General features: G+C 61.1%; 119 protein-coding genes, 2 tRNA genes and 2 pseudogenes (1 of these 123 running past the window's edge). 62 read left to right on the top strand and 61 right to left on the bottom strand.

Going from position 1 to position 111,059, the window contains the following annotated elements; genetic code table 11:
- The 4 genes from C8D77_RS30910 to C8D77_RS30895 all read right to left on the bottom strand — a co-directional run.
- Window positions 1-887, bottom strand: partial view of a DNA polymerase III subunit delta' gene (locus C8D77_RS30910; RefSeq protein WP_109671295.1) — the 5' portion only. It extends 169 nt beyond the left edge of the window; 887 of the gene's 1,056 nt are visible here — the first part of the coding sequence; it begins with the start codon at window positions 885-887; the stop codon falls past the left edge of the window.
- The gene (gene tmk, locus C8D77_RS30905; RefSeq protein ID WP_109671294.1) at window positions 884-1,558 is read right to left on the bottom strand and encodes a dTMP kinase; all 675 of its coding nucleotides are present in this window, start codon (window positions 1,556-1,558) and stop codon (window positions 884-886) included. The genes C8D77_RS30910 and tmk overlap by 4 nt, the downstream gene beginning before the upstream one ends.
- A gap of 143 nt (window positions 1,559-1,701) precedes the next feature.
- A complete protein-coding gene (locus C8D77_RS30900) occupies window positions 1,702-2,868 on the bottom strand; it encodes a D-alanyl-D-alanine carboxypeptidase family protein (protein WP_170136867.1) in 1,167 nt (388 codons plus the stop codon).
- 103 nt (window positions 2,869-2,971) lie between these two features.
- Window positions 2,972-4,204, bottom strand: coding sequence for a septal ring lytic transglycosylase RlpA family protein (locus tag C8D77_RS30895; protein ID WP_109671292.1), 1,233 nt, complete (start codon window positions 4,202-4,204; stop codon window positions 2,972-2,974).
- 337 nt (window positions 4,205-4,541) lie between these two features.
- On the opposite strand from C8D77_RS30895, the gene C8D77_RS30890 reads away from it, so the two are divergent.
- The 3 genes from C8D77_RS30890 (at window position 4,542) to C8D77_RS30880 (ending at window position 5,988) form a co-directional block, all read left to right on the top strand.
- Window positions 4,542-4,631, top strand: a tRNA-Ser gene (locus C8D77_RS30890).
- Between the two features lie 826 nt (window positions 4,632-5,457).
- Window positions 5,458-5,622: a hypothetical protein gene (locus C8D77_RS37810; RefSeq protein WP_170136866.1), complete on the top strand. Its 165-nt coding sequence runs from the start codon at window positions 5,458-5,460 to the stop codon at window positions 5,620-5,622.
- Window positions 5,623-5,697: 75 nt separating this feature from the next.
- Complete coding sequence (locus C8D77_RS30880; protein ID WP_146211844.1) at window positions 5,698-5,988, top strand: hypothetical protein; 291 nt, start codon at window positions 5,698-5,700, stop codon at window positions 5,986-5,988.
- Between the two features lie 13 nt (window positions 5,989-6,001).
- Here C8D77_RS30880 and C8D77_RS37805 read toward each other — a convergent pair whose 3' ends face one another.
- The 13 genes from C8D77_RS37805 to C8D77_RS30815 all read right to left on the bottom strand — a co-directional run bounded on the left by C8D77_RS37805 (window position 6,002) and on the right by C8D77_RS30815 (window position 16,562).
- Entirely contained in the window at window positions 6,002-6,175 is a 174-nt protein-coding gene (locus C8D77_RS37805; protein ID WP_170136865.1) for a hypothetical protein, read from the bottom strand.
- A 134-nt stretch (window positions 6,176-6,309) separates the two neighbouring features.
- Complete coding sequence (locus C8D77_RS38510) at window positions 6,310-6,552, bottom strand: hypothetical protein (protein ID WP_109671289.1); 243 nt, start codon at window positions 6,550-6,552, stop codon at window positions 6,310-6,312.
- Between the two features lie 75 nt (window positions 6,553-6,627).
- On the bottom strand, window positions 6,628-6,849 hold the full coding sequence (locus C8D77_RS30870; RefSeq protein WP_109671288.1) for a DUF768 domain-containing protein: 222 nt from the start codon (window positions 6,847-6,849) through the stop codon (window positions 6,628-6,630).
- Between the two features lie 76 nt (window positions 6,850-6,925).
- Entirely contained in the window at window positions 6,926-7,531 is a 606-nt protein-coding gene (locus C8D77_RS30865; protein WP_109671287.1) for a hypothetical protein, read from the bottom strand.
- A gap of 294 nt (window positions 7,532-7,825) precedes the next feature.
- Window positions 7,826-8,638, bottom strand: a complete 813-nt coding sequence (locus C8D77_RS30855) for a TIGR04255 family protein (protein WP_109671285.1) — start codon at window positions 8,636-8,638, stop codon at window positions 7,826-7,828.
- Window positions 8,639-8,992: 354 nt separating this feature from the next.
- On the bottom strand, window positions 8,993-10,213 hold the full coding sequence (locus C8D77_RS38125; protein ID WP_215732093.1) for a hypothetical protein: 1,221 nt from the start codon (window positions 10,211-10,213) through the stop codon (window positions 8,993-8,995).
- On the bottom strand, window positions 10,134-11,921 hold the full coding sequence (locus C8D77_RS30845) for a hypothetical protein (RefSeq protein WP_109671284.1): 1,788 nt from the start codon (window positions 11,919-11,921) through the stop codon (window positions 10,134-10,136). The genes C8D77_RS38125 and C8D77_RS30845 overlap by 80 nt, the downstream gene beginning before the upstream one ends.
- A gap of 2 nt (window positions 11,922-11,923) precedes the next feature.
- Window positions 11,924-12,274 carry a hypothetical protein gene (locus C8D77_RS30840; protein WP_109671283.1) on the bottom strand — a complete coding sequence of 117 codons (351 nt, stop codon included), beginning with the start codon at window positions 12,272-12,274 and terminating at the stop codon, window positions 11,924-11,926.
- 249 nt (window positions 12,275-12,523) lie between these two features.
- Complete coding sequence (locus C8D77_RS30835; RefSeq protein WP_109671282.1) at window positions 12,524-12,946, bottom strand: hypothetical protein; 423 nt, start codon at window positions 12,944-12,946, stop codon at window positions 12,524-12,526.
- Window positions 12,946-13,575 (bottom strand): HK97 family phage prohead protease, encoded by a 630-nt coding sequence (locus C8D77_RS30830; RefSeq protein ID WP_109671281.1) that lies wholly within the window; start codon window positions 13,573-13,575, stop codon window positions 12,946-12,948. The genes C8D77_RS30835 and C8D77_RS30830 overlap by 1 nt, the downstream gene beginning before the upstream one ends.
- Window positions 13,576-13,579: 4 nt before the next feature.
- Window positions 13,580-14,662 carry a phage major capsid protein gene (locus tag C8D77_RS30825; RefSeq protein ID WP_109671280.1) on the bottom strand — a complete coding sequence of 361 codons (1,083 nt, stop codon included), beginning with the start codon at window positions 14,660-14,662 and terminating at the stop codon, window positions 13,580-13,582.
- Window positions 14,652-15,260, bottom strand: a complete 609-nt coding sequence (locus tag C8D77_RS30820) for a hypothetical protein (protein ID WP_109671279.1) — start codon at window positions 15,258-15,260, stop codon at window positions 14,652-14,654. The genes C8D77_RS30825 and C8D77_RS30820 overlap by 11 nt, the downstream gene beginning before the upstream one ends.
- Window positions 15,261-15,449: 189 nt before the next feature.
- Window positions 15,450-16,562, bottom strand: coding sequence for a hypothetical protein (locus C8D77_RS30815; RefSeq protein ID WP_109671278.1), 1,113 nt, complete (start codon window positions 16,560-16,562; stop codon window positions 15,450-15,452).
- A gap of 118 nt (window positions 16,563-16,680) precedes the next feature.
- On the opposite strand from C8D77_RS30815, the gene C8D77_RS30810 reads away from it, so the two are divergent.
- Entirely contained in the window at window positions 16,681-16,884 is a 204-nt protein-coding gene (locus tag C8D77_RS30810; protein ID WP_109671277.1) for a hypothetical protein, read from the top strand.
- 122 nt (window positions 16,885-17,006) lie between these two features.
- On the opposite strand, the gene C8D77_RS37360 is transcribed toward C8D77_RS30810, so the two are convergent.
- The 5 genes from C8D77_RS37360 to C8D77_RS30790 all read right to left on the bottom strand — a co-directional run bounded on the left by C8D77_RS37360 (window position 17,007) and on the right by C8D77_RS30790 (window position 21,746).
- Window positions 17,007-17,216, bottom strand: coding sequence for a hypothetical protein (locus tag C8D77_RS37360; protein ID WP_146211843.1), 210 nt, complete (start codon window positions 17,214-17,216; stop codon window positions 17,007-17,009).
- Between the two features lie 253 nt (window positions 17,217-17,469).
- Complete coding sequence (locus C8D77_RS30805; protein ID WP_170136864.1) at window positions 17,470-18,774, bottom strand: AAA family ATPase; 1,305 nt, start codon at window positions 18,772-18,774, stop codon at window positions 17,470-17,472.
- Window positions 18,775-19,170: 396 nt separating this feature from the next.
- On the bottom strand, window positions 19,171-19,341 hold the full coding sequence (locus C8D77_RS30800; protein WP_281277061.1) for a helix-turn-helix transcriptional regulator: 171 nt from the start codon (window positions 19,339-19,341) through the stop codon (window positions 19,171-19,173).
- 251 nt (window positions 19,342-19,592) lie between these two features.
- Entirely contained in the window at window positions 19,593-20,786 is a 1,194-nt protein-coding gene (locus tag C8D77_RS30795) for a tyrosine-type recombinase/integrase (protein WP_109671274.1), read from the bottom strand.
- 306 nt (window positions 20,787-21,092) lie between these two features.
- Window positions 21,093-21,746, bottom strand: a complete 654-nt coding sequence (locus C8D77_RS30790; RefSeq protein WP_109671339.1) for a hydrolase — start codon at window positions 21,744-21,746, stop codon at window positions 21,093-21,095.
- 152 nt (window positions 21,747-21,898) lie between these two features.
- Here C8D77_RS30790 and C8D77_RS30785 point away from each other — a divergent pair, with 152 nt between their 5' ends.
- Entirely contained in the window at window positions 21,899-22,792 is an 894-nt protein-coding gene (locus C8D77_RS30785) for a LysR family transcriptional regulator (protein ID WP_109671273.1), read from the top strand.
- A 278-nt stretch (window positions 22,793-23,070) separates the two neighbouring features.
- On the top strand, window positions 23,071-23,913 hold the full coding sequence (locus C8D77_RS30780; protein WP_245468636.1) for a sterol desaturase family protein: 843 nt from the start codon (window positions 23,071-23,073) through the stop codon (window positions 23,911-23,913).
- A 76-nt stretch (window positions 23,914-23,989) separates the two neighbouring features.
- Here C8D77_RS30780 and C8D77_RS30775 read toward each other — a convergent pair whose 3' ends face one another.
- Window positions 23,990-24,466, bottom strand: coding sequence for a plastocyanin/azurin family copper-binding protein (locus C8D77_RS30775; RefSeq protein ID WP_109671272.1), 477 nt, complete (start codon window positions 24,464-24,466; stop codon window positions 23,990-23,992).
- Window positions 24,467-24,763: 297 nt separating this feature from the next.
- Between C8D77_RS30775 and C8D77_RS38505 the strand changes: the two genes are divergently transcribed.
- The 6 genes from C8D77_RS38505 to C8D77_RS30745 all read left to right on the top strand — a co-directional run bounded on the left by C8D77_RS38505 (window position 24,764) and on the right by C8D77_RS30745 (window position 29,727).
- Window positions 24,764-24,931 (top strand): hypothetical protein, encoded by a 168-nt coding sequence (locus tag C8D77_RS38505; RefSeq protein ID WP_245951921.1) that lies wholly within the window; start codon window positions 24,764-24,766, stop codon window positions 24,929-24,931.
- A 120-nt stretch (window positions 24,932-25,051) separates the two neighbouring features.
- Window positions 25,052-25,750: a DUF2161 domain-containing phosphodiesterase gene (locus C8D77_RS30765; protein ID WP_109671271.1), complete on the top strand. Its 699-nt coding sequence runs from the start codon at window positions 25,052-25,054 to the stop codon at window positions 25,748-25,750.
- 56 nt (window positions 25,751-25,806) lie between these two features.
- Window positions 25,807-26,214 carry a DUF930 domain-containing protein gene (locus tag C8D77_RS30760; protein WP_164548695.1) on the top strand — a complete coding sequence of 136 codons (408 nt, stop codon included), beginning with the start codon at window positions 25,807-25,809 and terminating at the stop codon, window positions 26,212-26,214.
- Between the two features lie 186 nt (window positions 26,215-26,400).
- Window positions 26,401-27,060, top strand: a complete 660-nt coding sequence (locus C8D77_RS30755; RefSeq protein ID WP_109671270.1) for a TerC family protein — start codon at window positions 26,401-26,403, stop codon at window positions 27,058-27,060.
- A 147-nt stretch (window positions 27,061-27,207) separates the two neighbouring features.
- On the top strand, window positions 27,208-28,521 hold the full coding sequence (rimO, locus tag C8D77_RS30750; protein WP_109671269.1) for a 30S ribosomal protein S12 methylthiotransferase RimO: 1,314 nt from the start codon (window positions 27,208-27,210) through the stop codon (window positions 28,519-28,521).
- A gap of 99 nt (window positions 28,522-28,620) precedes the next feature.
- Window positions 28,621-29,727 (top strand): acyltransferase family protein, encoded by a 1,107-nt coding sequence (locus tag C8D77_RS30745; RefSeq protein ID WP_109671268.1) that lies wholly within the window; start codon window positions 28,621-28,623, stop codon window positions 29,725-29,727.
- Window positions 29,728-29,771: 44 nt separating this feature from the next.
- On the opposite strand, the gene C8D77_RS30740 is transcribed toward C8D77_RS30745, so the two are convergent.
- The 8 genes from C8D77_RS30740 to C8D77_RS30705 all read right to left on the bottom strand — a co-directional run bounded on the left by C8D77_RS30740 (window position 29,772) and on the right by C8D77_RS30705 (window position 38,037).
- Entirely contained in the window at window positions 29,772-30,839 is a 1,068-nt protein-coding gene (locus tag C8D77_RS30740; RefSeq protein ID WP_109671267.1) for a BMP family ABC transporter substrate-binding protein, read from the bottom strand.
- A 50-nt stretch (window positions 30,840-30,889) separates the two neighbouring features.
- A complete protein-coding gene (locus C8D77_RS30735) occupies window positions 30,890-31,810 on the bottom strand; it encodes an ABC transporter permease (RefSeq protein ID WP_109671266.1) in 921 nt (306 codons plus the stop codon).
- A complete protein-coding gene (locus tag C8D77_RS30730; RefSeq protein ID WP_109671265.1) occupies window positions 31,810-32,940 on the bottom strand; it encodes an ABC transporter permease in 1,131 nt (376 codons plus the stop codon). The genes C8D77_RS30735 and C8D77_RS30730 overlap by 1 nt, the downstream gene beginning before the upstream one ends.
- Window positions 32,937-34,514 (bottom strand): ABC transporter ATP-binding protein, encoded by a 1,578-nt coding sequence (locus C8D77_RS30725; RefSeq protein ID WP_170136863.1) that lies wholly within the window; start codon window positions 34,512-34,514, stop codon window positions 32,937-32,939. The genes C8D77_RS30730 and C8D77_RS30725 overlap by 4 nt, the downstream gene beginning before the upstream one ends.
- A 133-nt stretch (window positions 34,515-34,647) precedes the next feature.
- Entirely contained in the window at window positions 34,648-35,625 is a 978-nt protein-coding gene (locus C8D77_RS30720; RefSeq protein WP_109671264.1) for a quinone oxidoreductase family protein, read from the bottom strand.
- Between the two features lie 29 nt (window positions 35,626-35,654).
- Entirely contained in the window at window positions 35,655-36,473 is an 819-nt protein-coding gene (gene pcsA / locus C8D77_RS30715; RefSeq protein ID WP_109671263.1) for a phosphatidylcholine synthase, read from the bottom strand.
- A complete protein-coding gene (locus C8D77_RS30710) occupies window positions 36,470-37,084 on the bottom strand; it encodes a DUF1326 domain-containing protein (RefSeq protein WP_109671262.1) in 615 nt (204 codons plus the stop codon). The genes pcsA and C8D77_RS30710 overlap by 4 nt, the downstream gene beginning before the upstream one ends.
- A gap of 14 nt (window positions 37,085-37,098) precedes the next feature.
- Complete coding sequence (locus C8D77_RS30705) at window positions 37,099-38,037, bottom strand: DUF2182 domain-containing protein (protein WP_109671261.1); 939 nt, start codon at window positions 38,035-38,037, stop codon at window positions 37,099-37,101.
- 70 nt (window positions 38,038-38,107) lie between these two features.
- Here C8D77_RS30705 and C8D77_RS30700 point away from each other — a divergent pair, with 70 nt between their 5' ends.
- Together C8D77_RS30700 and hspQ are read left to right on the top strand one after the other, a co-directional pair.
- A complete protein-coding gene (locus C8D77_RS30700) occupies window positions 38,108-39,316 on the top strand; it encodes a UbiH/UbiF family hydroxylase (protein ID WP_109671260.1) in 1,209 nt (402 codons plus the stop codon).
- Window positions 39,317-39,482: 166 nt separating this feature from the next.
- A complete protein-coding gene (hspQ, locus tag C8D77_RS30695; protein ID WP_056587784.1) occupies window positions 39,483-39,806 on the top strand; it encodes a heat shock protein HspQ in 324 nt (107 codons plus the stop codon).
- Window positions 39,807-39,873: 67 nt separating this feature from the next.
- Here hspQ and C8D77_RS30690 read toward each other — a convergent pair whose 3' ends face one another.
- Window positions 39,874-40,503: an invasion associated locus B family protein gene (locus tag C8D77_RS30690; RefSeq protein ID WP_109671259.1), complete on the bottom strand. Its 630-nt coding sequence runs from the start codon at window positions 40,501-40,503 to the stop codon at window positions 39,874-39,876.
- A gap of 232 nt (window positions 40,504-40,735) precedes the next feature.
- Between C8D77_RS30690 and C8D77_RS30685 the strand changes: the two genes are divergently transcribed.
- Entirely contained in the window at window positions 40,736-42,556 is a 1,821-nt protein-coding gene (locus tag C8D77_RS30685) for an extracellular solute-binding protein (protein WP_109671258.1), read from the top strand.
- Window positions 42,557-42,573: 17 nt separating this feature from the next.
- Window positions 42,574-43,254, top strand: coding sequence for a DsbA family oxidoreductase (locus tag C8D77_RS30680; RefSeq protein WP_109671335.1), 681 nt, complete (start codon window positions 42,574-42,576; stop codon window positions 43,252-43,254).
- A 37-nt stretch (window positions 43,255-43,291) separates the two neighbouring features.
- Here C8D77_RS30680 and C8D77_RS30675 read toward each other — a convergent pair whose 3' ends face one another.
- Window positions 43,292-43,738, bottom strand: a complete 447-nt coding sequence (locus C8D77_RS30675; protein ID WP_109671257.1) for a hypothetical protein — start codon at window positions 43,736-43,738, stop codon at window positions 43,292-43,294.
- A gap of 605 nt (window positions 43,739-44,343) precedes the next feature.
- Between C8D77_RS30675 and C8D77_RS30670 the strand changes: the two genes are divergently transcribed.
- Window positions 44,344-46,248 (top strand): ABC transporter ATP-binding protein/permease, encoded by a 1,905-nt coding sequence (locus C8D77_RS30670; protein ID WP_164548693.1) that lies wholly within the window; start codon window positions 44,344-44,346, stop codon window positions 46,246-46,248.
- A 272-nt stretch (window positions 46,249-46,520) separates the two neighbouring features.
- Window positions 46,521-47,885 carry a magnesium transporter gene (gene mgtE, locus C8D77_RS30665; protein ID WP_109671256.1) on the top strand — a complete coding sequence of 455 codons (1,365 nt, stop codon included), beginning with the start codon at window positions 46,521-46,523 and terminating at the stop codon, window positions 47,883-47,885.
- Between the two features lie 58 nt (window positions 47,886-47,943).
- Here the strand turns inward: mgtE and C8D77_RS30660 are convergent, their stop codons facing one another.
- The 4 genes from C8D77_RS30660 to rpiA form a co-directional block, all read right to left on the bottom strand.
- On the bottom strand, window positions 47,944-49,092 hold the full coding sequence (locus C8D77_RS30660) for a serine hydrolase domain-containing protein (protein WP_109671255.1): 1,149 nt from the start codon (window positions 49,090-49,092) through the stop codon (window positions 47,944-47,946).
- Window positions 49,093-49,124: 32 nt separating this feature from the next.
- Entirely contained in the window at window positions 49,125-50,516 is a 1,392-nt protein-coding gene (gor, locus tag C8D77_RS30655; RefSeq protein ID WP_109671254.1) for a glutathione-disulfide reductase, read from the bottom strand.
- A gap of 218 nt (window positions 50,517-50,734) precedes the next feature.
- Window positions 50,735-51,334 (bottom strand): DUF2059 domain-containing protein, encoded by a 600-nt coding sequence (locus C8D77_RS30650; protein ID WP_109671253.1) that lies wholly within the window; start codon window positions 51,332-51,334, stop codon window positions 50,735-50,737.
- Window positions 51,321-52,052 carry a ribose-5-phosphate isomerase RpiA gene (gene rpiA / locus C8D77_RS30645; RefSeq protein WP_109671252.1) on the bottom strand — a complete coding sequence of 244 codons (732 nt, stop codon included), beginning with the start codon at window positions 52,050-52,052 and terminating at the stop codon, window positions 51,321-51,323. The genes C8D77_RS30650 and rpiA overlap by 14 nt, the downstream gene beginning before the upstream one ends.
- Before the next feature lie 376 nt (window positions 52,053-52,428).
- Here rpiA and C8D77_RS30640 point away from each other — a divergent pair, with 376 nt between their 5' ends.
- Both C8D77_RS30640 and C8D77_RS30635 read left to right on the top strand, forming a co-directional pair.
- Entirely contained in the window at window positions 52,429-53,112 is a 684-nt protein-coding gene (locus tag C8D77_RS30640; protein WP_109671251.1) for a phosphoglycolate phosphatase, read from the top strand.
- A gap of 138 nt (window positions 53,113-53,250) precedes the next feature.
- Window positions 53,251-53,325: transfer RNA gene (locus C8D77_RS30635), tRNA-Val, on the top strand.
- A gap of 111 nt (window positions 53,326-53,436) precedes the next feature.
- Here the strand turns inward: C8D77_RS30635 and C8D77_RS30630 are convergent.
- From C8D77_RS30630 to C8D77_RS30610, 5 genes are all read right to left on the bottom strand, one after another.
- A complete protein-coding gene (locus C8D77_RS30630) occupies window positions 53,437-54,150 on the bottom strand; it encodes a DUF6920 family protein (protein ID WP_109671250.1) in 714 nt (237 codons plus the stop codon).
- Window positions 54,151-54,162: 12 nt separating this feature from the next.
- Complete coding sequence (locus C8D77_RS30625) at window positions 54,163-54,531, bottom strand: hypothetical protein (RefSeq protein WP_109671249.1); 369 nt, start codon at window positions 54,529-54,531, stop codon at window positions 54,163-54,165.
- Entirely contained in the window at window positions 54,528-55,586 is a 1,059-nt protein-coding gene (locus C8D77_RS30620) for an Acg family FMN-binding oxidoreductase (protein WP_342770062.1), read from the bottom strand. The genes C8D77_RS30625 and C8D77_RS30620 overlap by 4 nt, the downstream gene beginning before the upstream one ends.
- A gap of 266 nt (window positions 55,587-55,852) precedes the next feature.
- Complete coding sequence (locus C8D77_RS30615) at window positions 55,853-56,062, bottom strand: hypothetical protein (RefSeq protein ID WP_109671247.1); 210 nt, start codon at window positions 56,060-56,062, stop codon at window positions 55,853-55,855.
- Window positions 56,063-56,252: 190 nt separating this feature from the next.
- On the bottom strand, window positions 56,253-56,606 hold the full coding sequence (locus tag C8D77_RS30610; protein ID WP_109671246.1) for a hypothetical protein: 354 nt from the start codon (window positions 56,604-56,606) through the stop codon (window positions 56,253-56,255).
- 754 nt (window positions 56,607-57,360) lie between these two features.
- Between C8D77_RS30610 and C8D77_RS30605 the strand changes: the two genes are divergently transcribed.
- The 3 genes from C8D77_RS30605 (at window position 57,361) to C8D77_RS30595 (ending at window position 59,381) form a co-directional block, all read left to right on the top strand.
- A complete protein-coding gene (locus C8D77_RS30605) occupies window positions 57,361-57,618 on the top strand; it encodes a PepSY domain-containing protein (RefSeq protein WP_109671245.1) in 258 nt (85 codons plus the stop codon).
- Between the two features lie 473 nt (window positions 57,619-58,091).
- Entirely contained in the window at window positions 58,092-58,799 is a 708-nt protein-coding gene (locus C8D77_RS30600) for a lysozyme inhibitor LprI family protein (RefSeq protein ID WP_245951922.1), read from the top strand.
- Between the two features lie 99 nt (window positions 58,800-58,898).
- A complete protein-coding gene (locus C8D77_RS30595; protein ID WP_170136862.1) occupies window positions 58,899-59,381 on the top strand; it encodes a hypothetical protein in 483 nt (160 codons plus the stop codon).
- A gap of 20 nt (window positions 59,382-59,401) precedes the next feature.
- On the opposite strand, the gene C8D77_RS30590 is transcribed toward C8D77_RS30595, so the two are convergent.
- Both C8D77_RS30590 and C8D77_RS30585 read right to left on the bottom strand, forming a co-directional pair.
- Window positions 59,402-61,285, bottom strand: a complete 1,884-nt coding sequence (locus tag C8D77_RS30590; protein WP_109671243.1) for a L,D-transpeptidase family protein — start codon at window positions 61,283-61,285, stop codon at window positions 59,402-59,404.
- 211 nt (window positions 61,286-61,496) lie between these two features.
- Window positions 61,497-62,243, bottom strand: a complete 747-nt coding sequence (locus C8D77_RS30585; RefSeq protein WP_109671242.1) for a 3-oxoacyl-ACP reductase family protein — start codon at window positions 62,241-62,243, stop codon at window positions 61,497-61,499.
- A gap of 99 nt (window positions 62,244-62,342) precedes the next feature.
- Here C8D77_RS30585 and C8D77_RS30580 point away from each other — a divergent pair, with 99 nt between their 5' ends.
- Window positions 62,343-62,957 (top strand): TetR/AcrR family transcriptional regulator, encoded by a 615-nt coding sequence (locus C8D77_RS30580; RefSeq protein WP_109671241.1) that lies wholly within the window; start codon window positions 62,343-62,345, stop codon window positions 62,955-62,957.
- Between the two features lie 55 nt (window positions 62,958-63,012).
- The gene (locus tag C8D77_RS30575; RefSeq protein ID WP_056587731.1) at window positions 63,013-63,408 is read left to right on the top strand and encodes a rhodanese-like domain-containing protein; all 396 of its coding nucleotides are present in this window, start codon (window positions 63,013-63,015) and stop codon (window positions 63,406-63,408) included.
- Between the two features lie 13 nt (window positions 63,409-63,421).
- Here C8D77_RS30575 and C8D77_RS30570 read toward each other — a convergent pair whose 3' ends face one another.
- Window positions 63,422-64,330, bottom strand: a complete 909-nt coding sequence (locus C8D77_RS30570) for an alpha/beta hydrolase (RefSeq protein WP_109671240.1) — start codon at window positions 64,328-64,330, stop codon at window positions 63,422-63,424.
- Between the two features lie 47 nt (window positions 64,331-64,377).
- Between C8D77_RS30570 and C8D77_RS30565 the strand changes: the two genes are divergently transcribed.
- The gene (locus C8D77_RS30565; RefSeq protein WP_109671239.1) at window positions 64,378-64,830 is read left to right on the top strand and encodes a MarR family winged helix-turn-helix transcriptional regulator; all 453 of its coding nucleotides are present in this window, start codon (window positions 64,378-64,380) and stop codon (window positions 64,828-64,830) included.
- 20 nt (window positions 64,831-64,850) lie between these two features.
- On the opposite strand, the gene C8D77_RS30560 is transcribed toward C8D77_RS30565, so the two are convergent.
- Window positions 64,851-65,462, bottom strand: a complete 612-nt coding sequence (locus C8D77_RS30560) for a pyridoxamine 5'-phosphate oxidase family protein (protein ID WP_109671238.1) — start codon at window positions 65,460-65,462, stop codon at window positions 64,851-64,853.
- 72 nt (window positions 65,463-65,534) lie between these two features.
- Window positions 65,535-65,888 (bottom strand): gamma-butyrobetaine hydroxylase family protein, encoded by a 354-nt coding sequence (locus tag C8D77_RS30555; protein WP_109671237.1) that lies wholly within the window; start codon window positions 65,886-65,888, stop codon window positions 65,535-65,537.
- 198 nt (window positions 65,889-66,086) lie between these two features.
- Between C8D77_RS30555 and moaA the strand changes: the two genes are divergently transcribed.
- The 13 genes from moaA (at window position 66,087) to C8D77_RS30490 (ending at window position 75,897) form a co-directional block, all read left to right on the top strand.
- On the top strand, window positions 66,087-67,082 hold the full coding sequence (gene moaA / locus C8D77_RS30550; protein WP_109671236.1) for a GTP 3',8-cyclase MoaA: 996 nt from the start codon (window positions 66,087-66,089) through the stop codon (window positions 67,080-67,082).
- 56 nt (window positions 67,083-67,138) lie between these two features.
- A complete protein-coding gene (locus tag C8D77_RS30545) occupies window positions 67,139-67,555 on the top strand; it encodes a hypothetical protein (protein WP_245951920.1) in 417 nt (138 codons plus the stop codon).
- Between the two features lie 208 nt (window positions 67,556-67,763).
- Window positions 67,764-68,123: a hypothetical protein gene (locus C8D77_RS30540; protein ID WP_109671235.1), complete on the top strand. Its 360-nt coding sequence runs from the start codon at window positions 67,764-67,766 to the stop codon at window positions 68,121-68,123.
- A gap of 121 nt (window positions 68,124-68,244) precedes the next feature.
- Complete coding sequence (locus C8D77_RS30535) at window positions 68,245-69,165, top strand: DMT family transporter (protein ID WP_109671332.1); 921 nt, start codon at window positions 68,245-68,247, stop codon at window positions 69,163-69,165.
- 56 nt (window positions 69,166-69,221) lie between these two features.
- On the top strand, window positions 69,222-69,848 hold the full coding sequence (gene mobA / locus C8D77_RS30530) for a molybdenum cofactor guanylyltransferase MobA (protein WP_109671234.1): 627 nt from the start codon (window positions 69,222-69,224) through the stop codon (window positions 69,846-69,848).
- A complete protein-coding gene (gene mobB / locus C8D77_RS30525; protein ID WP_109671233.1) occupies window positions 69,845-70,354 on the top strand; it encodes a molybdopterin-guanine dinucleotide biosynthesis protein B in 510 nt (169 codons plus the stop codon). The genes mobA and mobB overlap by 4 nt, the downstream gene beginning before the upstream one ends.
- A gap of 157 nt (window positions 70,355-70,511) precedes the next feature.
- Window positions 70,512-71,297 (top strand): ABC transporter substrate-binding protein, encoded by a 786-nt coding sequence (locus C8D77_RS30520; protein ID WP_109671232.1) that lies wholly within the window; start codon window positions 70,512-70,514, stop codon window positions 71,295-71,297.
- 82 nt (window positions 71,298-71,379) lie between these two features.
- Entirely contained in the window at window positions 71,380-72,099 is a 720-nt protein-coding gene (locus tag C8D77_RS30515; protein ID WP_109671231.1) for an ABC transporter permease, read from the top strand.
- Complete coding sequence (locus tag C8D77_RS30510; RefSeq protein ID WP_109671230.1) at window positions 72,096-72,917, top strand: ABC transporter permease; 822 nt, start codon at window positions 72,096-72,098, stop codon at window positions 72,915-72,917. The genes C8D77_RS30515 and C8D77_RS30510 overlap by 4 nt, the downstream gene beginning before the upstream one ends.
- A 238-nt stretch (window positions 72,918-73,155) precedes the next feature.
- The gene (locus tag C8D77_RS30505; RefSeq protein ID WP_109671229.1) at window positions 73,156-74,025 is read left to right on the top strand and encodes an NAD(P)-dependent oxidoreductase; all 870 of its coding nucleotides are present in this window, start codon (window positions 73,156-73,158) and stop codon (window positions 74,023-74,025) included.
- Window positions 74,026-74,034: 9 nt separating this feature from the next.
- Window positions 74,035-74,739, top strand: coding sequence for a DNA alkylation repair protein (locus tag C8D77_RS30500; RefSeq protein WP_109671228.1), 705 nt, complete (start codon window positions 74,035-74,037; stop codon window positions 74,737-74,739).
- A complete protein-coding gene (locus C8D77_RS30495; RefSeq protein WP_109671227.1) occupies window positions 74,699-75,280 on the top strand; it encodes a GNAT family N-acetyltransferase in 582 nt (193 codons plus the stop codon). The genes C8D77_RS30500 and C8D77_RS30495 overlap by 41 nt, the downstream gene beginning before the upstream one ends.
- A 47-nt stretch (window positions 75,281-75,327) precedes the next feature.
- Window positions 75,328-75,897, top strand: coding sequence for a DUF3299 domain-containing protein (locus C8D77_RS30490; protein ID WP_109671226.1), 570 nt, complete (start codon window positions 75,328-75,330; stop codon window positions 75,895-75,897).
- 27 nt (window positions 75,898-75,924) lie between these two features.
- On the opposite strand, the gene C8D77_RS30485 is transcribed toward C8D77_RS30490, so the two are convergent.
- The 4 genes from C8D77_RS30485 to C8D77_RS30470 all read right to left on the bottom strand — a co-directional run bounded on the left by C8D77_RS30485 (window position 75,925) and on the right by C8D77_RS30470 (window position 78,421).
- Window positions 75,925-76,416 (bottom strand): Lrp/AsnC family transcriptional regulator, encoded by a 492-nt coding sequence (locus C8D77_RS30485; RefSeq protein ID WP_006205209.1) that lies wholly within the window; start codon window positions 76,414-76,416, stop codon window positions 75,925-75,927.
- A gap of 109 nt (window positions 76,417-76,525) precedes the next feature.
- On the bottom strand, window positions 76,526-77,206 hold the full coding sequence (locus tag C8D77_RS30480; RefSeq protein ID WP_109671225.1) for a uracil-DNA glycosylase family protein: 681 nt from the start codon (window positions 77,204-77,206) through the stop codon (window positions 76,526-76,528).
- Window positions 77,146-77,757 carry a glutathione S-transferase gene (locus C8D77_RS30475; protein WP_109671331.1) on the bottom strand — a complete coding sequence of 204 codons (612 nt, stop codon included), beginning with the start codon at window positions 77,755-77,757 and terminating at the stop codon, window positions 77,146-77,148. The genes C8D77_RS30480 and C8D77_RS30475 overlap by 61 nt, the downstream gene beginning before the upstream one ends.
- 43 nt (window positions 77,758-77,800) lie before the next feature.
- The gene (locus tag C8D77_RS30470; RefSeq protein ID WP_109671224.1) at window positions 77,801-78,421 is read right to left on the bottom strand and encodes a thermonuclease family protein; all 621 of its coding nucleotides are present in this window, start codon (window positions 78,419-78,421) and stop codon (window positions 77,801-77,803) included.
- Between the two features lie 75 nt (window positions 78,422-78,496).
- Here C8D77_RS30470 and C8D77_RS30465 point away from each other — a divergent pair, with 75 nt between their 5' ends.
- Both C8D77_RS30465 and C8D77_RS30460 read left to right on the top strand, forming a co-directional pair.
- The gene (locus C8D77_RS30465; protein WP_109671223.1) at window positions 78,497-80,017 is read left to right on the top strand and encodes a sensor histidine kinase; all 1,521 of its coding nucleotides are present in this window, start codon (window positions 78,497-78,499) and stop codon (window positions 80,015-80,017) included.
- Window positions 80,018-80,067: 50 nt separating this feature from the next.
- Window positions 80,068-80,598, top strand: a complete 531-nt coding sequence (locus C8D77_RS30460) for a GNAT family N-acetyltransferase (RefSeq protein WP_109671222.1) — start codon at window positions 80,068-80,070, stop codon at window positions 80,596-80,598.
- Window positions 80,599-80,610: 12 nt separating this feature from the next.
- Here C8D77_RS30460 and C8D77_RS30455 read toward each other — a convergent pair whose 3' ends face one another.
- Window positions 80,611-81,609 (bottom strand): nicotinate-nucleotide--dimethylbenzimidazole phosphoribosyltransferase, encoded by a 999-nt coding sequence (locus C8D77_RS30455; RefSeq protein ID WP_109671330.1) that lies wholly within the window; start codon window positions 81,607-81,609, stop codon window positions 80,611-80,613.
- A 195-nt stretch (window positions 81,610-81,804) separates the two neighbouring features.
- On the opposite strand from C8D77_RS30455, the gene C8D77_RS30450 reads away from it, so the two are divergent.
- On the top strand, window positions 81,805-82,038 hold the full coding sequence (locus C8D77_RS30450) for a DUF1289 domain-containing protein (protein ID WP_109671221.1): 234 nt from the start codon (window positions 81,805-81,807) through the stop codon (window positions 82,036-82,038).
- Window positions 82,039-82,051: 13 nt separating this feature from the next.
- A complete protein-coding gene (locus tag C8D77_RS30445; RefSeq protein WP_109671220.1) occupies window positions 82,052-82,756 on the top strand; it encodes a TIGR02281 family clan AA aspartic protease in 705 nt (234 codons plus the stop codon).
- 16 nt (window positions 82,757-82,772) lie between these two features.
- Here the strand turns inward: C8D77_RS30445 and dusA are convergent, their stop codons facing one another.
- Entirely contained in the window at window positions 82,773-83,771 is a 999-nt protein-coding gene (dusA, locus tag C8D77_RS30440) for a tRNA dihydrouridine(20/20a) synthase DusA (RefSeq protein ID WP_109671219.1), read from the bottom strand.
- A gap of 348 nt (window positions 83,772-84,119) precedes the next feature.
- Here dusA and C8D77_RS30430 point away from each other — a divergent pair.
- From C8D77_RS30430 to C8D77_RS30415, 3 genes and pseudogenes are all read left to right on the top strand, one after another.
- Window positions 84,120-84,389 (top strand): annotated as a pseudogene (locus C8D77_RS30430) (proline racemase family protein); the annotation flags it as partial.
- A 164-nt stretch (window positions 84,390-84,553) separates the two neighbouring features.
- Window positions 84,554-85,594 carry a proline racemase family protein gene (locus C8D77_RS30420; protein ID WP_109671217.1) on the top strand — a complete coding sequence of 347 codons (1,041 nt, stop codon included), beginning with the start codon at window positions 84,554-84,556 and terminating at the stop codon, window positions 85,592-85,594.
- Between the two features lie 192 nt (window positions 85,595-85,786).
- Window positions 85,787-86,779, top strand: coding sequence for a GlxA family transcriptional regulator (locus C8D77_RS30415; protein WP_109671216.1), 993 nt, complete (start codon window positions 85,787-85,789; stop codon window positions 86,777-86,779).
- A 161-nt stretch (window positions 86,780-86,940) separates the two neighbouring features.
- Here C8D77_RS30415 and C8D77_RS30410 read toward each other — a convergent pair.
- Window positions 86,941-87,183: pseudogene (locus tag C8D77_RS30410) on the bottom strand (integrase core domain-containing protein); the annotation flags it as partial.
- A gap of 201 nt (window positions 87,184-87,384) precedes the next feature.
- Between C8D77_RS30410 and C8D77_RS30405 the strand changes: the two are divergent.
- Window positions 87,385-89,493 (top strand): sensor histidine kinase, encoded by a 2,109-nt coding sequence (locus tag C8D77_RS30405; RefSeq protein WP_245951919.1) that lies wholly within the window; start codon window positions 87,385-87,387, stop codon window positions 89,491-89,493.
- A gap of 220 nt (window positions 89,494-89,713) precedes the next feature.
- Here C8D77_RS30405 and C8D77_RS30400 read toward each other — a convergent pair whose 3' ends face one another.
- The 5 genes from C8D77_RS30400 to C8D77_RS30380 form a co-directional block, all read right to left on the bottom strand.
- Window positions 89,714-90,019, bottom strand: a complete 306-nt coding sequence (locus tag C8D77_RS30400; protein WP_109671214.1) for a hypothetical protein — start codon at window positions 90,017-90,019, stop codon at window positions 89,714-89,716.
- Window positions 90,020-90,753: 734 nt separating this feature from the next.
- Window positions 90,754-91,950 carry a mandelate racemase/muconate lactonizing enzyme family protein gene (locus C8D77_RS30395; protein WP_109671213.1) on the bottom strand — a complete coding sequence of 399 codons (1,197 nt, stop codon included), beginning with the start codon at window positions 91,948-91,950 and terminating at the stop codon, window positions 90,754-90,756.
- 8 nt (window positions 91,951-91,958) lie between these two features.
- Window positions 91,959-92,285 carry an NIPSNAP family protein gene (locus tag C8D77_RS30390; RefSeq protein WP_023767759.1) on the bottom strand — a complete coding sequence of 109 codons (327 nt, stop codon included), beginning with the start codon at window positions 92,283-92,285 and terminating at the stop codon, window positions 91,959-91,961.
- 45 nt (window positions 92,286-92,330) lie between these two features.
- Complete coding sequence (locus tag C8D77_RS30385) at window positions 92,331-93,692, bottom strand: mandelate racemase/muconate lactonizing enzyme family protein (protein WP_109671212.1); 1,362 nt, start codon at window positions 93,690-93,692, stop codon at window positions 92,331-92,333.
- Window positions 93,693-93,734: 42 nt separating this feature from the next.
- Complete coding sequence (locus C8D77_RS30380; protein ID WP_109671211.1) at window positions 93,735-94,454, bottom strand: GntR family transcriptional regulator; 720 nt, start codon at window positions 94,452-94,454, stop codon at window positions 93,735-93,737.
- Between the two features lie 229 nt (window positions 94,455-94,683).
- Here C8D77_RS30380 and C8D77_RS30370 point away from each other — a divergent pair, with 229 nt between their 5' ends.
- From C8D77_RS30370 to C8D77_RS30340, 7 genes are all read left to right on the top strand, one after another.
- On the top strand, window positions 94,684-96,180 hold the full coding sequence (locus C8D77_RS30370; RefSeq protein WP_245462845.1) for an ABC transporter substrate-binding protein: 1,497 nt from the start codon (window positions 94,684-94,686) through the stop codon (window positions 96,178-96,180).
- A 90-nt stretch (window positions 96,181-96,270) separates the two neighbouring features.
- Window positions 96,271-97,212, top strand: coding sequence for a carbohydrate ABC transporter permease (locus C8D77_RS30365; RefSeq protein ID WP_425453770.1), 942 nt, complete (start codon window positions 96,271-96,273; stop codon window positions 97,210-97,212).
- Window positions 97,209-98,093, top strand: a complete 885-nt coding sequence (locus C8D77_RS30360; RefSeq protein WP_109671208.1) for a carbohydrate ABC transporter permease — start codon at window positions 97,209-97,211, stop codon at window positions 98,091-98,093. Before C8D77_RS30365 ends, C8D77_RS30360 begins: the two co-directional genes overlap by 4 nt.
- 22 nt (window positions 98,094-98,115) lie before the next feature.
- Entirely contained in the window at window positions 98,116-99,213 is a 1,098-nt protein-coding gene (locus C8D77_RS30355; protein WP_109671207.1) for an ABC transporter ATP-binding protein, read from the top strand.
- A 10-nt stretch (window positions 99,214-99,223) separates the two neighbouring features.
- On the top strand, window positions 99,224-100,378 hold the full coding sequence (locus tag C8D77_RS30350; RefSeq protein ID WP_109671206.1) for a mandelate racemase/muconate lactonizing enzyme family protein: 1,155 nt from the start codon (window positions 99,224-99,226) through the stop codon (window positions 100,376-100,378).
- Between the two features lie 26 nt (window positions 100,379-100,404).
- On the top strand, window positions 100,405-101,148 hold the full coding sequence (locus C8D77_RS30345) for a ribonuclease activity regulator RraA (protein ID WP_109671205.1): 744 nt from the start codon (window positions 100,405-100,407) through the stop codon (window positions 101,146-101,148).
- Between the two features lie 185 nt (window positions 101,149-101,333).
- A complete protein-coding gene (locus C8D77_RS30340; RefSeq protein ID WP_109671204.1) occupies window positions 101,334-101,765 on the top strand; it encodes a potassium channel family protein in 432 nt (143 codons plus the stop codon).
- A gap of 9 nt (window positions 101,766-101,774) precedes the next feature.
- Here the strand turns inward: C8D77_RS30340 and hemN are convergent, their stop codons facing one another.
- On the bottom strand, window positions 101,775-103,124 hold the full coding sequence (hemN, locus tag C8D77_RS30335; RefSeq protein WP_109671203.1) for an oxygen-independent coproporphyrinogen III oxidase: 1,350 nt from the start codon (window positions 103,122-103,124) through the stop codon (window positions 101,775-101,777).
- A 163-nt stretch (window positions 103,125-103,287) separates the two neighbouring features.
- On the opposite strand from hemN, the gene C8D77_RS30330 reads away from it, so the two are divergent.
- A complete protein-coding gene (locus tag C8D77_RS30330) occupies window positions 103,288-104,016 on the top strand; it encodes a Crp/Fnr family transcriptional regulator (RefSeq protein WP_109671328.1) in 729 nt (242 codons plus the stop codon).
- A 122-nt stretch (window positions 104,017-104,138) separates the two neighbouring features.
- Here C8D77_RS30330 and C8D77_RS30325 read toward each other — a convergent pair whose 3' ends face one another.
- Window positions 104,139-104,555 (bottom strand): hemerythrin domain-containing protein, encoded by a 417-nt coding sequence (locus C8D77_RS30325; RefSeq protein WP_109671327.1) that lies wholly within the window; start codon window positions 104,553-104,555, stop codon window positions 104,139-104,141.
- A gap of 251 nt (window positions 104,556-104,806) precedes the next feature.
- Between C8D77_RS30325 and ccoN the strand changes: the two genes are divergently transcribed.
- From ccoN to C8D77_RS30290, 7 genes are all read left to right on the top strand, one after another.
- Window positions 104,807-106,417, top strand: a complete 1,611-nt coding sequence (ccoN, locus tag C8D77_RS30320) for a cytochrome-c oxidase, cbb3-type subunit I (RefSeq protein WP_109671202.1) — start codon at window positions 104,807-104,809, stop codon at window positions 106,415-106,417.
- Between the two features lie 11 nt (window positions 106,418-106,428).
- Window positions 106,429-107,160: a cytochrome-c oxidase, cbb3-type subunit II gene (ccoO, locus tag C8D77_RS30315; protein WP_109671201.1), complete on the top strand. Its 732-nt coding sequence runs from the start codon at window positions 106,429-106,431 to the stop codon at window positions 107,158-107,160.
- A 12-nt stretch (window positions 107,161-107,172) separates the two neighbouring features.
- Window positions 107,173-107,322 carry a cbb3-type cytochrome c oxidase subunit 3 gene (locus tag C8D77_RS30310; protein WP_109671200.1) on the top strand — a complete coding sequence of 50 codons (150 nt, stop codon included), beginning with the start codon at window positions 107,173-107,175 and terminating at the stop codon, window positions 107,320-107,322.
- Between the two features lie 2 nt (window positions 107,323-107,324).
- Window positions 107,325-108,188: a cytochrome-c oxidase, cbb3-type subunit III gene (gene ccoP / locus C8D77_RS30305; protein ID WP_109671199.1), complete on the top strand. Its 864-nt coding sequence runs from the start codon at window positions 107,325-107,327 to the stop codon at window positions 108,186-108,188.
- A 180-nt stretch (window positions 108,189-108,368) separates the two neighbouring features.
- Entirely contained in the window at window positions 108,369-109,934 is a 1,566-nt protein-coding gene (ccoG, locus tag C8D77_RS30300) for a cytochrome c oxidase accessory protein CcoG (RefSeq protein ID WP_109671198.1), read from the top strand.
- Window positions 109,931-110,428, top strand: a complete 498-nt coding sequence (locus C8D77_RS30295) for a FixH family protein (protein WP_109671197.1) — start codon at window positions 109,931-109,933, stop codon at window positions 110,426-110,428. Before ccoG ends, C8D77_RS30295 begins: the two co-directional genes overlap by 4 nt.
- Window positions 110,425-111,059, top strand: a 635-nt coding sequence (locus C8D77_RS30290) for a cation transporter (RefSeq protein ID WP_146211842.1), incomplete at its 3' end; no start/stop codon positions are given. The genes C8D77_RS30295 and C8D77_RS30290, both read left to right, overlap by 4 nt.

Here is a 111,059-nt window from a genome sequence, read left to right as displayed (position 1 = left end):
TCAGACAACAGGTCCAGCGCCCGGCGGTTGAAGATGTCGAACTGGATCGCCTGGTCGCGGCCGGCCACGGCTTCGGCAAGGCGAAACGCGCCGCCGACATCGCTCTTTCTTCCCGTGACCAGGGCGTCGAGCGTCGAGGCGATCTCCAGCCCGCCATACTGCGTCAACAGGATGGCGTTGCGCGCGCTGCCCCCTGCCCGCTCGACCAGTGCCGCGCGCGCCACCGGGTCGTCCGGCGGCGGCGGTTCCGCCGTTTCCAGCACAGCCATCAGCTCGTCGCCGTCGAGCGGCGTCAATCGCACCACCTGACAGCGCGACCGGATCGTGGGCAGCAGGCTCCCCGGTGCGTGGACGATCAGGATGAACAGGGTTCGTGCCGGCGGCTCTTCAAGATTCTTCAGCAAGGCATTGGCGGCATTGGCGTTCATGTCGTCGGCCGGGTCGACGATGACGACCCGGTAGCTGCCGTCATGCGAGGTCAGCGACAGGAAGCGGTTGACCTTGCGGATTTCATCGACGGTGACGACGGTCTTGAAGCTCTTGGTCTTGTCGTTCAGCGGCCGGGTCAGATGCAGCACGCCGGGATGCGCCCCGGTGGCGATCTGGCGAAACAGCGACGACGCCGGATCGGGAGTGGCAAGGCTTTCCGGCGCCTGCGCGAAATCCGGGTGCTTCAGGAGATGATGCGCAAGATGGAAGGCCAGCGTCGCCTTGCCGATGCCGACCGGTCCGGAGAAGATCAGCGCATGCGGCAGCTTTCCCGCGCGATAGGCGGCGGTGAGCATATCAGCGGCTTGGCTGTGCCCGACCAGGCGTCGCGTCTCGGATGGCTCGGGCACGCCGTCCAGCGTGTCGTGCTGTTCGGGTGCGATGCGCTCAAAAATCATGCCGGTGTCGCCTGCCTGTCGCGCGCCGGCGTTCTCGCTTCCAGCGCCGCGAAGACGGCGGCGGTGACGACATTCTCGACCGCATCGGGATCGGCGGCTGCGTCGATGACGATACAGCGTTCCGGCTCGGCCTCCGCGATCGCCAGAAACGCCTCGCGGCGGGCCTGGTGGATCGCTAGCGTCTCCTTTTCGAAGCGGTCGGCGGCTGCCTCGGTACCGCGCCGCAGCGTTGCGCGCCTCAGGCCTTCGGCCGGATCGATGTCGAAGATCAGCGTCATGTCCGGCATCATGCCGTTGATGGCGACCTGCTCCAGCGTGTCCATGAACGCCGGATCGATGCCGCCGGTGACGCCCTGGTAGACGCGCGAGGAATCGAGGAAACGGTCACAAAGCACGATGGAGCCACGCTCGACCGCCGGCCGGATGACCTGCTCGACATGGTCGGACCGCGCCGCGGCGAAAAGCAGCGCTTCCATCTTCGGCCCGAACGGTTCGGCGGCGCCCGAAAGCAGCACATGCCTGACCGCTTCGGCGCCCGGCGAGCCGCCCGGTTCACGAGTAAGGAGGACATCGTATTTCTTGGCGCGCATCTTCCTGGCCAGCCGCTCAATCTGCGTCGACTTGCCTGCTCCTTCGCCGCCCTCGAAGGTGATGAAAAATCCGCGCGCCAATCGAAAGGCCTTTGTCCTTGCATGAGTGGATTGATTGTAGCGCTCTAGATAGTCCGCGTTCGGGAAAACGTCCATGCCGTCGATTTTTTGCTTTTATGCATGTCGTTCCCGCCATAACCGGGGCCACTTTTGAGCGACATGCATTAGCGCAGCCAACCGATCGCCAGTTCCTTGACGGCATCGAGCGCGCGCTGCGGCAGCGTGCCGACGCCGATCGATTCGGCGGCGAAAAGCGGCGTCTCCTGGCTCAGCGTGTCGCCGATCCAGACCCGCAGCGCCCCCACCGGCTGCCCCTCCTCCACCGGTGCCGCAACCGGGCCGTTATAGACGATCCTGGCCGTCAGCTTGTCGCGGTTGGTGATCGGCAGGAAGATATCGATCGGGCCCTTGGCCTTCAGCGTCACGCCGGATTTCGCGCCGCCGAAAACCTGGGCCTCGCCGACTACCTCATCCTTGGCGAAGATTTCGGTCTTCTCGAAGGATCGGACGCCCCAGTCGAGCAGCTTCCGCGCCTCCTCGGCACGTTCCTTGTCGTTGGCCAGTCCGCTCATCGCCGCGATCACCCGCGTGCCGTTGTGGCTGACCGAACCGACGATGCCGAACCCCGAGGCCTCGCTCGCGCCGACCGCCAGGCCATCGGCGCCGATGTCCATCGTCAGCAGCGGATTGCGGTTCCTCTGCGAGATCTTGTTCCAGGTAAAATCCTTCTGGCCGTAATAGCGATAGAAATCCGGATAATCGCGCCACAGGTGCACAGCCAGCTGCGCAAGCTCGCGCACGGTCGTCTGCTGGCCATCCGCCGGCAGACCGGTCGAATTGACGAAAGTCGAGGTCTTGAGGCCGATCTGGCGGGCGCGTTCGGTCATCTGCGCGGCAAAATTGTCTTCGGATCCGGACATGCCTTCGGCGATGACGATGCAGCCGTCATTGGCGGCCTGCACGGTCACGCCCTGGATCAGGTCCTCGAGCCGCATCGATGACTTGAGCTTGGCAAACATCGTCGATGTTCCCGAAGGCGCGCCGCCCTTTCGCCATGCGTTTTCGCTGACCACGAACGTGTCGTCGAGCTTCAGGCGGCCGGACTTGATGGCGTTGAAAACCACTTCCATGGTCATCAGCTTGGCCATCGAGGCCGGCGGTATCGGCTTGTCGGCATCCTTCGAAAACAGCACCGTTCCGGTCTCTGCGTCGATCATGAAGACCTGCGCGGCTTTGGTCTCGAAAAGCTGCGCATGGGCCGGATTCTGGGAAAACAGCAGCAGGCCAAAAATTAGAAGCCCGGCGAGAGGCGGGAGCAAGCGAAATTGCATGATGTTCGACCCGTTGGCCGGCACGGCCGGCAAGCCCGCGAAAAGTATCAAGCTTTTTACGCGGCGGATCAACCGCGCAGCGGAAATCCGACCTGGCTTGCGCTCAGTTGCGCACAGCCAGCGCATCGGGCGCGCCGTGCGACCAGGCTGCCTGCAGCAAATCATCCAGATTGCGGTGGCCATCGGGATAGAGATTGACCGAATACCAATCCTCGCCATCGAGTTCCGAACGCTGGATCTCGATCTTGCCGAATGCGGCGAGCTGAGCGGCAATGCGCTTGGCCTCCGCAGCATCCTCGAACGAACCCGCAGCGACGTAATCGGTGGACGGACCGGCCGGCTGCGGCTGCCGCTTCCACGATTGAAGCACGTCGGCCGGCGACATGCCGTCGCTACCCAGTGCGGCAAAAGCATTGGAGGCGCGTTCCACCCGCTCGTCCGCATAGGACAGCGAGGCCACGGCAAACGGTGATTGCGGCGGCAGACTGATTTCCGGGCGTTCCGGCACGATCGGGCCGAAATCGGGCAGCGCCAGATCGCCGTAAGCCGGCGTCTGTGCCGACATCACCGGCTGGACCGAGCCTGAATCGGTCAACTGACCCGGAAACGGCACGGCGGCGGCGCCAGCAGGCAGGCTTGGCGAAGGCCCGTTCATGGCGACCATGACGCCGGTCGGCAGCCCGTCCGACGGATCCGGCGCCCTGTTGCCGGGGTGGTAGGAAGCCATCAGATACTGGTCGTCATCGCCGTCGAGCGGTGCACGGCCGACATACTCGACCTTCACTTGAGCGGTGCCGATGTTGGCATAGTCAAGCATCTGGGCTGCGCGCTCCGACACATCGATAATGCGGCCTTCGTGATACGGGCCGCGATCGTTGACGCGAACGATGACCGAACTGCCGGTCTTGAGATTGGTGACGCGGGCATAGCTTGGCAGCGGCATGGTCGGATGCGCCGCCGTCAGATGCGTCATGTCGTAGACTTCGCCATTGGCGGTAAGCCGGCCGTGGAAGGCATCGCCATACCAGGAGGCCAGACCGACCTTGGCGTAGCGCTTGTCTTCCTTGGGATAATACCACTTGCCGCGGACCTGATAGGGCTTGCCGAGCTGATCCCTGCCGCCGCCACGTTGCATGCGCCCGTTCTGGGAGAACACACGCGGGCTTGCCTTCACGCCATATTCGGATTCGGAGAAATATTCCTTGGAGCGGGTCTTCTTGTAGACCATCGCTTTGGGCTCAGGTTGCGACGCGCAAGCCGCCAGCAAGGCGGCCGACACGGCCAACAACGCGACTGTAGCAGCGCGACGAAGACGCGGGTGCGTCACAGCCTGCATTTTCCTGATGTCCCCTTCAGTCTCAACTCAAGACGCCGCGCTCAACCATCTGAGGAGCCAAAACACTCACTCGACGAATCTTAACGGCACCTAAAACCCCGATCCTTTGTGCGCAGGAATTGTTTATCACGGTATTAACCGATTGTGGCCGGAACCGGGCAAGATTGTGACGCCCTCACCGTGCCGACCACCCTGAAAAGTCGCCACTTTCCGCTCTTCCGCGCGAAGGCAAGGTCGTGCCGCCTACCACAGAACGGCTGGCCCCACTTCTGCCAGGCCATGTCTGCCGGTTGACAGGGCTTTGTCGGGCACACTAGAGCAGTGGACCGCGACAGCTGGAGGAATGGCCGAGCGGTTTAAGGCACCGGTCTTGAAAACCGGCGTGGGTGCAAGCTCACCGTGGGTTCGAATCCCACTTCCTCCGCCATACCTCTAATGAAATCAAATGGTTAGGTTGATATTCAGGGGTTATCATAACCCCTGCCCTAACCATGCAAAAAGCCCGCGCGAGGCGGGCTTCTTATCGTCGGCGATATGGGAATTGCGTTTTTAGGCGGCGGGCAGCCCACATGCGGGACACAGCCCCGTCTGATGCAGCAAGCACTCTAGGCACGGCGCCGTGCCCACCACGACGTCCACCAATGACTCCGCCAGGATCATTCTATCCCTATTCAGATCCACATTCATAAAGGACCGCACGCCGTAAACTTCGCGCCCTTTGGTGGTCCTAACCCGTCCCATGACTAGCGACGGCATCACCTGGTCTTTATGCGATATGCACTGGCCTAGCTTGAAGCGCCATGTCTCGGCTGGCTGTTCGGCAATAGCGGTATGAGCGTTCATTTCAGTTCTCCAGTTTGGCCTCTCCAGGCCCATGCCGGAAGACCCGGCTGCCGGGGGAGAGAGGCGACTGGAGATCGCTGGCAAGCTTTTAGGCGCTTCGCCTTGGACATGGCTTGCCACCCCGGCCAAGAGGAATCTTGGTCCGCTGCTGCTTCGACCGTTTTGCAGGTAACCCCTTACCCTTGCATTGAATCATGGTCGAGAATCGGGAGTAACGCAAGGGGGATAAGGAAATTTTATTCTTACATTTCGTGTGTTAAGGCGTTTTCGCCTAATACCGCAAGGCGTTTTCGCCTATCAAGTCAAGTTCACTTATGCGAAAACGCCTATTTGTTACTTGCAAGAATCCATATGGACTCCACCGTTATTTTGTGGAATCCATACGTATCTGAGCGATAAGGGGTGCGTCTATGAAGCACGATCGTACTTTCGATGAACTCACCAAGGCACTGGCGCCCCGCAGCACCGATTGGCGCGACACAGTGGGCGCAATTGCTATCGACCTTGGCGGCAAGCTCGCAACAGGCTTGGCGATTGGAATTGGGATTGCCGTCGGACGCGCGCTGGCGGGGTGAGGCTAACTCCCTTCGTGGAGCCGGCTTGCGTTTACCCTAGGCCAGCGCGATGCTCTCCTCTTTGTGAGGGAAAAAATGACGACGAAGTTCCAAATACTGACTACCCAAGATTTTACCGATGTTGGGAACGTCGGAGTGGGGCTGTTCATTTGCGGCCCGATCTTCAGTGGGCTCTGCTATGTTTGGCTCCTGAGCGAGATGTCGAATTCTTCCTACGATCAACACGTAGGCTTGCCGTGGGCGATGATTTTTCTCGGCGGCATCGCCAACCTGCTTGGCTTTCCTATGATGCTGGTCGGACGCAAGTATGAGCATATCGCGGCGCCGCTTGCCGAGCAGGCAAAGAAGACGAATGAGGGATGGTAGAGAAGGTATCCCTCTACCGCTTCTTCACCTTCGGCGTGATCTCCTCAATCTGCACCTTAACTCCGTCCTGAATCATGGCCTGTTCAAGCGCCTCGGCTTCGGCCTTGTCCTTGGTGGTCAGGATCGTGCGCCAATGCGGTTTGTCGAACACGCTGAGGATGTAAGTTGTGACCGGTCTATCTACCATCCCACGTCCCTGTAGGGCAAAAGCCCGCGCCCCTCTGAGAGAGCGCGGGCCGATCGGAGGCCCGATCTTCGGCAGAGCGATGGAGGGCACCACTCTACCGCACGCATCAACCTTTAGAGATGGCTAATGTTCCGTCAAGGTGCCGTAGGCGGTCTAACCGGTCCTGTGGTGTTCCACCGGATGAACGCGACTTCCTGCCCGGTCACTTCCCGCACGGCTTTCAACAGCACCTCATGCAAGACGCGCGTAGCCCGGTAGTGATCGCATGTGGGCGATATGAATGGCTTAATGATGCTTAGGTGCAGCGCTTCCGCTGCCACCAGGAAGCGCTCGATCTCGGTTTGCGATAACTGCTGGGAAGGTTTTGATCTGGCCATGGTAGCGAACTCCGTTTGAGGGGGATCGCCGCAACGGGAGGATTATATTCCTCGCCTCGATCTCGATGGCAAGAGCTATTCGGGCAAGCCAGGGTCGTAATGCACAATCGCGTCGAGGATGGTCCGGTAGAGGCTGTCCACTTCCTCGTCGATCTCGCCCCGCTTGATGCCAAGCGCTTTGGCGTCCGCGATCAGTTTGTGTGTGAGTTCGTCAACGGAGATGACGTCCGCCCTCGTCGTCTCAGGGACGTTATTTGCCAGCCATCGGTGCAGGAAGTTGATTCCACGTGCGCTCATGCCGCGATAATCTGCGCATAGATATTAGGTTCCGTTTGAGTAAGGCCCCTGCTGGACGCCTCTTCGCCGGAAACCTTCACGCTGTTTGATTAGGGCTCGCTACTTTGGCAATCTTATGCGGCTCCGGGACGCCGACCCGTTGAAGATAAAATGCCGCCCGTGTCTGAAACTGCTCGCGGTAAGGCATCTCTAGGCGGCACCTTCGCGCCGCCGTGCCAGCCTGAATTTGTTTTGCCAAGTCAGCCGTTGAAATACTAAAGAACCGTCGAAAATCGACGACCAGATCAGGCAGGCCAACGTTAGAGAGATCAAATCGCGCGTGGGCAGCCTCCAAGGCGTGGTAGCGCTCGTCATTGTTTTGAACAATCCGCTTCCAGATATCGCTGCCGGCCACTTGGCTACGGAGTATGGGGGTTTCGTGCGCTTCATAGAGCAAGACGCTGTTCAACTGACTCGCGCCAGTTGCTGCTTTGCTATTATGATCCTGCAGAAGGTCACAATCTTGCGACGCTATCAGGGCATACGCGTGGGGAATTTCTTCGACGCTGCCGTCCTCGGGATAGTAGCGATACTGAACGATGCCAGAGATAATTTCGCCTTGGCGAAACTCCAATTCTGGATCGACCGTCGCGTATATCGACGGTCCCGACGTTAGCTGGACAGCGACCTCCCCCCCGGTCATCAGCCCAATCAGTCTGTGAAGGTAAGCGGTTGACGTTCGACCCGCCGAACATTCTTTGCCATCACGCGTTTCTGCGGCTGATCGATAACGGGCCTCCGATCTACCGCGAGCCTAGCTTGCTCGAACTCGTAGATGCCACTGAGTGCCTCGCATGCCTCGCGAAGGGCGGTCCCGCGCAACTGCCCCAAGACATAAAGGCAGACCGCTCTGTAAGCTGCGGAGATAGGCAAATTGCTTGCGCGTCCAGTGACCTCAATGTTCGTCACGAAGTTTGCCTGAGATCCAATCCCGTGATCAGTGACGGACCATTTCAGCGACGGGCTGTGGTCCAAGTGTGTCATGAAGAAAGTCGGAAATGCACCACCGGAAGGCGTATCTCGCCCGAGCGTTGAATCTTCGCAGATGGGAATGCGTACTAGCGACGTCATTCTGCTTCTCCGTGTAGCAGTCTATATCAAATACGTAGGCTTTGTCGGGTCCGTTTTCACGTTGTCCGAGGCCGTGCTGTAAAAGAATGCCTTCTTGCTGGCCAGGGAGCATCGCTCTAACGACGCTGAAAGCTTCAGTAATTCGGTCATTCGAGAAACCAGGGTGGGCCAACCCGCCGAGAATGTTCTTGCTCAACAGCGCCGCCCAAGGCGATCCTTCGATGCCAAAATCGGCGGGCACCACTGCATTTTGGTATCGAAGGCCGATTCTCGTGAGAAAACTTGGCTTATATATGTTGCTCAGCGCATCAATCGCCAGTTTGACAGGGGCTTCAAAATCTTCCCATCTGCTGTAGTTAGACGAGGTAACAGACAGGGCGTCTGGTGCCAAAGCAATCGTTGTTGCCCTGTCCTGTGACAAAAACTGGTATTGCGATTTTTGCGGGCCGGCGGCACCGAGCATTTTTGCCACCTCGGGCGGCAGATCTTGCATCCCCGGCGGCAGCTGCTGCTCGACTATCGGATAAAGATTCCGAACCTCGTCCTGAAAATCGGCAGGCGGGCTGGCCTCGATGCGGAGTATTTTCGGAAAACGAATCTGGCAGATTACCTGGACCAATGGCGACCTTGCGTAAATTACGCGCTCGGAATTCGGAAAGAATTCGTCGCGTTCAACCATTGCAGCCCGAGTCCCCCATCATTTTTCGTTGTGGCAGCATACGCCGTGAGATCCTTTAAAATGCAATACCGCAGCTTGGAAATTTGGCCAAAAAATTCACCCCTGCTGAATTTTCTCGGATTATATCGCAAACGGTGAGGGTCGGCCGGGGCTGTTCGCAACTTATCAAGCCGCCCGCTTTTCGCCTTCGCTGATCCTGGCCTTCCGAATCTTGCCATCACCGGCCGACCCGCCGCTGCCAGTACATCCGTGGTCAGCGGCGGCGCCAGGGCAAGCCCCGACGATCCCTAGAAATGCCACGCCAGCGCCAACACGACGCCAGCGGAGAGCATGAAGGCGAGCCTGGCGGCCATTTTATCGACCATTGACGGACCTCAAAGCGTCACGGATGCCGGCAGCGGTGTTCGCGCGGATAGCGGCTTGGCTTTCCTTCGAAGGCGGTGCGTTGCCATTCCAGTTGTGTGTCTGGTTGATGACGATCGGCCGCTGGCCGCCACCACCGCCAGACGACCCGCTGCGCTGATCGCTGATCTGATCGTTATCGGCGATGATCACCTTTTCAGAGGGTCGCTTGAAGAACTCGACCTTCTGGGTATCGCGGGAATCGCCACCGATCATGCCGCCTGGCGCAAAGCCGTAGACGGCCTTGTGCCTCCTGGCTTCAGTAGCAACGCGGTCTGCTGCAGTCTGCGCCAGCGTATTTTCATATTGATTGGCGCCGGGGCTACCGACTGCCGACACGCCGCCATAGACAGCGTTAAACGCGATCTGTTCCGGGGTTGCCCCAAGCCCTTGCGAGCCATAGCCGATGTTGCCACCGCCAACGATGCCGGCAGCCGCGAAATTAGCTGCTGCGGTCCTCAGCGCTGCCATATATTGCAGGAACTGTTCGTTGCCTCCAGCACCACCAGTCGATAGGCCACCGCCAGATGAACCACCGCCAGATGATAGCCCGGAACCGCTAGCCGATCCTGTCGTCTTGATGTCGTCGAGGATCTGCGCAGTTTTCTTGGTGTTGGTAGATGTGTCGGTAATGGCGGCGACGAGCTTGTCCTGATCGGCCGGGTTTTGCGATGACGTGGCCAGCGCCATCGATTGGCTGTGAGGTATTACGGTAGCGGAACCAGATGGCACGACGAGTTCTGGGCCTTTTTCGCCGACCCAATACGGAGATCCGGGAGAGATCGGGCCGCCTGATGCGCGATAATAATCCGGGTATAGGATATGTGCGTAGTCGGTCGTCCCGTTGTAGATGTCCTGCTTGTTCTGGGCGGAGAGCTTTGACCATTCGTTGGCCGTGGCGCCGTAGGGGTTCTCCCAAGGGCCTTCACTGGAAAACCGCGTAACTCCTACCGTGCTCGAGCCTGCATCGCCACTGCCGCCCATGCTGCCATAGCCCGTGCTGGGCACTGAATAGGCAGACATCGATGGGCCTGTACCGCCGCCATAACGCGTAACGCCGATGCCGCCAGTGGTGCCGACATCATAGGTCGACTTAGTTCCAGACCCCACCTGTTGCGTGACAACCGTGATGGTAACAGTACGATTCTTGATTGCCTGAATCGTGGCGTTCAACTGCTTGGCGCCGGTAACGTCCGCGTCCAACTGCATCCGCGTACGGACGAGAGAGTCGATGAACTTGTTGACGGCGTCGACACCGAAGCCGTCCTGAATGAGCGTCTTGCCGCACCATGTCGAGGCCGGCATAGACGTTCTGAACGCTCGTCCCGCCGGTATTGAGCGCATCGAACAGCTTGGTCACGGTTGACGTGGCGCGGTCGATCTCGGCGCTGGCGTCCTTGATTTTGGAGGTGTCATCGAAGAAAGCAGCCATATTCGCCTTGCTGCCTGCCGTGGCGATGGCCTGCTTCAAAAGGTCGACCTGCGTGGTGGTGTTCCGATACTGCTGCTCGAGGCTAAGCATGCCCTGCAACTGGTCCTGCCTGGCGTGTTGGACGGCCTGGTCGATCTGTTCGAATTGACCCAGGGTTGACTGCAGGGACTTGCTCACGCCGAATCCGCTGGAGGCGCCAGCGCTGGCATCTCCGAACAGCTTGGCGATAGTCGCGTCTGCATTGCCGGCCTTGGCGGAGACGTCCTTGAAGCCGGCAGAAACCTCGGCAAGCGTTTGTGTAGCCTTCTGGCCGTCGGGACCAATTCTCTTGATGCCTTGGTCTTTGTCGAGAATGTCCTGGAGCTTTTTCACCTCGTTGACCGCGGCCTGAAGTCCGTCGGCAAAATGGTGCGCATCTGGCGTCAAATCAGGGTTGAGGCGCAGGTCGCCGACAGATGCCACCAGCTTGTCGACATTGACGTTTCCGGCATCGATCTCATCTGCGATCTTGCCAAATGCCTCTGCACCAGAGCTGCCGACCACATCAGACGCCCTGGCCAAGTCGCGCAGATCCACCTTAAGATGGTCCAAGGATGCTGCCAAAGACCGTTGATCGTTTTCGATTTGGGTCTTTGCGTCGGCGGCAATGACGGAGCCGGGAAGCTTTGCGGCCTCGTCCGCGTATTTCTTCAGGGCCTCGGTAAGATGCGGGTAGGTGTTTGCCACCTCATCGAGCAGTTTCTTATGGCCCTCAAGAATCTCATCAACTGACAGAATCTTCTCGCGGGTAGCAGCCATGTAGACGGCAACTGCTGCTACAGCAGCTACGCCTGCCGTGGAGAGCATGCCAGGCAACGTGGTCAGCCAGGTTCCGAACGCAGCGCGCACACCTGCCGATGCGGCAATGAGGCCCTGCGGCCCGCTCATGGCGTAGGATAGATGGTTGGCCTGCTGGGTCATCACCATCATGGGCGACTGACCCATGGCTATGCTTTCGGCTGCAGAGCGCGCAGCGTGGCCTAGCGATGCCCATTGAGTGGCGCCCATAGTCGCCGCTCGCGCGCCTTCCTCGACGGCGACAGCGGTACCGAGGTGCTTAGTGCGGGCGAGATCCATAACCCGGTTGATTTCAACCTGGTCGACGCCGAGTTTCTTGGCTGCGGCATCAGCGGTGATCAGAGCGCGTTCCATGCGCTGGGTCGCTGCAAAGACTGGATCTACGCTGGCCTTGAAGCGGTCCCAAGCCTTGGCTGTGGACGAGATCGAGCCCGCGGCGCCAGTCATGACCGTGGTCTGCTTTGCGACAGCCTCGGTTGCGGCGTTGGCGCTATCCATCGCCTTGTCATAGGCGGCCTGCGCCGTCTTCATCGCTTTGACATAGGCGGCAGAGCCGGCTTCGGCACCGCGCGAATCGATGGTCAATTCTGTAACTATGACTTCGTCGGCCATGGTTAGTGAGCCTGCGGTTCGAAAATGTCCGTGGACCATTCCACATGGTGCATCGGCAAGTTGATCTGGTCCAAGTCAGGGGTGGCCGCCATCCTCAACAACAGTTCTCGCGCTGCGCGTTTCCTGCCGCTCTGGAAGAGATTGCTGGCGGTTCGGATGTCAGCCTTCAAAATGCGAACAAGCTCTTCAAACGAACCGACCGCGGCAGCGGCGGCATTCAAGCCTTCGAGCGCGTTGCCGAAGGCGGAGCGCATGCGCTGGAGTTCGTCAGCCATGTCGAGTGCGTGGGCAGCAATCACAGTTTTGGTCATGGATTTATGCGCCGTAGCGAGCATTTCGCGTGCGGTGTTCATTGAATTCTCCGAAATTGTTACGGGCAAAAATCCCACAAAAACTTTTTTTCTACCGCTTTAGCAAGACTAAGGGACCCATCGGTCTAAGGGGTAAACCTGGTTTTAGGTCGATGACCGGCTAGGGGTAGCCTTCGCGCGTGCTTGCGCGCACGCGTGAGGAAAACCTGTATTAGCACTAACGCTGAGATCCGAAGCGGTTGCAAGCGTCCGCCTTGTTTTGCGTCGATGACCGGCTACCCCAGGTTGCAATCACGCTGCCTCGAGGTAGCCGATCAGATCCCAGACGTCCCGCGTCTCGGTCGCCACTACCATCGCGGTGGCATACCGCTTGGCGATCGACAGCGTCTCCGGAGAGTTTACGGTCACGCCATCACCGCCAACGAACGTCACTTGGCCGGTGCCGCCCTGCAGCACGGTGCGTACTGTGCCAGGCGGGAACGGCACTGCCGAGTAAGGCGGCACAACGATCGACACAGGGCTGCTGCTCGTGGTTCGCACCCAGCGCTCGCGCGGCGACAGGGTGAACGTCGTGCCGGCGAAGAACTCAACCTGCTCAGGCATGTCGATGACGGCGCCTGCTTCTGCTCGGATGATGCCACCATTGCGAACGATGATGGCGCCGGCCGCTTCGACTATTAGTCTATCGCCATCATGGTGGACCTTGTCGCTCATTACGATCTGCTCATTGCTGCGAGCTTGCGCCGGGCCGCATCTAATCTCGGCGTCGCCGTAGCTGTCTCGAGGGCGCGCATGTGAGACGTCGGGATCAAGCCCTTCGAGCGCGCATCTGAAAGTGCATTCGGATTTGCTGGAACTGGAGTCACCGAGAATTCCAAGAGCTGCTGCTTCAGGAAATCGACACCACCTTTTCGACTCTGGTCGGTCGAGAACTTCCACTCGAGCGGGACGAAGCCCACAGATCCAGCGCGGAGGTAGCCGCCCTTTACGAGGCGAAAGATCGTGTCGGCGAATGCGTAGGTCTCCGCATCAGCGAACTCAACGTCGCCGATGAGTTTGCCGTTCACCACCTGCAAGCCCGATAGTTTGCCGATGGGCGGCTCGTCGGATTTATGCCCGAACAACACGACCGGATTGCGCCGGATTTCATCAAGCTGCCAGCCGTTGGGATTGATCGTGTCCGACATGCGGTCGACGCTCCCGTCTGACAGGACGTAGCGAACCTTCCGGCTCCCTGCAGAGGCGTCTGGCATAGCGCGTGCAGTTACCCGCACGCCTTGTCCTGCCGTCGAGCCGGCCGTAGCCAACTCTGCAAATTTGGCTGATGGAACGAACATCGTCATGGCGTCAGTTTCCGATCAGAGCAACGAGAGGCCCCGCCGTTGTGGCATCGCCAACACCATGGCAATTGATGTCGTAGCGCTCGATTCCTCGGACACCGATTTGATCTAGGTCGAAATAGCGATTTTGGCTCACCGCCACAGAGACGCCCTTGCGCGAGCCGAAGGAAACAGCGGCACGCATGTCGCCAAAAACGATCATGACGCGATTGCTAAGGTCACCAGAGCCGGGCATCTTCGGGCTCAGGACGATCGGGAAGCCCATGAACGAAAGCATCGGCCGCAATCCATTTGCGGTCATGATCCAGCCGCCGACCGTGGCACCGATCCTGGCAAAGCACTTTGCGGCGCCATACCCAGAAACGTAGAACTTCGCACTGGTCCAGTACCGTTCGGGCAGCGCCGCCATCAGAGCGGCAATGTCGGTTGCATCAATTTCCTCGAAAGTGTCATGGGCGGAGGTCGCAACGACCGCACCGGCAAGCTGACTTGCGCCACCAAGACCAGCAACGAACTTGGGGCAGATGCCGGAAATGCCCGCGTAGGTCGACGTCCCGTCGCCGTTGAATCCAGCGTCATCCTCCATATCCGCGAAGATAGCGCTGAGTTCCTCCACAAAGAACGCGCCGAGATCCGCGGCGGAATCCTCCCACATTTCGCTTGAGAGGCGGGTCAGCGCCGCGGGCTTCTTCGCCACGTGCTCGATGTTGCCCCAAGCGTTATCAGACTCCGTGAGGGCGACATTTTCGCCGATGTAGTACCCGCCTAGCGCACCCGTGCGCTTCGGCACTGACAGTGAGCTTGAGCCCATCAGACGGATGCGCGCTTCCTGCCTGAAAACCGCAAGGCTATTTCGGTATTCGATGATCTCGGATTCGATCTCTTCCGGCACAGTGAAGCCACCGGCTCCACCGACCAGTTCGCCCTGCGCCGCCTTTTCGATGGCGATGCCGCGATCACCGCACCAGGCAGCTGCCTTTTCGTTCTGGAGCAACGCCGCCGCAACCCACTGGCCAGCACGCTCTGCTAATTGCGGCGACTTGCCGTCGAAAGCGCGGCGTGCGCCGCCGTTAAATACTTCATGCCGCATTGTTGTTGATCTCCGATCGAGAAATGACCCCAGCCTTCACACAGGCCTCGAGGTAGCTGTAGACGTGGTCGCCGACTATCGCTGGGGCGAACGGCCCTGAGTTGAAATCGCAGATTAGGTTGGTTGGGTTCCCTCCTGCGATGCGTCGGATTCTGTCTCTGAAGGCCGCGGCCTCTTGGTTGAGGCGCCTTAGGGCCAAAACAGCGAGTGCGCGTTGGCGGACGATCTCCAGCCAATCGGCTGCGGTTTCCTGCAGAGCTTCAGCGGCGGCGATGCGCCGTGCCTGATTTTCGCGTTCGGCCAGCTCATCGAGTGCGATGGTGATGGCCTGCTGTTCAACCAATAGTGAAAAAAGTTCTTCGCCGGGCGTGGGAGGTCGAGCGGCTGGCAACGCGGAGCCGTCCAACATCGAGGCCGCTAGATCGCGGGGATCTGGTCCCGAATTCGATCTTTCCTCGGGCCGAATACCCTGGTGCTCAAGTTCGAGCCGGGCGGCGAGAATATCCTTGCCGCGGTCTGTAAACGCGACCCGCTTGCGCGAAATCGCTTCTAAATCCTGCGCAGGAGGGTGCTTTGCCTCTGCTCTCGCGGTGGCCATCTTTGATCCTTCATTAGCTCGAGAAACGGTAGCCAGCGCAAATCTCCGACGAGAACGCGCTGGCTCGATCAACGACCGCCGTTGCAGGCAGTCGGATTGGGAAGTGGAGGCGCACCCGAAAGGTGCGAATTGACCGCGCCCTGGCCTACTGGACCAATGAGCGCGTTAACGCATGACGGTGACGAGGCGTCAGGCGCAAAGCTTGTGTGGTGATGTCTCTACCCTCAAAGCTAAAGCCGGATTTGTGGCAAGTTCTGTTGAGGCAACCAATAACATCGCCACTTTCTCCAGCGCGTCGTTCGCCGCGCGCACGAATCTGTGCCGTGTCATGCCAAGGTCTGCCCCAGATTCGCTCGACGTTGCGCTGCTGGTGGCAAGCGATAGGATTCGCATGTCAAAGCCATCGAGTTTTTCAGAGAGCCACCTCTTCACGACCGCGCGGGTGGCTTCGTCGGATGCTCGCTTCGCGTGTCCATCATGACTGGATCCACTGCCGTGGACGCGCGACACACCGCCCGTAGAGCCGTCCGCAGCGCCGTAGGCAGTGGGGAGGTAGGTGACAGGTGGTAGCACAGGAGTATTTGCGCGTGCCGCCGCAAGCACTGCAGATGCTGCAATGGCGCGCTCGTTCGCACCCGAAAAGAAGGGCGTTCGGCCAGCCGACAGCGGTTGTATTGCCACCCTTCGATAAGGCTCTGGCTCCCAAGCCCCGGCAAGATTGATGTAATCCCTTACGCGTGTCGCGCTTCGCGTCGCTTTGATGACCGGCTTTTCGTACGTCCGATATTCCGAAGGCTTTAATGTTGTGCCTTTTTTACTGAGACCGCGCCCTATCATTGCGCCGGCCGGGATAATGATGTCGCCAGTCACAACCTTGCCAAATGCCAAGACGGGGCCGCGCTCCGTGCGGCGACACATCGTGAATGTAAGCGCGCCAATGTGCAAAGTCCGGTACTGCCATCGTTCGGCGTCCGTTTTGCCATTGCCTGGCCGCACAAACACGGGGCCGAGCATGGCGCGCTGTATCTCTTGGATATCAGGCCGCATGCGCCAGCCGGCGCCGACAGCCACCTTGTCTAGCGTCTCAAGGGGGTCAGGCAGGCAGTTCGGTACATGCGGAGCCAGAAGCGCGTCGACGGCATCAAGGGCGGCTTGCCGCCTGTTGTCGTTGGCGGCTTTGAGACGTTTCTGCGTCGGCGTGGTGGTAATGCGAACACGCTCGTCCGGAAGGCTATCCAGCCAAGTTCGGCGTGCGCCCAGGCTCGTAAAGTCTTCTGCTCTTTTTGGATTATCGTCATTCATGTTGGGTGGTCATCCCATCAGAGAAACCGGCCAAGGCCCGGGCAGTCCGTTTCCGCAATGCGCGGGACGGGTAATTCTGATAATTTCGTCAGCACCTAAGCAAGTTGGAGAAACACAGATGGCGCGCCGGGTAATGGGGTTGGACGAATATGACGCGTTCGAAGTCGATGAGAGCGGTCAACTGTTTTGGAAGGGCAAACCGGTACAATTCGAGCAGCGGGTTTCACTTCGGCGTTATGAACTAGTGCTGGCGACGCTCGGCGCAATTGGCGCGCTGCTTGCCGGTATCCACCCCTTCGGCGCTAGCTTGGGCATTTGGTGAAACGCACTTGCCGGCGCTAAGTCTGGCCGGATCTTCCAAAGTGCCTCCCACGAAATGCGGCGAACTTGCACCGTTTCGACATTGGTCTCGACGGTTCTCGCTGCAGCCACTGGCGCCTCCCATCATTCGTCTACCCGCCGCACCTTATTGGCGCTTCCGGTGTAGAGGTTGCCATCTTCGTCGTCGGTGATGATCAGAAACCGGCCAGAATCGTGCGGGCTGTCGTCAGCGATGCCGACCACTCGGCATGAGTACCATTTCTCACCGCCGCCCATCTGGCGCACAGCGTACTCGGCTTCGAATGGTTCTATTGAAATTACGTTGCTGCTCATTGTCGAATGCTTTCATGATGTTCTCCTCATCAGGTTTTCTTAGAAGTCGTCCGTCGTCCGTCCCCTAGGGAATCTGGACGGACGGACGACAGTGGGTGGGTGGATAAATCCACCCCCACCACAAGCTGTTTTTAAAGAATTGTCGTCCGTCGCGTACAGTTTGAAACCATTACGTTTTTCGCCTCTTTTCTGGTCCATTGTCCGTGTTTTCGTCCGCACGGACGATTTGCCGAAATTCGATTAGTTTTCGCCTTCAGTCGTCCGCGTCGTCGGGCGGGTCCGGACGGCGATTTCTTTCAACGAAACGTGACACAGAGGCTGCTGCCTGTTCGGCCTTGAACCGCTCTGCTTTCGCGTCGGATGCCGCGTCCTGCCCGGCGGCGGTAAGCTTCCATTTGCGGCCGGTGTAGTTTGCCAGTTTCGCCCTTGTGAGCTTTTCAGTCGCCATCGAAACGCGCCGCCTGTGCGGCTCGCCGTCTTTCTGCCAACCGAGTATTTCGGCCATCTCTAGGAGAGATTTGCCTCCGTCTTTGTCTATCAACAGAAGCACCTCGTCCTCGTCCCTGCGGGCCTCAACGCGGCGCTTCTTTGTCTCACCGGTTGTGAGAGCGGAGGCCATCACCGTAGGAACGTCGCGGCCCTTGCTATCGATGAGCGCAGGAGCTGTTACCGTCTGCAGTTCGAAGTGCACAGGATCAAAGTCCGGCCCTCTGTGCTTCCCGTGCCAATGGAGCCGAATGGTGCCGGAGTCACCCTTTGTCAGGACGAGGTTGCCATCAATTTCGGCAATGAAAGCGCCACCTCCGCGGGGCAGCAGATTTGTCGCGTCAGCGGCTTTCACGGGATGGCAGGCCACAAGGACGCACGGACTGCCCGGCAACGTCGTCAAGGTGCGCAGGTCACGCGCATGCCGCCCAAGCTCTGTGTTGCTGTTTTCTTCCTGGCCTTGGAAATAAGCAGCAGACGTGTCGACCACGACCAGTTCGGCGCCGCCGAGCTTTGTGACCTCCGCTGTGATGCGAGTGAACATCTTCGGGATGCTGAACGTGCCTTTAATGAAGTGGACGTCCATGGCGTCGGCGTCGAATCCCATGTGATGCGCCATGGCGATCCATCGCATAGTCACGTCGTCGGGGTTTTCGCCCGCGAAGTAGACCACGCGCCCCTTGCGCACCTCCCGATCGTTGATTGGCGCTCCTAGAGCCGTATGGGCTGCGAGCAGCAGCAAGACAGCCGTCTTGCCCGTACCGGTCATTGCCGTAGTGGAATAGAGAAACCCGGCCTGGGCTATGCCTTCCACATGGTAGTCCGGCGGCACGAAGCCACGCACAAGATCGCCGCTCGAGACGATGCCTGGCCACTTTTGCTCGCGATTATCGTTCGCTGGTTGGCGATCCGAACCGGCACGGGTGGCAATAGCCGAGTTAAGGGCAGTGGCAGCCGATGTGAGCCGCTTTATCCTTTCGGCCTCGGTGCCAGTTCCAGCCTGAAAATCGATTATGGCGTCTTGGAAATCCGATGATGCTTCCTCGATGGCATTAGGCTGGGTTGTGGTCATGCGGCGAAAGCCCCTTGATGGCCGCTTCCGCGGCATTGGCAATTTCCTGAACAAGAGTCGCGCCAAAAGTCACGACGCGCGCGCCACCAGAGTTCGGTGCGTAAATGGCTCGAAGGCCATCCGGCTTTCTGACAAGCCGCAGCCCAAACATACGGAGCTGGTCGGATAGCTCCAGATCGAAGCGCGCGACTGTGCTACCGGCGCCTGGTGGCTCCGGTCTGATACTGAGGATTTGCAATTGGTGGTTCCCTAATGGAGCGGCCGCGGTTGGTTCCGCGGTGGGTTTTTAGTCGGGACGACCGTGGCTCTGGCGGCATATTTGCTCGCAGGCCTGTTGCAGTAAGAGAATCGCGCCTGCGGGCACTTGCAGCTCGGCCTCGAGTTCTCTTGACGGCTTCATGCTGTGGCTCGAGCCGCCATTTTATCGGCGGCCCATTTGAGCACCTCCGTTCGAACGAACGCTATGCGTCGCTCACCAAGCTTTACCATCTTCGGGAACAAGCCTTCATTGTGAAGGACGAGCACCAGTGTTCTAGACATTGAAGTCAAGCGGGCTGCGTCCTTCATGGAAATGAAGAGCGGTTCATTATCATTTGCGGGCATGCGAATCTCCCCACGCCATATTGATGGCGGTTCAAAAACCAGAAGCGATTTATGAAGATCACGTCACGATGTGACGGCTGGAGGGGCGGAATCAATATGGCTCCGCTTAGAGCGGTTGGCCGAAGTCAGGCAAGTTTTCGACTCGCTCAAAGACTGTAAATTGCTTATAGGCGTTTTAACCTAAAAAGTCAAGCAAAATCGATCTCTCGAATTTTTCAGTTGTCAAGAACTTTTTTGGGAGTTGGTTGTGCGCAATACACGGACCACTCGTCCATAAGCCGACGACGCTTGTCTAATGCGTCAGAACGACGATAGGCCTGCTCTACGGAATTCCCTATTGAATGGGCCAAGGCCGCCTCTGCAACCTCTCGCTCGTGGGTCGTTTCGTTTCCAGCCCAATCGCGAAACATCGATCGCAAACCGTGCAGGGTTGCTGACTTATCTGGCGACGCAAGTCGCAAAGCCTTCGTCATGGCGGTGTCTGACACCGGCTTTCCGTCGACACCGCCGCCGAAAACATAGTCGCCTGTGGATCGCTGCTGCATCGCTTTGAGAATGTCGATGGCGCGATCTGACAAAGGGACGCGGTGTTCCTTGCCAGCCTTCATGCGGTCTGGCGGACAGGTCCAAACATTGGCCTTCCAATCTATCTCTGACCAGACGGCACCCCTGGCCTCCCCCGTGCGGGCTGCAGTTAGTGCGATGAACTCAACAGCTCTGGCCGCGGTGCCTGAAGATTGGCGAAGCTTTGCCATCATTTTGGGTGCGTCGGAATATGCCAGGGCGGCGTGATGACCTCGCGTCAATTTCTGGCGCCTCGGCATCACCTTGTCCAGCAAGCCTCTCCATCGCGCTGGGTTGCCAGCTGTGCGCCATTCGTGTGCAATGCCGTAGTCGATAACTGCCTGTATGCGACTGCGCAGCCTGTCAGCCGTCTCTGGGCGCTCCTGCCAATGCGGCAACAGGCAATCCTTGACGTCACCCATAACGATATCGGCGATCGGCAGATCATGCAGCGGCTTGCCGTATTCGCGAAGTGTCATCTCCCACTGCGCCTTGTGCTTAGCATTGGTCCATTCCGGTTCCTTGGCGGTAAGCAGCGCGTCCATGCAGTCGGCGAAAGTCTTCGGCTTCACTACATTCCGATCTCCGCGTGGATCTATGCCGCGCGCCAATTGGCCACGGACAATTTCGGCCTTCTCTCGAGCCAATGTGAGAGAGACAGGCGCCGTCCCCTGCCCGTAGCCTCCAAGGCCGATCTCGGATCGGTCCGCACCGCGGCGATAGATGAATATCCAGTTCTTGCTCCCTGCCTTCTGTACGCGCAGCCACAGGCCGTCGCCATCGCCGTACACCCCCGGTTTTTCGAGGCCCCTAATTCGAGTTTCAGAGAGTTTGTTCTTTGCCATTCGTTGCCCGTTATCATAACCAAGATAATGAATATCTGGCTTTTAGGAGCTTTTACAAGGGGTTGTGCGCAACAAAAACCCCAAAAACGGCGGAGTGGCGGGCACTTCCTCCGCCAAGTCAACCCTTGGAAAGCCCGGGAAACATGGGGTTTGGCGATTTTCGGTTAGTGACCAACTAACCACATGCCGGCCGCCCAGCACTCAGGCACATGGGCGGCCGTCTTTTGGGGGCGGGGATAATGTGGCTCGATAAGCAGTCAGCGTGTTGGCGCTGAATCGCTCAAGCTTTCGTCACCTCCGCCCAGCTCAGCCCGCGGTGCTCGGCACCGGCGTGTTGAGCAGCTGCTGCTCCCAGAGGTACGCGATGCCGCTGCCGCCGAAGTGCTGGATGAGAATCTCGGTCAGCTCCTCGACATGCTCGGTGCGCGCCCAATCGCGTTGCCATTCGCCAGCGAGCGCCATCACGGTCATCACGTTCGCGCCGGCCGCGATCATTCGCTGGATGGCAACTTCGTGAGACTCCTTCGAAATCCCGCCCGACGCGTCGGTGATCACGGTCACGTCCCAGCCTTCGCCGGCGGCCTGGATGACAGGCATTGCGACGCAGACCTCGGTCCACAGACCGGCGATGATCAGCTGCTTGCGGCCAGTCGCCTTGACGACGCTCACCACATTCTCGTCCTGCCAGGTGTTCACCCAGGTGCGATCGATAACTTCCTGGTCCGGAAATACCTCGGTGATCTGCTTAAAGAGAAGTCCACCGCGCGCCGCGATCACGCTGGTGAGAATGGTCGGGACATTGAAGGCTTTTGCCAGCTTCGCCAGCGCGGTCGTGTTGTTGACCACCATGTGCGGATCGTGGCTGTTCAGGTTTGCGAGCTGATAAGGTTGGTGATCGATCAGAACGAGGACCGAATCCTCGGGGCGAAGAAGTGAATCAAGGCCGTTACGAGGTGTCATAAAGACGTCCTTTCTCCGTCGCGATGGACGGCAATGGGTTCATGGGAGACATGCGCCGGCGGGCGACGTTGCCTGGACGCAATTTGCTGTTCCTTTTGGTGATGCGGTAGTGCCATGTTCAGGCAAGCTGTGTCGCTAAACGAGGAACGCCAATGGACATCGAAGATCTACAGACATTCGTCGCAGTGGCCGACGCCGGGGGCGTATCGGCCGCCGCGCGCCGGCTCGGCGTCTCCAAGTCAATCGTCAGTCGGCGGCTCTTTCGGGTTGAAGCGGAACTTGGCGTCCAGCTGCTTGCACGAACGACCCGCGGCGCCTCGCTCACAGAAGCGGGCATCACGTTCAGAGACCATGCGGCCCGAGCCAGCGCCGAGATTGATACGGCCAGGGAAACGATCCTCCCCACAGGTGAGCTGCGCGGCCGCCTGAGGGTTGCCATGCCGCTTACTTTCGGCGCGACCCATTTCGCCCCCGTGCTAGCGGAAATGGCGCGTCTGCACCCGAAGCTTCACATCCATACTTCTTACAGCGATCGCTTCGTCGATCTCATCGCAGAGGGTTTCGATTGCGCGATCCGGGGCGCCTACCTTCAGGACTCCAACCTAATCGCGAAGCGCGTCGGGCCGATCCATGGAAAGCTTGTCGCGAGCCCGGATTACATCAAAGCGCACGTACCACCCGAGACTCCGGACGAACTCGTCACCCATCAGGCCCTCATGCAGGGAACGGAAGCCTGGCAGTTCATAGATGGCGACAAGATTGTTACGGTCCAGCCGCAGGGCAGGTTCAAGGCCGACAGCGCCACGGCGCTTGCCGCTGCGGCGGCGGCAGGTCTCGGCATCGCCTGGCTCCCCGATTGCATCACACATGAATATGTGGCCTCCGGTGCGCTGGTCCCGATCATGACACGCTATCCGGTGCCTCCGGGAGCCGCGTATGTCGTCCGCCCGCCGGGTCAGCATCCTACGCGGAAAGTGCGGGTGCTCACCGAGATGCTGATTGAATATTTCAAACGCAACCCGGATCTTTGGGGTCTTGACGGCTAGGACACGAACAGTTCGAAGCCTTGTCAAGGAACCGTGTTCGACGGTCCCATTACTCCGAGCCGTCGCGTTCGGCGACATTGCTCGCACGTTCCGCTTACTACGACACAGCGTCGGGATGCACCGGGAATAGCAGGTTTCAGGCCGACCTTGTTGGACTTTGACAGCCGATATCGGTCGCGGGATCCTGTTTATCGCAGCGCGACAGCGTAGGGCTCGTCATCGTCAGGTGCGGTCCGCCACCCAAAAGCGGCAGAGCCTTTAGCCCTTTGGAAAGGGAGATGTGGTTCTTCTCAGAGGCGCAGACGGCGCGCCGGGGCGAATGGATGGATATCTTTGGTATCAAGGCACTGTTGATCTGCGCGCTGATCTTCATTCCGTTCGAACATCTGTTTGCCGAGCGGCCGCAGAAGATTTTCCGCAAGGGTCTGGCTGTCGACCTGATCTATCTGCTGTTCAACGGCTTCATCGTAAAAGTTGCCATCGTCATGATAGCGGCCGGTGCCCTCGGCGCCGCTGAAATGCTCGTCCCGCAATCGATAACGCAAGCCGTCAGCGGTCAGCCCGTCTGGCTGCAGGTTGCGGAGATCATCCTCATCACCGATATCGGCGTCTATTGGGCACATCGAGCCTTCCACAAAATCCCTGCACTTTGGAAGTTCCATGCAGTTCACCATGGCATCGAGGAACTGGATTGGCTCGGTGCTTTCCATAATCATCCGGTCGACATCATCGTCACGAAGGCAGTATCGCTGACGCCGGTCTATTTCCTCGGCTTCTCCGACGCCTCAATCGCCCTCTTTTCGATGATCTACTTTGGCCACACGATGCTTGTTCATTCCAACGTGCGGATTCCGTTCGGCCCCTTGAAGTGGCTGATCGCCAGCCCGCAGTTCCATCGCTGGCACCATGCCAACCAGCGCGAAGCCTATGACAAGAACTTCGCCGGGCAGTTGCCTGTCCTCGACATGCTGTTCGGAACTTACAATGTCACCGGTGACAAGGTGCCGGAGAAGTACGGCGTCGATGATCCGATCCCCTCCACCTATTTCGGCCAGATCGGCTATCCGCTCCTGCCCCGCAGGAAGCTTGTGAAGCGAGCAGCGCAGAGCACTGAAGCCTGACGGGTTGGCATCGACGGACATGAAACCAAAAACCCGCCGCTCCTTTGGCGCGGCGGGTGCCTCATCAAATCACGGCCTACTTGACCAGGATGGTCGCCCACATTCCATTCATGAAGTGGCCGGGAATGTTGCAAAAGACGGCATAGTTGCCAGGCTTGAGGTCTAGCGTCAGTGATCCGGTCTTGCCCGGATCAAGCTCGGAGACTTCGCCGAGATGGCCTGCCGCATCCTCGTTGACGCGGTTTTCATTTGGCACATAGGGCAGCGTTGTCCTTTTGGCGTCGCTCACCGGCACCACGATCATCTCATGGACCGTGTCCTTGGAGCTGTTCTGAACCTCGAAGGTCACCTTGCCTGCTAATACGACGGTCTGGTCCAGCTTGATCCTCATGGTTGCCATGCTCATGTTTGCCGGCATGCCCATTCCCATCTTTGCATCGGGGTTCGCTACGCCATCCTTGTCCCACAGCTTGACGTTTACGATCGTGTTGGCGAAGGCGGGTGCCGACACGGCTAGTAGGACGAGGACCAGTCCGGTCTTGAAGGGCTGCATGTTCGAAAGGCTCCTGATCGCTTGCGGCGACCCCGCAAGGACTGATTGGGGAATGCTTCGTGGTCGCGGCACTCGGCTAGAACAGCCACGCTGACAACAAGCTGACAGTGAAAATTTGGTTGGGCGGCCCATCAGCGGCGCGGATGCAGTTGTCAGCCAGTTGTCAGGTTGAATTGGCTAGGTCGCACCAACGACGGTCACGGCCGTCTGACCGGACCTGATCGAAATCCCACCCACAGGCGCGAAATCCCAACCGCAGGCGCGGCATTCGCGCCCAACCTCCCGAATGGAGCCATCATGTATCGCACACTCGTTCTCGCCGCTCTCGTCGGCATGGTCGCAGGATCGGCGCTCGCTGCCGGCAGCAGCGGCGTTGCGCTGGCAAGCTTTCGCCATCGCGAAAACCTTGTCCGAGCTATGATCACCGGGCGAAAACGTAAAGCCGAGCCCGCGGACATAGCCTGAGAATCCGTAGCGGATTGCGGCGGCCGCCAGATTCGACGGCATCGAGCGGGTTGCTCGATGGCTTCGGGCAGCCACGAGGTCTGAAGGCTTTTCGCCTCGAATCGGCTAAACCTTCGAGGCATGAACGAGACCTCACTCTATGCGCCGGTGAAGCGGTTCCTCGAAAACCTGGATTTCGTCGTGAAAGGCGAGATCGGTGGCTGCGATATTGTTGCATTGCGCGAGGGGGAGCCGCCTGTCGTTGTCATCTGCGAACTGAAGCTGCAGTTCAATCTGGAACTGGTGCTGCAAGGCGTCGATCGCGCGGCCGCCTGTGACGAGGTGTGGCTTGCCGCGCGCCTATCGGCCCGCGGCAAGGGACGCGAGAGCGATGCCAGGTTCCGCAATCTCTGCCGCCGCCTTGGCTTCGGTCTGCTTGGCGTCACCGCGACGGACCGGGTCGAGGTGCTTCTCAGCCCGATCGCGCCGGCGCCGCGCAACAATGCACGCCGGCGCTCTCGCCTGGTCGACGAGCACCAGCGCCGTCGCGGCGATCCTGTTGCTGGAGGAGGATCGCGCAATCCGATCATGACGGCCTATCGCCAAAGCGCCCTCGCCTGCGCTGCCGCCATGGTGGACGGACCCAGGCGCCCGCGTGATCTGAAGGCGCTGACGCCGCTCGCGCCGAAGATCCTGCAGCACAATGTCTATGGCTGGTTCGCGCGCGTCGACCGCGGCCTCTACGATCTCACCGATGCCGGCCGCGCCTCGTTGGTCCGTTGGCCGCAGGCATCGCATGATGAATCCCGACACGCAATTTTGAACGCATCGGCCATTTGATTGATGATGCCTGCGGGGTCCGAGCCGGTCCCGTTGGTTGATTTCTCCGACAAAATATGTTGCTTGTCCCGCCCATGAAGAAACTCTGCATGACCGCCTTGGCGTCTGTGACACTGAGTTTTCCAGCCAACGCAATGGACAGTGCATTGCGCGCCGGCTTGATGAAACTCGATCCCCAAACCCGTCTTGAACAGCGTTGTGACGCCGAAGTGCTCGACCGGATCACCCACGACGATCGCAAGTTCAAAGCCGATCGCGTCGTCGCCTACGCCTTCGCGACGCCCGAGATGGGTGCTGATGCAATCAAAAGCCCCGGCGCTGCGTTTCGCAGCAACGGGCAATGGTACCGGCTGAAATTCAAGTGCCAGACGGCGCCCGACCATATGGAAGTTCTGCAGCTCCGCTACCGGATCGGTGACGAGATTCCGGAAGCAGATTGGGCAAAGTACAATCTCTACGATTGATTTATGATCGGCCGCGGCGGTTTTGCCCGGCTGCCGGCGAGTGCTGCAGAGTCTTTGATCCGGTTTTGACCTGAAGATGCTTCGGTGAGGTCACCACGAGTGATCCCTTGACGCCAAGGGACCACCAAGTTAGGGCCGTCTGGATAATCGACGAACACTCGGCAAACCAGCAAGGGCTTCCGGTCGATGGACATTTTCAGCGCTGCCAGCCTGACCGCCCTGCTCCAGGTCATCGCCATCGACCTCGTGCTTGCCGGCGACAATGCGATCGTCATCGGCCTTGCCGCTGCCGGCCTGCCGGCCGAACAACGCAAGAAGGCGATCCTCATCGGTGTGCTGGCGGCAACGGTGCTGCGCATCGGCTTTGCCGCGGTTACCGTCAAGCTGCTGGCGATCGTCGGCCTGCTGCTGGCTGGCGGTATCTTGCTGCTGTGGGTCTGCTGGAAGATGTACCGCGAGCTGCGCACGTCCCATGCCGATGAGCTGGAGGCGACCGAGGCGCTGTCGAACTCCGATCTCAACAGCGACAATGCGGTGGCCGGCAAGACGAAGCGCAAGACGCTCGGCCAGGCCGCATTGCAGATTGTCGTCGCCGACGTGTCGATGTCGCTCGACAACGTGCTGGCGGTCGCGGGTGCCGCGCGCGATCATTTCCCGGTGCTGGTCATCGGCCTCGTGCTGTCGATCGCGCTGATGGGGCTCGCCGCGACTTTCATCGCAAAACTGCTGCATCGCCACCGCTGGATCGCCTATGTCGGCCTGCTGATCATTTTCTATGTCGCGTTGGACATGGTCTATCGTGGCGCGGTGGAAGTCTGGCCGCATCTAAACAACGCGGTCAGCTGAGGCTGCCGGCCTGCCTCGTCTTCGATCCGCAAAGCGAGGTCCGCAGCGCAATCGCCATGCGTTTTGCCGCATCGCAGCCGTGCCCATACCAATGCCGCAATAAGTGTGGTACTGCGCCGGCAATCCTGAAAAGCCCGGAAACCCTCTATGTCCGCTCCTCGCGTGAGTTTTGTCAGTCTTGGATGCCCGAAAGCCCTTGTGGATTCGGAACGCATCATCACGCGCCTGCGCGCCGAAGGCTACGAGATCGCCCGCAAGCATGACGGCGCCGACCTGGTCGTCGTCAACACCTGCGGCTTTCTCGATTCCGCCCGCGACGAGTCACTCAATGCCATCGGCTCCGCGCTTTCGGAAAACGGCAGGGTCATCGTCACCGGCTGCCTCGGCGCCGAACCGGATGTCATTCGCGAGAGGCACCCCAATGTGCTGGCGATCACCGGACCGCAGGCCTATGAGAGCGTGATGGCCGCCGTGCACGAGGCCGCACCGCCCTCGCACGACCCCTATATCGATCTCTTGCCGCCGCAGGGCGTCAAGCTGACGCCGCGCCACTACGCCTATCTCAAGATTTCCGAAGGCTGCAACAACCGCTGCACCTTCTGCATCATTCCCGCTCTGCGTGGCGACCTCGTCTCGCGACCGGCGGCCGATGTGCTGCGCGAGGCCGAGAAACTGGCCAAAGCTGGCGTCAAGGAGCTCCTGGTCATCTCGCAGGACACCAGCGCCTACGGCATCGACATCAAGTACCAGACCAGCATGTTCGGCGACCGCGAAGTCCGTGCGAAATTCCTCGATCTCTCCGAAGAACTGGGCAAGCTCGGCATCTGGGTGCGCATGCACTATGTCTACCCCTACCCGCATGTCGCCGATGTCATCCCGCTGATGGCGGAAGGCAAGATCCTCCCCTATCTGGATATCCCCTTCCAGCACGCTTCGCCGCAGGTGTTGAAGAACATGCGGCGGCCGGCGCATGGCGAAAAGACGCTCGAGCGCATTCGCGGCTGGCGCGAAATTTGCCCGGATCTGGCCATTCGTTCGACCTTCATCGTCGGCTTCCCCGGCGAGACGGACGATGATTTCGAGATGCTGCTCGACTGGCTCGATGAGGCGAAGATCGATCGCGCCGGCTGCTTCAAATACGAGCCGGTCCGGGGCGCCCGTTCCAACGATCTTGGGCTCGAACAGGTCCCGCAGGAGATCAAGGAGGCGCGCTGGCACCGCTTCATGCAGCGCCAGCAGAAGATTTCGGCGACGCAGCTGGCCAAGAAGGTCGGCAAGCGCTTGCCGGTGCTGATCGACGAGGCGCATGGCACATCGGCAAAGGGCCGCACCAAATACGACGCGCCCGAGATCGACGGCTCGGTGCATATCCAGTCGCGCCGCCCGCTGCGCCAAGGCGACATCGTCACCGTCAAGATCGACCGTGCCGATGCCTACGATCTCTACGGTTCGGCGGTTTGACGGGCCCGTATTTACTACATCTAGCGATAGTTCAGCCGTCTTAACCCGCTCAGCCGCGATCCGCTCTATGGTTTCCGGATCGTAAAAGCGGGAACTCGGATGAACACCAGACCTGCTGGGCAGGATTACATCGCGACGTTGGACCTGCTCAGGCTGGCGGCGGCACTTGCGGTTGTGTTTTTTCACTATTTCTTCCGCGGCGCGGCGGCTGAAGGCTACCTTGCCGAGGGCTATCCGCTTGCCGCACCGGTGGCTCTCTACGGCTATCTCGGCGTCAATTTGTTCTTCCTGATCAGCGGCTTCGTCATTGCCTGGTCAGCGGAAAACCGCAGTTGGGACCAGTTTGCGATCGCGCGGTTCGTTCGCCTCTATCCGGGCTTCCTGCTCTGCATGACGATCACCTTCGCGATTATCGCCCTTGCCGGCTCACCGCTGCTTTCAGCCTCGTTCAGCCAGTATGCCGCCAATCTGTCGATGTTTGCGCCAGCCTTCGGCCAACCCTTCATGGACGGCGTCTATTGGTCGATTGTGCTTGAACTGGTTTTCTACGGTTGGGTGACGCTGGCCCTGTTCACCGGGCTCTTCCAGAAACGCAAGCTGGAGCTGATCCTCGTCTGGCTGGCGATCTCGGCCTTGAACGAATTCTTCCTCGGCAGCGGCGCGGTTCGATTGCTGTTCATCACCGAGTTCGGGCCGTTCTTCGCCGCCGGCGTGCTGGTCCACCACCTCCATGCGCATGGCCGTTCACTGCTGGCCCTGCTGCTGCTTGCCGCTGCATTCCTGATCTCCTGCGGCACTCTGTCGGTGACGCAGCATTGGATGCAGAACCACTACGGCATTGCCGTTTCGTCGGCCAATCTGGTCGTTGCCAATATCGTCATGCATGGCGCGCTGATCGGCGCGGTCCTGCTGCGCTGCCGTGTCAGGCCATCCTCACTCACTCTAGCCTTGGGCGGGCTGACCTATCCGCTCTACCTGCTGCACCAGGAGATCGGCTATCTCGCTATCAATGCCGCAGCACCCCTGGTCGGGAAATGGTTTGCCGCCTTTGGCTGCATTGCGCTCATGCTCTCCGCTTCGTGGGCGATCTGGCGCACCTGCGAACGACCCGCGCAGCGGCTGCTGAGGATTTGGCTTGGCCGCGCGGTCGATGCTGGACTGGCTCGATTTCGTCGCGTCTCGGTTAAGGCGCAGCCCGCCGAATGAAAAGGGCGCCTCGCGGCGCCCTCTTCATTGATATCTTGGGCTGCTTACTGCGGCAGCTTGTCGTCGACGCCCTTCACATAGAAGTTCATGCCGAGCAGCGTGCCGTCGTCGGCGACTTCGCCATCCTTCAGCCAAGGCGTGCCGTCCTGCTTGGCAACCGGTCCGGTGAAGGGGTTCCAGCCGCCGGCGATCTTCTTTTCGGTCGCCTCAGCCATCGCCTTCACATCGTCGGGCATGTTGGTGAAGGGGGCGAGCTTGACCGCGCCGTCCTTGATACCAAGCCAGACATTGTCCGGCTTCCAGGTGCCGTCGAGGGCTGCCTGGACCCGGCTGATGTAGTAGGGACCCCATTCGTCGGTAAGTGAGGTCAGCTGCGCGTTCGGCGCGAACTTGATCATGTCGGAGGACTGGCCGAAGCCGTGCAGCTTGCGCTCTTCCGCCACCTGCAGGGCAGCGGTCGAATCGGTGTGCTGGACGATGATGTCGGCGCCTTGGTCGAACAGCGCCTTGGCGGCGTCGGCTTCCTTGCCCGGATCGAACCACGAGTTCACCCAGACGATCTTGGCCTTGAAGTTCGGGTTGATCGACTGTGCACCGAGCATGAAGGAGTTGATGCCCATCACCACTTCGGGGATCGGGAAGGAAACGATGTAGCCGGCAACGCCGGCCTTCGATTCTTTTGCGGCGATCTGGCCGAGCACATAGCGGCCTTCATAGAAACGCGCATTGTAGATGCCGAGATTGTCTGATGTCTTGTAGCCGGTTGCGTGCTCGAACATCACCTTTGGGAATTTCTTGGCGACCTTCACTTCCGGGTCCATGAAGCCAAAGGATGTACCGAAGATGATCTTGCAGCCTTCGCGCGCCAGACGCTCAAAAGCGCGGTCGGCGTCGGGGCCTTCGGAGACGTTTTCGAGATAGGCGGTCTCGACCTTGTCGCCGAGCGCCTTCTCCACCTCGAGACGGCCCTGATCGTGCTGATAGGAATAGCCGAAATCGCCGATCGGGCCGGTATAGACCCAGCAGGCCTTCAGCTTGTCCGCAGCCTCGGCGGTTGCCGCCAGCGATAGGGCGGCGGTCGTGGTCATCAGGGCAATAAGCAGTTTTTTCATTGTGTTACCTCTCTGAGTTAAGCCTTGGAGCTTCCCGTTTGTTTTTGTTGTCAACGATCCGGAACGAATGGCTGCCCCAAGGAAGCCGGCGTGTTCATCATCGTCAGACGCTTGTTGCGCGAGATTAGAACGAGAACCACGACGGTTGCCAGATAGGGCAGCGAAGAAAGGAACTGTGAAGGCACTGGAATGCCAAAAGCCTGTGCATGAAGCTGTCCGATCCACACCGCGCCGAAGATGTAGGCGCCGGCCAGCACCCGCCATGGCCGCCACGAGGCAAACACGACCAGCGCTAGCGCGATCCAGCCGCGGCCGGCACTCATGTTCTCCACCCATTGCGGCGTGTAGACCAGCGACAGGTGGCCGCCGGCGAGGCCGGCACAGGCGCCGCCGAAGATGACCGCGAGATAACGGTAGCGGATGACCTTGATGCCGAGCGCATGCGCCGACGTATGGCTGTCGCCGATCGAGCGCAGCGTCAGCCCGGTACGGGTCTTGAACAGGAACCACATGACGGCAGCGGTCAGGGCAATTGAGATGTAGAAGATCGGATCCTGGCCGAACAGCAATCTGCCGATCACCGGGATCGAGGTCAGGCCAGGGATGTCGATGTTGGGCAGCCGTTCGCCGGGCTGGCCGACGAAGCTGGTGCCCATCATGCCGGATAGGCCGAGACCGAGCAGCGTCAGCGACAGCCCGGTCGCGACCTGGTTGGTGGCCAGCGACAGCGTCATGACGGCAAACAGCAGCGAGAACACCGCGCCCATGGCGATGGCCGCCAGGAGGCCGATCCAGGGCGAGCCCGTGAGATAGCTGGCGCCGAAGCCGCCTACGGCGCCCATGATCATCATGCCTTCGACGCCGAGATTGAGCACGCCGGAGCGCTCGACGACCAGTTCGCCGATCGCCGCGATCAGCAGCGGCGTTGCCGCCGTGGCGATGGTCAGAAGGATGTTTACGGTGATGTCCATCAACGGGCTTCCTTCAACTTTGGCGCGGCTTCGAGTTTCGCGGCATCCTGCGGTTTGGTCAGCGCCAGGCCGATCAGGCGAATGCGGTAGTGGATGAGCGTGTCGCAGCCGAGCACGAAGAACAAAAGCATGCCCTGGAACACCCGCGCCACCTTGTCGGAAATGCCGAGCGCGCTCTGCACCGCTTCGCCGCCGAGATAGGTCAGCGCCAGCACCAGACCGGCGGCGACGATGCCGATTGGGTTGAGGCGGCCAAGGAAGGCCACGATGATGGCGGTGAAACCGTAGCCGGGCGAGATGACGGGCTGCAACTGGCCGATGGCGCCGGAGACTTCCGAGATGCCGGCCAGGCCGGCGAGCGCACCCGACAGCAGGAAGGCGAAGAACACCATCCGGTTGAGGCCGAAGCCGGCGAAGCGCCCTGCCCGCGGGCTTGAGCCCAGTACGCGCACCTCAAAACCTTTCAGCATGCGGCTCATCAGGATCCAGACCAGCACTGCGGCGACCAGCGCGAAGACAAATCCCCAGTTCGCCCGCCCGGCATCCGGCATAAGTTCCGGCAACACGGCCGAGTCGCCGAACTGGATCGTCTGTGGGAAGCCATGGCCCTGCGGATCGCGCCATGGGCCGCGCACCAGCCAGTCGAGGAACAATTGGGCGACATAGACCAGCATCAAGCTGGTCAGGATCTCGTTGGTGCCGAAGCGCGTCTTGAGCAAGGCCGGGATAGCCGCATAGGCGGCACCGCCGACCATGCCGAGCAAAAGCATCAGCGGCAGCACCAGCGGGCCTTCGAACTGCGGAAACAGCACCGGAATGATCGAGCCGACAATGCCACCCAGGATGAACTGGCCTTCGGCGCCGATGTTCCAGATGTTGGCCTTGTAGCAGACCGACAGGCCAACGGCGATCAGGATGAGCGGCGCTGCCTTGATCGCCAGCTCATGCAACTGCCAGACCTGGCTGATCGGTTCGATGAAATAGATATTGAACGCGGTCAGCGGATTGACGCCGAGCAGCGCGAACATGATAGCACCGGCGATGATCGTCAGCGCGAAGGCGATGAACGGCGACAGGGCCGAAAACAGCGCGGAGCGCTGCGGGCGTTTGACGAGTTCGAGGCGCATCATGCCGTCTCCAGCGTGTGTTCGGCGTGACCGGGTTCGGCGCCACCCATCAGCAAACCGACCTTCTCGAAGGTGGCCTCGGCGATCGGCATCGGCTTCGACAGCACGCCATTGTGCATGACGGCGATCGCATCCGATATCTCGAACAGCTCGTCGAGATCCTGGCTGATCACCAGCACCGCCGATCCGCTGCGCGACAACTCGATCAGCGCCTGGCGGATGTGGGCGGCGGCGCCCGCATCGACACCCCAGGTCGGCTGGTTCACCACCAAGACACTTGGCCGGCGATCGAGTTCGCGGCCGACGATGAATTTCTGCAGATTGCCGCCCGAAAGGGCTGCTGCTTCAGGATCCGGCGCGCTCTTGCGCACATCCATCGCCTCGATGATGCGTTGGGCGGCGGCGTAGATGGCGGCGCTCTTGACCATTCCCCCAGTGCCGACAAACGCCTTGCCGTCGGTTGCATGGCGCGACAGCAGCAGGTTCTCGGAAAGCTTCATGCGCGGCGCGGCACCGTGGCCGAGGCGTTCCTCTGGCACGAAGGCGGCACCCAGCAGGCGCCGTCCGGTGATGGTGAGGCCACCTGCGTCCTTGCCGCGGATGCGCACCGAGGCGGCATCCTGCTGCAACACCTCGCCGGAGACGCATTCAAAGAACTCGCCCTGGCCGTTGCCGGCGACGCCCGCGATGCCGATCACCTCGCCGGCCCGGACATTCAGGTTGATGCCCTTGAGCGGGATCGAGAACGGCGTTGCCGGCTTGCGGCTGAGGTTGCGGATTTCGAGCAGCGGTTGCGCCGTGGCGATGCCCTCGACCGGTGCGCGCACCACGGCCTGCACCTCGTTGCCGACCATCATGCGGGCCAGCGAAGAGGCTGTTTCCTCACGCGGGTTGCAGTGGCCGACGACCTTGCCGTGGCGCAGCACGGTGGCGCGGTCGCAGATGCGTTTGACCTCTTCGAGCCGGTGCGAGATGTAGAGGATGGATTTGCCCTCCGAACGCAGACGCTCCAGCGTCTCGAACAGCTTGTCGGCTTCCTGCGGCGTCAGCACCGAGGTCGGTTCGTCGAGGATGATGAGCTGTGGCGTCTGCAGCAGGCAGCGGATGATCTCGATGCGCTGGCGCTCGCCCACCGACAGGTCGCCGACCAGCGATTCAGGATCGAGCGGCAGGCCATAGCTGAAGGAAAGCGCTCTCGCCTTCGCCGCGATGCTGCTGATCGGCGAACCGTCGTCCAGCGACAGCGCGATGTTTTCGGCCGCGGTCAGCGCTTCGAACAGCGAGAAATGCTGGAACACCATGCCGATGCCGAGTTTTTTCGCGACGCCGGGGCTGGAAATCCTGACGGCCTGGCCGTTCCAGAAGATCTCGCCGGCATTGGGCTCCAGCGAGCCGAACAGCATCTTGACCAGCGTCGACTTGCCGGCGCCGTTTTCGCCGAGCAAGGCTTGGATTTCACCTCTGGCGATGTCGAGATCGATATGATCGCACGCCGTCAGCGTGCCGAATATCTTGGTGAGGCCACGGACCTCGAGCAGGTTCGTGCCGTCCTGATTTGCACTCACAGTGCCTCCCATCTGGTTAGCCAGATATGTTCTGTGTTCCCGCAAGCATGGTAGGCGCGGCCGGCTCTCATCGGAAAGCGGCACGCGTCTTGAAAGAGCTTCAAGAATTTCAGCGGAAATTCAAGGATTAGCAAGGCAGAACGGACTAAGGGATGAGAATGGTCGTCCCTGTAGTCCTGCGGCCCTCGAGGTCGGAATGCGCCTTGCCGGCGTCCTTGAGCGCATAGCGCTGGTTGATCTTGATCTTGACGGCGCCACTGAGCACGACTTCGAACAAGGCAGCGGCGGACGCCTCGAGGTCCTCGCGCTTTGCATTGTAGACGAACAGCGTCGGCCGGGTTGCGAACAACGAGCCCTTCTGCGCCAGCAACGACATGCTGAACGGCGGGATCGGTCCGGAGGACTGGCCGAAGCTGACGAACATGCCAAGCGGCCTCAGGCAGTCGAGTGAAGCCGGAAACGTGTCGTTGCCGACCGAATCGTAGACGACATCGCACTTCCTGCCGCCGGTGATGGCGGCGACGCCGGCGACGAAATCCTGTTCCTTGTAGTTGATGACGTGGTCGAAGCCGTGCACCTTGGCGAGTTCGATCTTGTCGGACGAACTGGCGGTGCCGATGACGGTCGCTCCGAGATGTTTCGCCCATTGGCCGAGGATCAGCCCGACGCCGCCGGCCGCGGCATGGAACAGGATCGTGTCGCCGGCTTTCACCTTGAATGTCCGGCGCAGCAGATATTCTGATGTCATGCCTTTCAGCATCATCGCGGCGGCCTGTTCGTCGCTGATGCCATCTGGAACCTTGACGACGCGGCTGGCATCGATGACGCGCTTTTGCGCGTAAGCCCCTGTCGTCACGGCATAGGCGATGCGATCGCCCTGCTTCAGCCAGTCGACGTCCTGGCCCACCTCCAGCACCACGCCGGCGGCTTCGCTGCCTGGCACAAGCGGGAACCCGCCGGGCGGCGGATAAAGGCCCGTGCGATGATAGACATCGATGAAATTGAGGCCGATCGCCGTGTGCCGGATCAGGATCTGCCCCGATCCCGGCTGGCCGGGATCTGTGTCCTCATAGGTCAGGACTTCCGGGCCGCCATGGGCGTGGATACGGATCGCTTTGGACATCGTTAGGCTTCCTTGAGAAAAGTGGCTGATCAGGCCTTTTTGGCACCGAGGTTGGGAAAGAACTGCATGACGCCACCGATGCAGGCAAGGTAGAGCCCGGTGATGGTGATGCCGATCTTGGTGAAGGTGCCGACCTGTTCGCCCAGCACGCCGATCTGATCATAGAAGGCGGCAAGTGCCGCCTGCGCCAGGGCAAGCGCGCCGAAAGCGCACCACAAAAGGGTCATCGCAAGATTGATGCGCCGCAGCCGCACCACACGCACCGGATGGATGAAGTTGATCGGCACGAAAGTCAGAATGCCGGCCGCCACCACCACCGCGAACGAAACCCACTGTCCGGGCTCGATGACGAACAGCGTGAACACCACCATGTTCCAGACCACCGGGAATCCCTTGAAGAAATTCTCCTTCGTCTTCATGCCGGTATCGGCATAGTAGATGGCGCTGGAGACGACGATGATCGCCGCCGACAGGAACGACAGGCCTTCGCCCATGAAGCCGCGCTGATAGAGCGCGAAGGCCGGGATCAGCACATAGGTCACGTAGTCGATGATGTTGTCGAGCAGTTCGCCCGACCAGGTCGGCAGGATCTCCTTGACCTCGAGCTTGCGCGCGATCGGCCCGTCGATGCCGTCGACGAACAGCGCCAGCCCGAGCCACCAGAACATCGCCGTCCAGCGCTCTTCGCTTGCCGCCACCAGCGACAGGAAGGCCAGGAACGAGCCTGATGCGGTCAAGAGATGGACGGAGAACGCCCTTGCCTGCGGCCAGGTGACTTTCTTCTTCGGCCGCGGAATCCGGTCCGTGATCTTCTTGGCGGCTTTTCTGGCCGTTGTGTTCTTGCTCACGGGCCCCGCCAATCCAGCTTGCAGATTTCGGCCGAACGGCCGGCGAAATTCCAGTTGCGGCCGAAAGCCCGCATCTTGCTTTTGTCGGACCTGGCCACGATGATCTCCGGCGCGATCCAGTATTCAGAATTGCTGATCACCGTATCCTTGTCGCGGTCCTTGCCGGGGATGGGTGTCACCGCCCCGTCGATGATCTTCGGTATCTGGAAGATGCGCGTCTTGTCACGCGTCTCATAGGTAATCGGCACCTGCTCGACGCCGAGGAATTTGCCGACCAGGATGGAGAGCAGCGATGTGGTTCCGCCTGCCTTGCCGGTGAAGATCTTCGTCAGCGCCTTGACCGCGTAGACCGAGGCGCGCTTGTCGATGAACAGGCCGGCGGTCCAGTTGCCGCGGCTCATGTAACCGGGGATTTCCATGACCAGCCCAAGATTGAGATTGGACAGGTCGACGTCGCCGAAATGGCCGGCATCGATGCGAAACCCGGCCCAGGTCTGGCAATAGCCTTCGGTTGGCGGATGGTTGCCGAGGGACAGCACGCAAGGGCAAAAAACCGTGCAATTGCAGGAGAGTACAAGCTCTCCCTTCATTGCCCAGTTATGATCTGCCATCGATTTTCCCCCACTCACAGCGAGACTACTAGCAGCGCGGCTGCCCAGACAAGCAGTATCGCACCGGCCAGCCGGGTTGGAACCCTGCTGGCCGTTTGTTTTTCGATCAGGGTGAACAGCCCGATCAGCGCCATCCAGAAGACGTTCATGACGCCGACGGCGAACATCACCAGCATTAACGCCCAGCAGCAGCCGAGGCACCACAGGCCTTGCGTGATGCCAAGCCGGAAGATGCTGGCCGGCCTGGCGCTCCAGTTCGCGAAAAGGATCGAGAACGGGTTCTTGCATTTCTTCAGGCAGGCTTCCTTCAGGCCACTGAACTGATAGAGGCCGGCGACCAGCAGAGCGAGCGCACCGGCAGCGCCGACGACCGGGTCGAGCATCTCGCCTGAAGCGGCGAATGCATGGGCGGCCAGGGTCAGCGCCGCGAACATCACTGAGGCAGCGAGCCAGACGCTGAGGTAACCAGCGACCAGCACCAGCGGATGGACGACTGGTTCGCCCTTGATGCGAGCCGTCTCGGCGATTTCGCAATAGGTGCGGATCATCGGCGCGGCCGAAGGCAGCATCGTTGCGATCGCCATCAGGAACCACATGAAAACGAGCGCGCCGACCTGCAGGCCGAGACTTGCGTCCAGAGGCACCGGCGAGAGGCAGAGCGCAAAGAACCGTTCCAGGAAATCGGGCAGCGGCAATCGCGGCAGATTGCGCAGGATCGTGTCGCCAGGGGTGCTGACGCCTGCAATCCTGCCTTCAGCGCTGCGGATTGCCATCGCGGCAAGAGACAGCCAGGCAAGCAAGATACAGGCGCCGACAACGACGTTTACCGTGACGCGAGGATTTCGTGCGATGTTCGCCATGGCGCGGCCGGCGCGGTCGAGATGGCTGAAGTCGTCTTGCTGGCCGGTCATGTCATTCGAATGGGCCGAATCGCCGCGTTGATCAAGCGGCATGATCTGACCTATATGCTTATCGAACGGCGGGTCGGGTAGACCGCCTCGCACTGCAAGCCGGAAGCCGATCTTGGAGCATGAGCAAACTGCGCGGATACTGGTTGCTGGCACGGGGCCGGCAGGACTGATCGCGGCGCTCGGTTTTGCCGCCGCAGGTTTCCCGGTGACGCTGGTCGGGCCGGAGGCTACTGCCCCCGATGGCCGCACCACGGCCCTGATGAACCCCGCCTTGAAAGTGCTTGAGCGGCTGGGCGTGCTCGAAGACATCAAGCCCAAGGCGGCGCCCCTGAAAGTCATGCGCATCGTCGACGCGACCAGCCGGTTGATCCGCAGCCCGGTCGTCACCTTTCGCGCAAGCGAGATCGATGAGGACCAGTTCGGGCTGAACCTGCCCAACAGCGTGCTCAATCCGGCACTCGCCAGCAAGGTTGCCGCGCATGCCGGCATCGAATGGCTGAAGTCGATGGTGGCGACCTGGCACCTCGATGCCGAGCACGTCCGTGCCGTCCTGAGCGACGGCAGCTCGGTGGATGCATCGCTGGCGGTCGCCGCGGACGGACGCTTGTCGCCGGCGCGCCAGGCAGCCGGCATCTCGACCTCGGCTCGCTCCTATCCGCAGGCGGCTTTTGTCCTCAATTTCCGCCACAGCAGCGACCACGCCTTCACCTCGACGGAATTCCACACCGAAACCGGCCCGTTCACGCAGGTTCCCCTTCCCGGCAATCGCTCGAGCCTGGTTTGGGTGGTGAGGCCCGAGACCGCGACCGAACTCGCCGCATTGGACGATGCGACGCTTTCGATGCGGGTCGAACAGCAGATGCAGTCGATGCTGGGCCGGGTGACGATCGAGCCGGGCCGGCAGATCTATCCGCTTTCGGCGGTGACGCCGCTGCGTTTCGCGCGAGACCGTGTGGCGTTGGTCGGCGAAGCCGCCCATGTGTTTCCGCCGATCGGCGCGCAAGGCCTCAATCTCGGCATCAGGGATGTCGACGATCTGATTGGAATCGCTTGTGAAAATCGGAGCGATCCCGGCGCCGCCAAGGCCTTGGCAGCCTATGACTTCAAGCGTCGGCCCGATATTCTGGCGCGCAGCAGCGCGGTCACCCTGCTCAACATGTCGCTGCTATCCGACATGCTGCCGGCGCAGATGGCCCGCGTTGCCGGGCTCGGCGCGCTCGGTGGCTTCGCGCCGCTTCGCGCCTTTTTCATGCGCGAGGGACTTCGTCCCGGCAGCGGTTTCGCGGCACTGGCCGGCGGCCTGCGAAGGCCGGCACGCTGACAGCGAATTTCCGAACGTTTCCGATAATCTGCGTCATCGACATCGTCGCGTGCTGCAAACCTTTGCATCGCGTCCTGCGTAGCTTAGAGGCGCGCTTGGACGCTTCGGGATTGAATTGATGAGCCGTCTGCGCCAAATAAGCTCAAGGAATTCAGTGGTGAGTACGATGAAAACAGCCAAATTCGCAATCGGACAGGTGGTTCGCCACCGGCTGTTTCCATTCCGGGGCATCATTTTCGACGTCGATCCGCAATTCGCCAACACCGACGAATGGTACGAAGCCATCCCCGCCGACGTTAGGCCGCGCAAGGATCAACCTTTCTACCATCTGCTCGCCGAGAATTCGGAGACCGAATACATCGCCTATGTCTCCGAGCAGAATCTGCTCGAGGATCAGTCGGGTGAACCGGTCCGGCATCCGCAGATCAAGGAGATGTTCGACAAGAAGCCGGATGGGGGCTACCAGCCGAAACGGCAGTCGAGGCATTGACCCACCAGGGTCACAAAAAAAGCGGGGCATGATCCCGCTTTTTTATTGGCTCGGCGATATCGGCCGATCAGTTGGCGGTCTTCGCCTTGTCCTGCTCTTCCTTGAGCTTCTTGGCGAAATCCTGGTTGTTCTTGGCGACGAAGTCCTGAAGCTTCTTCTGCCGGTCCTCGATGTCCGACTGCTGCAGCGCCGGGCCGTCATAGGCGCCGCTGAAGCCCTGCAGGGCGATCTTGATCGGGTTGGGCTGGTTCTGGAAATTGACGGAGGTCAGCGTGATCGCCTGGCCTTTCTTGAACGAGGCGACAAGCTGATCGGTCAGCGGCACTTCGGCCACGCAACGATCCGGGAAGCAAATCACATAGTCGAGCTTCTGCGCCTTGCCGGTGTCGATCTGCAGGCCGATGCCGGGAGGCACCAGACGACCGGTTGGGACCGTCACCTGGAACACCTTGCGGTTCACTTTGCCCTTGAGCTCGATCAAGCTGACGCCGGTGACCAGCTGGCCATTGCCGGCGGTGGTGATGTTCTGGACATTGCAGATGTCGACGTCTTCCTGCTTGGTGCAGGCCTTGAACCAGCCTTGCGGAATCTGCTGTTGCTGCTGTGCGGAAGCAGCGGGAAGTCCTGCGCCCAGAAAGCCGATCACGCCAGCGGCCATGACCGACAGGCGGTACGCGTTGCTGTTCAGGCTCGTCATGTCGTGCACTTCCTCTCAAATGATCCCGGGACCGGCTTCTTCGTGCCGTGTGGTCCAGCTACCTGTTGCCGAAATGAGGCAACAGAATGACTTCGGAGGGCGTGTTACACTGCAAGCGAGGCCGAATCCAGCCCGACGTGAGCAATTGTTGAGCGCGCGGTTGGCTGGCGCGCAGCCGCCTCATGCTAGGGTGCACACCGAATCATCAAGCCGACCCAGTAAGGAGACGGTCATGGGCCGCGTTCTTGTTTGGCTGATCACCGCGATATCGTTTCTCGCACTTTCGCATCAGCCGGCCGCATCGGAGCCGAAGCACGCGATCGCCATGCAGGGCGAACCGGCGCTGCCGCCCGACTACACGCATTTCAACTACGTCAATCCCGATGCGCCGAAGGGTGGCTCGATCACCTATTGCGTCGTCGGCAGCTTCGACAATCTCAACCCTTTCATCCTCAAGAGCCTGCGCACGACGGCGCGCGGCATGATGGACACGATCTTCGGCAATCTGGTTTTCGAACCGCTGATGCAGCGCAATGCCGACGAGGCTTTCACGCTCTACGGGCTGCTGGCCGACACGGCCGACATGGATCCCGAGCGCAAGAGCATCGAATTCCACCTCAATCCGAAAGCCAAGTGGTCGGACGGCCAGCCGGTGACGCCGGAGGACGTGCTGTTCAGCTATGACGTCTACACCGAGAAAGGGCGACCGCCCTACAGCGACCGCATGGCCAGGGTCGCCAAGCTCGAAAAGACCGGCGACCACAGTGTGCGCTTCACCTTCAACGACAAGGCCGATCGCGAATTCCCGCTGATCATCGCGCTGACGCCGATCATCCCGAAGCACGCCTTCGACAAGGAGACCTTCGACAAGACGACGCTGAAGCCGGTGATCGGCAGTGGTCCCTATACGATCGCGCAGGTACAGCCCGGCCAGCGCATCGTGTTCAAGCGCAACCCGGATTACTGGGGCAAGGATGTCCCTGCCAAGCGCGGTTTCGACAATTACGACCAGATCACCATCGAGTATTTCCTCAACGCCAACGCCAAGCTCGAAGCGTTCAAGAAAGGCCTTTGCGCCATCGACGATGACAGCGACCCGGTCAAGCGCGAGCGCGATCTCGATTTTCCGGCCTTCCACAAGGGCGATGTGGTCGCGCAAACCTTCGACACCGGCATTCCGCCCGTCGTGACCGGCTTCCTGTTCAACACAAGGCTGCAGAAATTCGCCAATCCGGCCGTGCGGCGCGCGCTCGGCATGCTCTACGACTTCGAATGGGCCAACAAGAACCTGTTTGGCGGCAAATACACGCGCACGATGAGTTACTGGCAGAATTCGGAGCTTTCCGCGATCGGTCATCCGGCCGACGACAGGGAGAAGGCGCTTCTGGCGCCCTACCCCGGCCGCGTGCCGGCCAATGTCATGGACGGCACGTATCGGCCACCGGTGACTGACGGATCCGGCCAGGACCGCCGCGTGCTGAAGGCAGCCTTCGATCTCTTGAAAAGCGCCGGTTATCATGTGCAGGACGGGATAATGCTCGATGCCGAGGGCAAACCTTTCGGTTTCGAGATACTGACCGCCTCGCAGGACGAGGAGCGCCTTGCCGGCATCTACCAGCGCACGCTGGAGAAGATCGGCATCAATGTCACCATTCGCAGCCTTGACGGCGATCAGATCCAGTCGCGCAAGCAGCGCTTCGATTTCGAGGTCCTGGTTGGATCGAGCGGCTTCAACAATTCGCTGTCGCCCGGCATCGAGCAGACCGGGCGTTGGAGTTCGGCCGCGGCCAGGACGGAAGGCTCGTTCAATCTTGCCGGCGTCGCCGATCCGGCGGTGGACGCGGCAATCGAAGCGATGCTGCGCGCCCGCTCGAAGGAGGATTATGTCGCTGCGGTTCGCGTTCTCGACCGGCTGCTGATCTCCGGCAACTACATGGTGCCGATGCAGCACAACACGCAGCAATGGATTGCTTACTGGAACTATCTGGAACATCCGCAAAAGACGCCCATATTTGGCTATCAACTGCCGACCTGGTGGCGCAAGCCAAATTGAAGATACAGGAGATCGAGATGAGCGAGATGAACGCCATCACCGTCGATGTGGTGTCCGATGTGGTCTGCCCATGGTGCTTCATCGGGCAGAAGCGGCTCGACAGAGCGATCGCGGCTGTCGGCGATGTTGACGTGCATATTCGCTGGCGGCCATTCCAGCTCGATCCGACCATTCCGCCGCAAGGCAAGGATCGCCACGAATACATGCTGGCCAAGTTCGGCAGTGACGAGCGTATCCGCGAGATTCATGGCCGCATCGAGCCGCTCGGCGAAGTCGAAGGCATCTCCTTCGCCTTCGACACCATCAAGGTAGCGCCGAACACGCTGGATGCGCACCGCCTGATCCGCTGGGCGGGTGCCGCCGGCGAAGCCGTGCAGAACAGGCTTGTGCGCCGGCTGTTCCAGCTGAATTTCGAGGAAGGCGCCAACATCGGCGACCATGCCGTTCTGATCGAAGCCGCGCGCGAGGCCGGCATGGACGCGTCCGTCGTTGCCACGCTTTTGCCGACTGACGCCGATGTCGAGGCGGTTCGCACCGAGATCGCCACCGCGTCGCGAATGGGCATATCTGGCGTGCCGTGCTTCCTGCTCGAGGGCAAATACGCGGTCATGGGCGCGCAGGATGCCGATACCCTGGCTGATGCCATTCGCCAGGTGGCGGCTGCCAAGGCGCGCGGCGAATTGGAAAAGGTCGGCTGAGGCCGGCCACCTTCTCCTTTCCCGACAGGAGCAAGTCTTACTTCACCGTCACCTTGGCCTTGCTGATGAAAAATCCATGGCCGTTTGTGGCCGTGCAGGTCAGTCCCTTGGTTGACGACTGGCACGAGAACGGTCCTGCGCTCCAGCTGTTGCCGTAGCCAAGCTTGTCGACATCGCTGCAGCAGCCTTGCTCGCCTGGGTTTTTGATCAGTGTCGCCGGTCCCTTGGGGCCCAGGATGATGGTGACATAGCTCGGCTCGACGCGCGAGCAACTCAATTCCGGGCCGCCATCCTTCGGCTCATAGGTGCTGGTGCCGCCTTTCGCCGTGTAGATGCAGCCGATGTTGCCGGATGGCGTGTTGAACTCGATCTGGCCGTCGGCGCTTGCCGGGATGCCCTGCTCGGCGGCATGGGCCAAAGGTACAGAGGCAAATAGGGGCAGCCAGGCGAAGAGGAACAGGATTGCGGCCGAGCGTGCAAGCATTGGGAGCTTCCTTGTTGGAGAACCGGACATGCATGAGTGTCGACAATGCCAGGCAAGGTTCAATCCCGAACGGATGAATTGTCAAACGCAGTTCCTGAGCTGACCCGACAAGACGGAACGCGCCGCTCGGACGATTTTCCGGTCACTTCCTGCCTCCGGCAAGGACGATAACGGCAAGCCTGGCGAGGTCACGAACGGCAAATTTTCCGATGTTCGGGCCAGCCCGCTCTGAGAAAATCGCTCGATCCGTACGATTTCGAGTTCACAAAACCGTGCGATAACCTTCCCTAAGGGAAGCTTCATCGACGGCATGTCTCCGCAGATCAAGCGTTTGAAATCAATAACGATATCCTGATTTTTGCCGGCTGTTGTCGCTATATTTCGGCGTGTCATCTGTTGCCTCTTGGCAACGGCCGTTGGGTGTAATCAGTTTGGCCAGCTTTAAAAATTAATGGAAAATGATCAATTGGTGTTACCATCCGTAACAAAAGAAAAAAGGTTTGGGCGGGATCGTGATTCGGGTCGGTAGACCATCGCAAGAGTCAGTACCGGAAAAAACACCTCGCGATGCCGCAGGGCGATCGCTTCTGACGCCGGTATCGTCGATGCGCAGCTTCTGGGGCCTGATGCGGGCCTACTGGGTCTCGGACCGCTGGAAAGAAGCCTGGACACTGACGCTGGTGATTGCGCTGCTCACCGCGCTGTCCAGCAAGGCCGGTGTCTGGTTCGCCGAAGCCTCCGGCGAACTGGTCAACTCGATCGCCTTCTTCCATGATGCGGCCAACACCACGCCGCTTCGCTCGCTGCTGGTCAATGCCGGCATCCTCGTCCTGCTGGTCCTGCTCAAGGACGCCGGCTTCACTGGCATCCGCAACCTTGTCTCAGCGACATTGCACCGCAAATGGCGCGGCTGGCTGGACAGCCGCTTCAATGAAGCGTTGCTGGATGGCAATCATACGCATTTCCATGCGCAGCATGCGTCGACCGGCAGCGGCGCGCCCGCCCCCGACAATATCGATCAGCGCGTCCAGGAATCCATCAAGGACATGACCGGCGGCGCCATCGGGCTCGCCATGGGCGTGCTGGGCGTCGCCACTTCGCTCTATTTCGTCGGCCAGAAGCTGCTCGAAAACTCCGTCGAGGTGAAGGGGCTGGAGTTCCTCGGCAACTATGGCAGCGCTGTCCTCGCCTTCCTGGCCGTCGCCACCTATGTGCCGCTGAACACATGGATCGCGGTCAAGCTCGGCGGCCTGCTCGAGCGCCTCAACGTCAGGATGCAGCAAGCCGAGGGCAGCTATCGCGGCGAGCTGACGACGTTCCTGCGCCGCAGCTTCCATGTCGCGGCGTCTCAGGGCGAAGGCGTGCAAAGGACCATGCATGGCCGGCTCTATGTCGATATCGACGGCACCTGGACGCGGCTGAACATCGTCAACACGGTCTACATGTCGTTCGAGCTGATCTACAATTTCATCGGCGCCCGCATTGTCGCCTACGGACCGGGCCTGGTGCCGTTCATCCACAACGGCCTTGATCTCAAGGGCTACATAACCGGCTCCGAACTGGTCAATTCGTTGATCGGCCAGTGTTCGTGGTTCATCCACGTCATGCCCGCCATCGCCACGCTGCGCGCCAACAGCCAGCGTGTCACCGAGCTGGCCAATGCGATCGAGAATGTCCAGCATCCGCAGGAATTCTACAGCCAGACCGGCCGCTCCGACTTCCACTATGCCAGCCAGAACCCGGTTTTCGGTCTGACCATCCAGAAGCTCGAACTGGCGCATCAGGGCGAGGATGCGACGCCCTTCCTCAGTGCCGCCAATTTGCGCTTCCGGCGCGGCGAATGGACCTTCCTGAAAGGCGAGTCCGGTTGCGGCAAGACTTCGCTGATCAAGGCGATCAACGGCCTGTGGCCCTATGGCCGCGGCACCATTGTCTTCCCCGAAGGCGTCAAGAGTTTCTATGCTGCCCAGGAGGTCAAGCTGCAGCCGGTGTCGCTGAAACAGCTAGTCTGCCTGCCCGGCTCCGAGCACGACCATGGCGACGCGCAGGTCGCATCAGCGCTGCACAAGGCCGGCCTGGGCGACTTTATCGAGCACATGGCCGACGAAAACCGCGAAGGCAAAAGCTGGGATCAGGTCCTGTCGGGTGGCCAGAAACAGAAGCTGGTGGTGGCCCGCATCGTGCTGCAGCAACCGGGATTACTGTTCCTCGACGAGGCAACCGGCGCGCTCGACCCCGATGGCAAAATTGCTTTCCACCAGGCCATCAAGGACAACTGCCCCGATGTCACGGTGATCAGCGTCATGCACGAGGCGGTGGCGCCGCGATCGATGACCGGCAGCGAATTCTATCACAGCATCGTCGCGATCGCCGACGGCGTCGCCACCAAGAAGCCGCTGGTTCCGACCCTGCCTGTGGAACTCACCACCATTCTCGCGCAGCCAAGGCCGGTCCCAAGGCCGGTCGAGGACAAGTGGCTGCGTTTCTCGCGCCGGCTAAAGCAGAAATAAAGACGCTCTGATCCGAGCCGGCCGTGTCATGCGGCGGCCTGCGATCACAGTCGCGCGATCTCGGCAACCCGCCGGCATTTTCCTTCCTCACCGCGATTGACACGGCAAGGCGCGCTCCTATGTTGCGCCCGCTTGCAGACAGTCAAACGCGAACCCGCAAGCGGAAAGGTCACCGCGCCATGCCTGGCGACAGTCACAGTCGAACGCAACCGCCGTCCGCCTAGACGTGACCTCTAATGGTTCATGTCCTGCCGGACGGCAAGGAGTGAGCCATGAACGAATTTACCGCCGTAGCGAGCGACGAGGCCGTCGCCATCGCCCGTATCCTAGCCAATGATCACGTCGCCGACATTGTCGAGGCCCTGAACAGGGAGCCGCGGGAAACCGCGACGGAACTGCTTTGTGAAGTGACGTTCGAGCGGCTGGTCGAGATCTTCGACCAGCCCGAACTCGACGGCGCGTCCGAACTCATGGAGGCGCTGCCGCGCGCCAAGGCGGGCAAGCTGCTCACCGCCATGTCGGTCGACCGCGCCGCCGACATCCTGCGCGAGCTCGACGAGCCGGCCCGTTCCGAGCTGCTCGGCGGGCTTGCACCACCGCTGCGCGTAACGCTGCTTTCCATTCTCGGTTATCCCGAAGGCAGTGCCGCATCGATCATGACGACGGAGTTCGTCAGCGTACCCTCGGACTGGACCGTGGGCCGCACGCTCGACTACATCCGCAAGGTCGAGCGGACGCGCGAGACCGTCTACGCGATCTATATCGTCGATCCGGAAACGCACCTGCTTGTGCGGTCGACCGGCCTGCGCCGGCTGATCACCGGTGAGCCGGACGACTCGATCATGACGGTGGCGCCGGATCGTGTTCCGGTGACGGTCAGCCCGCTGACCGATCGCGAAACCCTGGCACAGACGATCTCCAAATACGATCTGCTTGCCGTCCCGGTCGTCGATCACGGCAAGATCCTCGGCATCGTCACCATCGACGACATCATCGACACGATGATCGAGGAGACGACCGAGGACGTCCATCGTTTCGGCGGCATGGAAGCCCTCGACGAGCCGTATATGAAGATGAGCTTCCTCGCCATGATCAAGAAGCGCGGCGGCTGGCTGTGCGCGCTGTTCATCTCAGAGATGCTGACGGCCAACGCCATGCAAAGCTATGAGGGCGAGTTGGAGAAGGCGATCGTGCTGACGCTGTTCATCCCGTTGATCATGAGCTCGGGCGGCAATTCCGGCTCGCAGGCGACGTCGCTCGTCATCCGGGCGCTGGCGCTGCGCGAGATCGGTCTTCGTGACTGGTGGCGGGTGGCGCTGCGCGAACTGCCGACTGGCCTCGTGCTCGGCGCCATGCTGGGCGTGGTCGGCATCTGCCGCATCGCGCTCTGGCAATATATGGGCTTCTACGACTATGGCCCGCACTGGCCGCTGATCGCCACGACGGTCGGCGCGGCACTGGTCGGTATCGTCACCTTCGGTTCGCTGTCGGGGTCGATGCTGCCGTTCGCCTTGAAACGCATCGGCTTCGATCCGGCCAGCGCATCGGCCCCGTTCGTCGCCACGCTGGTCGATGTCACCGGGCTGGTGATCTATTTCTCGGTGGCGCTGGTGATCCTGCGCGGAACGCTGCTCTGAGCGGCACACCTGTCTCCGCCGCCGGCCATCGCCGGCGGGGGTTCCGACCTTCCCTGTGTCAGGCCTGCCTGCCATAGATCGCGTCGCGCAGTGCATCGGGGAAGGCGCCCGTCATGCCTGATATGGCGGTGTTGGTCAGCGTCACCACCGTCAGGTCGAGCGTCGGATCCACGAACCAGGAATGACCGTAGACACCGCCCCAGCGCCAGGTGCCGGCGGCCTGGGGCGTCGACGCGGCAAGCGGGTCGCGCAGGACGCCAAATCCGAGACCCCAGCCCCAGCCGGGCATGGTGGTCTCCAGGCCCGCTATTGCGTCCGTGGTCATAGCCGCTGCCGTTTCGGGGCGGATGACCGATCCACCCCTGGAACGCAGCGCCTCAAGAAGCTTGAGGACGTCGCCGGCGGTGCCGTTCATGCCGGTGCCGCCCGAGGCGAAAGACGCGGGATCGAAGACGCGCCCAGGCGAAAATGAGATGGCGCCATCGCCGAAGGGCACGCGATGTTGCTCGCCCATGGCGATGGCCTTGCCGGGTCCATCGGCGTAAGGCGTCACCAGCCGCGATCGATCGCGCACGACAAAGGCTGCGTCATCCATGCCGAGCGGCTGGACGACCAGGCGATCGACCAGCTCCGGCAGGGTGGCGCCAGTGGCTCTCGCCATGGCCTCGCCCAGCACATCCATCGCCACCGAATAGCCCCAGCCCGTTCCCGGCACATAGGACAGCGGCACCGAGGCGATGCGGCTGAGGTTCTCGGCCATCGAAAGGCCGGGCTGGTCAAGACCGTCGGAGATCCCGGCGCGATGATAGGGTCCGTCGGCTGCCTCGCGGAAGCCGTAGCTCAGGCCGGCGGTATGCGTCAGCAGCTGTCGCAGGGTGATGACGGGCTCGCTGCCGTCCGCCAGTTTCGGTTGGAATTCAGGGATGAATTTCGTCGTGGGATCGTCGAGGCCGATCACGCCGGCTTCGACAAGCGCAAGTGCCGCGGTCGCGACGACGGGTTTGGTCACCGACGCCAGCCGGAAGATCGCGTCCGCCGCCATCGGTTTCTTGGATTCGCGGTCCGCAAGGCCGGTGGCGCGGCTGTACAGGATTTCGCCGCGTCGGGCGACAAGGATCACGGCGCCGACAATGCGCTCCTCCTCGACAGCCCTGTCGACGACCTGATCGACGCGTCCGCCAAAGTCATGGTCGAGCGGTGCGGGCATTGATTGCTCCCTTGGCGACGAGCCAACCGGCATCAGCCGACGCGCTCGCCGTCCTTCACGCGATAGGTCGGCTTGTACATGGTGACCAGTTCTTCCGCCGCTGTCGGATGCACCGCCATTGTCCGGTCGAAATCATCCTTGGTCAGCCCGGCTTTCAGCGGAATGGCGAGAAGCTGCGCCATCTCGCCGGCATCCGGCCCCAATATGTGGGCGCCAAGCACTTTCTTCGACGCGCCATCGACCACCAGCTTCATCAGCATTTTCTCGTCGCGCCCGGACAGCGTGTGCCGCATCGGCCGGAATGTCGCGCGGTAGATCTCGATGTCGGGGAAGCGTTTGACGGCATCGTCCTCAGACAGGCCGACGGTGCCGATCTCCGGCTGTGAAAACACTGCGGTCGCGATCGTCTCGTGGTCGGGTGCGGTCGGGTTTCCCTTGAAGGCGGTTTCGATGAAACACATCGCCTCGTGGATCGCCACCGGCGTCAGTTGTACGCGGTTGGTGACGTCGCCGATCGCCCAGATGTTGTCGACGTTGGTGCGCGAGTATTCGTCGACCGCGATCGCGCCGGTCTTGGTCATCTCCAGACCGATGCCTTCCAGGCCCATATTCTCGGTGTTGGGAATGCGGCCGATGGCCAGCATCACCTGGTCGACCGTCAGCACCTTGCCGCCGCTGACGAGCGCGTCGAGCCGGCCGTCCGGCCGCTTGCGCACCCATTCGGATACGGAATGGCAGAGGATCTTTATCCCCTTCTTCTCCATCGTCTCGTGCAGCATGCGCCGCAGATCCATGTCGAAGCGGCTGAGGATCTCCTTGCCGCGATAGACCAGCGTGGTGTCGACGCCGAGGCCGTGGAAGATGTTGGCGAATTCGACGGCGATGTAGCCGCCGCCTTCGATCATGATCGCCTTGGGCAGCTCCTTGAGGTCGAAAGCCTCGTTGGAAAAGATGCAATGTTCGTGGCCGGGCAGCGCCGGATGCGCCGCCGGGCGGCCGCCGGTGGCGATCAGGATCTGGTCTGATGTGACGGTGCGATCTTCGCTGAGAAGATGCACCACATGCGGGTCGACGATCATGGCGCGCGAATGAAAAGCCTCGCCGCCGGCGCCCTCGACGTTCCTCTTGTAGATCGCCTCCAGCCGGCTGATCTCGCGATCCTTGTTGGCAACCAGCGTCTGCCAGTCGAAACTGGCTTCCGGCACCGTCCAGCCATAGCCGGCGGCATCGGCAAAATGCTCGGGAAATTGCGAGGCATAGACATAGAGTTTTTTCGGCACGCAGCCGCGGATGACGCAGGTGCCGCCATAGCGGTATTCCTCGGCGATGCCGACGCGCTTGCCGAGCGCGGCCGCCACGCGCGCCGCGCGCACCCCGCCCGAGCCGCCGCCGATGACGAAAAGATCGTAGTCGTAACCGGCCATGACGCGGCTCCCTAGGCTTCAGAAATGTGAGAGACAGGTAGGCCGCAAAACGTCAAAAGAAAAGCCCGGACAAGCCGGGCTTTTGCTGATGGCCGCTTGAGCATGATCCCGAAAAGTGGAATCCGGTTTTCTCGGACAAACGGAAACCGTTTGTCCAGAGATCATGCTCAAATAAAGAGCTAGAGCCCCAGGGCTCTAGGCCGTTTTGAAATGCAGGATCAGTTGTTGTCCGCGGGGGCCGCACCATCGGCCGGTGCTGCGTCATCCGCCGGAGCGGCTCCGTCCGCGGGCGCCGCTGGTGCTGCCTGCGCCTTTGCCTTGGCGGCAGCCGCCAACGTTTCGCCGACCTGCTGGGCAAGATCGCGACCGAGGCCGTTCTGCCAGATGTCGGCTGCCTTGACCAGGTCGCGGGTCACCGTCGGGCCGCTGTCGAGCAGCTTCTTGCCCGAATCGGAATTGTAGAAGGCGGCGATATCGGTCAGTTCCTTTTCGGAGAACACTTTTGCGTAAGCGAGTGCTGCTTCCTTCTCGAGGTCAGCGCGGCGCGAAGCCAGCGCCAGCGCCTTCTCGCTGATCGTCTTGCCGATCAGTTCCTGCATGTCCGGGTTCTTCTGGATGAGCTGCGACTCAAGCGCGGCGGCCGCCTGCGGCAGGATGTTGTCGAACGGGTCGGTCGCGTGGATCGCCGCGACGGCCGCGCGGGCGGCCTTCAGGTGCGATTCCGTGACATCCTGTGAAAACGCCGGCGAAGAGAAGGCAAGAACGGCCGAGGCCGCCAGAACGGCGCAAAGGCTGCGAACCCGGTTATGCAACATCATGATCGGTAGAACTCCCTGGTTTTCGGGCGGCATGGACGGTTTGTATACCGTCGCCGCCGGCGATGATGGCCGCTGAAGCCAGCCCGATGAAAAGACCATGCTCGACCACGCCCGGAATGGCGTGGAGAGCATTCGAAAGCGCTCTTGTATCCGGAATGCGGCCAAAAGATGCATCGAGGATAAAATGGCCGCCGTCTGTAACAAAAGCCTGGCCCCCCGTCATCCTCAATATAACCGGACCGGAAAGGCCGAGCTGTTCAGCCGCGGCGCCAATCGCGATTTCGGTTGCGCGCAGGCCGAACTTGTTGACTTCGATCGGCAGGGGAAAACGGCCGAGCGTCTCGACCATCTTCGACCGGTCGGCAATGACGATCATGCGCTGGGACGCCGCGGCGACGATCTTCTCGCGCAGCAGCGCGCCGCCGCCGCCCTTGATCAGGGTCAGCTCCGGATCGACTTCGTCGGCGCCGTCGACGGTGAGGTCGAGCTCGGGTGTTTCCTCCAGCGTCGACAACGGCACGCCAAGCTCACGGCAGAGCAACGCGGTGCGCTCCGAAGTCGGCACGCCGACGATGGTCATGCCGGTGGCGACCTTTTCGGCTAGCAGCCGCACGAACTCTTCGGCCGTGGTGCCGGTGCCGATGCCGAGCCGCATGCCGTCGCTCACATGGGCGAGCGCCGCCCGTGCGGCTTCGACCTTCAATTGCCTTGCATCCATGCCGCTTGCTGCCCCGAAACCTGACGTTTTGGGCTCCTAGCATCTTTGCCGGTCTGGTCAAAGCCCTTGGCAGTGGCCTGCTGCTGTTGGCGAGAGGCATGTTGTGCACGCGCGGACAATGAGCGCGGGCAGCCATGATAGGAATTTTTTCTTGATCCGGTGACGGCAGCTATGCTACATATTTGTCGATGGTGCTGATTTGCGCCAGCGACCCGCCGCCGTGGCGGGTTTTTCATGTCTGGCGGCTCGCCGCGAAATGTCCGGCTCTTGGGCTGCCTGAGCGAGCTTGCCAAGCCGGCTTGCCCCCAGTCAGCTTGCCATGACGCGTCGCAGCCTTTATCGCCTCCCCCTTGTACAAATCTGCGCAGGACTGACCATGACCCGACCGATCATCGTGTTCGACCTCGACGGTACTCTGATCGACACGGCGCCGGACCTGCTCGACAGTCTGAACCACAGCCTTGCCGCCAGTGCGCTTGCGGCGGTCGACGAGGCCGGCTTCAGGCGCTTTGTCGGTCACGGCGGCCGCGTGATGATCGAACGGGCGCACGCGGCCCAGCAGCGGTCGCTCGATGTCCAGGAGCACGACCGGCTGCTGAAACTGTTCCTCGACCACTACACGATCAACATCCCCGGCAAATCGCGCCCCTACCCCGGCGTCGTCGAGGCGATCGCGCGCTTCGAAGATGCCGGCTATCTCCTGGCCATCTGCACCAACAAATACGAGGCCAACTCGCTGGCGCTGATCGAGGCGCTCGGCCTGACCAGGCATTTCGCCGCAATCGCCGGACAGGACACGTTCGCCTTCCGCAAGCCCGACCCGCGCCATCTGATCGAGACCATCAAGCTGGCCGGCGGCGACCCGCATCGCGCGCTGATGGTCGGCGATTCGCAAACCGACATCGACACCGCCAAGGCAGCCGGCATTCCGGTGGTGGCGGTCGATTTCGGCTACACCGACCGCCATGTGCGCGAGTTCGAACCTTCGGCAGTGATCTCGCATTTCGACGCGCTGACGCTCGATCTGGCGCAGAAGCTGATCGCTGCTGCCGGAAACTGACCGGAAAGCGCCGGCGCCGGTCGGAGACGGGGCGGAAAGGACGGCAAATCCGATCCTTGTCGGAACGCCGGACACCGCCTTGACTTCCCCAGCCTGCCTCCCTTATATCGCGGCTCGCTTGGCCTTCGGGCAACGAGCGGGCGATTAGCTCAGCGGGAGAGCACACCCTTCACACGGGTGGGGTCGCAGGTTCAATCCCTGCATCGCCCACCATCTAGCCAACAAGATTGGTTGGATGATTTGGCTTCCATGGAAATCCCTGAAAAAAGCTGACTGGCGCGTGATCAGAAAAGACCGTCGGCGGGTTGGGCTTGTGGTGCAAGATCAGGCGCTATCGTCGAACGCCTCCCAACGGTCGATCCGGCCTTGCCAATAGACGATCTCCTTGCCGTCGATTTCCCAGGCGACCTCCCCGGCAAACGGAAGCCACATATTGCCGTGACGGCGATAGTCGGAGAAACGGCCGCGCCATGGCGTTGGCAGGATTGGTGCCGTGGCCGAACGCGGCCTGTCGGGCGCGAAGGCACCAGCAATCCTCCCGTCGCCGTCGAGGCTGAGCGTGACTTCGACCGCTGTTTCTCCCATACCGGCGCTCACGGCGAGCCTGTCGGGACCGTCTTCCCGCCAGCGCAGCGCGCTGTTGAGCAAAATAGCGTCGGGCGCCCAGGCAAGTTCGGCGAGGTATCGCATCAGCTCGCCGCGCATAAGCGCCGACGAGTGCTCGGCGCGGGCGAGCGGAATGACGCCAAGCGCCATGATATCAAGCTGCCCCTGGCCGCCTTTCAAGGCATCGCGCGCCGAGATCATACCAAAGGGACCAAACCGCGCCCGCCAATCGAAGGCACATTCGGAAGTCGAGATCGTCTGCGTTGCGGTAAATGACATCCAGGACGTGGCTTCAAGCTTCTGTTTCATCCGTCCTGTTTGCTTGAGCTTGACCGTCGTTCGGCTCGTGCCGGGTCTGACACCGAGCCGCAGCGCAAGGTCATGGACAGCGGCCGGCAACCGCTTCCCGATTAGAACAGCATCCTCAGCCATTAAGCGGCCTTCCTATCTTGACGCATTGCTCCACCTCGCGAGGGTGGCCGCTATCCCAGCCACATAGAGGGTACCGAAGATCAGCTTGTTGTGACGTGCAAGCCATTCTGGAAGGTAGATATCGAAGTTGTCGCGCCGCTCGTCGGTGTAGCGCGCGGCAACGGATGTGAGCGGGCATTGCCATCCGTTCAGGACCAGCACGAGCACCTCTACCAGGACGACACCGATCGATAGGGCGGCATGGACATAGTCGTCCCGCAAGGCGAACACCCAGATTGCGAGGATGCACGCGACGAAAAAGACCCAGACGATGGTGTGAATGACCTTGATGGTCACGAGCCGCGCCGCCGAGGAGGATGAGCCCTGCGCAGGAGCGTTCAAGATAGGATCACACTTTCCGCGGGCCGGCGTGCCGAAAAGGGGAGCGCGGCTCCATAGCCGAAGCGCATGACGAGATCAGGTCGCCGACCGGGCAGACCGACAAGTGCCGCCAGGTCCGGCCGCAGGCTGGCGACTTCGACGGGCTGGTTGATGAAAGCATGCTTGAGGCCGAGCGCGGTGGCTTGCAACGCGAAACGCTGGCAGGCGCGGCCCGCCAGGACCCAATGCTCACGGTCTTCCTTCCGCGCGACGAAGACGGCGATACCTGCCGAAGAGGCGAGTTGTCTTGCGTATTTTTCGTTCTCGGCTTTGGCTTTGAAAACGAGATCGAACATAATCGGACCAAGCCAGGCCGGAAGGGCGGGATTGCCGCTTGATGCACTGAAGAGGCCGTCACCGGTCAAGATCGCCTGCCGGGGGCTGAAGCGCAGCCAAGCCTTCAGCTCCCGCACGAAGGCGGCGTCGGCGATCTGCGCGGTGTTGCCCGCGAGGACCAGGTCGCGCACGCGCTCGATCCGTGCCCGATCCGTGGTCAGAACGAGATCGACGCCCGGCACGGCCGCAGCGGCGGAAAGTGTCTGCAAGTCGCGGTTGCAGACGGCTTTGCCGTCGTAGTCGCCGCGCGTTGATTGCCGCTTTGGGATCGCATCGAACAGAGCGGGCTCGGCAGGTGCCCCACCCCCGAACGTGTACATCACGCCACCGTCATTCTCCGGCCCGAAACTGAGTTCGCCCGGCCTGCTTCGGGCGCCGCAGGCAATGGCCAAATTCTCAGCCGCGCAGCCAAGGCTGGCGAAAAGATGGTGATTGTCGGGGTCAACGATAGCGATCTGTCGCGTCAAGTCGGGCAGGATTTCGATCCCGGCGTCGCTGATCCTGAACCGCCACGGCTGGGTGTTGTGGCTGTTCGCCGCCAGCGTAGCGTAGCGGATCAGGTCGCTCATCCCAGGCGCTTGCGTCAATGCCGAGCGGGTCGCGGCCACCGAGGCGTTGTAGTCCTCCATCGAACCCATGTTTCGGAGCCCTAAAAAGGCAACTCCGGCACCGGCGACCACGAGGGCGCCTCCGCCAACCAGATAATGCCGCCTGTTCATCGAATTGGCCGATCTGTCTTCGACAAGTGCGAAGCGGCCAGAAGTGACCGGTGCGGTTGTCTCTGGAAGACGTAACCGTCAAATGCGACATCGGTTCCCGATGATGCATCGCCTGGAAGAAACGGGCGGCTCTGCGCCGCGCTTCCATAGGCTTGACGAACGCCTCAGCAACTACAATCCGCCCCTTCCCCGCCAAAATTCTTCTGAGCGAAATTCAAGGCGCTGCTTTAGCTCGTGTAGCTCTGGAACTGGCAAACGTCCGAGCCGTTTCGGACCTTCATCTGCTCGAGATCCCAGAACGAAACCTCGATGCGGTCGTTGGCGCAATAGACCGTGTAGCGTTCCGGCTCCAGCGCTCGGGCTTTCTGCACGGGCACGGAAACGGCCGGGATGGAAAGCACTGACAGTGCAAGCATGACGATGTGACGTGTGCGCATTTAAACCCCCAATGAACCCGCCGGCCCACTATGGCCACGGATAGTGAAGCGGCGCATCGTGGTTTTTTGGTGCTCGGCCTTCTTCCGGACCGCGGTACGTCTGTGGGCCGAAGTGGCCCTGCATTCCAGCTGTGGAATAAAGGTAAAGTCGGCGATGTCTGGTTGTGCCGATGGGCCGGTCGAGCCACGGTCAGCGCTTCATCGAGTGCAGGATGGCCTGCATGTGCTCTTCCAGGTCGAGTTCACCCCGAGCCTCAGTGGTCAACAGGTAGTCGGCCTTGGCCCGGCGGTCGCCTCGGCTGATCGCAGGATAGGAGCAGATGGCCAGCAATGCTTCCTGTTCAATCCGGTCTGCCCTCTTGCGTTCGTGGCTGCTACTGCCCGCTTGATGAACAACCCTGTGAAGCCCGACATAGGTGGCTTCATGGGCCCCGATCAGCGCCCGCAATTCGGGTGAGGCATCTTCCCCTTCAGCAAACGTCGGTTCAATGACCGAGGCCACGGCGGTGAACGCAAGAAGTGTACGGCGGGTGACTTTGGGCATGCCTCATATCCTGCTGTCTGATCATGCAGGCACACCATAGCACCGGCGCAACGGTTCGAAGAGATGCCCTGGGACGTGACCACACTGTCTGCTGACAAAATGTATTCGCTCCCGCAGCTCGCCCTCCTGGCGGCAAGTGTGGCCTTAAGTCGCAACGATTGGCTTCCGAAAGCAGGGCCTCGGGCTTCATTGACGCGGCGACCAACACCATATTGTGATCCACAGCCCTCCAAAACGAGAGAAGCTCGCCCTGACGCGGTCGCACTGCGGCCGTCAGCCGGCAATGGCTATGAACCAGGAACCTGAAAAACCATGCCTGAAAATATCAGACTGACTTCGAGAGACGTCCCCCTCATTCAGCTAGGCCTCTATCAGTGCCGCTTCCCGGTGAGCGAAGACCGGTCAGTACCCGGCGGTTACCGTTTTTGTGCTGGGCCAACTTCGCCGGATCGCGTCTATTGCGATCACCACCACAGCATCGTGACCGCCGTCGACCCTCGTCGAACCCGTTCAGGTCTCCACCTCGCACAACGACGCGCCGCGTAAGTTAAGCGGGCGGTGGCCTTTCGAACAGGCAGCAAGCGCCAACATCCTATGGCCACGAATAGTGAAGTGGCGCATCCGTGGTTTTTTGGCGCATGGCTTTTTTCTTCCGGTTAACTGCAAATCAGCGCGCTGAATGGCCCTGCATTCCAGCTGCGGAACAAACCGGCACGCCAGCGAGTTTCTGTCCGAGGAAAATTGAGGGAAAGCCATGTCCAGATTTCTGCTGGCGACCAGCGTCGCCGTTCTTCTTGCCGTCGGGCCGGCTTTGGCCGCGGACGACGCTCCGCTGCCGCTGCCCAATGCCAAGAAATTGTCGGAGATCATCGCCAAGGTCGAACAACGCGACGGCTTTCGCTATGTGAAAGAGGTCGACTGGGATAGTGGCGCCTACACCGTCACCTACTACACGGCGGACAAGGCAAAGGTCGAAATCACCTACGATCCGGTGACGGCCGAGCCAAAATAAGGGTTCGGCCGCAAGGCCCGTATCCGACGCGAATGCGCTGGCGCATTCTCGACCACAGGGCAATCGCTTCAGGTTTCAAATTCGTCAGCCTTTCCGAGCGTTGGCGCCGCCCCTCTCCTGCCTGCCGGCATCCTCTCCCCGTATAGTGACGGGGAGAGGGGCGCTCTAATCGCCGATTTCGCCAATCACCAGCGTCGCCAGAATGGTGCTGAAGTTGCGGCCAGCCTCCTTCTCCCCGTCACTATACGGGGAGAAGTGCCCGGCAGGGCGATGAGGGGCAGCGCCGACTTCGGCGATCGATGGTTTCAGCTACAAGTCGAACTTGTCATTTGTCTGAAGCGATTGCCCTGGCCTCGCCCCAAATTGTTCACTCTTGGAGTATGAAGTGAAACCAGGGCGCTGGCGGCGCCTTGGGCAATCCTGTCGGCTTGGGGGCAAGCATGCGATATTCCGTTCGAATCTTTTCTTTGCTTGTGCTCGTTACCTTCCTGGCCGGCGGCATCCTGGGTGCCGCTCCGGCGCTGGCCGACGGGCCGTCCTTCGACTGCGGCAAGGCACGTCTATCGGCGGAAAAGGCGATCTGTGCCGACCCGCAGCTGTCGGCCATCGATGTGCTGATGTCAAAGGCGTTCAAGGATTTCGAGCCGGCGTTCGGCGGCGACAAGCGCATGATCGCCCGCGGGCTGATCGCCGACCGCAATGCCTGCGGGGGCGACACGGCCTGCATCGTCAGCGCGCAGAACAACGCGCTGCAAACCTATGGCAATGCCCAGTCATGGGTGCAGGATTACAACATCGCGCTGATGGGCAAAAAGGCGCTGGAAGCCGCGGCACACAACCCGGCAGGGACCGACCAGCCCCTGCCCCTAGGGATCGGGCAATGCGCGTCCACACACATCGAGACGCTCACCACACGGCTGGGCGACGACCCGCTGGAAACGGCCGGTCCCGAAGCGGGCAGCGCCGCGACATTCACCAATGGCGGCACCGCCGTCTCCTATGATCGCGAACCTGGCCTGGTCGCCTCGAAGGTCGGCGAACCGGTCGAGATGTGCCTGATCTCGATTCCCAGGGATTGTCCGAAGGACGATGAGCGCGGTCGGGTTTACTACGGCATCGACCTCGCCATCAAAGGATCATGGGCCCTGCCCGACTCGCAGCATTTGTGCGGCGGCGCCTGAATAGGCCACTTGGTGTTTCGCGACAGCCGCCAAGGGCGCCTCCCCTTGCGTCAGTCTCGCTTTGATGGCTGACTGCGGCGCTAGACGCCGCATTGGGGGATGGGCATGGCGACGGCGAAGCATGTACTAAAGCGCGTGTTGATGATGTTAGCCGGCTACTTTGTGTCGGTGCTGGTTGGCCTGATCGCCATCGCGGTCATCTATGCCGCGCTCAGTTCCTTGCCCAACGCGCCCGATTATTTCGACGTCATGGGCGTTTCGCCGATCGCGGTCCTGGTGGTGCCGCCGCTCGGCATGTTCGTCTATTTCCTGACGATTGTGGTGACCGCGCTGCAGACGCTGATCTTCGCGCTGATTGCCGAGTTCTTCTCGTTGCGCAACTTCCTGCTGCACATGGTCTTCGGCGCCGCCGCCGCGGTCGGCGGTTTCGCCCTGATCTGGCCGAGTGCGCCGGAGGACATGGACCCGGAACGCTGGGCCGACATCGGCATCATTGCCGCTGCCGGCCTTGTCGCCGGGTTGCTCTATTGGCTGATCGCTGGGCGGGACGCCGGCTTCCGGCGACCGCTGTCCGAGCGATAGAGGCCGAGGGGCTTCTTGACTCAACTCGACGGCGAACGCACCGCCTCGGTGGCGTCCAGGGCCTGCTTCAGCCGTGTGTCGCGGTCGTAGACGTCGCCGAAATACTCGACCTTGCCGGACAGGTCAGGCCAGGCGGTGAAATAGGCGACATAGACAGGGATCGTGCGTGTCACATTCTCGGTCGAGTGGCCGTGCTTCAACTTCTCGGCGATGTCGTCCACCGAGGTGCCGAGCACCGCGGCCGCCATGCCGCGCGGGTCCTGCAGCCGCACGCAGCCATGGCTGAGCGCACGCATGTCTTGCTTGAAGAACGATTTCTGCGGCGTGTCATGCATGTAGATCGCGTGCTTGTTGGGGAACAGGATCTTCAGCTCGCCCAGCGCATTGGCCTCGCTCGGCTGCTGGCGCACGCTGTAGGGGATGTTGGCGCCATAGGCGCCCCAATTGACCGCCGACGAAGGGATGCGCTTGCCGCGCGAATCGGTCACCTCATAGCCGGCCCGGTCGAGATAGCCCGGATCGTTGCGCAGTCTGGGCAGCATCTCGTTGACGATGATCGACTGCGGCACGCCCCAATAGGGATGGAAATCGACCTGCTTGATCTGGTCGTAGAAGAAGGCGGTCTGGTTGGTGGTCCGGCCGACGACCACACGCGTCTTCAGCTTCTCCTCGCCATTGTCGATGTAACTCGCGGTGAAGGCCGGCTGGTTGATGAAGACACGCGGGCTGCCGAGATCGGAGGGCAGCCAGCGCAGTTCTTCCAGCGCCACTTCCACCTTCAGCAGCTTGTCGGCCTTGGATGTTCCGGCCAGCGTCGCGACGGTGCGCGGCCCGATGACGCCGTCGCCCTTCATGCCTGCCTTTTGCTGCACGGCCTTGATGATCGGAACCAGTTCCGGGTCATAGACTTCGCTGGTGGCCAGCCTCGACAGGACCTCGCCATAGGCGCCGCCCGTCTCGTCATCGAGATTGCGCGCGATCAGTGTCAGCAGCTTCGGCAGTTCGGGGCTGGTTTCGCCCGGCTTCAGCAGCAGTTTGGGGTCGACGACGATTTCGTTTTCCGCACTGGCCTGCAGGGATTCCAGTTCGACGCGCAGCGCCTGGTATTCCGCATTCTGCGGATGCCGCGATTCGAGATAGGTGCGCACTTCCTGGGTATGCGCCAGCGTCTTCAGCACGCCTTGCAAGTCGAGCGGCTTGGCCGGGAAATCATAGTAGCCGGTCATGCGGTTGGGCTCGACGCGGCCGTTCTGGGCGTCATGGGCATAGCGCAGCACGCGCGCCGACAGCGCCATCTCGAAGCGGACGAGCTCTTTCAGTTGCGCATTGGCGTCAGCCGTCGATGTTCCGGCGGTTGGCACTTCGACCGTGTAGTCGGCGGGTGTGAGGCCATAGCTTGCAGCCTCGCCAAGGACGCGCACCGCATCCTGCGCACGGCTGTTGAGGCTGGTTCCGGTTACCCAGATGAAATCCGGATTGGCCGAGTAATAGGCGATCAGCGCCTTGGCGATATCAGGCTCGGCGTAGAGTTCGTAGTCACCCAAGCTGGCAACCGCATCACGAAACGCAGCACCCGTGGCTGACGGAACGAAGGCAGCGTCCTGCGGGGTCGCCGGCTGCGGCGCTGCAGTCAGCGCCGAGAAGTCGATGCGGACCAGCCGATCGGCCTTGTAGGTGTAGTAGGACGGGCTGCTGATTTTCACACCGCCGCCGGCGCCGGCCGGGGCTTTTGGCTTGTGCTTCGGTGGCGGTGGCGGAAACTCGCCTTGCGGCGCGCGCTTGACGCCGCCGCCGAAAAGCATGTCGAAGAGCCCCTGCGCGCCTGCCTGAGGCACACCGAAAGCGAGCGTCGCCGTGATCGCCATCAGCGGCATCACGGTTGCTTTGTTTCCGAGGAATTTCATGGATCACCCGCTCCGGTCGCAACCGGTTCCCGTTCCGCACGCTCGATCGTCCCGCTCACCGCATGGCGGATGTAAGGCGCGACTATACTGATTCATACCGATTTCGTTAAGCTTTCATAAATTTTGGAACGCCTGTTGCAGAACGGTTTCACAACATCGTGACGGCTGGAGCAGAAGGTGTTTCCGCTCCAGCCGTGAAATCCCTTGCGGATCAGGCGTTGGCGCCGCCATCGATGGTCAGCGCGGCGCCGGTCACGAAACGGCCCTCCGGGCCTGCCAGCCAGGCGACCATGCCGGCGATGTCCTCGGCCTTGCCGAAGCGCGGTGTCGCCATCTTCTGGCGCTGGTGTTCGGCATGCGGGCCATCGGCCGGGTTCATGTCGGTGTCGGTCGAGCCGGGATGAACGACATTGGCGGTGATGCCGCGTGGGCCGAGGTCGCGCGCCAGCGCCTTGGTCAGGCCGACCAGCGCCGCCTTGCTGGTAGAATAGGCGGTGAGGCCGATGTCCGTCGCCCGTTCGGCAAGATTGCTGCCGATCGAGATGATCCGGCCGCCCTCGCCCATATGGGCCGCCGCCGCCTTGGAGGCGATGAAAGAGGCTCGCAGATTGACCTCCATGGTCTCATCGAAATCGGCCAGCGACAATGTAGCGATAGGAGCCGCGCGCCAGATGCCGGCGCTGTTGACCAGGATGTCGAGCCGGCCAAAGGCACTCGCGGCGTCATCAACCGCCCTGTCTATGGCGGCGGCATCGCGGCTGTCGGCCTTGATCGCGATGGCGCGGCCACCCTTGGCCTCGATGTCGGCGACAACAGCACGGGCCTGATCCTCGCCATGCACATAAGTCAGCGCGACACTGGCGCCATCGGCCGCGAGACGTCGCGCAATCGCCGCACCGATGCCGCGACTGCCGCCGGTGACGATCGCGGCCTTGCCGCCCAGTTGGTTGGATGACATCGATTTCTCCTTTTTGTAATGATCGATACATAAATATCTGTCAGCCTTGCCCGTCGGCGTCAACTGAATTATGTATCGATCAACACAGAAAAGAGCATCATGTCGGAACGAGGCCGCCCCCGCACCTTCGATCGAACCTCTGCATTGCGCTGCGCGATGGAGGTCTTTTGGGCGCGTGGCTACGAAGGCGCGTCGATGAGCGAGCTGACCGCCGCCATGCGCATCAACTCGCCCAGCCTCTATGCCGCCTTCGGCAGCAAGGAGGCGCTGTTCCTCGAGGCGACGGAGCTTTATTCGCGCACCGAGGGCGCCGACATCTGGCTGGCGCTGGAGGAAGCACCGACCGCGCGGCTGGCGATCGAACAATTTCTGTGCCTGACGGCGAAAGCCTATGCGCAGACCGATCGCCCGCAGGGCTGCCTGGTCGCGCTTGGCGCGCTGCATCAGGATTCGAGCCGCGGCGCCATCTGCGATGATCTGCGCCGCCGCCGCGCCGAAAACCATAGCGCGCTGCAGAAGCGTCTCGAGCGCGGCGTTGCCGAAGGCGAACTGCCGGCGGATTTCGACGCCAGCGCCATCGCGACCTTCTTCGCCACGGTTCAGCACGGCATGTCGATCCAGGCACGCGACGGGGCATCGTACGCCGCCCTGCTGGCGACGGTGGCTGGGGCCATGGCTGCCTGGAAGATGTTGGCCGGCACCGACGCAGCGTGACAAACGCCCGCCAGTGTGCTCGAAATTCGCCGGCAAGGCCGGGAGGGACGAGAGCGTGAAAAAGGGTTATCGCGAACTGCTGGACGAGGCGAACGCCGAGATTGAAGTGGTTTCGCCGGAGGAAGCAGCCGGACTGCTCGACGATGAAGACACCATTTTCGTCGATCTGCGCGACCCTCGCGAGGTGGAACGCGACGGCAGGATTCCCGGCGCCAAACATGTCACCCGAGGCATGCTGGAATTCTGGATCGATCCCGAAAGCCCTTACCACAAGCCATTCTTCGCTTCGGGAAAGAGCTTCGTCTTCTTCTGTGCAGGCGGCTGGCGCTCGGCGCTGGCCACCAAGACGGCGCAGGACATGGGGCTTTCGCCGGTCAAGCACATCCTCGGCGGCTACACCGCCTGGAAGGCCGCCGGACTGCCGGTCGAACCCGGTGAAAAGAAGAAGTAAACTCGATCGACGCTCAATGCAGCAGCGACGGCTCGCGATGCGTCACGAAGCCGACCGCGCGTTCGATCACACCCTTGTCCGCAAGGATACGGCGGTGGCCGAGCCCATCGGCCCAGTAGAGCCGCACATGGCCGCCTGCGCCGGCATAGCGCCTTGCATGATCGGCCGAGACTTCGCGGTCGTCTTGTGCGTGGATGACCAGAGTTGGCACCGGCGCCTGGGCGAGTTGGCGGTCGCCGGTGAATTCGTGCAGAGGCCTGCCGGAAAGATGTTCGACACGGTCCGCCATGGCGACCTGCGAGCGCGGGCCGACATTGAGCATGCGGCTGAAGTCGGCAAAAATCGCCGGCAGGGAACTTGGCGCCGCAATCAGCACCAGTCGTCCGGCCGCCAGTGGCGGAATGTTCTTGACCGAACCGGCGATGGCATTGGCGGCGACTGCGCCGCCGAAGGAATGACCGACCGCCGCCACGAACGGGCCGAACCATTCGCCGGCAACCCGCACCGCATCCACCGCATTGACCATGTTCAACCGCCGGCCCTGCGACTGGCCGTGGCCAGGCAGGTCAAGCGAAACGACCCTGTAGCCGGCGGCACGATAGCCTTCGATCAACGCGCGCATATATTCGGTGCGTGAGCGCCAGCCATGGACGACAAGCACCGTGCCGGCGACTGCCCTGCCCGGCTCCGGTCGGAACTCGTGCACAATGACGCAGCCGGTCGCGGTCTTCAGCCGGTGATGACGCGCCTCGGTCATGAACTCGGCAGCACGGTCGATGGCGCGGCGTTCGCCGTCGCTGAGCGCCTTGACGCTTGGCGTGCGGCAGAACAATTCGAACGCCGCGCGCCCGGTCAGGCGTGGCGCGACACGCTCGGCCGCACCAAACACGCCCCGGATGACCTTCAGCCCGAATGATGCCATAGTGAGAATCCATCCATACGTTCAAGCATGAACATAATAGTTCAAAGATGAACAATAAACAAGAGCTACCTTGGGACAACCCGCGTTTTCGCAACTGGGTCGCGGTGGCGCGCGCCTGCCATGTGCTGGAACGCACGCTGGCGGTGAAGCTCGCGCCGCTCGACCTGAAGCCGGCGCAGCTCGACGTGCTAATGAACCTCTACCGCCATCCCGGCATGTCGCAGCACGACCTTGCCCGCAAGCTGCTCGTCGGCCGTTCCAACATCACCATGCTGCTGCCGCAGCTGGAAGCGCGCGGCCTGCTGCGCCGCGAAGGCGATGAAAAGGACAAGCGAATCTTGCGGCTCGCCCTGACGGAAGCCGGCGAGGCGCTGCTGATGCAGGCGCTGAAAGTGCATATGGCGCTGATCGAGAAGGCGATGAGCCAGTCGACACCGGAACAGTGCGACATGATCGGCGATCAGATGCGCAAGATCTATGAGGTTCTGAAAGAGGCTTGAGCGCTCCTTTCAGCCCAGACTTACCACATCGTCTTCTTCGCCCGCTCCGGCCATTCCTTGTCGTAGGTCTCGCCGTCGATGGTCTTGCGGCTGGTGATTTCCAGGATCCGTCCGGGTGTCGGCAGCGACTTCGGGTCGACATGCCTTGCCGGATTCCAGAGCTCGGAGCGGACAATGGCGCGGGCGCATTGGAAATAGACCGAATCGACATCGACAACGGTCACCGAGCGCGCGGCCTTGCCGTCCACCATGAAGGAAGCACACAGCGCTGTATCCATGGTGATATGAGCACGACCATTGACGCGCAGCGTCGTGCCGGAGCCCGGCACCAGGAACAGCAGGCCGACGCGTGGATCGCGGATGATGTTTCTGAGCGAATCGGCGCGGTTGTTGCCGCGACGGTCCGGCATCATCAGCGTTTTCGGATCGTGAATGCGCACGAAGCCGGCGAGATCGCCGCGCGGCGAACAGTCCAGCCCCTCCGGCCCGCCGGTCGCCAGCGCGACGAAAGGCGAGGCTTCGATGAAGGCGGCATACTCTGGAATGACGTGGTCGAGTTCCTTGACCAGCGAGGCCTCGCCTGGGACGCCATAGAGCGCCTCAAGTTGCTCGACCGTGGTGATGACGGACATCTTTTCATCTCCAAACCTTTGCCGGCGCTACTCCAGATGTGTGACGTCTTCACGACACCAGCACGCCCAAGGCTAGCGGTCCCGGCTCAGGCCCTTTTCCGCAAGCTCGGCGAGATAGGCGTCCCAGCGCGCATCCTTCTCGTGGCCGAGCGTGTGCAGGTAATTCCAGGTGAAGATACCGGTGTCGTGGAAATCGTCGAAGGTGATGCGCACGGCGTAGTTGCCGACCGGCTCGATCTTCAGGATCGCCACATTGCGCTTGCCGGGAACCGTCACCCGCTGTTCGGGCGAATGGCCCTGCACCTCGGCCGATGGCGAGGCGACGCGCAGCAGTTCCGCCGGCAGTTCGAACGGCCGATGGTCGGGAAAGGTGACGGACAGCAGTTTGCGGTCCTTCGAGACCCGGAGTTCTTTCGGTGCGGTCATGCTGTTCGATCCCGTATCATCCACTCTCCCTACGCCGCTTCTCCAAACGGGAAAAGCCTGTTTCAGGCCTACCGACATGCGATGTCGGCGCAGAGATGTTACCAAAGATCGAGAGGCGGTATCTTGAATGAACGGTCGGATCGTATCACATAGCGGTATATAACGACGCCGTTCACGGCCACGGAAAGCGTTTGAAGCATGGACATGATCGACCCTTTCGGTCGCACGATCAGCTATCTCAGAGTGTCGGTCACCGACCGCTGCGATTTCCGTTGCACCTATTGCATGGCCGAGGACATGGCCTTCCTGCCGAAGAAGGACCTGCTGTCGCTGGAAGAACTCGACCGGCTCTGCACGGTCTTCATCGAAAAGGGCGTCAGGAGATTGCGCCTCACCGGCGGTGAGCCACTGGTGCGCAAGAACATCATGCATCTGGTGCGCCAGCTGTCGCGGCATCTCGACAGCGGCGCGCTGGAAGAACTGACACTGACCACCAACGGCTCGCAGCTGTCGCGCTTTGCCGCAGAACTCGCCGATTGCGGCGTCAAGCGCATCAATGTCTCGCTCGATACGCTCGATGCCGACAAGTTCCACAAGATCACTCGCTGGGGCCATCTCGACAAGGTCATGCAAGGCATCGATGCCGCGCAGGCGGCCGGGCTGAAAGTCAAGCTCAACGCGGTGGCGCTGAAGGATTTCAACGACGCCGAGCTGCCCGAGATGATGCGCTGGGCGCACGGCCGTGGCATGGACCTGACGGTCATCGAAACCATGCCGATGGGCGAAATCGACACCGACCGCACCGACCAGTATCTGCCGCTTTCGCTGCTGCGCGCGTCGCTGGAGCGACAGTTCACGCTGACCGACATCCCCTTCAAGACCGGCGGCCCGGCCCGCTACGTCCATGTCGCCGAAACCGGTGGACGGCTCGGCTTCATCACGCCGATGACGCATAATTTCTGCGAGAGCTGCAACCGCGTCCGGCTGACCTGTACCGGCACCCTCTATATGTGCCTCGGCCAGGAAGACGCAGCCGACCTGCGCTCGCCCTTGCGCGCCTCCGAAGGCAACGAACTGGTCGCCGAAGCGATAGACGAAGCGATCGGCCGCAAGCCGAAAGGCCATGACTTCATCATCGACCGCCGCACCAGCCGCCCTTCGGTGTCGCGCCATATGAGCGTCACCGGCGGCTGATCTTCCCGCCGATCTGTGCAAGACTTGCCGTACGGCCATCGACTTCGGGGCAAGACATGCGGCGGCTCTTTTCAATCGGGATGTTTTTCGCTTCGATCGCGGCATGCACCGCGGTTGCCGCACCGTCCACTTATGTGAATGAGCGCTTCGGCACCATCTGCACCTTCCCCGACGAGATCTTCACCGAGCGCCAGCCCGAGCCCGACAATGGCGACGGACAGGTGTGGCTGAGCACCGATGGCGCCAGCCTGATCTGCTCGGGCATCCTCAACATCGACGACGATACGCCGAAAGGCTTTGTCGCCGCGGAGAAGGCGAGCAAGGAGCCGGGCTACAAGGTCACCTACAGCAAGGCCGGCAAGGACTGGGCAGTGCTTTCGGGCTTGAAGGATGGAAAGGTCTTTTACGAGCGGCGCCTGTTTGGCAAAGATGGTGTCATTCGCACGGTCTGGCTCGACTATCCGCCGGCCTGAAGTCGAAATACGACCCGCTGGCCGGGGCCATCGCCGGTAGTCTCAAGGGGCCGTGAAAATTAGGGGCATGAGAGTTTTGGCGACCATGAGCATTTTCGGCCACACAGCGAACAAATCCTTGTCCGCAAATGTTCAGCTGATTTACCGGTGGTATTTTCACGCTTAGCCTCCGACTCGTAGCGGTCTTTCGCTCTGTGGGGGTTACATCATGCGCAAACTCATTCTTTCTCTTGCCTTGCTTGGTCTCGCGGCACTGCCCGCTGCGGCCCAGTCGATCGGCGGCACCTATACGGTCGCCGGCACCAACTTCGATGGATCGCCCTATGGCGGCGAGGCAACCATCACACTCACCAGCGGAACGACCTGCACGATCCACTGGGAGACGGGCGGCTCATCGTCCGACGGCATCTGCATGCGCAACGATGACGCCTTCTCCGCCGGCTATGTCATGGGCAAGGATATCGGCCTCGTCGTCTACAAGATGATGGACGACGGCTCGCTGCATGGTCTGTGGACCATCGCCGGCAAGGAAGGCAATGGCACCGAGGTGCTGACGCCGAAGAAGTAAGTTCTGCCGCCATTGCAGGCGATCTTCTGAGCTACAAACAAGGCTGTGGCCCAGCCCTTTGCTGTTGCTGTTTCATGCCCGGCTGTTACAGGCTTGCTGCAAAGCGGAACCGGTTGTCGTCTTGCCCCTGTCTCCCAATCTTCGCGGCGCGTTGTTCATGATGGTGGCGATGGCCGGCTTCTGCCTCAACGACGCCATCACCAAATACTCGTCTGAAACGATGAACATGGCGCAAGTGATGTTGATCCGTGGCGCGTTCGCTTCGCTTTTCGTCGGCTTGCTCGCCTGGCAGCGCGGCGCGCTCGCCCGCCCGAGCTCGATGCTGCAGCCTCTGGTGGCCTTGCGCGTGATCAGCGAGGCCGGCGCAACGGTGAGTTTCCTCGTCGCCCTCGCCCATTTGCCGATCGCCAATGTTTCGGCGGTGCTGCAGGCGCTGCCGCTGGCGGTGGCGATGGGGGCGGCACTTGTCTTTGGCGAGGCTGTCGGCTGGCGGCGCTGGCTGGCCATCGCCATCGGATTTGCCGGCGTGCTGATCATCGTGCGGCCGGGCTTCGAAGGGTTCAGCATCTACTCGCTGTCGGCGCTGGCCAGCGTCGCCTGTTGTGCGGTGCGCGATCTCGCCACCAAGCGGATTCCCAAGGCCATTCCGACATTGCTGGTGTCGACCGCGACCGCGCTTGCCATGACAATTGTCGGCGCGGCGCTGTTGTCGCCGATGGGGGGCTGGACACCGATGACGGGCAACAGCACCGCCCTGTTGGCTTTGGCTGCTGTTCTGGTGCTGATCGGCTATCAGTTCATCATCATGGCGATGCGGGCGGGCGACATCTCCTTCATAGCGCCGTTCCGCTACACGGCCCTGATCTGGTCGATCCTGCTTGGCCTGTTCATCTTCGCCGATATTCCCGATCTGCCGATGATCGTCGGCGCGACGATCATCATCGGCTCCGGCCTCTATGCGCTCTACCGCGAGCGGGTGGTCGGCCGGCGAAAGATCGTCGCCGAAAGCACCGGGCCGAGCATGGTGCCCGACGGAATCTAGCCAGGTCATCTGAAGGTTCTTGTGATTTCCGGCGGCTGGCGTACAGGCTTCATGGCATGAAGCGAGACATTGCGGGGATCATTCTGGCCGGGGGCCAATCAAGACGGATGGGCGGTGGAGACAAGAGCCTGTTGCCGCTTGGCGGCGGCTGCGTGCTTGACCAGGTCGTCTCGCGCTTTGGCCGGCAGACTACCCCCCTGGCGCTCAGCGCCAATGGTGATCCGGCACGATTCTCGCGCTTTGGCCTGCCGGTGCTTGCCGACATGGTGAGCGGCTTTGCCGGGCCGCTTGCCGGAATCCTGACCGGCCTCGAATGGGCCGTTGGCAACACGGCTTGCAAGGCGATCGTCACCGCTGCCGGCGACACGCCCTTCCTGCCGCTGGATCTCGTCGAACGGCTGGCTGCGGCCACCGATCAAAGTCCAGGTTCAATTGCCGTCGCTTGCTCGGCCGGCAAACGGCACCCGACTTTCGCGCTCTGGCCGACGGACTGCCGAGACGCCTTGCGGCACTTTCTGGTCGACGAGGACAACAGGCGGGTGTCGGCTTTCATCGACCGGCACGGTTTTGTCGAGGTGGAATTCCCGATTCTGCAATCGGCCGGGGTCGACCCCTTCTTCAACATCAACGACCCTAATGATCTTGTCTCTGCCGAGCGTCTGTTGCAGAGCATGAAGCCATGAACAGACGCATCTTCGGCATCACCGGCTGGAAAAATTCCGGCAAGACGACATTGACCGAAAAGCTGGTCGCCGAGCTTGTCCGGCGCGGCTGGAAAGTGTCGACGGTGAAACATGCCCATCATGACTTCGACATCGACAAGCCGGGCGCCGACAGTTTTCGCCATCGGCAAGCCGGCGCTACCGAAGTCGCGATCGTCTCCGGCGTTCGCTGGGCACTGATGCATGAGCTGCGCGGTGAGGATGAGCCGACTTTGGAGACTATCTTGTCGCGGCTTGCGCCATGCGACCTGGTGCTGGTTGAGGGCTACAAGCGCGAAGCCCACCGCAAGATCGAAACCCGCCGGCTGGAAGCGAAGGACCGCACGCCGCTTTCGGCAGGGGATCCCAACATCGTCGCCGTCGCCGCCGATTTTGCGGCTGAAGGCGAGCATCTGCCGGTGTTCGATCTCGACGATGCAAAGTCGATAGCCGACTTCATCGAGCGCGCCACTGGGCTCGTTGCTTGAGCGCTGACGCAGCGGCAGAATAGCCTTGCCCATTTTTGTGGTTTTGCAGTTGCTTTTTTCTTTGAAAGAGTGGGAGTATCGCGCCAGCGGGCGGTCAAAAGCACCGCCCCACAGAGCCGTTCGGAACGACGGCCGGGATCATAAAGAGAGGACTATCATGCGTATTTCACTGCGTATCGCGCTTGCCGCATCGGCCGCGCTGCTGACGCTCGGCGTAGCCCAGGCCCAGGAAAAGACCCTGCGGATCGGCACCGAAGGCGCCTACCCGCCATTCAACAATTTGACGTCCGACGGCCAGCTCGTGGGCTTCGACATCGACATCGCCAAGGCGCTTTGTGATGAGATGAAGGTCAAGTGCACCTTCGTCGCCCAGGATTGGGACGGCATCATTCCAGCTCTCCAGGCCGGCAAGTTCGACGCCATCGTCGCTTCGATGTCGATCACGCCCGAGCGCAAGGAGAAGGTCGACTTCTCGAACAAATACTACAACACGCCGTCGGCGCTCGCCGTGCCCAAGGACAGCACGCTGAAAGGCGTGACCAAGGAAGATCTCGCCGGCAAGTCGATTGGTGTCGCCACCACGACCACGCATTTCAACTATGCTTCGAAGACCTACACCGACAGCACCGTCAAGGGCTATCCGAGCAGCCCCGAGGAGCAGGCAGATCTTGCCAATGGTCGTCTCGACGCCATCGAGGACGATATCGTCGTGCTGCAACAGTGGCTGGATTCGCCTGATGGCGCTTGCTGCAAGATTCTCGGCCAGCCGTCGCCGCAACCGGTCGAGATTTTCGGGCCGGGCGCCGGCATTGCCGTACGCAAGGGCGAGACCGATCTGGTCAACAAGCTCAATTCGGCCATCGATGCCATCCGCGCCAATGGAAAATACAAGGAAATCAACGACAAGTACTTCAAGTTCGACGTCTTCGGCGCCGAGTCCTGATAAACCAGGGGTCAAGACGGCGGGGAATTTCCCCGCCGTCTTTCTATTCGTCTCGGGAACGCCGTGGAGATAAGACCGGTCAATGCCAGCCCAGAGCATATGGACACTTCTCAGTTGGGGACCCGATGGCTGGCTTGACGATATCGCCTATGGCGCACTGATCACCGTCGCGCTTGCGCTTGCCACGCTGCCCATCGGATTGACGATCGGCTTTTTCATTGCCCTCGCCAAGCAGTCCGAAGAACCTTCACTGCGCCTTGCCGCCAACATCTACACCACGGTCTTTCGCGGCCTGCCGGAGCTGGTGACGCTTTTCCTGTTCTTCTTCGGCATGCCGATCCTGCTGCAGCATCTCATCCGGTATTTCCGGCCTGACGCCACCATCGACGTCAACAGCTTCGTCGCCGGCATGATCGTGCTTGCACTGATCTTCTCGTCCTATGCCAGTGAGGTTTTCCTCTCGGCCTTCCGCGCCATACCGAAAGGCCAGTACGAAGGCGGCTATGCCATCGGTCTTTCCAACTGGCTAACCATGCGCAAGGTGATCGTGCCGCAGCTGCTGCGCATCGCCTTTCCCGGCCTAGAGAACTGCTGGCTGAGCTTGCTCAAGGACACCTCGCTCGTGTCGGTCGTCGGCCTCGCTGAAACGCTGCGCAATGCCAGCATTGCCGCCCGCGTCACCAAGCACGCTTTCCTGTTCTTTGGCGTCGCCTCCCTGGTCTTTCTTGGCCTGGCCGTCGTGTCGTCCTTCGCCACCAGCGCGATTCTGCGCTCGCTTGGCCGGCGGGAGGCCCAGCGATGAGCGCCACGGCCACAATGGTCGAACGGCCCCCGCCACGGGCACGCGGCTGGCCGCGCAGGCGTATCGTCGGTTATGCGCTGGTCTGCCTGTGGATTTTGTTCGGCATCGGCATCGTCAGCTATCTGGTCCTTGCCTGGAATGCCGACTTCTTCGCCAAATATGCGCCAGCCTATTTGCGAGGGCTTGGGGTAACGCTCGCGCTGGTTTCCATATCGATGGTGCTGGGTGCGATACTGTCGGTGCCTGTCGCTTACGGGCGTATGTCCAGCAACCGGGTCCTGTCCGGCCTCGCCTATTGCTATGTCTATTTCTTCCGCGGCACGCCGTTGCTGGTCCAGACCTATCTGGTCTACTACGGATTGGGCTCGTTCCGCGTCGAACTCCAGTCGGTTGGTCTCTGGGATTTTTTCAAGGACGCGTTCAACTGCGGCGTCTTTGCCTTTGCGCTCAACACCGCCGCCTACCAGGCGGAGATCCTGCGCGGCGCCATAGAGAGCGTGCCAAGAGGACAATGGGAAGGGGCGGCCTCGCTTGGCCTGCACAAATTGCAGACGTTGCGTAAGATCATCCTGCCGCAGGCCTTGATCGTCGCCTTGCGGCCCTATGGCAACGAACTGATCCTGATGGTCAAGGCGTCCGCCATCGTCGCCATCATCACGGTCTACGATCTGATGGGCAATGCAAAGCTCGCCTTCGCCAACTCGTTCGATATTCAGGCCTATATCTGGGTCGCCCTCGTCTATCTGGTGATGGTCGAGATATTGCGCCATGGCATTGAATGGATCGAGCGACGGATCACCATTCACCTGAAACGCTGACTATTTTCAGTTCGGCTGCACCAGTCGATCCGGCCATACGCGTCTTGACGAATTGAGCGCAGAGCCTAGAACGGTTCGTCGTTTCATAGAAACGCCGACCGCTCTATCTTCTTGTTTTGACGCAATTCCTCTAGGGAAAGCGTTACGCGCTTTTCCCGGGAAAACCGCTTCACACTTTTCCTGGAATTGCTCTGGAGCTTTCGCAGCAAATTTCGTTTCCATTCTGAAGGGCAAGTTCATGGCATCTGTTGCATTTCTCGGTCTTGGGGTGATGGGCTATCCGATGGCCGGGCACTTGAGGAACAAGGGTGGCCACGACGTCACCGTCTACAACCGCACCAAGGCCAAGGCCGAGCAATGGGTTGGCCAATATGGCGGCAGCCTGGCGGTGACGCCGGCGCAGGCCGTCGAGGGCAAGGACTTTGTCTTCTCCTGCGTCGGCAATGACGACGATTTGCGTTCGGTGACGACGGGTCCGGAAGGCGCCTTCAAATCGATGAAGAAGGGTTCGGTCTTCATCGACAACACCACGGCCTCGGCCGAGGTCGCACGCGAGCTAGCTGCGGCAGCGCAAGCTGGCGGTTTTTCGTTTCTCGACGCGCCGGTCTCCGGCGGCCAGGCAGGCGCCGAAAATGGCGTGCTGACCGTCATGGTCGGCGGCGAGCAGGACGCTTTCGACAGGGCCAGGCCCGTCATCGATGCCTATGCCCGTATGGTCGGCCTGATGGGGTCGGCCGGTGCCGGCCAGCTCACCAAGATGATCAACCAGATCACCATCGCCGGCCTCGTGCAGGGGCTGGCCGAAGGCATCCATTTCGGCAAGAAGGCCGGGCTCGACATCGAAAAGGTGATCGAAGTGATTTCCAAAGGCGCCGCCGGTTCCTGGCAGATGGAGAACCGCCACAAGACGATGAATGCCGGCAAATATGATTTCGGCTTCGCCGTCGACTGGATGCGCAAGGACCTTGGCATATGCCTGGCGGAAGCCGACCGCAATGGCGCCAAATTGCCGGTGACGGCGCTTATCGACCAGTTCTACAAGGATGTGCAGGCGATGGGCGGCAAGCGTTGGGACACGTCTTCGCTGCTGGCGCGTCTCGAAAAATAGGTTTCTGCGGTGGCAGCGCTCTCGCCTCAATCCAGTGCCGGAGAAATTGTCGCCCACCTGCGCACCATCGGCTCGGAGGAGAACCGCCTTGGCATGGTGCGCTACGGCATCAAGATCGAGCGCGCCCTCGGCATCTCACACGGCGTGCAGCGGCAGATTGCGCGGACGATCAAACGCAACCACGAGCGCGCCTTCGAGCTATGGGACACCGGCATCATGGAGGCGCAGTTCATCGCTTCCGTCACGGCTGACCCGAAGCGTTTTTCCGCAGCTGATGCAAGGCAATGGGCGGCGTCCTTCGATTCCTGGGATATCGTCGACGGCGTCTCCGATCTCTTCGTCGATACGGACGCCTGGAAGGAACTGATCGAAGAGTTCGCGGCCGATGAGCGGGAATTCGTTCGGCGCACGGCCTTTGCCATGATGGCCTGGTCTGTCGTTCACCGGAAACAAGAGCCGGTAGCGACTTTCCTCGGCTTCCTGCCGATCATCGAAGCGCATGCCGCCGACAGCCGCAATTTCGTGAAGAAGGCCGTAAACTGGGCGCTTCGTTCGATCGGCAAACGCTCGATGGAGATGCATAGCGCTGCCCTTGCTGTCGCCGAACGGCTGGCGCAGTCGACCGACAAGACGGCGCGCTGGATCGGCAAGGACGCAGTGAGGGAGCTGACCAATGCCAAGACGCTCGAGCGTATCGCCGCCAGGAAAGGCTGACGGGGCGGAAATCAGCTTCTCGGAGGTGACGCGATCGACACGCACCGATTTCGAAAACCTGTTCGAGCAGCCGGGCGGGCCGAAATATTGCTGGTGCATGGCCTGGCGCAACCTTCCCAGCCGCGAGCATGTCTCGAACGACGAGAAGAAACTGGCCATCATTTCGCTCATCGAGGCCGATACACCCGTTGGCATCGTCGCCCACGTTGAAGGCAAAACCGTCGGCTGGTGCTCGGTTGCGCCGCGCCAGACCTATCGCCGGCTCTCCCGGCAGCAGGACGACAGCGAGACCGGCGTGTGGTCGATCGTCTGCTTCTATGTGCCAAGGGCCTTGCGCGGCGGCGGGCTGGCGTCGGCGCTGCTCGACGCGGCGATAGATCACGCCTTCGCCAAGGGCGCCGGTACGATCGAGGCGTACCCGGTCGATCAGGCGTCGCCGAGTTACAGTTTCATGGGCTTTCGCGACATGTTTGCCGCCCGTGGGTTCCGCGAGACCGGTATGGCCGGTTCTCGCCGACATGTGATGCGGCTCGAGCGTTGACGTCATTGGTGGCGGCGTCTTTACTTCAGATTCAAAGGACGCGGCCCATGAGCAACCATGTCAGATCAACCATAGTGCTCGCAGCTGCGTTGTGTGTCTCCGCTGCCGTCGATGCCTCGGCTGAGACCGCGCACATATTCTGGAAGGATCTGCGCCCGGCCACGCAATCCGCTGCCGAAAACGTCGGCCTGCCGATGATCGCTGCAAAATTGCCCGACCATGGCGAGACGCTGTCCGTCAATCTGCAGGACAAAAGCATTCAGCTAGCCGGCTATGCATTGCCTGTCGATCGCGACGGCGACCTTGTCTATCAGTTTCTGCTGGTGCCGTGGACAGGTGCCTGCAGCCACATGCCGACGCCGCCTCCCAACCAGATCCTCCTGGTCACGCCGGCTCAGCCCTACAAGATGTCGGAAGCCTATCAGCCGGTCGCCGTCACCGGAGCGCTGAAGCCGGACATGGAGAAGAGCCAGCTGTTCATCCTCGATGGCGTCAGCGTCATCCAATCCGGCTACACGATGCGCAAGGCAGAGGTGGCCGCCGTCGACAACGTGCCGGACACCATCACCTTGCCGGTGAACTCGCCCTGGAGTTTCCTCAACAAAAAGAAGAACTAGGCGGGACGACCTTACGCAAGGCTAAGTTCAAGCAGCGTTGGCACCCGATTCCTTGTCCAGTACCATGTAATCGAGCGGGATTTCGGTCGTGTACTTGATCTGCTCCATGGCGAAGGACGACGACACATCACGGATTTCGATCTTGGCGATCAGTCGCTTGTAGAAGGCGTCATAGGCGGCGATGTCGGGCACTACGACGCGCAGAAGATAGTCGACGTCGCCGCTCATGCGGTAGAACTCGACCACCTCGGGAAACTCCTGGATGACTTCCGAGAAACGCCGCAGCCATTCATGGCTGTGCGAATTGGTGCGGATCGACACGAAGACGGTGACGCGCACATTGACCTTTTCATGGTCGAGAATGGCAACGCGCCGCTTGATGACGCCCTCTTCCTCGAGCTTCTGGATGCGCCGCCAGCAAGGCGTCGTCGACAGGCCGACTTTCTTGGCGACGTCGGCGACCGCGAGTGTCGCATCCTCCTGCAAAAGGCGGAGGATTTTTCTATCAAGGCGGTCCATTTTTTGCTCCCTGGGGGAATAGATTGGCTATATTCCCCCTTATTCCGGCCTTTCACAAGAAAGAAATTCTGTCGATTGATGGAAAAGCGAGTGATTTCTTGCTGAAAGGTCAGCTAAGGCGATAGCGGATTTCCGAACGCAGAAAAGGCAGCAAATCCATTTCAAACCATGGATTCTTCTTCAGCCAGCCGATGTTGCGCCACGACGGATGCGGCAACGGCAGCACTTTCAGGCCGACGGAATTCTCCCAGATGGCGCGCCAGTCCATCACCGTTTCCGTCAGCGAGGGCCGGCGCGCCACACCCATGTGCCAGGACTGCGCGTAGATGCCGATCGTCAGCACCAGGTCGATCCGTGGCATCAAGGCCATCAAAGGCGCGCGCCAGGCCGGTGCACATTCGCGCCTCGGCGGCAGGTCTCCGCCCTTGGCGTCCTGGCCGGGAAAGCAGAAGCCCATCGGCACGATGGCGAATTTTTCGATGTCGTAGAATTCGTCGCTCGTCACATCAAGCCAACTGCGCAAGCGGTCGCCGGAGGCGTCGGTGAACGGCATACCCGATAGATGCACCTTGGTCCCCGGCGCCTGGCTGGCGATCAGGATGCGGGCGCTGGACGAGGGTCGCAACACAGGGCGTGGCTCGTGCGGCAACGGCTTGCCGACCGGGTTTTCCACGCAGATGCGGCAAGCGCGGACCGTCGCGGTGAAGCTTTCGAGTTCGACAGTCATACTCAGGCTGATGCGCTTGGTCGGCTGGAGACGGCCTGATGCCAGCGCAACACATTCGCGCATTCATCCGGCACCTTGATGCATGCCGGCTTCATGAAGTCGACGGCGATCAGGCTGGTGATATCGGCGATCGAATAGCTGTCGCCGGCGATGAACTCCCGGCTGCCCAGTTCGACGTCCAGCAGCCTGAGGAACTGCACGGCCTTCGGCTTGTTGGCCTCACCCCATTCGGGGATCTGCGGGATTTCCCACTCCTTCATGGCCGGATGGATGTGGCGGAAAGCCTGCGCGACGCAACTGAGCAAGTTGAATTCCATCCGTCTCTGCCACATCTCGACCTGCGCCTTGCCGACTGCGCCACGCCCGAACAAAGCGGGCTCCGGATGCAGCTCCTCGAAATAACGGCAGATGGCGACGGATTCGGTGATGACGGTGCCGTCGTCGAGTTCCAGTACCGGCAGACGCTGCAAGGGGTTGCGCGAGCTGACCGCCTGTTGTCTGTGCTCCAGCGCCCCCATGTCGATGGCCACCTGCGGAACCGTGATGCCTTTCTCGGCGAGGAAAACGCGGACCCGCCGCGGATTGGGCGCCCGGCCGCCGTCGAAGAGCTTCATATCCATCCTCCCATTCGTTCTCGATCAAGTGCCAAGATGCGCATCACCAGAAGCGGAAAATCTCGCGCACGGCGTCGCCGATCGACGCCAGTGTGCCGTGCTTTCTCTCGACGACTTCGCCGTGATGGGTGTCGCGCCAGTCTTGCGGCTGGTCGAACGTTCCCGCCCAGATGCCGGCCTTTCCTGCGCGGGCGATGGCTTCCTCGCTCTCGAAGTCGCCATAGGCAACCGCCCAGCCCGCCTCAACCTGCGCGCGGTTGAGATCCTTGCCGCCGGCGGTGCAGTCGCCGAGCAGCCGGCCATAACGATCACGCTGCCAGCCGGCACAGGAGACGGGCTTACCGGCGATCAGGCGAACGAGCGACTGACGCGCAAGCGTGCCGCAGGGATAGTCGGCGCCATTCCTGCGGCAGGTCTGCGTATATTCCGGAGCATCGATGCCTCGCATACGGATACGCTCAGTGCCAAGCGTGATCGAATCGCCGTCGTTGATGATTGCCACGCCTTGCGTCTTGCGGGTTTCAACCCGGTCGAGGCGGGCCGCCAGCAGGATCAGCAGCCCGAGAATGATTGATGTAAGCCCGTAATCCACCAGCCGGCGCCACAGGCTTCTGGGTGGCGCAACGTATCGCCGGCGCGGCCTCGGCGACCAGGATCGGCTCATATGGCAAACGGTTGGTTAATCATTCGAACGTAGCTTAACACTTGGAAACCGCTGCTCGCATAAATTGAAGTTTTGATGCCCTTGCAACGCTCGAACACAGCGGACAAGTTCATTGTGGACCGCAGGAAACCTCATCGCAACAGCGATGTGGCGCGCGCGGTGCGCAAGACGCGTGACCGTCTCTCGCAGCAGGCCGGCAATCCCGATTTCGATCGCGAACTGCTGAAGCTCCACGCCCGCGCAATGACAAGCGGCGCCATCGCCATCCCGCTTCTCATCCTGGCGATCGCGGCTGCCGGCCGGCTGGCCGGCGTCGGTAACGAAATCGGGCTCTGGGCGCTGTTCACACTGACCTGCTACACCATCGTCGCCTTCATGGCGCGGCGCATTGAACGTACGGAAGCTTCCGACCTCAACCCTTTGCAAACACGACGGGAATTCCTGATCTGCCATTTCCTCTGCGGTCTCGGCTGGGGCTGGTTCGTCTGGCTTGGCTGCGACGCCTGCCAGGTCGACCAGTTCCAGTTGGTCAAAGCCGTGGTGTTGCTGTTCGCCATGGCGGCGACCGCGGTGATGACCTCATCCCTGGGCGGGGCGCTATTGGCGACGTTTGCCGTTCCCGTGGCGCTCTACGCCTATGCCGGCTTCAAGCTATGGATGCCGGTTGAGGCGATCATGGCCGGACTGCTGGTCGTGTCGCTGCCCTTCTTTGCCTATGTGGCCCGTCACCTCAACCGCTCGTCCCTGATGGTGTTGTCGTTCCGCTCCGAAAAGGATGCGCTGATCGCCGAACTGGAGACGGCGAAATCGATGTCGGACGAGGCGCGGCGGCGGGCCGAAGATGCCAATCTGGCGAAATCGCGGTTCCTCGCTTCGATGAGCCACGAACTGCGCACGCCGCTCAATGCCATTCTCGGCTTTTCCGAAGTGATGTCGAACGAGGTGCTGGGACCGATGAGCAATCCCACCTATCGCGACTACGCCCACGACGTGCACGAATCCGGCCAGCATCTGCTCGACCTGATCAACGAGATCCTCGACCTGTCGCGCATCGAGGCCGGTCGGTACCAGCTCAATGAAGAGCCGGTGATGCTGCTGAACATCGTCGAGGATTGCTGTCACATGATGGAACTGAGGGCGCGCAACAAGGATATCCGCGTCGTCCAGGATTTCGAGCATCAGTTGCCACGCCTGTTCGCCGACGAGCGGGCGGTGCGGCAGATCACGCTCAACCTTCTGTCGAATGCGATAAAATTCACCGCCACCGGCGGCGAAATCCGCGTCCGCGTCGGCTGGACGGCGGGCGGCGGGCAATACATGTCGGTCAAGGACAATGGCCCGGGCATACCGGAAGACGAGATCCCGGTGGTGCTCTCAGCCTTCGGCCAGGGTTCGATCGCCATCAAGAGCGCCGAGCAAGGCACCGGGCTTGGCCTGCCGATCGTGCAGGGCCTGCTTGCCATGCATGGCGGCGAGTTCGAACTTCATTCCAAGCTGCGCGAAGGGACAGAGGCGATCGCCATCTTCCCGCTGAGCCGGGTGATGGAGGAACTGCCCGCGCTGCCGACCGCCGCGGTAGCAGCTCGGCGGCGATAAGCGTCCCGCCGACCTGGGTCGATGGCCAGCAAGAAGGACGGCACTCCACAATGGCAGCGGGTGATTGGCATGCCGGTGGCATCGGAATCGACTCAGAGCGCCTTCGCCTGAAGCTGTTTACAGCCGACTATGCCGAAGACCTCTTTGCCGCCATCACTCCCGCCATCACACGTTTCATGCAGTGGGAACCGCCTCAATCACTGGCGGCCTTTGCCGAGGTATGGCGATCCTGGCTGGCGCCAATCCACGACGGATCGGATTTGCACTTTGTTGTGCGTACATTGGCGCACGATCGCTGTCTGGGGCTTGTCGGCCTTCATGCGGCGAAGACCGCGTGTCCCGAGCTCGGGATCTGGATCAGAGAAGACGCTCAAGGAAACGGCCTTGGCAGAGAGGCAATTGCTGCTGTTGCTGAGTGGGCCTCCGAGACACTCGAACCGGACTGCTTCGAATATCCGGTTGCCGAAAGGAACGTGGCCAGCAGAAGAATAGCGGAACGCCTCGGAGGCGTAATAATTGGCAGCCGCTTCAACCCGAAATATGCCTCTGTCGTCTACCGCATTCCCAATCTGCGGCGCTGATACGCCAAGATCCTAGCCGCGTACCGTAGCCGCCATGCCTGAGCTGGTCAGCGCAGCTGCCTTGACCAGACCGGCGGCAAGGGCGGCCCCTGCCCCTTCGCCATGGCTGATGCCAAAATCAAGCAGCGGGCGCAGGCCGAGGTGTTGAGCAGCCCGGGCATGCGCGGGCTCCGGCGACAGGCTGGCCAGCAGGCAATGATCGAGCGCGACGGGGTTGGCGGCATGCAGCAGCGCTGCGGCGGCCGTTGCAGCTAGCCCGTCGAGCAGCACCGGAATCTTCTGCATCCGGGCAGCAAGGATGGCGCCGGCAATCGCCGCGAACTCACGTCCGCCGACCCGACGCAGCGCCTCGAGCGGGTCGCTGAGATGGCCGCTGTGAAAAGCCAGCGCCGCATCGACCACGTCAGCCTTGCGTGCCTGCATCGCCGCATCGGCGCCCGACCCTGGGCCGACCCAGTCGACGCCCTTGCCCCCGAACAGCGCCGCAAACAAGGCTGCGGCGACGGTGGAGTTGCCGACGCCGAGATCACCAAGGCACAAGAGATCGGTACCGCCCGCTATCGCTTCCATGCCAAAGGCCATGGTGGCGGCACAGCCGCGCTCATCCAGTGCGGCACGACAGGTGATGTCGGCGGTCGGGATATGCAGGGCAAGATCGAAGACCTTCAGCCCGAGATCGTTGGCAATGCATATCTGGTTGATCGCAGCACCTCCGGCGGCGCAAAGCTCGACCGCATTGGCGGTCGCCGCCACCGGCCGGGGCGAAATGCCGTGCCTGACAACACCGTGATTGCCGGCAAAGACCGCCATCAGTGGTCTTGTCACCGCAGGGGGAGCCCGCCCGCTCCAGGCGGCCAGCCACGCGGCGATGTCCTCGATGCGGCCAAGCGAATTGCCTGATTTGTCGGCCTTGGCAAACAGCGTGCGCACGCGGGTTTCGGCTGCCGTGTCGGCCGCCGGCAGATTGGCCAGCAGGTTGCGGAAATCGTCGAAAGGCAGTGCGCTGGTCATCACGTTGGCGATCATTCCCTGGAGTTGGTGAGCGGCATAGCCGCCTTGCGCGGTTGGCACAACCTCCTGGATCATGGTTCTGCATTTGCCGCAAAGGTGGCTGCGAAGGGCGCAATCGCGGGGGCTTGCATTGGCATTGCCGTTGCACCATGTGGAGATGAACAAGGGATTCCGGTTGGAACCCAAGAGAAAGTCATGACGGCCATCGAATCCCCGTGCATCCTGGTCTGTTCGATCGACATGAAAACCGGCTTCTGTTTCGGGTGCGGCCGCACGCGCGAGGAAATCGGCGCCTGGATCGGGATGACGCCGGAAACGCGCCGTACCGTCATGGCCGAATTGCCGGCCCGGCTGGAAACGGTCGAGCGCCGGCCGCGCCGGGAAACACGCCGCACCCGCATGGCGCGCGAACGCGACGCGCTTTCGTGAGGCGACCACGGGGATGAGCCGACTGTTCTGGATATTGATGGCCGCGATCGGGGTGGGAGCAGTCCTGCTCATGCTCAACGATTCCGCGGGCAGCACGCTTGGCGTCGAGAATTATGATTTCAGCCGGCTGATCTGGCTCGGCGCCTTTGGCGCCCTCATCGGCGCTGGCCTGCTTCGCTCGGGCAGGCCATTGGGCGCTATGGCTCGCAACCTCGGCGCCTGGGTGGCGATCGTGCTCGCACTGATCGCCGGCTACCAATATCGCTATGAACTGCAGGATGTCGCCAGCCGCGTGACCGCAGGCCTTGTTCCCGGCAGCCCGCTGGCCCTGGGTGTCGAAGACGGCCACGCCACGGTGACGCTCGACAAGGCGGACAACGGCCATTTCGAAGCGCGCATCCTGGTCAATGGCAATCCGGTCCGAGCCGTGGTGGATACCGGCGCGACCAGCACCGTGCTGACGTCCGAAGACGCGCAAGCCGCCGGATTCAATCCAGCGGCGCTCAACTACACCATCCCGGTTTCGACCGCCAACGGCATAGCGCGCGCCGCGGCCGTGAAAACCGATCAGATTGCGATCGGCGGCATCATGCGCAGGGACATGCCGGTGATGATCGCTGCACCTGGCATGCTCAGCCAGAGCCTGCTCGGCATGAACTTCATCGGCTCGCTGTCGGGTTTCGACGTGCGCGGCGACCGCATGATCCTCAGGGATTGAGCTCCGGCTCCCAGACTCAGGCCGCTTCGGCCGCCACTCCACTGAGCTCGACGGCTGCGAACGCCGTCTTCAGCACGTCCGGCCCGGCTCCGGGCCGGACGGCGTCGCTGGACAGGATCTGGCGGTAGCGGCGCGCGCCGGGCAAGCCATGGAACAGGCCGACCATATGGCGGGTGACATGGCCAAGCCGCCCGCCCCGCTCGATATGGCGTGCCGCATAGTCCGCCATGGCATCGATCAGCGCGGCGAAGTCGAACGCTTCGGACTTGGCGCCGTAGAACGCGGCATCCACGCCGGCCAAGATGCCAGGCGTATGATAGGCGGCGCGGCCAAGCATGGCGCCGTCGATATGATCGAGATGTGCCCGCACCTCTTCAATCGACTGAATGCCGCCATTGATGCCGATGAATTCGCTTTGTTTTCTGGCCTTCAGCCGATAGACGCGGCCATAGTCCAGCGGTGGGATGTCACGGTTCTCCTTGGGACTCAGCCCTTCCAGCCACGCCTTGCGCGCATGCACCCACAGCGCGTCGGCGCCGGCGCCGAAAACACCATCCGCCAGCGCGTCGAGGGCCGGCTCCGGATCCTGGTCGTCGACGCCGATGCGGCATTTGACGGTGACGGGAATTGTCGCCGCCGCCTTCATCGCTGTGACGCAGCTGGCGACGAGGTCCGGCACCTTCATCAGGCAGGCGCCGAACGTACCCGACTGGACGCGATCTGACGGACAGCCGACATTGAGGTTGATCTCGTCGTAGCCAAAAGCCTCGCCGATGCGCGCCGCCTCGGCAAGTTTTTCGCGATCCGAGCCGCCGAGCTGCAGGGCGACCGGATGTTCCGCTGCATCGAAGCCGAGCAGCCGCTCGCGAGCGCCATGAATGACCGCGTCGGCGACCACCATCTCGGTGTAGAGCAGCGCACGGCTCGTCAGCTGGCGATGGAAGAACCGGCAATGTCGGTCCGTCCAGTCCATCATAGGTGCAATAGCCAATCTATGTGCTTGATATTGCTTCATTTTTCTAATAGTCTCAACTGGTTAGCTCGCACCAAGTGCACACGAATTTACGCCCCCATGCGACGCTTTTCGCCACGTTTCGACATCTGAGTACACACGAAAGATGGCCACTTTCACAAGACTCCCTTCGGGCTCTTGGCGCGTTCAGGTCCGCCGCACAGGCCGCTATGTCAGCGAGACGTTTCTGCGGCGCGACGATGCCCGACTTTGGGCAATAGATGATGAACGTCAGATCGACCGCGGCAAGACACCCAGCGAGTCGCGAATTTCGCGCCTGAAGACCTTCGGCAAACTCATTGACCTTCATATCGATGATATGTGCGATGTGGGCAAGCCCCCGCTCCGCTCCAGGCGATCGACCGTTCGCCGGGCGGCACCGGGACGACTTCGGCTCGCCTGGCGCAACTCTATGGGAAGGGACGACTGAAGGTCGGCGACACCTTCCGCCAGGAAAGCCTGATCGGCACCGTGTTCGAGGGCCGCATCGAAGCCGAGGCCGATGTCGGACCCTTCAAGGGCATCAAGCCCAGTGTCGGCGGTTGGGCACGGATCATCGGCCACAACACGATATTCGTGGACGATCGCGATCCATTGGCCCACGGATTCCAGATCAAGTAGGCGGAACCAAACGCAGGGATAGCGTCGGGCGCGTGGCTGAACACGATCGTGTTGGACAATGATGATGCTTTCCCGGAAGGTTTCACCGTGGGAGACATATGGCTTGAACTTCGGGACTCGCTGCTCGTTTCGCCGCGTAGGCTTGCAATCGACAAGGAACAACAATGCGTACGAAAGCCTCCATTCGTGTCGTCGGCTGTCATGCCGAAGGTGAAGTCGGTGATGTCATCGTCGGAGGCGTCCTGCCGCCGGCGGGCCTCACGATGATGGACAAGATGATCACGATGGAACGTGATCACGACCACATAAGGCGGATGCTGATCTGCGAACCGCGCGGCAGCGTTGCTCGGCACGTCAATCTCCTGGTTCCGTCGACGCGCGAGGATTGCGTCGCCGGTGCCATCATCATGGAGCCGACGGAATATCCTCCGATGTCCGGTTCCAACACGATCTGCGTTGCCACCGTACTGCTCGAAACCGGCATGGTGCCGATGCAGGAGCCCGAGACACGCTTCAAGCTCGACATGCCGGGCGGCGTCATCGAAGTTCGCGCCGAATGCCGCGACGGCAAATGCCTGTCGATCACTTTCCGCAATGCACCCGCCTTTGTCGATCGCCTGGATGCCAATATCGAGGTCGAGGGGCTAGGCACGCTCAAGGTCGATATCGCCTATGGCGGCATGTTCTATGCAATCGTCGATGCCAAGGCGCTCGGCTTTTCGGTTGCTCCCAATGAGGCTCGCGAGCTGGCGGTCGCCGGTGAGAAGGTCCGACGGGCCGCGCGCGAACAGCTCGATGTCGTCCATCCGGAATTCGACCATGTGCGCGGCGTGTCGATTGTGCAGTTCGCCATGCCGTTCCAGGGCCCTGGCAACGTCACCCGCAACACCTGCATCGTCTCGCCGGGCCGCTCGGACCGCAGCCCGACCGGAACCGGCACATCGGCCCGCATGGCCGTGCTGCAGGCCCGCGGCTTGATGGGTGTTGGCGACGTGTTAGTCCATGAATCGATCATCGGCTCGCGCTTCACCGGCAGGATCCTGGAGCTGACGCAGATCGGCGATCGCAAGGCGATCGTTCCGGAGATCACCGGCCGGGCCTGGATCACGGGCGAGCACAGCTATTATCTCGATCCAACCGATCCGTACCCCCAAGGCTATGTGCTGTCCGATACCTGGGGAACCTCCACCTCGGTGAAGCAGTAGGTGCACCGACAGCCGGGCTGTGCGACGATGGCAAAGGGTAAGGTGTTTGTGGATTGCCGGCGGACGACGATCGATTGCATCGGCGAACTGATGCAGCTGATCGCCGCGGGTGCGACCATTCGTTCCGATATTCGCTTGCGGGCACTGCGACATCGTAAGGCGCTGTCGGCCAGATAAGGACGGAGGCAGGCGGTGAAGAAATCGGCGGAAGAAGCACCCGGCATCGACCGATTGAAGATCGGCTTTGTCCTCGCTCGCTCCTTCACCCTTTCCGCGTTCGCGCTGTTCGTCGACACGCTCAGATTGGCGAGCGACGAGACCGACAAATCCGGCAGGGTTTTGGCCGATTGGCAGCTCCTGGCGAGCACCCGAAACCTGATCACCTCCAGTTGCGGAGTCCAGGTCGCGCCGACATCGGATTTCGTGGACCCGAGAGAGTTCAACTATATCGTGGTCGTCGGCGGGCTGCTGAACGGTGAATTTCCGGTCGACAGCGAGACAGTCAGCTACCTCAAGCGATCCGCCGCTGCGAAGGTCCCCTTGATTGGGGTCTGCACGGGAACGTTCATCCTGGCCGAGGCTGGCCTGATGAAGTACCATCAGACTTGCGTCAGCTGGCTCCATTTTCAGGCTTTCCGCGAGCGCTTCCCGGATCACGCGGTCAGGGCGGACCGTCTGTTCAATCTTGACCGCACCAGGGGATCATGTGCCGGCGGCAGCAGCGCGGCAGATATGGCCGCGTCGATCGTCAGGCGCCATATCAGCAGGGAGGCCGAGACAAACGCACTCGAGGTGCTGCAGATCGAGAAGGCGCGCTCGGCGTCGGACATCCAGCCGCGCAGACCGCTTGCCATCGAGAGCCATGATCCCAGACTCAAGGCTGCGCTCATCATCATGGAGAACCATGTCGAGAATAGAATCTCCATTCCCAAATTGGCCGCCTTGGTTGGACTATCACGAAGGCAACTCGAGCGCCTCTTCATGGAGAAAACAAACAGTTCTCCGGCGGTTGTCTACACAAGGGTGCGTCTGGAGCGAGCGAAATACCTCCTGATGCAGACCCGGGCTCCGATGATCGAGATCGCGATCGAGGTCGGCTTTGAAAACGCCTCGCATTTCTCGAGGCTCTTCCGTCAGACTTATGGTCAACCACCGAGCAAGTTCAGATCGGCCGTTTCGAACTGACTTGCCGAGGTTGATAGAGTGACGCCACAACCGCTTTGGGTCTCGACGAGAGGTCCGCAGTGACGGCGCCGGAAGCGTCGCCTACCCCTCCCGACTGCCTACCTTACCTGCCGTTAGCACTAACGGACGAATTTGAAAACGTGTGGCAATCGATTACGAGCCTAGATGTTTGGTCCCGGCATTTGCTGGAGCGGATTGAGTTTGAAGCGTTCCGGTTGTGACGCCCACGCCTTGCAGATGAACTGGTAGGGTGTGAGACCCTTGAGGGTCTTGAGCCTGCGGGCGAAGTTGTAGGCGGCGACGAAGTCGGCGAGATGGGTGCGCAGTTGGTCGTGGCTCTCGTAGTAGAAGCGCTTGACGGTGGCGTCCTTGATAGTCCGGTTCATTCTCTCGACCTGGCCGTTGCATGGGAGCGCCACAGCGACAGAGGCGGTCCGTCGAGCGATACAGCATAGTCAAGAGAATGCCAGCGAAATGCTTTTGGGAGACAGTGCCGCTAGCCCGAACGATCGCCATGAGGCGCGTTCCTGACCTTTCTGCTTTGGATCACTGGCAGTCATCTGCCGCTTGCAAACCGGCTCGATCGCGTTCGCTTGAACTAAAGCTTGCTGTTCGCAGGCTTGCGATTATGGTTGGTGAAGTTTCTGGGGCGGCAGGGGAAGCAACATTTGCCTCGTCGATCAGCACGATCGCACCTGCTTGGTCTGATCGCTGCCGCGGTGGTACCCGTCTGGCTCTTCGCGGCCTATCTGCTGGTCCAATATGCTCTGCACGAGCGATCCCGCTTCGAGCAGGATGCACTGCAGACTGCCCGGCAGGTTTCGCTCGTAGTCGAGGGCGAACTAGCCAACCTCCAAACGACTCTCAACGGTCTGTCGAAATCGGCTGCTCTCGCCAATGGCGATCTGGAGGCCTTTCGCGGCGAGGCGCTCAGCCTGGTCGAAGGGACGGACCGGATCATCGTCCTGCGCGATTTAGAGCGTAATCAACTGTTGAATACAGAGATCGGGTACGGTGCTGATCTGCCGCCGATCGAACCGATATCGGCGGGGGATCGGGAGAAACTCAGAGCGTCTGGCGTTTTCGTCAGCGATGTCTTCGCCAGCAAGGATTCCAAAACCTACCGCATCGCTGTAGCCACAAAGGTGCCGGCTCCGACGGGCGAAGACCTGGTCCTTTCGATTTCTGTCCCAACCGCGCGCATTCGCGATGTGATGATGCCTGCGGTGCCTGAGGGGTGGACGGTGGGCATTGGAGATCGCGACGGTAATTACGTGGCACGTTCCAGGTCGCACGAGGAGATGACCGGCAAGCCCGGATTGCCAGAATATCTGGAAAAAATCGTTGGCCGCTCCGGCAGCTTCACGTCCCGCAACTACGAAGGCATCACGCTGCTGGCAGGCTACTACCGATCGTCATATTCCGATTGGTTTTATACCGCCAACATGCCGCTTTCGGATGTGCAGGCGCCGCTGTGGCGCTCGCTCGCGGCAATTTGCGGGATAGGCCTCCTGGCGCTTCTTGTGTCAATCGCCCTCGGGTACGTCGTTGGAAAGCGCTTCACTGGAGCGACCGCCGACCTTGCCGCTCGCGCTGAGGCGCTGGGCCACGGCCGCACCGTTGAACCTATGTCAACCTCGGTTACCGAGTTCGCTGCTATCGCGCAGGCGCTGGTTGACGCAGAGCGAGCCATCGCTGAGCGTCGGTATGAGTTGGAGACAGTGCTGGAGACGGTGCCGGCGGCGGTCTGGTTCACCTATGACCCGAAAGCGCTCCAGGTGATCCGCAATCGCTTCGCGGCCGAACTCATGGGTTTACCGACGGACGTCCGTAAATCCTTTGGGGCGCCCGATCTGGTGATCAACACCGTCGCAGTCAAGGACGGCCACACCGTAAGCCGTGAAGACCGACCTCTAAGCCGGGCAATGCGCGGAGAGCTGACCGACAACGAAGAGTTCGCCTACACCCTTCCATCAGGCGTGGAGCGCTTCCTGCTGTCGAGCGCGCGTCCGATCCGCAGCCCAAGCGGCAACATTATTGGCGCTGTGCAAATCAGCCTGGACATCACTGACCGTAAACGCGGCGAAGAGCACCGCAAATTGCTGGTGAATGAACTGAATCACCGCGTCAAGAACACGCTTGCGGTGGTCCGATCCATCGCAAGCCAGACGATCCGCAACGCTACGACGTTGCCCGAGGCAGGACGGACCCTGTCCAACCGGCTCATCTCGCTGGCAAAGGCGCACGACATCCTTACGCAACAGAACTGGAGCGGTGCCGATCTCAATGATCTGATCACAGCGTCAATCAAGCCGCATGCATCGATCGAGCGCTTTCAAATCAGCGGCGGCAAGGTTTGGCTTCCGCCAAACGTCGCTCTCTCATTTGCTCTCGCGCTTCATGAACTTACGACAAATGCAATCAAATATGGGGCGCTGTCGAATGCAAAGGGCAAGGTTTCGATATCCTGGAAGCTTGTTGGTCAAAAACAGCAACGCCGACTTGAACTCGAATGGCGAGAGACAGGCGGCCCAACCGTCGGCCCTATCGAGCGCAAGGGGTTTGGCACCCAGCTTCTGGAGCGCATATTCGCCTCCGACTCGGCAGGCCGAATCGTCCTGACGTTCGAAAGGTCCGGACTGGCTTGCGATTTTCGGGTGAACTTGTTTGAGCCGAATGAGGCTGAGGCACATTTCCCAAGCAGCGAAACTTAGACCTAGTCGGTTCAGTCCGAACTATTTGCATAGGAAGAAGATCTTGCCGTTGGCCGCTACTCGCCCACGCCAAAGCGGTTATGTCAGAGAAGGGAACGTTCTGCTTCGGGTGTCCGCCATGGCGCAACCTGATCGTTCCGATCGACGAGAAGAATGGCAACATTCCAGCCTTTAGACTAGCGACGTTGCCGCCACGCAGCGGCAATGAAGGTTCTGCCAGCTACTGCGCACCCGGTGTCCATTCGGGCAGCGGCGCAAGGCTGCGGTTGAACTGCTTCCACCACATGGACTGATCTATCTCGCAGCAGGCGCGAAGCATGGCGTGCGCCTTCTCGAAAGCCTGGGTGGCGAGATCGTCGAACGTCATATGCGCGTCGTATGGTATAGACACCACCAGTTCCTGACCGGTCTGTGTGCCGCCTTCGTCAACCTGAAGATAAAGCCAAACGACGAATTGTGCGTCTTGGCCGCTCGCGTCCGCATTGCCGATCTTGATGCGGTCGATACCTGCTGCAGTGACTTTCATGCGGAGACCCCTTCATTTGGTTGGATTCGCAGTGAATCCCAGAAGTCCGCAGCAATCAGAAAGGTTCCGGGACCGTTGTCCCTATGGTGAAGTATTGATAAAGAAGTGGTTAGGCAGCCCCTACCCTTCATATGAATTTCGCATGGTTGGTGAACCATCCAGAAACTAATTTAGGGGCATGCCGCTGAGGGGGCCATGCAGCCGGCAGCTTGAGAGAACCATCCTGTACGTCCGTCGGCTATCCGGCAAACGGCAGATCGCGGATGTACGTGCGACGATCTTCGCAGGACAGGTCAGCACTGATGTTCAACGGGGGTCCGAAGATACCCGTCGGATACCCCATCGCAGGAACGAAAATGGAAGAGAAGCAGGACTTTCGTGTGCAGTTTATGCACACGAACCCTTATAACGCATTGATTTTGCCAGTCTATCCGTCCAGTCCATCATCGGCGCAATAGCAAGTTTGTTGTCTGTTATATTAATGTCATCGTCTTCTTTTGATCTAGGTCGATCCAATTCCCGATTGGAAAGACAGACCAGTTGGCAAAAGGCGCCCGCCTACGCCACCGCAACGGAAAGCCACATGGCTACATCGACGTTCTTGTTGCACATAGTGCACACGAAAGCGGTTGGTCTAGTGCACTCCGGAGCAGCCGGCAACGCCACACGCGACCAACAGGTTGGCCCCGGCAAGCGATGCCTCGAAGTGTGCCCGTACGGTACGCGATGTCTATTCAGTCGAAGAAACCGGCGTCCTCTTCCTTGAGATACTTCTTTGCGCCTGCGGCATCGATGTCCACGCCCAATCCGGGAGCTTCGAGCAAGTCGATCATCGAATCCTTCACGATCCGCGTCGGCAGGCCAATAACGATATCCTCCCACCAGGGGTCGGAGGCGCTGGGGTATTCGAAGGCGATGTAGTTGGCGGGCAGAGTTGCGCAGACATTGATCAGCGCGCCGAGGCCGAGGAGACCATTCGCCGTGCCGTGCGGTGCCATCATGATCGAGTGCATGTAGGCATGTTCGGCCACCCATTTGAGCTCGGCGATGCCGCCGATATCTGCGGGGTCCGGACCGATGATGCGGACCGCCTGCGTTTCGATCAGTTCCTTGAAGTTATGACGCAGGTAAATCTGCTCTCCTGTGTGGATAGGGGTGGACGTGGATGTCGTGAGTTCGCGGTAGGCCTGCGGATTGACCCATGGCACGTAGTCGCCCGTCAGCATGTCCTCGAGCCACATGAGATTGTATTTTTCCACCGCCTGCGCGAAGCGGATGGCGTCCGGCAGAAACCAGCCGGGGCCGCAATCAAGCGCGAGCGAAACCTTGTCGCCGAGCACCTCCTTCATGGCGATGACGCATTCGATCATATGCGCCATGCCGCGCTCGCTGATCTGCCCCTGGTCCATCGCCCCGTGATAGGTCGGCGGCTGGCGGACGCCGTAGTGGAAGTCGGGCACGCTCGTCTTCATGTTGGAGTGGAAGCTGATCCCCTGCTTGACCATGAAGAAGTTTTCGGGCCGCTCCATCATCCACTTGACGTCGGCCGCGTAGTCCTCGGGCTTGTCGCCGGTCCTTTTTTTGCGGATGGAGCCGTTGTAGACCCGCACCTTGTCGCGCACCTTGCCGCCGAGCAGCTTGTAGACTGGAACGCCGGCCGCCTTGCCGGCGATGTCCCAGAGAGCGTGCTCGATGGCGCTGACGGCGGCGCCATAAGGCTTGAACGAGCCGCGCTGCCGGATCTTCAGCATGCAGCGTTCGACGTCGGTCGGATCTTCACCGATCAGCGCCTCGCGGAAATGCAGGACCCAGGGCTTGAGATAGGGCTTGGTGTACTCAACCTCGCCGAGGCCATAAAGACCTTCATCGGTCACGATGCGGACGATGGGATGTTTGCCGATGACGGCGCACCGGAGATCGGTGATCTTCATGATGTCCTCTATTTCACCGACGAGAAGGCGGTTGGCGCGAGAAACTGGCTGGAAATATTGGCCAGGATCGGGCCATCGCGCTCGGACTCGTCGCGGACCTTGAGCCATGCCGGATCGGTGGTGAAGGCCTTCCATTTCACTTCGCGCTCGGCAAGGGATTCCCAGGCGACGAAATAGGTCAGTCGATTGCTGCTTTCGCCGACCACCGTGGTGAAGAACCCGGCCTGGCGGATGCCGTGCTTATCCCACAGCGCCAAGGTATGGTCGTTGAAACGCTTGAGCAGTGCCGGCAGCTGGCCCGGCAGGCAGTCGTAAATGCGAAGTTCGTAGATCATGGTCGATCCTTCTGTTCACCTCTCCCCCCGGGGAGAGGTGTAGAGTCAGCTCCAGGTGCGGTCCCAGGAATATTCATCGTCCCAGTGATCGGTCGGCTGCCAGATGCCGGTGATGCCGGGCTGCAGGTGCTGGCTGATCACTTCGTCGACGACGTCGTCGATGCCCAGGCCCGGTCTGTCGGGGACGGTGATGAAGCCGTCCTTGACCAGCGGCTTGGGCAGGCCGGTGACGATATCGTCCCACCAGTCGACCTCGACGCTGTGGTATTCGAGCGCCATGAAGTTTTCCGTGGCCACGGCGACATGGGCAGCCGCCATGGCGGCGATCGGGCTCTCCGCCATGTGAATAGCCATGGCAACGCCATGGTCCTGCGCCGCATCGCCGATCTTCTTCGTCTCGAGGATGCCGCCTGACGTAAGCAAGTCCGGGTGGATGACCGAGATGCCGGCGTTGAGCAGCGGCTCGAAACCTTCCTTGAGATAGATGTCCTCACCGGTGCAGATCGGCACGGACGTAGCCTGCTGCAGCTGCCGATACTGTTCGGTGTACTGCCAGGGGATCACGTCCTCGAGCCAGGCTGGTGCGTATTTCTCGATCCGCCGGGCGAGACGGATGCCGTCCTGCAGCGAGATGTGGCCGACATGGTCGATGGCGAGCGGGATCTCGTAGCCGATCACCTCGCGGACCTCGTGGATATATTGATCGAGCAGGTCGATGCCCTTTTCGGTGAAGTGGAGGCCGGTGAAGGGATGCGGCACGTTCTGCGCGTCATAGGCGGCATTGCGTGCCCGGCGTTCGTCCAGCGTGCGTGCCCGACCGCGGCTGGCATGCGTGCGGAAACCGTCGAGCACGCCAGCCGGCGCGACCACAGCGCCTGGGATGTGGGAGATCTGCGCCAGCCCGAGGTCCATCTTGAGGAAGGTGAAGCCGAGATCCATCCGCGCCTTGAGCCGCTTGCCGGTCTCGGTGCCACTGGGCTTCTCCGCATCGGTGTCGCAATAGACACGCACCTTGTCGCGGAACCGTCCCCCGAGCATCTGGTAGATCGGCACGCCATAGGCCTTGCCGGCGAGGTCCCACAGGGCGATCTCGACTGCCGAGACACCGCCACCCTGCCGGCCATGACCGCCAAATTGCTTGATGCGGCGGAACAGCCGGTCGATGTCACAGGGATTCTCGCCGAGCAACCGGCTCTTGAGCATCAGCGCATAGGTCGCGCTGGCGCCGTCGCGTACCTCACCAAGCCCGACAATGCCCTGGTTGGTGTAGATCTTGATGAGCGCCGAGGTGAACGGCGCGCCGACGATCTCGGCAACGCGCAGGTCGGTGATGCGCAGATCGCTCGGCCGCGAACCGCTGCGGACATTGTTCTCGATCGTCTCAGCTGCACTGCTGTCTCTCGCCATCGTACCACTCTCCTACTGGTCAGGATTTGGCCCACTTACTGGTCAGGATTTGACGCCTGCCTGGCCCGCTCGCCTGGCTACCCCCATCTGTTCGATGATATGGCGGCCAGATCCTTCCACGTGCCTGGCCACGACGGCGGCTGCGCCGTCCGCATCCTGCGCCTTGATGCGTTCGATCAGTTCGCGGTGCTCGCGCAGCACAGCCATGCGCCGGCTGAGCGATGTCGGAAAGCGGCGGCTGATGGCGCGCAGGATCTCGCGATGTTTCCACCAGAGTTCGGCGGCATGCCGGTTGTAGTGGCGGTCGTAGATCAGTTGGTGAAAACGCGTGTCGAGCACGCCGTGCTGGGCCAGATCGGCGAAGTTGAGTTCTTCGATCGCGGCCTGCGCCGCCTCAAGCCTGGCAATGTCCGCATCATCGACGATCGAGACGAACCAGCGCGTCAGCGCCGGCTCGATCAGCACCTCGATCTCGATGATGTCACGCACGAAGGTTTCATCGATCGGCCGAACGCGGGCGCCGCGATTGGGCTCGATCAGGACAAAGCCCTCTCCGCGCAATTGCTGCAGCGCCTCGCGGATCGGATTGGTCGACGTGCCGTATTGGGCAGCCAGATCCGCGATCTTGAGCCTCACATTGGGTCCGAGGCGACCCGAAATAATCTCGTCGCGGATCATTTCATAGACCCAGCCGGGTTGATCGAAGGTTTCCCCCGATGGTCTGTCCCCTGATGGTCCGTCGATGAGTGTGATTTCGCCCATGGATGCCGGTTTTATGCAGCTTTTTCGCGTTAGCCAAGCCCATAGTACGTTAACTTGCCAAAAGAATGTACGATTTCATCCAGGTTGACAGATACAATTTTGTCTGGAAGTCTCACGAACCTTGGCTGAAGTCGGAACGAATTCGACCGCCCAGGGAGGAGCGCAAGCTGTGGGTCGGACGCCCTGCCGAATAGCTGGCTGGCCGCCGCCGTGAGGAGGAGAAATCTCAATGAAGAATTCGAGAAATCGCGCAGCTGAGGCCGGTCGTCAGAGCCGCCGGCAGGTCCTGACATCCTCGGTGGCGCTCGCACTGGCCGCATCGATGATGTCCACCGCGGTCCATGCGCAAAGCGTCGACATCAGCAAATGGTCTCCGGAATATGTCCGCAGTATTGCCGGCACCGAGGAAGTCAACACTGCCGCCGAGTGCTCCAAGGTCGTGCCGCTCGATTACAAGGGTCGCCTGACCTACTGGTACACCGGTCCGTCGGATGCCGAGCCCGAAATCACCAAGCAGATGGACAAGGAGTTCTGGGTGGCGTGGAAGGCGACCTACCCGAACATCCAGACCGATGCGCAGAACATCAATTACAACGATCTTCTCGACAAGTTTCGCACGGCCTTGCTGGGCAATGCCGGCCCCATGGTCGTGCGGCTGCAGATCCTGGGCGGCGTGGAATTTGCGGCCAAGGGGTACTTGCAGGAGCTGAAGCCCGAAGACGTCGGATACAAGACAGCGGACTTCTGGCCCGGTGCCTTGAAGTCGGTCACCTATGACGGCAAGACCTACGGCATCCCGACCAACAACGAGACCATGGCCTTCATCTGGAACGCCAAGATATTCAAGGATGCCGGCCTCGATGGGGATAAGCCGCCAGCGACATGGGATGAAGTCGTCAAAGACTCCAAGCAAATCCACGACAAGCTCGGCATTGCCGGTTACGGCCTGGTGGCCAAGCAGAACGCCGGCAACACGCCGTTCCGCTTCATGCCGCAACTGTGGGCCTACGGCGGCGCGGCGCTCGACGAAGCCGACCCGGCCCCGACCTACAAAAACATCGGTCTCAACAGCCCCGGCGCAAAGGCCGCGCTGCAGGCTGCCTACGACATGTATGTGCGCGACAAATCGGTCCCGGTCTCCGCGCTCACCAACACGCAAAACGAGAACCAGGGCCCGTTCATCGCCGGCCAGTTGGCCATGATGATCGCTCATCCGGCCGAATACGCCAAGATGGTGGACCTGGCATCCAAGGCAACCGGCGCCGACAAGAAAGTTGCCGACGCCGTGGTGGCGAACATGCGCTATGGCCTGATTCCTGAAGGTCCGGCGCGGCGCGCCGTGGTGTTCGGCGGCTCCAACATTCATGTCCTCAAGCCGGAGTATGTGGACGGCGGAACCGACGAGATGGCGGTGAAGGCCCTCATCTGCATGTGGACAAGCCCGGAATGGTCGACGCGGCTTAACTGGGTCGGTTCGAACCCCGGCAATTTGCGCGGCTTCAAGACCAAGTGGATGAAGGAGCGTCTTGAGCAGATCAAGTTCCTCGACGTGACGACATCCATGCTGCCCAACGGCATTCCTTTCCCGGTCGTCCCGGAAGCGCCGGAGATCATGAACATCATTGTCCCGGACATGCTGCAGAATGCCTTGACGGGCAAGATGACGGTCGATGCGGCTGCCGATGACGCCGCCGCGAAGGTCAAGGCGCTGCTTGGCGGCTTATAACTTGGCGAGGTGTAAGTCCCGTCCCGCCCTGGAACGGCCGGCAGCCTTCGTGCTGCCGGTCCCCACGTCTTCCAACAAAGGATGTAGCCCGTGAGCATCGCCACGGAACTGGCCCCTGCACCGGGAAGGCGCGTTGGCCTTATGCAGCGGGTGGTGAACCATCGCGCGGACTACCTCTACGTGCTTCCGGCGCTCGCGGTAATGATGATCGTCATCGCCTATCCCGTCTACTACACGCTTGAACTCAGCCTTTTCAAAACGCCCGCCAACCTTCAGATGAAGGACAAGGTCTATGTCGGGCTCGACAATTACGTCACCATCCTGACCAGCCAGTCGTTCCGTGATGTCACCGTCAACACGCTGATCTGGACCATATCCTCGACGCTCATCTCCTTCCTGCTCGGGCTCTGCGCTGCTTTGGCGCTGCACCGCGAGTTCGCCGGCCGTGGCGTGCTTCGCGCCGTTTTGCTCGTCCCCTATGTCGTCAGCGCCGTTGCCGCGTCCTATGTCTGGAAATGGCTCTACCATTCGGATTTCGGCGTGATCGGCGCACTGTCGGTGCAATTCGGTTTCACCGACAGGCCGATCAACTTCCTCGACAATCTGTACACGGTCCTGCCCTCGCTCATCGTCGTCAACATCTGGCGGGAATTCTCCTTCGCCATGATCATGCTGATGGCCGGCCTGCAGACCGTGCCCGACCAGTTGCTGCGGGCAGCCCAGGTCGATGGCGCCAATACATGGCAACGCTTCTGGCACGTGACCTTTCCGCACCTGAAAGGCGTCTCGATGGTTACACTGCTGTTGTTGATGGTGGCGAACTTCAACTCCTTCATCATCCCGTGGGTGATGACGGGCGGCGGGCCTGCTGGCGCTTCCGACATCTGGATCACCCAGATCTATCAGCTCGCCTTCGGGCGCCAGCGCTGGGGTCTGGCATCGGCCTACGCAGTCATTCTGTTCGTCGTGCTGATGACGCTGGGCTACTTCTACGTGAAGGCACTGACGCGCGGCGACGAGGCCAGGGCATGACCAGTACCCTCGCCGACACCAGCCGTTCCGCTGCCAGAAAACCCATTGACTGGTGGCGATGGAGCGGTCGCGTCTTCCTGCTGTTCCTGTTGATCTTCACAGTCCTGCCGATGGCGTGGATGGTGCTGACATCGCTGAAGTCGCAATTCGCCGCCATGCAATACCCGCCGCAGTGGTGGCCGGCCGAGCCGACACTCGAAAACTACCGCAAGCTGCTCGATCCCTCGAATTCGGTCGGCCACGAATTCCTGCAATATTTCTGGAACAGCCTCTACGTTTCGGTGGCGACGACGATCCTCGGCGTCGTCGTCGCGGTGCCGGCGGCATATGCCTTTTCGCGATTCCGCTTTCCGGGCCGCACGTTCCTGTTCTTCGCGGTGCTGGTCAGGAACATGTTTCCCGCGGTCGTTTTCCTGATGCCGCTGTTCCTGCTGATGCGCCGGCTCGGGCTGGTGGGCACCCACACATCCCTGATCCTGACCTATCTGACGTTTGGCCTGCCGCTCTCGATCTGGCTGCTCAAGGGGTTCTACGACAACATCCCGATCCAGCTCGAGCAGGCGGCGCGGATCGATGGGGCGACGCGCTTCCAGGCCTTCTACATGATCGTGCTGCCGCTCTCGTCGCCAGGCATCATCGCCACGTCGATCTTCTCGTTCATTGGTGCCTGGAACGAGTACGTCTATGCCGTCACGTTCCTGAACAACAAGGACAAGTTGACCTTGCCGGTGGGTATCCAGCGCTACTTCACCGAGTTCGCCACCGACTGGCCCGGCCTGATGGCGGCAACCTTCCTGATGAGCGTGCCGGTCGTGGTCCTGTTCCTGGTGCTACAGAAATATTTCGTTCGCGCCCTGACAGAAGGCGCCGTGAAGTCGTGACTGCGTAAGGGGAAGAAGCCGCATGGCCCAGGTCGTTCTGCGAGAAGTCGTCAAGACCTATGGCAATCTCTATGCTGTCAATCATGTGTCGCTGACCGTCGAGGACGGTGAGTTCGTTGCGCTGGTCGGGCCTTCCGGCTGCGGCAAGACGACGACGCTCAACCTGGTGGCCGGGCTGATGCCGATATCGGGCGGCGACATCTACATCGGCGACACCCTGGTCAACGATCTCGATCCCAAGGACCGGGATATCGCCATGGTCTTTCAGAATTACGCGCTCTACCCCAACAAGACGGTGTTCCAGAACCTGGCTTTTCCGCTGAAGATGCGAAAACTTGCCAAGCCGGACATCGAAAGGAAGGTAATGGAAGCCGCCAAGGTGCTCGACATCGTCCACCTTCTGAAGCGGCTGCCGCGCGAACTGTCCGGAGGCCAGCAGCAGCGCGTCGCGCTCGGCCGGGCGCTGGTACGCGACCCAAAAGTCTTCCTGATGGACGAACCTCTGTCCAATCTCGACGCCAAGCTGCGCGTGCAGATGCGCTCTGAGCTGAAACGCTTCCAGCGCGATCTCAGCGCGACGGTAATCTATGTCACGCACGACCAGCTCGAAGCCGTCACCATGGCCGATAAGATGGCGGTGATGAGCGGGGGCGTGCTGCAGCAATACGATTCGCCTGCCCAAGTCTTCGACAATCCCGTGAACACGTTCGTCGCCAGTTTCGTCGGCAGTCCGGCGATGAGCCTGGTGCCGTTGACGGCCGTCACCAGGGGCACCGACATGTCGTTGCAAAGCCCTGAAGGCTGGAATCTGTCGCTGTCTCCCGCCAATGCGCGCAAGGCTCTGTCGGCCAGCTCGGACAAAATCGTACTCGGCGCGCGCCACAGTACCGTCAGGCTGCACAAACAGGCATCGCCGGGCGCCGTGCCCGGCAAGGTCTACACCGTCGAGCCGACCGGCGACATCACCTTCGTGCAGGTCTATCTGGGTGCTGCGGTCGTGGTGGTCAGCCTTGAGCCGAGCGTCGCGATCTCGCCCGACGAGCCCGTCTGGATCGAGTTCGACCAAAACAAGATGCACCTGTTCGACGGCGAGACGACAATGGCGCTGAAGGCGGCGTAGCGGCAATCTCATGAAAATCACCGCGATCATCCCCTACCCGACCTGGGTCGGCATCCGCAACCAGCTCATCGTCAAGGTGGAAACCGACGAAGGCATTTACGGCTGGGGCGAGAGCGGGCTGTCCGGCCGCGAGAAGGCCGTCGTCGGCGCTATTGAGCACTATCGCGAGTTCCTGGTCGGCCGCGATCCCTTCGCCATTGGCGCGCTGTGGCAGGAGATGTATCGCAGCCAGTATTTCGAGGGCGGGCGCGTGCTCACCGCGGCGATCTCGGCCATCGACATCGCGCTGCACGACATCAAGGGCAAGGCGCTGGGTGTGCCGGTCTATCAGTTGCTCGGCGGCAAGCAGCGCAATCATGTCCCTACTTTCGCAACAACCAAAGGCCCTTGCGGTCCTCAAATAATCGAGCAAGCCAGGGAACTCATGGCGATGGGATGGGGCGCCATCCGCCTCTTCCCGGCCGACCATGACAGCCGCGGCGTCTATGAGCCTCGAAAGAGCATCGCCGAGACGGCGAAATGGTGCGTCAAGGCTCGCGAGGAGCTCGGCGAGACGGTGGTGCTGGGCGTTGACTACCATCATCGCCTGTCTGTCGCGGAAGCCGCCAGCTATTGCCAGAAGATGCCGTTGGGCACGCTCGATTTCCTTGAGGAACCGATCCGTGACGAAACGCCGGAAGCCTATGAGGCACTCAGGAAACTCACCGACGTGCCTTTCGCGATCGGCGAGGAGTTTTCGAGCAAGTGGCAATTCCTGCCATACATCGAGCGCGGCATCCACCAATTCAACCGCATTGACGTCTGCAATGTGGGCGGCCTGACCGAGGCGATGAAGGTCGCCGGCTGGAGCGAGGCACATTACGTCGATATGATGCCGCACAATCCGCTCGGGCCGATCTGCACCGCGGCGACGATCCATTTTTCGGCGGCGGTCGCCAACTTTGCCTGGCTCGAAACCCGCGCCTCGCCCGGTGAACTCTATCACGGTTTCGACGATGCCGGCATCTTCCCGGTTCAACCGAAGCTCACAGGTGCCGTCTATGAAGTTGGCGACGCACCCGGCCTCGGCGTCGAGGTGGATGAGGCGCTGGTCAAGAAGCAAAGCTTCAAGTTCTGGGAAGCCCCCCATCTGCGCCGGACCGACGGCTCGGTCACCAACTGGTAGGCCCTACGGGCCAAAGGAGATTTACCATGACCCATACGCCCGATATCATCCGGCCGCCCAGGGACCTCCTCGATGCGCTTAGGGACATCGGCTCGGCAACGGTCGCCGGCACGCTCGGGCACATGGGCATCCGCAACCCGCACATCATGGGGCCGGTGAGCTGGAACAAGGGCAAGTCGATCGTCGGCCCCGCGCTGACGCTGCAGTTCATGCCCAAGCGCGAGGATCTCTACGGCGAAGGCGAATATGCCGACCCGGAGAAACAGCTCCACCGTCATGTGCTCTACCACGTGCAGGAAGGCGACATCGTCGTCGTTGATGCGCGTGGCGACATGAGCGCCGGTGTCTTCGGCGACATGATGTCGACCTATTTCAAGGGCCGCGGCGGCGCCGGCATGGTTATAGACGGATGTCTGCGCGACTATCCCAACCTCAAGAAACTCGACCTGCCTCTCTGGGTGCGAGGTTGGACACCCAACTTCCACACCCAGACCGGCCTGATGCCGTTCGCGGTCAACGTGCCAATAGCCTGCGGCGGTGTCACCGTCATTCCTGGCGACATCATCGTGGCCGACGACGACGGAGCCGTCGTCCTGCCTATCGCGCTTGCGGCGCAGGTCATCGAAACGTCAAAGATCCATCACGAGTGGGAAGATTTTTCCCGAATGAAGCTGATGCAGGGTGCTCCGTTGCAGCGCTACTATCCGTTGCATGACGATGCCCGCGGGGAATACGACGAGTGGCGCAAAACCAATCACTTGGAGGATTGACGTAGAACCACCCACACGGGCCTTGTCCACGCCAGGCCTGTCCAAAGACCGTCGGGCCGAACTGAGAGCCACTTTTTGCTGGAGGCGACTTCACTGCACACATTCAACAGTCACGGCTTGCAGCATGCCATGAAGGATTTGATCTCGCACAAGGACCAAGGCCTCTGGATGGCTAGGTTCCGCGCATGGTCCTCAATCTGCTCATCGGTACCATCGTCATAAGTCTGACGGTCCTGGTCCATACGTTTGGTCTGATCGCCGTCACGCATGCGATGGGATACCTTGTCGCCCGGTTTCGCATGCATGGGCGCCGCAGCCGGATCGTCGCGATGATCAGCGTGGTGATGGGGCTCTTCGCCATTATGACAGCGGAGGTGTGGCTGTGGGCAGGGCTATACCGGTTGCTCAATATCTTCGCCGACTTCGAGACTGCACTCTATTTTTCGACCATCACCTTTTCGACGGTCGGCTACGGCGACATCGTGCCCGCTCATGCGTGGCGTGTCCTGGCGGCGCTCGAGGGCGTAAACGGGTTCCTGCTCATCGGCTGGTCGACCGCCTATTTGATCGCAGCAGGCACCCGCATCGGCCCGTTCAAGGCCGGCGAGCATTTCTGACGGCGATGCTCAGACCGCCACCGAATGCCTGGCTTTCCCGGTTTCGAAATATTTGTCGAACTTTGCCGCGACGCTCCTGACAAAGGGCCGGCTTTCCGCTGGCACGACGAAGCGGTCACCGTTGAGTTCAAGCAACCGCGCAGGATCGTGAAGGGCCGTGGAACTTGCTTTCACGAGAAGTCTTTGGCCAGCTTCGCCAAAGCGCTCCACCAGTTCGATCGCCGAGAAGCCGAAGTCGCACATCAGCCGCTCGATGATCCAGCCGCGAACGCGGTCGTCGTCGGAAAGCGCGATACCGCGGACCGCGGCCAGTCCGCCGTCGGCGACCATGCGCGCATACTCGGCGGTCGAAGGCATATTTTGTACATAGCCTTGGCGAAATTGACTGATGGATGATGGGCCGAGGCCGATCAAGGTTTCGCAGCGATCCTCGGTGTAGCCTTGGAAATTCCGGCGCAAGCAGCCGGTGCGGGCCGCTATAGCCAACGCATCGTTGGGCTTGGCGAAATGGTCGAAGCCGACGGGCTCATACCCTGCGTTAAGCATCAGACAAGAGGCCAGTTGCGACTGGGCAAACCGCTCTTTCGGATCCGGCAGCCATGCCTCGTCGATCATCGTCTGATGTTTCTTGAACCACGGCACATGCGCGTAGCCAAAAAGCGCTATACGGTCCGGCTCCAGGGTCAGTGCCTGCGCGACCGTGGAGGAGACGCTTTCCCGGGTCTGGTGCGGCAGGCCGTAGAGCAGGTCCAGATTGACGGATTCGACGCCGCGCGAACGAACGCCGTCGACGACCGTCTTGGTCTGCAAGAACGTCTGCTCGCGGTTGATCGCCTTTTGCACCTTCGGATCGAAGTCCTGGACACCGAGGCTCGCGCGGGTCATGCCGATCTCGGCGAGCGCATCGAGGCGGGCATCGTCCATATCGTTGGGTTCGATCTCGACGCTGATCTTGGCACCAGGAAGAAAGGCGAAGCTGTTGCGCAGAACAGTTCCCAGCGCCACCATATCCGCCGGTTTGAGCATCGTCGGTGAACCGCCGCCGAAATGGACGGCACGCACGCGGCCTTTGCCTGCGACAAGACTGGCGACGGTTGCGATCTCGGCATGCAGTGAGCGCAGATATGCAGTCACCGGTTCGTAGTGGCGTGTCTGCTTGGTATGGCAGGCGCAGAACCAGCAAAGCTTGTCGCAGTACGGTATGTGCAGATAGAGCGAGATTTCGTCGCCCTCATCGAGCCCCTGCAGCCAGCCACGACAAATGGCGGCATCAACACTTGCATTAAAATGCGGCGCTGTCGGATAGCTCGTATAGCGCGGCACGTTCTCGCCAAGTCTGGCAACTATGTCTGGCCGCATGTCTCTATCCGCTCCACTTTGAATGGCGCGAGATTGATCCATTTGGACGCCGACAGCCTTGATTTCGGTCAATACCATCTTTCTGCGGACAAACTGCCGCAAGGGCTTTTTCTTGGGCTGATGCTATACCCTGCCCGAGTTTTTCATTTTTTGGGCGATCGTGGTGACAGTGCGTCAGGATGTTCACAGCACCGGCATTCCCGTGCTTTGTCAATCGTGCGAAGCGCGCCACCGTGGCGTCTGCGGCGCGCTCGATCCCGATCAATTGGTCGGGCTCGCCAAGACCTCGTCAAAGCACACCATTGAACCGGGGGTAGAATTGATTGGCGACGCCGAAACCGTCGACAGCTATTCCAACGTGCTTTCCGGCGTGGTGAAGCTGACGAAAAGCCTTTCGGATGGGCGCCAGCAGATTGTCGGGCTTCAGTTTGCCCCCGATTTTCTGGGACGGCCATTCAAGGTGGAAAGCGCGATCAACGCGGAAGCGGCAACTGCCGTCTCCTTGTGTTCATTTCCAAGGGCGTCCGTCGAAAGGATGATGAGGGAGTCGCCGGAGCTCGAGCACCGCCTGCTCAAGCAGACGCTGAACGAACTCGACGAGGCACGCGATTGGATGGTCACGCTGGGACGCAAGACCGCTGCGGAAAAAGTGGCGAGCTTTCTGCTGATGATTGCCAGAAACATCGATCCCACGCTTGATCCAAACACCAACTCGACGAGCTTCGAGCTGCCGCTCACACGTGCCGACATCGCCGATTTCCTCGGCCTGACGATCGAAACGGTGAGCCGCCAGTTGACCCGGCTGCGGACGGATAGCGTGATCCGGATCGACAACAACCGCCATGTGACCGTGGACAGCCTTGCCCGGTTGGCGAGCCGCTCCGGCGCCTAGAGCAATTCCAGGAAAAGCGCGAAACGGTTTTCCCGGGAAAAGCGCATAGCGCTTTCCCTTGGGAATTGCGTCAAAACAAAGAGTTAGAGCGCTTCGCCGTTTCCGTGAAACGGTGAATTGCTCTAGTCCCGGTCGACGATCCCGATCATCGGCAGGACATGCTCGCGTTCAAACGCGATGTGCCGGCGCAAGTTCTCGAACAGGCCGCGCAACATGAAACCGATGGCTTCGGGGTTCTCGACCGTCTCGCCATGACCGATGGCCAGCAGAATTTCGGTCACCTCACCGGCAAAGCATTCGTCTTCCACATGTTCGGCCCGCAATCGCCGGGTTGAGGCAAGGTTCGCATTGCTGCCGACCACGGCGTCCTCGTAAGCAGGGAAGATGACCGCCTCTTCGTATTGATGAATGTTGCGCAGCAGCGGAATGATCGCGTTGGCCGCGCCGAGGCACTTCAGACGATCGACGCTGGGCAAGGCGTCCGCAATTCTTTCCAGGGCGTCGCAGAGCTGCAGCTTTTCCCTGTGCGCGCGCTTCATCACCGCAGCCGGGACCACTTCCCTGCTGGATCGATCAGTTGGTGCGGGATTTTCGTCGCCTGCTTCGAACAGCGACGATCCCAGCCCTTTCTTCTGGCTCAACGGCGGCCTCCGTTCGTTTGCAAGACCACGCTGCCCAATCAGAAAGGGCTGGGCTTTGACATGGATCAAGGCGGCGACAACGCGACTGCTGAATTGGTGTCTACGCGGATTGGCGTCCGCGCATCGGAATCCGAGGTCGGGGATATCTCATGAAGTTCGGCACGCAAATCTTCGCTTTGAGCCTTTTCACATTCGCGGCCCTAGCGGCCGCTGGCTTCGGCGCGGACCAGCCATTTCGACAGCATATGTGGGTGCTGTTTTTTGTGTTGCTTGGTTTTGTCGCCATCCTCATCCGCAACACGAATTTCCAGGTGGCCGCTCCGATTGACCCATCCGCTTACATGGATGGTCCAATCCGCTACGGCACGATCGCCACCATGTTCTGGGGTGTCGTCGGCATGCTTGTCGGCGTGGTCATCGCGCTGCAGCTTGCCTACCCCGATCTCAACATCCAGCCCTGGTTCAACTTCGGCCGTTTGCGGCCGCTGCATACATCGGGCGTAGTCTTTGCCTTCGGCGGCAACGCACTGCTGTGCACATCATTGTATGTCGTGCAACGAACCTGCCGCGCCCGCCTGTTCGGTGGTGATCTCGCCTGGTTCGTGTTCTGGGGCTACCAGCTCTTCATCGTCATGGCGGCGACTGGCTACCTGCTCGGCATCACCGAGAGCCGCGAATACGCCGAACCCGAATGGTACGTCGACATCTGGCTGACCATCGTCTGGGTCGCCTATCTCATCCTGTTCCTCGGCACGATCCTGAAGCGCAAGGAGCCGCATATCTACGTCGCCAACTGGTTCTACCTGTCCTTCATCATCACCGTCGCGATGCTGCATGTGGTCAACAACCTGTCGATGCCGGTTTCGTTTCTCGGCTCGAAGAGCTACTCCGCCTTCTCCGGCGTCCAGGACGCGCTGATACAGTGGTGGTACGGCCACAACGCCGTCGGCTTCTTCCTCACCGCCGGCTTCCTCGGCATGATGTATTACTTCGTGCCCAAGCAAGCGAACCGGCCGGTCTACTCATACCGTCTCTCCATCATTCACTTCTGGGCGCTGATCTTCCTCTACATCTGGGCAGGCCCGCACCATCTGCACTACACCGCCCTGCCCGATTGGGCGCAGACGCTCGGCATGGTGTTCTCGATCATGCTGTGGATGCCGTCATGGGGTGGCATGATCAACGGCCTAATGACGCTATCAGGCGCCTGGGACAAGCTCCGCACCGATCCGATCATCCGCATGATGGTGATGGCCATCGCCTTCTACGGCATGTCGACCTTCGAGGGGCCGATGATGTCGATCAAGACGGTCAACTCGCTGTCGCACTATACCGACTGGACCATCGGACACGTCCATTCCGGCGCGCTCGGCTGGGTCGGCATGATCTCGTTCGGTGCGATCTACTACATGGCGCCGAAGCTCTGGAACCGTCAACGGCTCTACTCGCTGAGGCTGGTCACCTGGCACTTCTGGCTGGCGACACTCGGGATCGTCGTCTACGCCGCAGTGATGTGGGTGTCCGGCATCATGCAGGGCCTGATGTGGCGCGAATACGACGAGCAGGGCTTTCTGGTCTACTCATTCGCTGAAACCGTGGCCGCCATGCACCCCTACTATGTCATGCGCGCCATCGGCGGGGCAATGTACCTCTCCGGCGCCCTGATCATGGCCTGGAACATTACCATGACGATCCTGGGATACCAGCGCGAGGAGGAGCCGATGCCCGGCTCGGTTCCCGCCCTTCAGCCTGCCGAATAAGGAGCCAGACAATGGGCTTGATGGACAGACACGCGATCATCGAGAAGAACGCCACGCTTCTTCTCGTTGGCTCCCTTCTGGTGGTGACGGTCGGCGGCATCGTCGAGATCGCACCGCTCTTCTATCTCGACAACACCATCGAGAAGGTCGAAGGCATGCGGCCTTACTCGCCGCTGGAACTCGCCGGCCGCAACATCTATGTGCGTGAGGGCTGCTACCTCTGCCACAGCCAGATGATCAGGCCATTCCGCGACGAGGTCGAGCGCTACGGTCACTACAGCTTGGCGGCCGAGTCGATGTACGATCACCCTTTCCAGTGGGGATCGAAGCGAACCGGGCCGGACCTCGCCCGGGTCGGCGACCGCTACTCGAATGGATGGCACGTTCAGCACCTTACGGATCCGCGTTCGGTGGTGCCGGAATCGATCATGCCGAGCTACGCGTTCCTGAAGGACGCCCCGATCGAGGTGAAGGATTTCTCGACCCATCTGGTCGCCAACAGGCGGGTCGGCGTCCCCTACAACGATGACATGATCGCGCACGCCAATGCCGACCTTATGGCGCAGGCCGATCCCAACGCGGACACATCCGGCCTCGAAGCACGCTATCCGAAAGCCAAGGTCGGCGACTTCGACGGCAACCCGCAACAGGTCACCGAAATGGATGCCCTCGTCGCCTATCTCCAGATGCTCGGCACGCTGGTTGACTTCAAGAACTACGACGATGCCGCAGGATATCGCTGAGGAGTTTTATCCATGGATTACAATTTGATGCGGGAGTTTGCCGACAGCTGGGGTTTGGTCGGCATGGCGCTTTTCTTTGTCGGGGCAATTGTCTTCGCCCTTCGCCCCGGCAGCCGCAAGCTGGCCGACGAGGCTGCCCGGATCCCCCTTGAGGATGACTGATCATGAGCAACGAGCATATCGACCAGGTCTCCGGTGTCTCAACCACCGGCCATGAGTGGGATGGCATAAGGGAGCTCAACAACCCGCTTCCGCGCTGGTGGGTCATCACGTTTTACGTCACCATTGTCTGGGCCATCGGCTACACCATCGCCTATCCGGCATGGCCGCTGCTGCACTCGGCGACGAAGGGCGTGCTCGGCTATTCCAGCCGCAACGACGTCAAGAACGAACTGGCTGTGGCTGAGGTCGCGAAGGGCAAATATATCTCGGCGGTGGAGTCCAAGAGCGTCTCGGAGATTGCCGCGGACGATGGCCTGCGCGAATTCGCAACCGCCGCCGGTGGCGCCGCTTTCAAGGTCAATTGCGTACAATGCCATGGCTCCGGCGCCCAAGGTTCCAAGGGCTTTCCCAATCTCAACGACGACGACTGGCTGTGGGGCGGCAAGGCCGAGCAGATCCAGCAGACGATCACGCACGGCATCCGCTTCGCGTCCGATCCGGACACGCGCCTGTCGGAAATGCCTGCCTTTGGCGACATCATAACCACTGACCAGATCGCTCAGGTCAGCACCTATGTCGCCAGCCTGTCGGGAAAGGTCCAGGATGCCGGCCTCGTCGAGCCCGGCGCCAAGGTCTTTGCCGAAAATTGCGTGGCCTGTCATGGCGACAATGCAAAGGGCAACAAGGAGCTCGGCGCGCCCGATCTGACCGATGCGATCTGGCTCTACGGATCCGGCGAGGCGGCCATCGCCGCACAGGTCCGTGCGCCAAAACAGGGCGTCATGCCGGCCTGGGGCGCACGCCTGGGCGAGACCAAGGTCAAGGAACTCGCCGTCTACATCCATTCGCTTGGTGGTGGGGAATAGGAAGCGGGGCCTAATCCCAACCCTTCGCCAGCCAAGCGACGAGGCCCGGCCATGCCGGGCCTCGACCTGTATTCGGCACCGGCAATTGACTTGCATCAACGCGCCTGCCCCCGCCCCGCGGCAAGACTCCCATACGCTGGCAGCCCGGGCATGGGCAGATTGTCGCCTGCGCGAGTGGAGATGCATGTGCTGGACAATACGCAGGTAGAGCGGCTCGAAGCCGAAGCGGTGAACTCCGCCAAAGTGCGCCAGCCAATGTATGCCGCGCGCAAGAAGATATTCCCGAAACGGGCAACGGGAAGCTTTCGCCGGTTCAAGTGGCTGGTGATGGCGATCACACTCGGTATCTACTATCTGACACCGTGGTTGCGATGGGACCGTGGCCCGTTCGCCCCGGACCAGGCCGTGCTGCTCGATCTCGCCAACCGGCGCTTCTACTTCTTCTTCATCGAGATATGGCCGCAGGAATTCTACTATGTGGCCGGCCTTCTGATCATGGCCGGCGTCGGTCTTTTCCTGATCACGTCGACTATCGGTCGTGCCTGGTGCGGCTATACATGTCCGCAGACCGTCTGGGTCGATCTGTTTCTGGTTGTCGAGCGCGCCATCGAGGGTGATCGCAACGCACGCATGAAACTCGATGCCGGTCCCTGGACCGCCCGCAAGCTTGCGCTGCGGGTATCGAAACACGCCATCTGGCTGGTCATAGGTGCTGCGACCGGGGGCGCCTGGATATTCTATTTCGCCGATGCGCCTACGTTGGCTCGCGAACTTTTCACCGGCACCGCAGCCCCCGTCGCCTACATCACCGTCGCCGTGTTGACGGCGACGACCTATACGTTCGGTGGGCTGATGCGCGAGCAGGTCTGCACCTACATGTGCCCATGGCCACGCATCCAGGCGGCGATGCTCGACGAAAATTCCCTCACCGTCACTTACAACGACTGGCGCGGCGAACCACGTTCGCGTCACGCCAAGAAGGTCGTGGCAGCAGGTCAGTCCGTCGGCGACTGCGTCGACTGCAATGCCTGCGTCGCGGTCTGCCCGATGGGGATCGACATTCGCGACGGCCAACAGCTCGAATGCATCACCTGCGCGCTTTGCATCGACGCCTGCGACGGCGTCATGGACAAGCTCGGCAGGGAGCATGGACTGATCTCCTACGCGACGCTCTCCGATTACAACGCCAACATGATGCTGGCGACCGCGGGCGGCTCCAGTTCCGTCAATCCGTCGCTGGTCAGGACCACTGACGGCCCTTTCTCCGACAAGGTGGCGCATTTCCATATTCGCAAAATCTTTCGGCCGCGCACCTATGTCTACATGGGTATGTGGTCGCTGATCGGCCTGGGTCTGCTCTATTCGCTGCTGACGCGCGATCGGCTCGAAGTGAACGTGCTGCATGACCGCAATCCGCAATTCGTCACGCTGTCCGACGGCTCGATCCGCAATGGCTACACCGTCAAGCTGCTCAACATGATCCCCGAACCGCGGACCATTGTTGTCACTATGCAGGGCTTGCAAGGGGGCGAAATGAGCGTGGTCGGGGACGACATTAAGGTAGGCCGCTCCTTTGCCATCCCGGTCGAGCCCGATCGCCTGAAAATGCTGAAGGTCTTCGTGCGCCAGCCGGCGGATCAAATCCAGGGCACAGCGCAGACCTTCACGTTCCGTGTCGAGGACAAGGCGAGCTTCGAGTCGGACGAATACACCGCCACCTTCAACGCGCCGGAGACTGCCAGATGAGCGCCAGAACTCAAAAAACCCGCGAATTCACAGGCAGGCACATGCTGTTCACCATCCTTGCCTTCTTCGGCGTGGTCATCGCGGTCAATCTGACGATGGCCACGCTCGCCAACACGAGCTGGACCGGCCTTGTCGTCGAAAACACCTATGTGGCGAGCCAGCAATTCAACAAGAAGGCCGAGGAGGGTCGCGCGCAGGCAGCACTTGGCTGGACCGGCAAGCTGACCATCGCATGGGGCGAGGTCCGCTACAGCCTCACCGATGCCGCCGGCAAGCCGGTTCCCTTGCATGGCGTCAAGGTGCTGTTTCGCCATCCCGCATACGAGAAAGAGGACAAGTCCGTCACGCTCGCCCTCGCCTCTGGCCAGGAATTCGCCGCGCAGCACATGCCGAAGGATGGCGTCTGGATTGTCGAAGTCGACGCCGATGCCGGTCTGGATAAACCGTATCGCGACGTCCGCAGGATCATGATTTCCAATGGAGCGCTGCAATGAGTTGTTGTGCACCGGGCGCCGAAATGGCGCTTGATCTGGTCAACACCGCATCGGTCCTGCCGTCCAGCCAGGAAATCAGGCTGGCGAGCAGATCGCTTGGCGATGATCTCCGCCAGACCGATCTTTCAGTCCCTGCGGTTCATTGCGCGGCCTGCATCCAGGCGATCGAGACAGCACTGGGAAAGCTCGATCAAGTCGAGAGTGCTCGTGTCAACCTGTCCACGAAGCGGGTCGTGGTCCGCTGGCGTGGGAGCCAAGTACCACCATTCGTCGCCGCGCTGGGACGGCTGGGTTACGAGGCGCATCTGTTCGACCCTGAAGTCGATAACAAGGACAAGACGCTTTCGGAACTGATCCGCGCCGTTGCTGTCGCCGGCTTTGCGGCGGGCAATATCATGCTGCTTTCAGTCTCGGTCTGGTCCGGCGCCGAAGGCGCAACGCGGGACCTGTTTCATTGGGTCTCGGCGCTGATCGCGATCCCGGCACTGGCCTTCGCCGGCGGCATCTTCTTCCGCTCGGCCTGGAATGCGCTGCGTCACGGCCGCATGAACATGGACGTGCCGATCGCGGTTGGGGTGTCGCTCGCTTATGCCATGAGCCTCTATGAGACGATCAACCATGGCGACCATGC

The organism is Mesorhizobium loti, assembly GCF_003148495.1.
In the GTDB taxonomy this organism is placed as follows: Bacteria; Pseudomonadota; Alphaproteobacteria; order Rhizobiales; family Rhizobiaceae; genus Mesorhizobium; species Mesorhizobium loti.
Note: the sequence above shows the minus strand (reverse complement) of the source record. Positions and strands in the feature narration are given on the sequence as shown.

Bases quoted from the DNA above. Each gene is read 5' to 3' on its own strand.
- C8D77_RS30690 (WP_109671259.1), bottom strand. From the start codon at position 40,503: ATGACGAGCCTGAACAGCAACGCGTACCGCCTGTCGGTCATGGCCGCT.
- C8D77_RS30880 (WP_146211844.1), top strand. From the start codon at position 5,698: ATGACGACGAAGTTCCAAATACTGACTACCCAAGATTTTACCGATGTT.
- C8D77_RS30570 (WP_109671240.1), bottom strand. From the start codon at position 64,330: ATGGCATCATTCGGGCTGAAGGTCATCCGGGGCGTGTTTGGTGCGGCC.
- C8D77_RS30825 (WP_109671280.1), bottom strand. From the start codon at position 14,662: ATGCGGCATGAAGTATTTAACGGCGGCGCACGCCGCGCTTTCGACGGC.
- C8D77_RS30745 (WP_109671268.1), top strand. From the start codon at position 28,621: ATGAACACCAGACCTGCTGGGCAGGATTACATCGCGACGTTGGACCTG.
- C8D77_RS30520 (WP_109671232.1), top strand. From the start codon at position 70,512: ATGCGTATTTCACTGCGTATCGCGCTTGCCGCATCGGCCGCGCTGCTG.
- C8D77_RS30565 (WP_109671239.1), top strand. From the start codon at position 64,378: ATGAACAATAAACAAGAGCTACCTTGGGACAACCCGCGTTTTCGCAAC.
- C8D77_RS30560 (WP_109671238.1), bottom strand. From the start codon at position 65,462: ATGTCCGTCATCACCACGGTCGAGCAACTTGAGGCGCTCTATGGCGTC.
- C8D77_RS30480 (WP_109671225.1), bottom strand. From the start codon at position 77,206: ATGCGCGAATGTGTTGCGCTGGCATCAGGCCGTCTCCAGCCGACCAAG.
- C8D77_RS30685 (WP_109671258.1), top strand. From the start codon at position 40,736: ATGGGCCGCGTTCTTGTTTGGCTGATCACCGCGATATCGTTTCTCGCA.
- ccoG (WP_109671198.1), top strand. From the start codon at position 108,369: ATGCATGTGCTGGACAATACGCAGGTAGAGCGGCTCGAAGCCGAAGCG.
- C8D77_RS37360 (WP_146211843.1), bottom strand. From the start codon at position 17,216: ATGAGCAGCAACGTAATTTCAATAGAACCATTCGAAGCCGAGTACGCT.
- C8D77_RS30395 (WP_109671213.1), bottom strand. From the start codon at position 91,950: ATGAAGATCACCGATCTCCGGTGCGCCGTCATCGGCAAACATCCCATC.
- C8D77_RS30345 (WP_109671205.1), top strand. From the start codon at position 100,405: ATGACCCATACGCCCGATATCATCCGGCCGCCCAGGGACCTCCTCGAT.
- C8D77_RS30360 (WP_109671208.1), top strand. From the start codon at position 97,209: ATGACCAGTACCCTCGCCGACACCAGCCGTTCCGCTGCCAGAAAACCC.
- C8D77_RS30495 (WP_109671227.1), top strand. From the start codon at position 74,699: ATGCCAAGACGCTCGAGCGTATCGCCGCCAGGAAAGGCTGACGGGGCG.
- C8D77_RS30615 (WP_109671247.1), bottom strand. From the start codon at position 56,062: ATGCGCACACGTCACATCGTCATGCTTGCACTGTCAGTGCTTTCCATC.
- C8D77_RS30490 (WP_109671226.1), top strand. From the start codon at position 75,328: ATGAGCAACCATGTCAGATCAACCATAGTGCTCGCAGCTGCGTTGTGT.
- C8D77_RS30650 (WP_109671253.1), bottom strand. From the start codon at position 51,334: ATGATGTTGCATAACCGGGTTCGCAGCCTTTGCGCCGTTCTGGCGGCC.
- ccoN (WP_109671202.1), top strand. From the start codon at position 104,807: ATGAAGTTCGGCACGCAAATCTTCGCTTTGAGCCTTTTCACATTCGCG.
- C8D77_RS38505 (WP_245951921.1), top strand. From the start codon at position 24,764: ATGTATCGCACACTCGTTCTCGCCGCTCTCGTCGGCATGGTCGCAGGA.
- C8D77_RS30295 (WP_109671197.1), top strand. From the start codon at position 109,931: ATGAGCGCCAGAACTCAAAAAACCCGCGAATTCACAGGCAGGCACATG.
- C8D77_RS30815 (WP_109671278.1), bottom strand. From the start codon at position 16,562: ATGAATGACGATAATCCAAAAAGAGCAGAAGACTTTACGAGCCTGGGC.
- C8D77_RS30310 (WP_109671200.1), top strand. From the start codon at position 107,173: ATGGATTACAATTTGATGCGGGAGTTTGCCGACAGCTGGGGTTTGGTC.
- C8D77_RS30475 (WP_109671331.1), bottom strand. From the start codon at position 77,757: ATGAAGCTCTTCGACGGCGGCCGGGCGCCCAATCCGCGGCGGGTCCGC.
- C8D77_RS30720 (WP_109671264.1), bottom strand. From the start codon at position 35,625: ATGTCCAAAGCGATCCGTATCCACGCCCATGGCGGCCCGGAAGTCCTG.
- C8D77_RS30595 (WP_170136862.1), top strand. From the start codon at position 58,899: ATGGGCATGGCGACGGCGAAGCATGTACTAAAGCGCGTGTTGATGATG.
- C8D77_RS30580 (WP_109671241.1), top strand. From the start codon at position 62,343: ATGTCGGAACGAGGCCGCCCCCGCACCTTCGATCGAACCTCTGCATTG.
- C8D77_RS30660 (WP_109671255.1), bottom strand. From the start codon at position 49,092: ATGCCCGCACCGCTCGACCATGACTTTGGCGGACGCGTCGATCAGGTC.
- C8D77_RS30735 (WP_109671266.1), bottom strand. From the start codon at position 31,810: ATGGACATCACCGTAAACATCCTTCTGACCATCGCCACGGCGGCAACG.
- C8D77_RS30835 (WP_109671282.1), bottom strand. From the start codon at position 12,946: ATGAGCGACAAGGTCCACCATGATGGCGATAGACTAATAGTCGAAGCG.
- C8D77_RS30800 (WP_281277061.1), bottom strand. From the start codon at position 19,341: ATGAAGGACGCAGCCCGCTTGACTTCAATGTCTAGAACACTGGTGCTC.
- C8D77_RS30870 (WP_109671288.1), bottom strand. From the start codon at position 6,849: ATGAGCGCACGTGGAATCAACTTCCTGCACCGATGGCTGGCAAATAAC.
- C8D77_RS30855 (WP_109671285.1), bottom strand. From the start codon at position 8,638: ATGGTTGAACGCGACGAATTCTTTCCGAATTCCGAGCGCGTAATTTAC.
- C8D77_RS30675 (WP_109671257.1), bottom strand. From the start codon at position 43,738: ATGCTTGCACGCTCGGCCGCAATCCTGTTCCTCTTCGCCTGGCTGCCC.
- C8D77_RS30630 (WP_109671250.1), bottom strand. From the start codon at position 54,150: ATGGCTGAGGATGCTGTTCTAATCGGGAAGCGGTTGCCGGCCGCTGTC.
- mobB (WP_109671233.1), top strand. From the start codon at position 69,845: ATGAACAGACGCATCTTCGGCATCACCGGCTGGAAAAATTCCGGCAAG.
- C8D77_RS30350 (WP_109671206.1), top strand. From the start codon at position 99,224: ATGAAAATCACCGCGATCATCCCCTACCCGACCTGGGTCGGCATCCGC.
- C8D77_RS30705 (WP_109671261.1), bottom strand. From the start codon at position 38,037: ATGCCGCTTGATCAACGCGGCGATTCGGCCCATTCGAATGACATGACC.
- C8D77_RS30460 (WP_109671222.1), top strand. From the start codon at position 80,068: ATGGCAGCGGGTGATTGGCATGCCGGTGGCATCGGAATCGACTCAGAG.
- C8D77_RS30710 (WP_109671262.1), bottom strand. From the start codon at position 37,084: ATGGCAGATCATAACTGGGCAATGAAGGGAGAGCTTGTACTCTCCTGC.
- C8D77_RS30640 (WP_109671251.1), top strand. From the start codon at position 52,429: ATGACCCGACCGATCATCGTGTTCGACCTCGACGGTACTCTGATCGAC.
- C8D77_RS30325 (WP_109671327.1), bottom strand. From the start codon at position 104,555: ATGAAGCGCGCGCACAGGGAAAAGCTGCAGCTCTGCGACGCCCTGGAA.
- C8D77_RS30730 (WP_109671265.1), bottom strand. From the start codon at position 32,940: ATGATGCGCCTCGAACTCGTCAAACGCCCGCAGCGCTCCGCGCTGTTT.
- C8D77_RS30470 (WP_109671224.1), bottom strand. From the start codon at position 78,421: ATGAGCCGATCCTGGTCGCCGAGGCCGCGCCGGCGATACGTTGCGCCA.
- C8D77_RS30455 (WP_109671330.1), bottom strand. From the start codon at position 81,609: ATGACCAGCGCACTGCCTTTCGACGATTTCCGCAACCTGCTGGCCAAT.
- C8D77_RS30555 (WP_109671237.1), bottom strand. From the start codon at position 65,888: ATGACCGCACCGAAAGAACTCCGGGTCTCGAAGGACCGCAAACTGCTG.
- C8D77_RS30385 (WP_109671212.1), bottom strand. From the start codon at position 93,692: ATGGCGAGAGACAGCAGTGCAGCTGAGACGATCGAGAACAATGTCCGC.
- C8D77_RS30590 (WP_109671243.1), bottom strand. From the start codon at position 61,285: ATGAAATTCCTCGGAAACAAAGCAACCGTGATGCCGCTGATGGCGATC.
- ccoO (WP_109671201.1), top strand. From the start codon at position 106,429: ATGGGCTTGATGGACAGACACGCGATCATCGAGAAGAACGCCACGCTT.
- C8D77_RS30340 (WP_109671204.1), top strand. From the start codon at position 101,334: ATGGTCCTCAATCTGCTCATCGGTACCATCGTCATAAGTCTGACGGTC.
- hemN (WP_109671203.1), bottom strand. From the start codon at position 103,124: ATGCGGCCAGACATAGTTGCCAGACTTGGCGAGAACGTGCCGCGCTAT.
- C8D77_RS30760 (WP_164548695.1), top strand. From the start codon at position 25,807: ATGTTGCTTGTCCCGCCCATGAAGAAACTCTGCATGACCGCCTTGGCG.
- C8D77_RS30605 (WP_109671245.1), top strand. From the start codon at position 57,361: ATGTCCAGATTTCTGCTGGCGACCAGCGTCGCCGTTCTTCTTGCCGTC.
- C8D77_RS30510 (WP_109671230.1), top strand. From the start codon at position 72,096: ATGAGCGCCACGGCCACAATGGTCGAACGGCCCCCGCCACGGGCACGC.
- ccoP (WP_109671199.1), top strand. From the start codon at position 107,325: ATGAGCAACGAGCATATCGACCAGGTCTCCGGTGTCTCAACCACCGGC.
- C8D77_RS30805 (WP_170136864.1), bottom strand. From the start codon at position 18,774: ATGACCACAACCCAGCCTAATGCCATCGAGGAAGCATCATCGGATTTC.
- C8D77_RS30795 (WP_109671274.1), bottom strand. From the start codon at position 20,786: ATGGCAAAGAACAAACTCTCTGAAACTCGAATTAGGGGCCTCGAAAAA.
- C8D77_RS30400 (WP_109671214.1), bottom strand. From the start codon at position 90,019: ATGAAAGTCACTGCAGCAGGTATCGACCGCATCAAGATCGGCAATGCG.
- C8D77_RS30610 (WP_109671246.1), bottom strand. From the start codon at position 56,606: ATGCCCAAAGTCACCCGCCGTACACTTCTTGCGTTCACCGCCGTGGCC.
- C8D77_RS38510 (WP_109671289.1), bottom strand. From the start codon at position 6,552: ATGGCCAGATCAAAACCTTCCCAGCAGTTATCGCAAACCGAGATCGAG.
- dusA (WP_109671219.1), bottom strand. From the start codon at position 83,771: ATGAAGCAATATCAAGCACATAGATTGGCTATTGCACCTATGATGGAC.
- hspQ (WP_056587784.1), top strand. From the start codon at position 39,483: ATGAAAACAGCCAAATTCGCAATCGGACAGGTGGTTCGCCACCGGCTG.
- C8D77_RS30670 (WP_164548693.1), top strand. From the start codon at position 44,344: ATGCGCAGCTTCTGGGGCCTGATGCGGGCCTACTGGGTCTCGGACCGC.
- C8D77_RS30865 (WP_109671287.1), bottom strand. From the start codon at position 7,531: ATGACCGGGGGGGAGGTCGCTGTCCAGCTAACGTCGGGACCGTCGATA.
- C8D77_RS30505 (WP_109671229.1), top strand. From the start codon at position 73,156: ATGGCATCTGTTGCATTTCTCGGTCTTGGGGTGATGGGCTATCCGATG.
- C8D77_RS30780 (WP_245468636.1), top strand. From the start codon at position 23,071: ATGTGGTTCTTCTCAGAGGCGCAGACGGCGCGCCGGGGCGAATGGATG.
- C8D77_RS37805 (WP_170136865.1), bottom strand. From the start codon at position 6,175: ATGGTAGATAGACCGGTCACAACTTACATCCTCAGCGTGTTCGACAAA.
- C8D77_RS30355 (WP_109671207.1), top strand. From the start codon at position 98,116: ATGGCCCAGGTCGTTCTGCGAGAAGTCGTCAAGACCTATGGCAATCTC.
- C8D77_RS30680 (WP_109671335.1), top strand. From the start codon at position 42,574: ATGAGCGAGATGAACGCCATCACCGTCGATGTGGTGTCCGATGTGGTC.
- C8D77_RS30465 (WP_109671223.1), top strand. From the start codon at position 78,497: ATGCCCTTGCAACGCTCGAACACAGCGGACAAGTTCATTGTGGACCGC.
- C8D77_RS37810 (WP_170136866.1), top strand. From the start codon at position 5,458: ATGAAGCACGATCGTACTTTCGATGAACTCACCAAGGCACTGGCGCCC.
- C8D77_RS30785 (WP_109671273.1), top strand. From the start codon at position 21,899: ATGGACATCGAAGATCTACAGACATTCGTCGCAGTGGCCGACGCCGGG.
- C8D77_RS30725 (WP_170136863.1), bottom strand. From the start codon at position 34,514: ATGGGAGGCACTGTGAGTGCAAATCAGGACGGCACGAACCTGCTCGAG.
- C8D77_RS30545 (WP_245951920.1), top strand. From the start codon at position 67,139: ATGCGGCGGCTCTTTTCAATCGGGATGTTTTTCGCTTCGATCGCGGCA.
- C8D77_RS30895 (WP_109671292.1), bottom strand. From the start codon at position 4,204: ATGCAGGCTGTGACGCACCCGCGTCTTCGTCGCGCTGCTACAGTCGCG.
- C8D77_RS30840 (WP_109671283.1), bottom strand. From the start codon at position 12,274: ATGAACACCGCACGCGAAATGCTCGCTACGGCGCATAAATCCATGACC.
- rimO (WP_109671269.1), top strand. From the start codon at position 27,208: ATGTCCGCTCCTCGCGTGAGTTTTGTCAGTCTTGGATGCCCGAAAGCC.
- C8D77_RS30830 (WP_109671281.1), bottom strand. From the start codon at position 13,575: ATGACGATGTTCGTTCCATCAGCCAAATTTGCAGAGTTGGCTACGGCC.
- rpiA (WP_109671252.1), bottom strand. From the start codon at position 52,052: ATGGATGCAAGGCAATTGAAGGTCGAAGCCGCACGGGCGGCGCTCGCC.
- mgtE (WP_109671256.1), top strand. From the start codon at position 46,521: ATGAACGAATTTACCGCCGTAGCGAGCGACGAGGCCGTCGCCATCGCC.
- C8D77_RS30390 (WP_023767759.1), bottom strand. From the start codon at position 92,285: ATGATCTACGAACTTCGCATTTACGACTGCCTGCCGGGCCAGCTGCCG.
- C8D77_RS30380 (WP_109671211.1), bottom strand. From the start codon at position 94,454: ATGGGCGAAATCACACTCATCGACGGACCATCAGGGGACAGACCATCG.
- C8D77_RS30585 (WP_109671242.1), bottom strand. From the start codon at position 62,243: ATGTCATCCAACCAACTGGGCGGCAAGGCCGCGATCGTCACCGGCGGC.
- C8D77_RS30810 (WP_109671277.1), top strand. From the start codon at position 16,681: ATGGCGCGCCGGGTAATGGGGTTGGACGAATATGACGCGTTCGAAGTC.
- C8D77_RS30450 (WP_109671221.1), top strand. From the start codon at position 81,805: ATGACGGCCATCGAATCCCCGTGCATCCTGGTCTGTTCGATCGACATG.
- C8D77_RS30370 (WP_245462845.1), top strand. From the start codon at position 94,684: ATGAAGAATTCGAGAAATCGCGCAGCTGAGGCCGGTCGTCAGAGCCGC.
- C8D77_RS30420 (WP_109671217.1), top strand. From the start codon at position 84,554: ATGCGTACGAAAGCCTCCATTCGTGTCGTCGGCTGTCATGCCGAAGGT.
- C8D77_RS30515 (WP_109671231.1), top strand. From the start codon at position 71,380: ATGCCAGCCCAGAGCATATGGACACTTCTCAGTTGGGGACCCGATGGC.
- C8D77_RS30900 (WP_170136867.1), bottom strand. From the start codon at position 2,868: ATGCAATTTCGCTTGCTCCCGCCTCTCGCCGGGCTTCTAATTTTTGGC.
- C8D77_RS30775 (WP_109671272.1), bottom strand. From the start codon at position 24,466: ATGCAGCCCTTCAAGACCGGACTGGTCCTCGTCCTACTAGCCGTGTCG.
- C8D77_RS30820 (WP_109671279.1), bottom strand. From the start codon at position 15,260: ATGGCCACCGCGAGAGCAGAGGCAAAGCACCCTCCTGCGCAGGATTTA.
- C8D77_RS30540 (WP_109671235.1), top strand. From the start codon at position 67,764: ATGCGCAAACTCATTCTTTCTCTTGCCTTGCTTGGTCTCGCGGCACTG.
- C8D77_RS30765 (WP_109671271.1), top strand. From the start codon at position 25,052: ATGAACGAGACCTCACTCTATGCGCCGGTGAAGCGGTTCCTCGAAAAC.
- C8D77_RS30740 (WP_109671267.1), bottom strand. From the start codon at position 30,839: ATGAAAAAACTGCTTATTGCCCTGATGACCACGACCGCCGCCCTATCG.
- C8D77_RS30845 (WP_109671284.1), bottom strand. From the start codon at position 11,921: ATGGCCGACGAAGTCATAGTTACAGAATTGACCATCGATTCGCGCGGT.
- mobA (WP_109671234.1), top strand. From the start codon at position 69,222: ATGAAGCGAGACATTGCGGGGATCATTCTGGCCGGGGGCCAATCAAGA.
- moaA (WP_109671236.1), top strand. From the start codon at position 66,087: ATGGACATGATCGACCCTTTCGGTCGCACGATCAGCTATCTCAGAGTG.
- C8D77_RS30790 (WP_109671339.1), bottom strand. From the start codon at position 21,746: ATGACACCTCGTAACGGCCTTGATTCACTTCTTCGCCCCGAGGATTCG.
- C8D77_RS30485 (WP_006205209.1), bottom strand. From the start codon at position 76,416: ATGGACCGCCTTGATAGAAAAATCCTCCGCCTTTTGCAGGAGGATGCG.
- C8D77_RS30445 (WP_109671220.1), top strand. From the start codon at position 82,052: ATGAGCCGACTGTTCTGGATATTGATGGCCGCGATCGGGGTGGGAGCA.
- C8D77_RS30755 (WP_109671270.1), top strand. From the start codon at position 26,401: ATGGACATTTTCAGCGCTGCCAGCCTGACCGCCCTGCTCCAGGTCATC.
- gor (WP_109671254.1), bottom strand. From the start codon at position 50,516: ATGGCCGGTTACGACTACGATCTTTTCGTCATCGGCGGCGGCTCGGGC.